We start from the raw sequence: 93,137 nt of genomic DNA on the forward strand, positions 1-93,137 counted from the left end.
GAACGAATGCGCTTCGTTCTGCCGTTTTTGATTTTGCGGCCTTACCAGTGATTTGCAGGGGTATAGCTAAAAACAGCTATTTTTCAGCAGGTAATTATTGCAGCCATGAACATACTCCATTAACTATAAGACGATGGTCTGAGCCTCGTCGCCTTGGCGGGCGCGGATGACGCCGATCTGGCTAACGGTTTCGCCGGCGGCCTGCAACTGGGCGATGGCAGCAGCGGCATTTTGCTGCGAAACGATCACCACCATGCCGATACCGCAGTTGAACACCCGGTGCATTTCGGCGTCGGCCACGTTGCCGTGCTGTTGCAGCCAGGAAAACAGCGGCGGCATCGCCCACTTGCTGCGATCCAGTTCGGCGGTCAGGTGCGGCTGCAGCACGCGCGGCACGTTTTCGACCAGGCCGCCGCCGGTGATGTGCGCCATGCCCTTGACTTCCATCGCGTCGATCAACGCCAGCAACGGCTTGACGTACAGGTGGGTCGGCTCCATCAGCACATCGGCCAGCTTGCGGCCGTGGAAATCGCTGTCTAGGTCCGGTTGCGCGACTTCGATGATCTTGCGCACCAGCGAATAGCCGTTCGAGTGCGCGCCGGACGAGGCCAGCCCCAGCACCGCGTCGCCGGGGCCGATCTTGCTGCCGTCGATGATTTTCGATTTTTCGACCACGCCGACCGCGAAGCCGGCCAGGTCGTATTCGCCGTCCGGGTACATGCTCGGCATTTCGGCGGTTTCGCCCCCGATCAGCGCGCAGCCGGACAGCTCGCAACCCTTGGCGATGCCCTTGATGACATCGGTCGCGCTCGGCACGTCGAGCTTGCCGCAGGCGAAATAATCGAGGAAAAACAGCGGCTCAGCGCCCTGCACCAGGATATCGTTGACGCTCATCGCGACCAGATCGATGCCGACCGTGTCGTGCCGGTTCAGGTGGAACGCCAGCTTGAGCTTGGTGCCGACGCCGTCGGTGCCGGACACCAGCACCGGCTCCTTGTACTTTTTGCTGATTTCGAACAGGGCGCCGAAACCGCCGATGCCGCCCAGCACGCCTTCGCGCAGCGTGCGTTTGGCAAACGGCTTGATCGCTTCGATCAGCGCATCTCCCGCATCGATGTCAACACCGGCGTCGCGGTAGGAAAGGGAAACGTTTGGAGTCGAGTTCATGGTGTGATTGGCGGCAGAGGCGGTAAAATAAAGGAATATGACCGCGTCAACAGGCGCGGCAAAGTGGTATTTTATCAAATTGACCCGAACCGACACCCATTTAATGCCGCATACCTTCACTCCCGAGCAAAAACAATCCGCGCTGTGGCTGGCGCTGGGGGTATTGCTGGCCGTGCTGCTGGTCTTGCTGGGGCCGGTTCTGACGCCGTTCATTGCGGCGGCGATTCTGGCGTATGCGCTGAATCCGGGCGTCGACTGGCTCGACCGCCAGCGCATCGGCCGCTTCAGCCTGCCGCGTTCGGTGGCGGTATTGCTGGTGATTGCGCTGCTGTTTGCCGCCCTGCTGGCACTGATCCTGATCGTGGTGCCGGTGCTGCAGAGCCAATTGCCGCTGCTGCGCGAAAAAATTCCGGCCTTCCTGGCACAGGCCAACGATTTCCTCAGTCCGCGCCTGACGGCGCTGGGGATCCACGTCAATCTGGATGTCGAGGGCCTGAAAAAACTGCTGTCGTCGAAGCTGGCTTCCAGCAGCGACCAGATCTGGGGCACCTTGCTGACCTCGGCCAGGCAAGGCAGCTCGGCGGTGCTGGGATGGGCTGCAATGCTGCTGCTGATTCCGTTCATCCTGTTCTATCTGCTGCTGGACTGGCACCGCCTCCTGCACTCGGCCTTCAAGCTGTTGCCGCGCCAGTGGATCGACAAGACCCGGGCGCTCTCCGATGAGGTTGACGGCCTGCTGGCACAATACCTGCGCGGGCAGCTGCTGGTGATGCTGATGCTGGCTCTGTATTACTCGGCGACCCTGATGCTGGCCGGCTTCGACGTGGCGCTGCCGGTCGGCATCATCACCGGCTTGCTGGTGTTCATTCCGTACCTGGGTTTCGGGCTGGGCCTGATGCTGGCGCTGATTGCGGCGGTGCTGCAGTTCGACGGCATCCACGGGCTGGTTCTGGTGGCCGTGATTTACGGCCTGGGGCAAGTGCTGGAAAGCTTCTTCCTGACGCCGCGCCTGGTCGGCGAGCGCATCGGCCTGCATCCGCTGGCGGTGATTTTCGCGCTGATGGCGTTCGGCCAGCTGTTCGGCTTTGTCGGCATCCTGCTGGCGCTGCCGCTGTCGGCCATCATTTCGGTGGCGCTCAAGCATCTGCGCACACAGTATTTACAAAGCAGTTTTTACAACCAATGATGCGGCAACTATTACTCGATTTAGGGCCGGAAAAGCCGCAGACCTTCGATAACTTCTTCGTCGGCCAGAATCCCGAACTGGCCGAGCGCCTGCAGCAGATCGTGGCACGGGTTTCCAGCGAGCGCTTCGTTTACGTCTGGGGCCAGCCCGGCGCCGGCAAGACCCATCTGCTGCACGCGATGGCGGCCGCCGCCGCGCCGGCCGCGCGCTTCATCGGCGGCGGCGCCGGCGCCGCCGCGTTCCAGTTCGACCCTGCCATCACGCTGTATGTGATCGACGATTGCAACCAGTTATCGGCCGCGCTGCAGATCGAAGCCTTCAACCTGTTCAACCAGGTACGCGAGCACGGCTATGCGCTGGTGGCTGCCGGCAACCTGCCGCCGGCCACGCTGGCGGTGCGGGAAGACTTGCGCACCCGGCTTGGCTGGGGCCTGATTTACCGGCTGCATGAACTGACCGACGAGGACAAGATTGCCGCCCTGAGCCATTCGGCCCACATGCGCGGGTTGACCCTGTCGCCCGGCGTGCTGCCTTATCTGCTCACGCATACCCAGCGCGACATGCGTTCGCTGTCGACCATCCTCGACGAGCTCGATGCCTATTCCCTTGAAACCCAACGTCCGATCACGTTGTCGCTGCTGCGCAGCCTGCTGCAGCTGGAACAACCTGAAGGCGAACCGAAAGCATTATGAATTTAGCCTTGTTTGACCTCGATCACACCCTGATCCCGATCGATTCCGATTACGAATGGGGGCAATTCCTGGCGCGCATCGGCGCGGTCGACCGTGCCGCATTCGAACGGCGCAATGCAGCCTTCTTCGCGCAATACCAGGCCGGCACGCTGGACCCGGTCGAGTACCTGGAGTTCGCGCTCGGTACGCTGGCGCAATTCCCGCGCCGCCAGCTCGACGACTGGCATGCGCAATTCATGGCCGAAGTGATCCGGCCGGCAATCCGGCCGGCCGCGCTCGACTTGCTGAAACGCCACCAGGACGCCGGCGACCTGAGCGCCATCATCACCGCCACCAACCGCTTCGTCACCGCGCCGATTGCCGAAGCGCTGGGAGTGCCGCACCTGATCGCGGCCGAGCCGGAAATCCTGGCCGACGGCAGCATCAGCGGCAAGCTGATCGGCATTCCGACTTCCGGCGCCGGCAAGGTCAGCCACACGCGCGACTGGCTGGCTGGCATGGGGAAAACGCTGGACAGCTTCGAGCGCAGCCATTTTTACAGCGATTCGCAAAACGACATCCCGCTCTTGTCGGCCGTCACCGACCCGGTGGCGACCAATCCCAATGCCTTGCTGGAAGCGCACGCCAAGGCGCTCGGCTGGCCCATCCTGAAATTATTCAATGATTAAAAAATTCATCCGCAAGATATTGGGCGTCAAGAACAAGACCGACGCCGCCGGCAACAACATGGAGCCGGACCTGCTCGACCCGAAGCAGCACGGCATCGACCCCAAGCTGCTGTCCAACAACGCGATCCGCGTCACCCAGACCCTACAGGAAGCCGGCTTCAAGGCGTATGTGGTGGGCGGCGCGGTGCGCGACCTGCTGCTGGGCGTGAAGCCGAAGGATTTCGACATCGCCACCAACGCCACCCCGGAGCAGGTCAAGCGGCTGTTCCGGCGCGCGTTCATCATCGGCAAGCGGTTCCAGATCGTGCACGTGATGTTCGGCCAGGACTTGCTGGAAGTGACCACCTTCCGCGGCCCGGCCGCAGTCGAGTCGCCCAAGGACGAGCACGGCCGGGTGCTGCGCGACAACACCTTCGGCGCCCACCACGAGGATGCGGTACGGCGCGACTTCACCATCAACGCGATGTACTACGATCCGGCGACCCAGAGCGTGCTCGATTTCCACGGCGGCATGGCCGACATCCGCAAGAAGACGCTGCGCATCATCGGCGTGCCGGAAGCGCGCTACCGCGAAGACCCGGTGCGCATGCTGCGGGTGGTGCGCTTCGCCGCCCGGCTGCAGTTTTCGATCGATCCGGCCACCGCGGCGCCGATCGCGGTGATGGCGCCGCTGATCAACAACGTGCCGTCGGCGCGGGTGTTCGACGAGATGCTCAAGCTGCTGCTCTCCGGCCAGGCGCTGGCCTGCCTGAAACGCTTGCGCTCGGAAGGCTTGCACCACGGCTTGCTGCCGCTGCTGGACGTGGTGCTGGAGCAGCCGATGGGCGAAAAATTCATCACGCTGGCGCTGGAAGCCACCGACGAGCGCGTCAGGCAGGGCAAGCCGGTCTCGCCCGGCTTCCTGTTCGCCTCGCTGCTGTGGCATCAGGTGCTGGAAAAATGGAATGCCTACCAGGCCGCCGGCGAGTTCCCGATCCCGGCGCTGCATCTGGCCGCCGACGACGTGCTCGACACCCAGGCCGACAAGCTGGCGATCCAGCGCAAGATCGGCTCCGACATGCGCGACATCTGGGCCATGCAGCCGCGCTTCGAGCGCCGCACCGGCAAGTCGCCGTACAAGCTGCTGGAACACCCGCGCCTGCGCGCCGCGTACGACTTCCTGCTGCTGCGCTGCGCCTCCGGCGAAATCGATGCCGAACTCGGCGAATGGTGGACCAATTTCATGACCGCCGACGGCAACGAACGCGAAGTTTTGCTGGCCGCCAAGCCGCGCACTGCCGGCACCGGCGCCAAGAAGCGCAGCAGCTCGCGCGGCGGGCGCGGCCGCAGGAAAGCCAGCGACAGCGCCGAAGGCGCGGCATGACAGCGCAGCCGACGCCGGTGCTGGCCTACATCGGCCTGGGCGCCAACCTCGGCGATGCGCGCAGCCAGGTGCTGGGCGCGCTCGCGCAACTGCAGACCCTGCCGCAGACGCGCCTGCGCGCGCAATCGAGCCTGTTTCGCAGCGCTCCGGTCGACGCCGGCGGCGACGACTACGTGAACGCGGTGGCGCAACTGGAAACCCGGCTGCCGGCTGCCGACCTGCTGCTGGCGCTGCAAGCGATCGAGCACGATTTCGGCCGCCAGCGCCCGTATCGGAATGCACCGCGCACGCTCGACCTCGACCTGCTGCTGTACGGCGAGCAGGAGATTGCCGGCGCCGCGCTGCAGGTGCCGCATCCGCGCATCACCGAGCGCGCGTTCGTGCTGATCCCGCTGCTGGAAATCGACCCGCTGATCCTGATCCCGGGCCGCGGCGCTGCGCATCAGTTCGCTCCGGCAGTCGCCGGCCAGCGCATCCAGAGGATCTGAAGCGCCTTTCGCGCAGAAATATACATGCCATAGTATTTTTTATTCCGTAGAAAATACGCGCAAAAACGATACAATTCAGCATATACCCCACATTCAAGCACTCCAGCTGGACCATGCCCAATTCAATCGCCCTGCAGACCGTCGGCCTGCTGTTCTTCTCGAATATTTTCATGACCGTGGCCTGGTACGGCCACCTGAAAAATTTCGCCAGCAAACCGTGGTGGATCGCGGCGCTGGTGAGCTGGGCAATTGCGCTGTTCGAGTACCTGCTGCAGGTGCCGGCCAACCGCATCGGCTACGCCCAGTTCAGCCTGGCGCAACTGAAAATCATGCAGGAAGCGATTACACTCACGGTGTTCGTGCCGTTCGCGATGCTCTACATGGGCCAGCCGTTCAAGCTCGATTACCTGTGGGCCGCGCTGTGCCTGGTGGGCGCGGTGTACTTCATTTTCCGCTCGTAACGCCGCTTGCCGTTTTATTCGTTGAAGTACTTTTGATGAGGATGCACCATGGCTGGATATATTCAAGACCCGCAACGCAAGGCCACCACCATTGCGACCCTGGCTGCGCTGCATGCCGCCGGCGAAAAAATCGCGATGCTGACCTGCTACGACGCCAGCTTTGCCGCGCTGATGGACCGCTGCGGCGTCGACATGCTGCTGATCGGCGATTCGCTCGGCATGGTGTGCCAGGGGCACGACTCGACGCTGCCGGTGTCGCTGCAGGACATCGCCTACCACACCGCCAGCGTGGCGCGCGGCAATCAGGCCGCGTTCATCGTGGCCGACATGCCGTTCGGCAGCTACGCCACGCCGGAAGCGGCGTTCCATAACGCGGTGCAGCTGGTCCAGGCCGGCGCGCAGATGGTCAAGCTCGAGGGCGGCGCCTGGCTGGCCGACACCGTGCGCTTCCTGACCGAGCGCGCGATTCCGGTCTGCGCCCACCTCGGCCTGACGCCGCAATCGGTGCACCAGCTGGGTGGCTACAAGGTGCAGGGCAAGACGCAGCAGGCGGCCGACCTGCTGAAAGCCGACGCGCTGGCGCTGCAAGCGGCCGGCGCCGCGATGCTGCTGCTGGAGGCGATTCCGGCCGCACTCGGGCGCGAAGTGACAGAATTGCTGGCGATCCCGACCATCGGCATCGGCGCCGGGCCGGATTGCTCCGGCCAGGTGCTGGTGATGCACGACTTGCTGGGCGTGTTTCCAGGCCGCAAGGCGCGCTTCGTGAAGAACTTCATGGACGGCCAGACCAGCATCGACGCTGCGGTGCAGGCGTATGTGGCAGCGGTCAAGGACAAATCGTTCCCGGCCGCCGAACACTGCTTCTGAAGCGCCGCTGGCCATGATGGAGGCGACCCGCGCGGCGTTCGTCCTGCTGTTTTCGGGCGACCCCGCGCTATGGCAGATCATCTGGGTGTCGCTCAAGACTTCCAGCGTCGGGCTGGCGATTGCCACTCCGCTGGCGCTGCTGGGCGGCTATGCGCTGGCGCGCGGCAATTTCCGCGGCCGCCGCATCCTGATCTGGCTGGCGCAGGCGGCGCTGTCGGTGCCGACGGTGCTGATCGGCCTGCTGCTGTACATGATGCTGACGCGCCGGGGGCCGCTGGGCGAGCTGCAATGGCTGTTTGCGCAGCCCGGCATCATCGCCGGGCAGGCGCTGATCGCGCTGCCGGTGCTGGTCGCGCTGACGCTGGCGGCGGTGCAGGCGGCCGACCCGCGCCTGGCGGAAACCGCGGTCACGCTCGGCGCGTCGCGCCTGCGCGTGATGCTCACGCTGCTGCATGAGGTGCGGTTCGGCGTGATGGCGGCGGTCATCAACGGTTTTGGCCGGGTGATTTCGGAAGTCGGTTGCGCGATGATGGTCGGCGGCAATATCGCCGGCGCGACCCGCACCATCACCACCGCGATTGCGCTGGAAACCAGCAAGGGCGAGTTCGCGCAGGGCATCGCGCTGGGCATCGTGCTGATCGCGATTGCGCTGGCAATCAATGCGGCGCTGATGCTGCTGCAGGGCGACGCCCGGCATCAGGGGCAGCTGCGATGACCATACCGCTGCTCCAGTTGCGCCAACTGCGCAAGCGCCACGGCCAGCGCCTGCTGTTCGAGATCGACGATTTTTCCATCGCCAGCGCCAGCGCCTATGTGCTGACCGGCATCAACGGCGCCGGCAAAAGCACGCTGCTGCGCATCTTGGCGGGACTGGAGCCGGCCGAATGCGCGTCTCTCGCGCTGCTCGGCCAAGCGATGCCGCTGGCGCCCTACCCAAGCGCCTTGCGCGCCGCGATCATTTACGTGCACCAGCATCCGGTCATGTTTGCCGGCAGCGTGGCTGCCAATATCGGCTACGGCCTGAACCGGCGCGGCAATACCAGCGCCTGGCGCGCCGAGCGGATCGACGAAGCGATGGCCTGGGCCGGCGTCGCGCACCTGCGTGACAACCCGGCCACCACGCTGTCCGGCGGCGAAAAGCAGCGGGTCGCGCTGGCGCGCGCCCGCATCCTGCAACCCAGGCTGCTGCTGCTGGACGAGCCGACCTCGAACCTCGACGGCGCCGCGCGCGAGCAGGTGATCGGGCTGATTCCGGCGCTGCTGGCAGAAGGCAGCAGCGTGATCATGGCCTGCCACGACCGCGACCTGATCGCGTTGCCGCAAGTGCAACGAATCAAACTGCGCGACGGCCGGCTGCAGCTGCATGCCCGCTCGGAGTAACCGGCCATCACTCAATACATCATGCTGTATTTTTAAATTCCGCTGATATCAATACGGAAATAACATGATTTATTGCCATACTCCAGAAAAAATCACTATTTGTACGATCACAGTTCATAGCGGGCAAACACCGTCGCCAGTTTTTGCGCCAGCGATTCGGCTGAATTGACTTCCATCCCGAGCTCGCGCAGCAAGCCGTCCTGCAAGCCGTACACCCAGCCGTGCACGGTAACTTCCTGGCCGCGCTCCCAGGCGTCCTGCAGGATGGTGGTCTGGCACAGATTGGTGACCTGCTCGATCACATTCAGTTCGCACAGGCGATCCTGCTGAGCCCGGTTCGGCAAGACATCGCCGAAATATTTTTCATGCTTCTGATGCACGTCCTGCACATGGCGCAGCCAGTTGTCGGCCAGGCCGATGCGGCGCCGCATCAATGCCGCGCTCACCCCGGAGCAGCCGTAATGGCCGCAGATGATCACATGCTTGACGCTCAGCACATCGATGGCGAACTGCAGCACCGACAGGCAGTTCAAGTCGGTATGCACCACCACATTGGCGATATTGCGATGGACAAACAGTTCGCCCGGCAGCATGCCGAGCAATTCGTTGGCCGGAACGCGGCTGTCGGCGCAACCGATCCACAGGTATTCCGGTGCCTGCTGCGCCGCCAGTTTCTTGAAAAAATCCGCATCTTCGGCCTTGATGGCTGCAGCCCAATTCTGGTTATTCAGAAAAAGCTGTGCTGGCGAAAGGTCCGTTTTTGGTTCTGGCATCTGCCCATACTCCTGAAAAAACATCATAGCCGCGATCCTTCCGACAGCCGGCACCGTACCCGATGCGCGCACATTTTATCGGAATCAGGCTGTGAATTCATTAGTGGCCACTCACATCGGCCGGCGGATGCACGATGGATTCTGCAATCAAATTATTCGAAAAAACCCTTCACCTTATCCATCCAGGATTTGCTTTGCGGGCTGTGCTTGGCGCCGCCTTCCGAAGTCAGACGCTCGAATTCGCGCAGGCTGGCTTTCTGGGCTTCCGTCAATTTGACCGGAGTTTCAATCACGACGTGGCAAAACAGATCGCCCGCATAACCGGAGCGCACGCCCTTGATGCCCTTGCTGCGCAAGCGGAAAGTCTTGCCGGACTGGGTGCCCTCGGGGATCGAGAACGACGCCTTGCCGCTCAGAGTCGGCACTTCGATGTCGCCGCCGAGCGCCGCCTTGGTGAAGGAAATCGGAATCTCGCAGTGCAGATCGTCGCCGTCGCGCTGGAACACCGCATGTTGCTTGATGTGGACTTCCACGTACAGGTCGCCCGACGGGCCGCCATTGGTGCCGGGTTCGCCGTTGCCGGAGGAGCGGATCCGCATGCCGTCGTCGATGCCGGCCGGAATCTTCACTTCCAGCGTCTTGTTGCGCTTGATCTTGCCGGCGCCGCCGCACGGCGGACAGGGATCGGTGATGGTCTTGCCGGTGCCGTGGCATTTCGGGCAGGTTTGCTGGATGCTGAAGAAACCCTGCTGCATGCGCACCTGGCCGTGGCCGCCGCAGGTGGAACAGGTGGCAGGCGCAGTGCCGGCCTTGGCGCCGCTGCCGTGGCAGGTATCGCAGGTATCCCACGACGGCACCCGGATCGTGGTGTCGAAGCCGTGCGCGGCCTGCTCCAGCGTGATTTCGAGGTTGTAGCGCAAATCCGCGCCGCGATATACCTGCGGCCCGGCACCGCGCCCGCCGCGCGCGCCGCTGCCGAAAATGTCGCCAAAAATGTCGCCGAAGGCATCGCCGAAGCCGCCGGCGCCGGCGCCACCGCCGCCACCCATGTTGGGATCGACGCCGGCATGGCCGTAACGGTCGTAGGCATCGCGCTTTTGCGCATCCGACAGCATCTCGTAGGCTTCCTTGACCTCCTTGAACTTGCCTTCCGCGGTCTTGCTGTCCGGATTGCGGTCCGGATGGTGTTTCATTGCGAGCTTGCGATACGCTTTCTTGATTTCTTCCTCGGAAGCGTTTTTCGCCACGCCCAGTACTTCATAAAAATCACGCTTCGCCATCTTTTTCCAACCTTTTACTCAAAGCTATTAGTTATTCCAATTTGCATTAGAAAGGAGAGCAAGGCACACCGGACACGGCGCTTGATGCCTTGCATACCGCCGCCGTTTTTAATGCAAATGGGAATATGCAAAAAGCCGAGCCAGCATCGCTTGCGCTTCTGCATGAACTCGGCAAGCCATTGCGGCGCAGCAAACACTGCGCCGCCCGACAGGAAATTACTTGTCCTTGACTTCCTTGAAATCGGCATCGACCACATCGTCTTCGGCCGGTTTTGCCTCTGCACCGCCCGCACCTCCGGCCGCGCCGCCAGCGGCTGCACCTGCCGCCGCCTGTTGCGCCTGCATGTCGGCGTACATCTTTTCACCCAGCTTTTGCGATGCAGTCGACAGGGTAGCGGTCTTGGCGTCGATGACAGCCTTGTCGTTGCCCTTGATTACCTCCTCCAGCTCCTTGATGGCGGCTTCGATCTGCTCTTTCTCGCCGGCCTCGAGCTTGTCGCCGTACTCGCCCAGCGATTTGCGGGTCGAGTGCACCAGCGCATCGCCCTGGTTGCGGGCGTCGGCCAGCTCGCGGAGCTTGTGATCCTCTTCCGCATTCAGCTCGGCGTCCTTGACCATTTTCTGGATTTCTTCCTCGGTCAGGCCCGAGTTGGCCTTGATCGTGATCTTGTTTTCCTTGCCGGTCGCCTTGTCTTTCGCGCCGACATGCAGGATGCCGTTGGCGTCGATGTCGAACGTGACTTCGATCTGCGGCGTGCCGCGGCCTGCCGGCGGGATGCCTTCCAGATTGAATTCGCCCAGCGCCTTGTTGCCGGCGGCGATTTCGCGCTCGCCCTGGAACACCTTGATGGTGACCGCAGGCTGGTTGTCTTCGGCGGTCGAGAACACCTGGCTGAACTTGGTCGGGATCGTGGTGTTCTTCTGGATCATCTTGGTCATCACGCCGCCCATGGTCTCGATGCCGAGCGACAGCGGTGTTACGTCCAGCAACAGCAAATCCTTGCGGTCGCCCGACAATACCGAACCCTGGATCGCAGCGCCGACCGCCACCGCCTCATCCGGATTGACGTCCTTGCGCGGATCCTTGCCGAAGAATTCCTTGACCTTCTCCTGCACCATCGGCATCCGGGTCATGCCGCCGACCAGGATGATGTCGTCGATATCGGTGACCTTGACGCCGGCGTCCTTGATCGCGGTGCGGCACGGTTCGATGGTGCGGATGATCAGCTCCTCAACCAGCGACTCCAGCTTGGCGCGGGTCATTTTCAGGTTCAGATGCACCGGTGCGCCGTTGGCCATCGCAATGTACGGCTCATTGATTTCGGTTTGCTGAGTCGAAGACAACTCGATCTTCGCGCGCTCGGCGGACGCCTTGATGCGCTGCAATGCGATCGGGTCCTTCTTCAGATCGAGGCCGTTGATCTTCTTGAACTCGTCGATGATGTAATCGATGATGCGCTGGTCGAAATCTTCGCCGCCGAGGAAAGTGTCGCCGTTGGTCGACAGCACTTCAAACTGCTTCTCGCCATCAACATCGGCGATTTCGATGATCGAGACGTCGAAGGTGCCGCCGCCCAGATCGTAGACAGCAATCTTGCGATCGCCCTTTTCGGTCTTGTCCATGCCGAACGCCAATGCGGCGGCAGTCGGCTCGTTAATGATGCGCTTGACATCCAGGCCGGCGATGCGACCGGCATCCTTGGTGGCCTGGCGCTGCGAATCATTGAAGTAAGCCGGCACCGTGATGACGGCTTCGGTGACTTCTTCGCCGAGGTAGTCTTCGGCGGTCTTTTTCATCTTGCGCAAGACTTCGGCCGAGATTTGCGGCGGCGCCAGTTTCTTGTCGCGGGTCGAAATCCAGGCGTCGCCGTTGTCTGCCTTGATAATCGAAAAAGGCATCAGCCCGATGTCTTTCTGGACTTCCTTTTCGTCGAACTTGCGGCCGATCAGGCGCTTGACCGCGAACAGCGTATTGGTCGGATTAGTGACTGCCTGGCGCTTGGCGGAGGCGCCGACCAGAATTTCGCCGTCTTCCTGATACGCAATGATGGACGGCGTGGTGCGCGCACCTTCCGCATTCTCGATCACTTTCGGCTGGCCGTTTTCTATGACGGAAACGCAAGAATTGGTTGTGCCCAAGTCAATGCCGATGATTTTGCCCATGATGTTATCCTTTTTAGACTGAGTGACTAAAGTTTGATTGTTGTAAATATGTGGAGAAAAAAACCGTTTTCAAGCATTTTTTACCACTATTCTGTTATTTATTTACCTTGCGATACCGTCACCAGCGCCGGGCGCAACAAGCGGTCCGAAATCATGTAGCCTTTTTGCAGTACGGTGACTATGGTATTGGCCTCCTGCTCGGCCGGCACCATCGATACTGCCTGATGACGGCTTGGATCGAGCTTGTCGCCCGGTTGCGGGGACACTTCGGTCAACTTGTTTTTCTCGAACGCGCTGGCAAGTTGCTTCAAGGTCATTTCGACGCCTTCCTTGAGCGCAGCGACTGACGGCGTCTCGATGGCCAGCGCCGTTTCCAGGCTATCCCTGACCGGCACCAGCAACTCGGCAAAACCTTCGATAGCGAACTTGTGCGCCTTGCTGATGTCGTCCTGGGCGCGACGGCGAATGTTTTCGGCATCGGCCTTGGCGCGCAGGAATGCATCCTGCATCTCGGCGATTTTGGCTTGCGCCTCTGCCAGTTGCTGCGCCAGCGCTGCAGCGCCAGCAGGTTGCTCGGCACCCGCAGGTGCGTCCTGCTCCGGCGACGAGGTATCCGACGGATTCATTTGTTCTGTTTGTTGCTCTGCGTTTTGCATGAAAAGCCTCCGACAATCAATAACCTAATTTCAACATCCAAAATAAATGGGGCTGTCCCAACCATATTCAAGGGGGGAGCCGCTGCAAATGCGGCAGCATGCACCGATCTGCCGCGCTGCGCTGCCGCCCGCTTCCGTTACAGAAGGTAACCAAAATTACTGTGCCCGCATGGTATTTCAGGTCCGCTGCGGCTAGACTGAAAATGGAACGAACCAGTCGCCCACCGGCGTGGAAAGGTGAACATCATGAGGTTACCGCTAATTTTCGCATCCGTCCTGGCTTATGTCCTGCTTGCCACCGCATGGATTTGCAAAACTGTGGACAGCACGCCAATTTTCTGATTCGACGGCAGCGCAAGTCCCGTTTGAACCTTGTTCCAAGGCGGGTTAGAGTATGCCGAAAAATACATTCGAAACCGCATATAAATAAATCCGTTTGCAGAATACCCCTGATTTTTGCATTACGATGCGGCGCCGAGCCGGCGTGATTCGGTGCGCGCGATTTGCGCGGCTGCCTGCTGCGCCGCGCGGGAGTCGGCGTTGCTGGCGGTCGGCCAGCCGCCGGCGTGCTGCAGCACGATATCGGCCAGCGCATGCACCCATGCCGCGGACTCGTTGAGGCAGGCGATATAGCGAAAGTCGCGCCCGCCGGCGGCCAGGAAGTCATGACGCGCTTCGATCGCGATTTCTTCCAGCGTTTCCAGGCAGTCGCTGGTGAAGCCGGGGCAGATCAAATCGACCCGCGCCACGCCTTCCCTCGCCAATTTCTGCAAGCTTGGCGCGGTATACGGCTGCAGCCATTCAGCCTTGCCGAAACGGGACTGGAACGTCACCAGGTATTGCTCCTGGGTCAACCCGAGTGCCGCTGCCAGCAGGCGGGCGGTCTTGTAGCATTCGCAATGGTAAGGGTCGCCCAGCGTCAGCGTGCGCTTCGGCACGCCGTGAAAGCTCATCACCAGCCGGTCCGGACGGCCGTTGGCCTGCCAGTGCGCCAGCACCGACTGCTTCAGGGCGTCGATATAGCCGGGGTGGTCGTGATAATGCTTGACCAGGCGCAACTCCGGAATGTTGCGCACCTTGCGGTAATGGGCAAACACCGCGTCGAACACCGATGCGGTGGTGGTGGCCGAATACTGCGGATAGGCCGGCAGGATCAGGATGCGCTCGCAGCCATCCGCCTTCAGCTGGTCGAGCACTCCCGGCAGCGATGGCTGGCCGTAGCTCATCGCATACGCGACCTGCAACTGGTGGCCGCGCTGGCCCAGGTAACCCTGCAGCAGCCGGGCCTGTTTTTCGGTGTGGACTTTCAGCGGCGAACCATCCGCGGTCCAGATGGTCGCGTACTTGGCCGCCGATTTGCCGGCGCGCAGCGGCAGGATGATGCCGTGCAGGATCAGCCACCAGAGCGCCTTCGGAATCTCGACCACGCGGCTATCCGACAGGAATTGCTTCAGGTAAGGCCGCAGCGCGGCCGCGGTCGGCGCTTCCGGCGTGCCGAGGTTGACCAGCACCACGGCGGTTTTGGACGGCGTGCCGTGAACGTACGGCGGTTCTGCTTGAAAGGACATGGATCGATGGCTTCCGGTGGCGGGTTAGGCATCGCTTCTGCAGCGATACATCAATGGGTATTTTCAGTACCGCGCTGAATAATTGCGGCATTCATATGTTTTTGCAGCATACTCCGCGCATTTAGAGCGCCAGCAACTCGCGCGCATGCTTGCGGGTGGTGGCGGTGATCTCGATCCCGCCGAGCATGCGGGCGATTTCTTCGACCCGGTTTTTGGCGTCGAGCGCGGCGATGCGGGACAGGGTTTTGCCGTTCCGGCTTTCCTTGCTGACCTCGAAATGCTGGTTGGCCTGGCTGGCCACCTGCGGCAAGTGCGTCACGCACAGCACCTGCCGGTCCTGCCCCAGCCGCTTGAGCAGACGGCCGACCACTTCGGCCACGCCGCCGCCGATGCCGCTGTCGACTTCATCGAAGATCAGCGTCGGCGTCGCGGTGGCGCTGGAAGTGATGACCGAAATCGCCAGCGCAATGCGCGCCAGTTCGCCGCCGGAGGCGACCTTGGCCAATGGCCGCGGCGCACTGCCGGCATGGCCGGCCACCAGAAACTCGACCTGCTCCAGCCCGCATGCTGCCGCATCGATCGGATGCAATGCCACCACGAAGCGCCCGCCGGCCATGCTCAAATCCTGCATCGCGGCGCTCACCGCATCGCCCAGGGTTTTGGCAGCCTTCGCCCTCGCCTTGGACAATTTTTGCGCCAGCAGCAGGTAGGCCGCTTTTGCATTGCCTTCCTGCGCGTGCAGCGCGTCGAGATCGCTGGCGTCGGCCAGTTGCCGCAGTTGCAGCGACAGCGCATCGCATTCAGCCGGCAGCTGTTCCGGCGCGATCCGGAATTTGCGCGCGGTCGAATGCAGCGCGTCGAGCCGCGCCTCGACGGCGCGCAGCCGATTCGGATCGAGTTCGACCCGTCCCAGGTAATCGTTGAGCGCATACACTGCTTCCTGCAACTGGATGCGGGCCGGCTCCAGCAGTTCCAGCACCGGCTTCAATGCGCCGTCGATGTCGGCCAGCTTGCCCAGCTTCTGGTTCAGGCTCGAGAGTTGCGACAAGATCGGCTGCTCGGCTTCGGAAATCGCATCCAGCGCCTCCTGCGCGCCCTCGATCAGGCCGGCCGCATGCGACAGGCGGCTGTGTTCGGCGCTGACCTGCTCCCATTCGCCCGGCCTGGCCGCGAGTTTTTCCAGTTCGCCGACCTGCCACTCGAGCCGCTCGCGCTCCAGCAGCACGTTTTTCGCGTCTTTTTCGAAGGTTTCGCGCTGTTTGGCGATGCCGCGCCAGTCCCGGTAGGCGGCAGCCACTGCGCGCGCCTGCGGCAGCAGGCCGGCTTGGCTGTCGAGCAGGGTGCGCTGGGCATCGGGCTTCAGCAGCGACTGGTGCGCATGCTGGCCGTGGATATCGACCAGCATTTCGCCGACCTCGCGCAACTGGGCGGCGGTGGCGGCACCGCCGTTGATGAAGGCTTTGGAGCGACCGGCATTGTCGATCACGCGGCGCAGCAGCAGTGCGCCCTCTTCGCTCTGGAATGCATTGGCATCCAGCCAGGCGGCGGTTTCCGCATCGACGGCGAACTCGGCGCTGAGTTCGGCCTTGGGCGCGCCTTCGCGCACCACGCTGGCATCGCCGCGCCCGCCCAGCGCCAGCGCCAGCGCATCGATCAGAATCGACTTGCCGGCGCCGGTTTCGCCGGTAAACACCGAAAACCCGCCGGAAAATTCCAGCTCGAGGGCATCGACAATCACGAAATCACGGATGGAAAGTGTACGTAGCATAAGGGTATCTGCAAGAGTCGGGATCTGCGGCAGACTGCCGCAGGCATGGCGCCGGGCGACCTACGTCTGCGGCCCTTTGGCGCTCGGGATTTCATTCCAGTGCAGTTTCTCGCGCAGGGTGTCGTAATAACTCCAGCCTTGCGGGTGTATGAAGGTGATCCGGTGCGCGGAACGCTTGAGATGGATACGGTCGCGCGGCAACAGGCTGGCGAACGACTGCATGTCGAAATTGACGCTGGTGTCGCGGCCGCTGACGACCTCGATCATGATTTCGCTCGAATCGGGCACCACGATCGGACGATTCGACAACGCGTGCGGAGCAATCGGCACCAGCACGATGCCGCTCAGGTTGGGATGCAGCAAGGGCCCGCCGGCCGACAGCGAATACGCGGTCGAACCGGTCGGCGTCGAGACGATCAGCCCGTCGGAGCGCTGGTTGTACATGAAGCGGCCATCGACATCGACCCGCAACTCGACCATGCCGGCGCCGGCGCCGCGCGACACCACCACATCGTTGAACGCCAGCGCCGAAAATATCCGTTCGCCATCGCGCAGCACCGCGCCTTCCAGCAGCGTGCGGGATTCGGATTCGAAATTGCCTGCCAGCATATCGGTCAGCACCGGCAACATGCCATCGAGCGGAATATCGGTCATGAAGCCCAACCGGCCCTGATTGATGCCGATCAGCGGCACGCCATACGGCGCCAGCTGGCGCGCGATGCCGAGCATGGTGCCGTCGCCGCCGACCACAATCGCCACGTCGGCATGCTGGCCGATTTGCGCCGGCGTCATTGCCGCAAAATCGGTCGACCCGATCTCGCGCGCGGTTTCGGTTTCCAGCACGACGGTATGCCCTGCATCATCGAAAAAATGGGCGATCCGGGACAGCGACTGTGCGATGCCGGGAGCCTGACTCTTACCAACGAAGGCAATGGTTTTTGGCGTTGCTGACATAGTGGGCTGGGCTGGAGTAAGGGAGGACGGCATGCGCAGATTAGACCATAATTCAGCCATCTCTTGAAGGATGTGAAAGATAAGCATTTTGAAAACTCCGATCAAAGCTGTGCTGTTCGACCTCGATGACACCTTGTGGCCGATCGTCCCGGTACTGGAGCGGGCTGAAAACCTGTTGCACGACTGGCTGGCCGCGCATGCGCCGGCGGTAGCCGAGCGTTATACGATCGACATGCTGCGGGCTCGCCGGCAGGCGCTGATGCAAGCCGAGCCGCGCTACCGCATCGACCTGTGGGGCTTGCGCCATGCAACGCTGTGCGAAGCCTTCCGCCAGGTCGGCGCGGATATTGCCAGGGTTGACCAGGCAATGGCGGTCTTCTCCACTGCGCGCAGTGCGGTCACGCCGTTCGAGGATGTGCTGCCGGGACTGCTCAGGCTGAATGCGCGGCTGGCGGTAGGCTCGATTTCGAACGGTTTTGCCGATCTGCAGGCCATCGGCATCGCGCACCATTTCCAGGCCTCGATTGCGGCGCACCGCTTCGGCCGCGCCAAACCCGATCCGCAAATTTTTCATGCGGCCTGCGCCGCCCTCGCGGTCCAGCCGCAGCAGGCGGTATATGTCGGCGACGATCTGCTGCTGGACGTGCAAGGCGCGCAAAATGCCGGATTGCGCGGCGTCTGGATGAACCGCTTCGGGCGCAGCCTGACGGCAGATATCCATCCGGACGCGGTCTGCACCACGCTGCATGAACTCGAACGCTGGCTGCTTGATCCGATCGGCCCATAATTCATGTTGCCAATCGCGGCTGCCGCCCCCATGTAGGTAAAAGTCAACCCGCTCTCTTTCTATAAACCTATGCAACTCGATATCCGTGCACAAACCCTGCTGAAGGCCCTGGTCGAACGCTATATCGCAGACGGCCAGCCGGTCGGCTCGCGCGCCTTGTCGAAACTGTCGGGGCTGGATTTGTCGCCCGCCACCATCCGCAATGTCATGTCCGACCTGGAGCAAATGGGCTTCATCGTCAGCCCGCATACGTCAGCCGGACGGATTCCGACGCCGCGCGGCTATCGGGTCTTCGTCGATACCCTGCTGACGGTGCAAGCCTTCGACGAGACTGCGGTCGAATCCAGGATGCAAGCCACGCTGTCCGGCAAATCGCCGCAAAAAATCATCACCAATGCAGCCCAGGTGCTGTCTTCGCTGTCGCAGTTCGCCGGCGTGGTGCTGACGCCGCGGCATGAATCGGTATTTCAGCAGATCGAATTTCTGCGCCTGTCAAAAAAACGGATACTGCTGGTGATCGTCAGCCCGGGCGGCGACGTGCAGAACCGCCTGCTGCTGACCGAAGTCGATTACACCCCGGCACAGCTGGTGCAGGCCGCCAATTACATTAACCAGAATTACGGCGGATTGAGCTTCGACGAGGTGCGGCTGCGGCTGCAAAACGAATTGCGCAGCCTGCGCGACGACATGACGCGCCTGATGCAGGCCGCGGTGGAAGCCGGCAGCGAAGCAATGACCGATGACAGCGAAGATGTGGTGATCTCGGGCGAGTGCAACTTGCTGCATGTGGGCGACCTGGCCGCCAACATGGGCTCGCTGCGCAAACTGTTCGACATGTTCGAGCAAAAAACCGGCCTGATGCAATTGCTCGACATGTCCAGCAAGGCCACCGGGGTACAGATTTTCATCGGCGGCGAATCGCAGCTGATGCCGATGGACGACACCAGCATCGTCACCGCACCCTACGAAGTCAACGGCCGCATTGTCGGCACGCTGGGCGTAATCGGGCCGACCCGGATGGCGTACGAACGCGTGATACCGATGGTGGATATCACCGCCAAACTGCTGTCGAATGCGTTAAGTCACTGATGCTGTGTACTGGTTGCGTACTTGTCCACGCCAGGCAGGAGCCGGCCCGGCGCTCCGGATGATTTCGTAAAAACAAGGAGTATTGCCATTTTCATGGCATCCACCGCACATACTTGTTGCGCATGATAAATATACTGCCAGTTTTATATATCCGCCTTTTGGGTGTATTGCGGGCATATTGTGCGCATGCGCCGGGAGCATGCAAACATCGGTCCAGCCATTAACCCGGTGCGCTATTTAGTGCGGTACGGACAATCGGTCTTGATGCAATTGCCGTACAGCGCCAGCGCATGCTCGGAGATGTGAAAACCGCGATCGGCCGCGATTTTTTTCTGGCGCTTCTCGATTTCTTCATCGTAGAACTCTTCCACCCGGCCGCAGTCGAGGCAGACCAGGTGATCGTGATGCGCGCCCTCATTGAGTTCGAAGATCGCCTTGCCCGTCTCGAAATAGTTGCGGTTGAGCAAACCGGCCTGCTCGAATTGCGTCAGTACCCGATACACGGTAGCCAGACCGACATCCATATTTTCAGCCAGTAATATCTTGTACACATCTTCGGCCGTCAGGTGGCGCACCGCGCTGTTCTGGAAAATATCGAGAATCTTCAGGCGCGGTAAGGTGGCCTTCAGGCCGCTGGCTTTTAAGTCGTTGGGGTTATGGATCATGTTCATGGGCGAAATCATAGCGCGGACTGGCAATGCATGCATCCACATATCCGCTGCGCTTATTGCCCGCTTCTTGCCCGTTGCGGGAAATTTTTCTTTCTTGATCGCAAAGGCACAAGCAGGCGAAACGGACAAAGTGTACGGCTGATTTGGAAATGGAATAAGATTCGGGCAGTTCTGTTTTATCATAGTGCGCTTTAGCGCCATTGAATCGAGATACCTTATGCGATTGCTGCACTCCCCCTCTTCCCGTGCCGTCCTGCTGATTGCCGGCCTGTGCCTGGCTCTGGCCGGATGCGCCACCAAGAACCCGCTGATGGACGATGCGCCCCTGGCCAAGACCACGGCCGCAACTCCGGTCAAAGCCGCTTCTGCGGCAGCGCCCGATGCCGCCACCGGGACCCAGACCAGCGGCCCGACCGGCATCCGCCGTGTACTGGGTGTTTTTTCCCCTTACAAGATCGACATTCAGCAGGGTAATTTCGTATCGAGGGAAATGATATCCCAGCTCAGGGAAGGCATGACGCGCGATCAGGTCCGCTTCGTGCTCGGCACACCGATGCTCAGCGATATTTTCCACGCCGACCGCTGGCATTACCCGTTTCAGATTCAGAAAGGCAACGGCGAAATCACCGCCAGCCGCGTCGCCGTGTACTTCAAGGATGATCTGCTGGAACGCTTTGAGGGCGGCGACTTGCCGACCGAACAGGACTACATCTCGCGCATAGCCGGCGGCGCGCCGGACGACACAACAGCCCCGGCAGCCGCTGCCATCAAATAATTATCGATAAACCGCATGAATCCAATGAAAATCGCCGTCGCCGGCGCATCCGGCCGCATGGGCCGGATGCTGATCGAAGCCATCCATAACGCCGACGACGCCATTCTGGCGGGCGCGCTCGACATCGCGCAGGCGCCCTCGATCGGCACCGATGCCGGCGCCTTTCTGGGCGCTGCCCAAGGCGTGCTGATCGAATCCGATCTGGCCAGCGGCCTGGCCGGGGCCGAATACCTGATCGACTTCACCCGCCCGGAAGGCACCCTCAAGCATCTCGAATATTGCGCCGCGCACGGCATCAAGATGATCATCGGCACCACCGGCTTCGATGAGGCCGGCAAGGCAGCGATTGCTGCAGCCGCAAAAAAAACCGCGATCATGTGCGCTCCCAACATGAGCATCGGCGTCAATGTGACGCTGAAGCTGCTCGAAATGGCGGCCAAAAGCTTTGCCGAAGGCTATGACATCGAAATCATCGAAGCGCATCACCGCCACAAGGTCGATGCACCGTCCGGCACCGCGCTGAAAATGGGCGAAGTCATTGCCGACGCGCTCGGGCGCAACCTGGATGAATGCGCGGTGTATGCGCGCGAAGGCATCACCGGCCCGCGCGATCCATCCTCGATCGGCTTTGCCACCATTCGCGGCGGCGACATCGTCGGCGACCATACGGTGCTGTTTGCCGGCATCGGCGAGCGCATCGAAATCAGCCACAAATCGTCCAGCCGCGTGACGTATGCGCACGGATCGTTGCGGGCCGCGCGCTTTCTGGCCGACAAGCCGAACGGCCTGTACGACATGCAGGACGTGCTCGGCCTGCGCTAGGCCGGACGTATATTCGCAGGCCGGTGCGGCCGCTGACTCCAGATGACTGCTCGCCGGAATCCACAGCGCAGCGCGGCGGTCGCGCTGCTGGGCGCCAGCGCCCTGCATCTGGCGCTGATCGCCTCGGCGGCAGTCTGGCTGGCGCCGTTGTTCCAATCCCACCGGCCTGATCCGGTGCTGATCGTCGCGCTGCATAGCGCGACCGTCAGCACGCCGGCGGCACCGCCGCATGCCGGCAGCCACGCGCTGCCACCGCCGGTCCGGCCGCAAAAACCGCAGCCCCGGCGGCTTGCCCCCGCTCGCAAGCCGGCTGCGCCGGCATCGAACCTGCCGCCCGCAACGCCGCCAAGCACGCCGGCTGCCGCGCCGCAGCAGCCGGTCGCGCAGCCCGACCCCGCCGTCCCGAGCCGCGCGCCGGAGGCAACGGCGGCTACCGCAAAAACCGGCGTTGCCATCCCTGCCGCCTATGCAGCCCACAATCGCAAGCCGGAATACCCGCTGATGTCGCGCCGCTTCAACGAGCAAGGCACCGCCGTGCTGCAGGTACTGGTCACGGCCGACGGCAGCGCCGGCGATGTGCAAATCGTTACATCCAGCGGCCATGCGCTGCTCGATCAATCCGCACTGACGGCAGTGCGCAACTGGCGCTTCGTTGCCGCTACCCAGGATGGAAAGGCGGTTTCCGAGTGGTATCAGATTTCCATTCCGTATACACTGCAGGATTAACCTTTCCTGATCCAATCACCCTACTCCGCCATGAATCAAACCCTCGGACTTGCCCACTACTGGTCGCAAGGCGACGCCGTCAGCCATGCGGCCGCCTACGCATTGCTGCTGATGTCGATTAGCAGCTGGTATTTCATCCTGTCCAAGGCGTGGAGCGCATGGCGCATCCGCAAGGCGGCCGTGGCGCTGGAAGGCTTCTGGAAAGCGCCGACGCTGCCCGACGCCATCAACGTGGTGCGCCAGCAGGACACGGAAAACATCTTCATTCCGCTGGTCACCCAAAGCGCCGAGGCCGCCAATCTGCACCAGCAGGCCGATACCGCCGCCTCGCTCAATACCGCCACCGACCCGGGCGAACTGATCACCCGCACCTTGCGCCAGGAAATCAACCGGGTTTCCTCGCGGCTGGAAAACGGCCTGACCCTGCTGGCCTCGGTCGGCTCCACCGCCCCTTTCATCGGCCTGTTCGGCACCGTGTGGGGGATTTACCATGCGCTGATCGCGGTATCGGCGGCCGGCACCATCCAGATCGACAAGATTGCCGGGCCGGTCGGCGAAGCGCTGATCATGACCGCGCTCGGGCTGGTGGTGGCGATTCCGGCGGTGCTGGCATATAACGCATTCACCCGCGTCAACCGGCTCACGCTGGCCGAACTCGACGCGTTTGCCCATGACCTGCACGCCTACCTGACCACCGGCGCCCGCGTCGGCAAATAAAACGCCATTTGGCACCTCTCACTCTGGAGCACACCATGTCTTTCGGCGGATTCAACGACAACCGGCACCAGGCCCCGATGGCAGAAATCAATGTCACGCCGATGGTGGACGTGATGCTGGTGCTGCTGGTGATTTTCATCCTCTCGGCGCCGCTGTTTACCCATGCGATCAAGCTCGACCTGCCGAGCGCGCAGTCGGCGGCGGCGCCCGAAAAACCGGAAACGATTTCGCTGTCGATCGATGCCGGCGGCGCCATTTTCTGGAACAACGACGCCATCGCGCAGGATGCGCTGCCGGCCAAGTTTGCCGCTGCAGCACAAAAGCAGCCGCAGCCAGAGCTGCAGCTGCGCGCCGACAAGGAAACCCGCTACGAAGTCATCGCCCAGGTCATGGCGGCAGCGCAAGGCAACGGCCTGTCCAAGCTCGGCTTCGTCACCGATACCAAGGCGGCAGCATCGGCGAAATAACATACTGGATAATGTATTTTTAAAGCACGCAATGAAATTGCGTGATAAACGCAAGATTTGTTGACATACTCCATTAAATACTATCGGCAGAAGGAGATGACGCGATGCCCACAGTCCGCCTGAACGGCGAAGCCATCACCAGTTGGGATGCTTTCCACGACGAAAGCCAGCGCCTGTTCGGCTTTCCCGAATTTTACGGCCGCAACATGAACGCCTGGGTCGATTGCCTGAGCTACCTGCGCGACGATGACGGCATGTCGACCTTCCGCCTGAAACCGGACGAAGTGCTGCGCATCGAAGTGCAGCAGGCCGAGCACATGCGCGCGCAGGCGCCTGAGATTCTCGACGATCTGGCGTTCTGCATCGAAGCGATCAACGACCGCTACGCCGATTACGGCGAAAAACCGGCGCTGGAACTGATCCTGCTCTGAGCGCCGACGCTATTGCGCGGGATTGAACCGGTATAATGCACGGCTCACAGCCACTTCAAGCCCGCTCCCGTCATGCAAGAAAAATACAGCCCCGCCGAGGTCGAACAAGCCGCCCAATCCCACTGGAAGGCGATCGACGCCTACAAAGCGGTCGAACACGACCCGCGCTTCCCGAAAGGCAAGTATTACGCCTGCTCGATGCTGCCCTACCCGTCCGGCAAGCTGCACATGGGCCATGTGCGCAACTACACGATCAATGACGTGATGTACCGCTATCTGCGCATGAACGGCTACAACGTGCTGATGCCGATGGGCTGGGATGCGTTCGGCATGCCGGCCGAAAACGCCGCGATGGCCAACAACGTGCCGCCGGCGCAATGGACCTACGCCAACATCGCCCACATGAGAGAGCAGATGGAATCGATGGGACTGGCGATCGACTGGTCGCGCGAAATGACCGCCTGCACGCCCGAATACTACAAATGGAACCAGTGGATGTTCCTGAAGATGCTGGAAAAAGGCATCATCTACCAGAAAACCGGCACCGTGAACTGGGACCCGGTCGACCAGACCGTGCTGGCCAACGAGCAGGTGGTCGACGGCCGCGGCTGGCGTTCCGGCGCGCTGATCGAAAAACGCGAAATTCCGATGTACTACGCGAAGATCACCGCGTATGCGGAGGAACTGCTGGAATACGTCGACCACAAGCTGCCCGGCTGGCCGGAGCGGGTGCGCCTGATGCAGGCCAACTGGATCGGCAAATCGACCGGCGTGCGCTTCGCCTTCCCGCATGAGATCCAAGACGCCGACGGCAAGCTGATCCAGGACGGCAAGCTGTGGGTGTTTACCACCCGCGCCGACACCATCAAGGGCGTGACTTTCTGCGCAGTAGCGCCGGAACACGCGCTGGCCGCCTTTGCCGCGGCCAGCAACCCGGAACTGGCCGAATTCATCGCCGAATGCAAGCTCGGCGGCGTGGCCGAGGCCGACATGGCGACGATGGAAAAGAAAGGCATGCCGACCGGCTTGCAAGTCAAGCATCCGTTGACCGGCAAGCTGATTGAGGTCTGGGTCGGCAATTACGTGCTGATCACCTACGGCGACGGCGCGGTGATGGGGGTGCCGGCGCACGACGAACGCGATTTCGCGTTTGCCAAAAAATACCTGCTGCCGATCCGGCAAGTCATTGCGGTCGACGGCAAGACCTTCTCGGACGAGGCCTGGCACGACTGGTACGGCGACAAGGAAGCCGGCCACTGCATCGATTCCGGCAAATACGACGGCTTGAAGTATCAGGACGCAGTCGATGCGATCGCCGCCGCCCTGGCCGCGCTGGCCTTGGGCGAAAAGAAAATCACCTACCGGCTGCGCGACTGGGGCATCTCGCGCCAGCGCTACTGGGGCACGCCGATCCCGATCATCCACTGCGCCGACTGCGGCGCGGTGCCGGTGCCGGAACAGGACCTGCCGGTGGTGTTGCCGGAAGACTGCGTGCCGGACGGCAGCGGCAACCCGCTCAACAAGCACGAGCAATTCCTGCACGTCGATTGCCCGCAATGCGGCAAGCCGGCGCGGCGCGAAACCGACACCATGGATACCTTCGTCGATTCGTCCTGGTATTACATGAAGTACACCTCGCCGGGCTCGGGCAACGCGATGGTCGACGCCCGCAACGATTACTGGATGCCGATGGACCAGTACATCGGCGGCATCGAGCATGCGGTGATGCATCTGCTGTACGCGCGCTTCTGGACCAAGGTGATGCGCGACTTCGGCCTGGTCAAGTTCGACGAACCGTTCGTCAACCTGCTCACGCAGGGCATGGTGCTCAATGAAACCTATTACCGCGAAGAAGAAAGCGGCAAGAAGACCTGGTACAACCCGGCGGACATCGCGCTGGAACTGGACGAGAAAGGCCGCCCGCTGGCCGCCAAACTGCAATCCGACGGTCAGCCGGTCGCCATCGGCGGCACCGAGAAGATGTCGAAGTCGAAAAACAACGGCATCGATCCGCAAGCCCAGATCGACCAGTACGGCGCCGATACCGCGCGCCTGTTTACGATGTTCGCCGCGCCGCCGGAGCAGACGCTGGAATGGTCGGGCACCGGGGTCGAAGGCGCCAACCGCTTCCTGCGCCGGGTGTGGGCTTTCGCCTATGCGCAAGCGGGCCGTGTCGCGGCTGCCGGCGCTGTAGACAACGCCAGCCTGGACAACGCGCAAAAAACACTGCGGCGCGAAATCCACAAGATCTTGCAGCAGGCCGATCACGACCTCAAGCGCATCCAGTACAACACCGTGGTCTCGGCCTGCATGAAAATGCTGAATACGCTGGAAGCCGCCAGGCTGACCGACAGCGCTGCGTCCAGCGCGGTCGTCGCCGAGGGCTTGTCGATCTTCCTGCGCGTGCTGTACCCGGTCGCGCCGCACATCACCCACACGCTGTGGCAGGAGCTCGGCTTTGCCGGTGCGCATGGCGACATCCTGAATGCGGCCTGGCCGCAGGTCGATCCGGCCGCGCTGGAACAGGCCGAAATCGAGCTGATGATCCAGGTCAACGGCAAGCTGCGCGGCAGCATTACGGTGGCCAAGGATGCCGACAAGGCGACCATTGAAACCGCCGCACTGGCCAATGAAAATGTCCAGCGCTACCTTGAAGGCGCGCCGAAAAAAATCATCGTGGTGCCGGGCAAGCTGGTCAACATTGTTGCCTAAGCTATTGCATAACTTCAACACCAACCGGAATTGCTCATGACGTCAGGCCGTCCTGCATTACTGAAGTACATTCTCGGCCTGCTGCTGGCCGCATTGCTGTCCGCCTGCGGCTTCCATTTGCGCGGCGCGGCCGACATGGCATTGCCTTTCAAGACGATATATCTCGGCTTTGCCGACACCTCGACCTTGGGTAACTCGCTCAAGCGCAATATCCGCGGTGCCGGCAGCACCGTCATCGTGACCGATGCCAGGGATGCGGAGGGCATCCTGGACGTGCTGTCGGAAACGCGCGAAAAATCCGTGCTGTCGCTCAACAACCAGGGTCGGGTACGCGAATACACGCTGGCTTACGCCTTCAGGTTCCGCGTCAGGGACGGCAAGAATAATGAGCTGCTGGCGCCGACCGAGATCCGGCTGACGCGCGACATGAACTACGACGACACGCAAACGCTGGCCAAGGAAGGCGAAGAGGCGATGCTGTACCGCGACATGCAGAACGATCTGGTGCAGCAAATCCTGCGCCGCATGTCCGCCATCCGCCCGCAGTAGGGGGCGCCGATGCAGCTGCGATCCGATGCACTGGATGCCCATTTGGCCAAACCGCTGGCGCCGCTGTACGTAATCAGCAGCGACGAGCACTTGCTAGCGCTGGAAGCGGCAGACAAGATCCGCAAGACGGCGCGCGCCCAGGGCTTCTCGGAACGCGAAGTGCTGACGGTGGAACGCAGCTTCAAGTGGGGCGAACTGCTGGCCGCCAGCCAGTCGCAATCGCTGTTCGGCGACCGGAAACTGATCGAGTTGCGGATTCCGACCGGCAAGCCGGGCAAGGACGGCGGCCAAGCGCTGCAGCAGTATGCTGCTGCCATGGGCGGGCAGGCCGGCGGCAAGGGCAGCGATAGCGTCACCCTCATCACGCTGCCGAAGCTCGACTGGGCCACCCAAAAAGCGGCCTGGGTCAGCGCCCTGCAGCAAGCCGCCGTGTATCTCGACATCCCCTTGGTCGAGCGCGCGCAACTGCCGGCCTGGATCGGCGTCCGGCTGGCGGCGCAACAGCAGAGCGCCGAGCGCCACAGCGTGGACTTCATCGCCGACCGGGTGGAAGGCAATCTGCTGGCCGCCCACCAGGAAATCCAGAAACTCGGCCTGCTGCATCCGCCGGGCAAACTGAGTTTCGAGCAAATCCAGGATGCGGTATTGAATGTGGCGCGCTATGACGTGTTCAAGCTCAACGAAGCGATGCTGGGCGGCGACGTGACGCGCCTGGTGCGCATGGTGGAAGGCCTGAAAGGCGAAGGCGAGGCGCTGCCGCTGGTATTGTGGGCCGTCAGCGAAGAAATCCGCACGCTGCTCAAGCTGCAGTCGGGCATCGAACAAGGCCGTGCACTGGGCCAGCTGCTCAAGGAATACCGGATCTGGGGCCCGCGCGAAAAACTGATGCAACCGGCGCTGCGCCGGCTGTCGCTGAAAACGCTGCAGGCCGCTCTGCAGGAAGCGGCGCAAGTCGATAAGATGATCAAGGGCTTGCGCGCCCCGGCCTTTTGCGGCGACGCCTGGGATGCGCTGCTGCAACTGGGCTTGAAAGTGGCGCGCGGCCATTAACGACAAAACGCATCGAAACAACACCCGCATCAAAAGAAGAAACCATGGACATCAAACACTACATGCACGACCTCGGCCAGAAGGCCCGGAGCGCTTCCCGCGCGATGGCGAAAGCCGACACTGCCGCCAAGAATCAGGTGCTGCTGACGATCGCCGGCGCGATCCGGCGCGATGCGGCGTTGCTGCGCGTCGCCAACGAACAGGATATGGCGGCGGCGCGCACCAGCGGCCTGACCGATGCGATGCTCGACCGCCTGAGCTTGTCTGACAAGGCGATTGCGACCATGGCCGCAGGGCTGGAGCAGATCGCCGCGCTGTCCGACCCGATCGGCGAAATCTCGAACCTGAAATACCGCCCGAGCGGAATCCAGGTCGGCCAGATGCGGGTGCCGCTGGGCGTGATCGGCATCATTTACGAGGCGCGCCCGAACGTCACGGTGGACGCGGCCGGCCTGTGCATCAAGAGCGGCAATGCGACCATCCTGCGCGGCGGCTCGGAAGCGATCCACTGCAACCAGGCGCTGGCAAAAATCGTCCAGGAAGGGCTGGCCGCCGCCGGGCTGCCGCAGGACGCGGTGCAGATCGTCGAAACCACCGACCGCGCCGCAGTGGGCGAACTGATCACCATGCCGGAATATGTGGACGTGATCGTGCCGCGCGGCGGCAAGGGCCTGATCGAGCGCCTGATGCGCGAATCCCGGGTGCCGATGATCAAGCATCTGGACGGCATCTGCCACGTCTACATCGACGACCGTGCCGATCTGGCCAAGGCGGCAGCGGTTGCCTTCAACGCCAAATGCCACCGCTACGGCACCTGCAACACGATGGAAACCCTGCTGGTGGCGCGCAGCGTCGCCGCCGAAGCGCTACCGCAACTGGCCGCGCTGTTCGCCGGCAAGCAGGTCGAATTGCGCGCCGATGCCGAAGCGCAGATCATTCTGGCCGGCTACCCGCACCTGGCCGCCGCCACCGAGGAAGACTGGCAGACCGAATACCTGGCGCCGATCCTGGCGGTGAAAATCGTCGGCGACATCGAGCAGGCGATCGACCACATCAACACCTACTCCTCCAGGCATACCGACGCCATCATTACCGAAGACTATTCGCGCGCGCTGCGCTTTCTGCGCGAAGTCGATTCGGCTTCGGTGATGGTGAATGCCTCGACCCGCTTCGCCGACGGCTTCGAATACGGGCTGGGAGCCGAAATCGGCATCTCGAACGACAAGCTGCACGCGCGCGGCCCGGTCGGGCTGGAAGGCCTGACCTCGCTGAAATACATCGTGCTCGGGCATGGGGAAATTCGTGAATAAGTGCCATGCAGACGGAGTGCCACCTTGCGAGGCGGCACCGTTACGCAGGCGCGGAACATGTTCCGCGAAATCCCTGCTCCACCATGGGGAAATTCGTGAATAAATTTGCCATGCAGACGGAGTGTTGCCTTGCAAGGCAACACCGTTGCGCAGGCGCGGGGCAATGCCCCGCGAAACCCCCGCTCCACCACGGCGAAGTGCGCCAATAAAATAGCTATCAGAAAGAAACCGCATGCTCTGGATCAAATCGCTGCACATCGTCTTCGTCGCCTCCTGGTTCGCCGGCCTGTTCTATCTGCCGCGCATCTTCGTCAACCTGGCGATGGAAAGCGAGCCGGTTGCGACCACCCGCCTGCTCATGATGGCGCGCAAGCTGTACCGTTTCATGACCGTTCTGGCCATTCCGGCAGTGGCTTTCGGCCTGTGGCTGTGGCTCGGTTACGGCATCGGCAAGGGCCCTGGCAATGGCTGGCTGCATGCCAAGCTGGTCGTGGTGCTGCTGATGCTGGGCTACCACCATGCGTGCGGCCTGATGCTGAAGAAGTTCGAGCTGGGGCGCAACACGCGCAGCCACACCTGGTTCCGCTGGTTCAATGAAATCCCGGTGCTCGCCTTGCTGGCGGCGGTCGTGCTGGTCGTTGTGAAACCGTTTTAAGCTTGAGTCGAACCCGTCATGACAAAAACCTGTGAATACTATTTCGCGCCGCAATCGCCGTGGGCTTATCTGGGCCATGCGCGGCTGGCGGCGCTGGCAGAACGGCACGGCGCGCACATCGAGGTCAAGCCGTGCGATCTCGGCAAGGTGTTTTCCCTCTCCGGCGGGCTGCCGCTGGCAAAGCGGGCGCCGCAGCGGCAGGCTTACCGGCTGCTCGAGTTGCAGCGCTGGAGCGATTATCTGCAACTGCCGCTGAATCTGCAGCCGCAGTTCTTTCCGGTGTCCGGCGATGCGGCCGCCAGACTGATCGTCGCCACCCAACTGGCGCACGGCAATGCGGCGGCAATGGCGTTGACCGGCGCGGTCATGCGCGCACTGTGGGCGGAAGAAAAAAACATCGCCGATGCCGACACGCTGGCGGCACTGGCCAATGACTGCAAGGGTTGCGAGTTGGACGGCAGGATGCTGCTGAAAACCGCCGAAACCGGCGCGGTGCAGAGCCAGTATGACCGTTACACCGACGACGCGCTGGCCGCCAATGTCTTCGGCTCGCCCTGGTATGTGGTCGACGGCGAAGGCTTCTGGGGCCAGGACCGGCTGGATTTCGTCGAGCGGGCATTATTGAAATAGGCAACGCACGCCGCAACTTCCTATCATCACTGCATCACAACGCAGCGCCAGCCATCGGGGTTGGCGCTGCGCCCGAATAATTTTGCAACATAACGGATAAAGGGTTCCCCCATGGCACATTCCTATTTTTGTCCTTGCCCGCGCGGCCTGGAAGCAGCACTGGCCGAAGAACTGCTGGAAATCGCTCAGCAATACACGCCGACGCTGAAAGTCCACAACCAGGTGCCCGGCGGCGTCCATTGCTCGGGCGAGCTGACCGACGCCTACCGGATCAACCTGCATTCGCGCATCGCCTCGCGCGTGCTGATGCGCATGGCGCACATCAGCTACCTGAATGAAAACCATATCTACGACCTGACGCTGGCGCAGGAATGGGAAGACTGGTTCAGCGTCGACCACACGATCCGGGTCGATGTCACCGCGATCAAGTCGCCGCTGAAGAGCCTCGAATTCACCACGCTGAAGATCAAGGATGCGATTTGCGACCGTTTCCGCGACCAGTTCGGCAAGCGGCCGTCGGTCGACACCCACAGCCCGGACATCCGCATCGTCGGCTTCCTCGATGCGCGCCATTTCACGCTGTATCTGGACACTTCCGGCGAAGCGCTGTTCAAGCGCGGCTGGCGGCTCGACACCGGCGACGCGCCGCTGCGCGAAAACCTGGCGGCAGGATTGTTGCGGGTGACAGGCTGGAAACCCGGCATTCCGCTGTTCGACCCGATGTGCGGCTCCGGCACCATCCTGGCCGAAGCCGCGCAAATGCTGGCCGACATCCCGCCCGGCGCCCGGCGCAGCTTCGCGTTCGAGAAGTTCCACGGCTTCGACAGCGCCGCCTGGCAAGCGATCAAGGGCAGCGTCAAGCCGCTGCCGCTGCCGGGCGCGCCGAGCATTTTCGGCAGCGACATCTCCGGCGACATGATCGCGATGACGCGCGAAAACCTGCGCCGCGCCGGCATCCTGTTCGAGCTGCCGCTCAAGCAGATCGAGGCGCAAGAAGTCAAGCCGCCGACCGAGATTCCCGGCATCCTGCTGACCAACCCGCCGTACGGCGAACGGATCGGCGTGCGCGGCGACAGCAGCGTCGAAGCCGATGACCTGACCCGCGCCTTTTACAGCGCATTCAGCACCACCCTGAAGCAACGCTTCGCCGGCTGGAAAGTGTTCCTGTTCTCGGCCGACCTGACGCTGCCGAAGATGCTGCGCCTGAAGGAAGCGCGCAAGACGCCGTTCTTCAACGGCGCGCTGGAATGCCGGCTGTTCCGCTTCGACATGGTGGCCGGCTTCAACCGGCGCGAAGAAGCCAAGCCCAGGGAAGATTGAGGCAGAACTTCTTGAGGCGGCGCTTTTTGCAGGCATTTTTGACCCGAAAATATACTGCATAGCGTATTTTTGAAGCGCCAATGAAATAGTGCAGAATGGCAGCAATATCTACTTATACCTCCGCACACATCATCAATGGGGCAATCGGCTCGGGAACCGTCCGATGCCGCCCCGCCGGAAGGAATCCCGACCATGCCATCCGAAACCAGCCCGTCTTCCAGCGCCCTCCGGGTCGCGCTGCCGGGTACCGGCGCGCTGGCATTGATGCTGGCCGCGCTGGCCATGCTCGGCCCGTTTTCGGTCGATACCTACCTGCCGGCCTTCCCCAGCATGCAGGCGGCGCTGCGGGCCAGCCCGATCGAGGTGCAGCAGACGCTGACCGCCTACATGTTCTCGTTCGCGGTCATGATCCTGTGGCATGGCGCGCTGTCGGACGCCTTCGGCCGGCGCAACCTCATCCTCGGCGCGCTGGCGGTGTTCGCGCTGGCTTCGCTCGGTTGCGCGGCCTCCCACAGCGTTCAATACCTGTGGGCGTTCCGCATTCTGCAGGGCATGTCGTCCGGCGCCGGAATCGTGATCGGCCGCGCGATCATCCGCGACCTGTATACCGGCGCGCCGGCGCAGCGCCTGCTGTCGCTGGTGACGATGATTTTCTCGATCGCGCCAGCCATTGCTCCGGTGATCGGCGGCTGGATCGTCCAGTTGCTGGACTGGCGCGCGATATTCCTATTCATGTTCTCCTACACTGCGCTGCTGCTGTGGTATTGCACCCGCCATTTGCCGGAATCGCTGCCGCCCGAAAGGCGGCAAGCGTTCAATCTGCGCTTCCTGTCGAATAGCTACCGCAAAGTTTTCCGTTCGCCGCTGTTTCATTGCAAGGCAGGCACGCTGGCCTTCAATTTTGCCGGTCTGTTTCTGTATGTTGCCGCTGCACCGGCATTTATTACCCGCCATCTCGGCCTGGGCACGCATCAATTTGGCTGGCAATTCATTCCGACCGTGGCGGGGATTTTTCTGGGCGCGCTGACTGCCAACCGGCTGGCCGGCCGCATCACCATCCCGCAGCAGGTTCTGGTCGGATTCGCATTCCTGGTCGGGGCCGGCCTGTTCAACGTGGCATACCATCTGTTCTTGCCGCCGGCATTGCCGTGGTCGGTGGCGCCGCTGATGTTCTATACCTTTGGCATGTCGATCGTCGCTCCCGGCGCCACTCTGATGGTGATGGATCTGTTCCCGGAGATTCGCGGCATCGTCGCTTCCTGCCAATCCTTCTTCCAAACCATGCTGGCTGCTTTGGTTGCCGGCGTGATCGCGCCGCTGCTCGACATTTCGGTACTCTGGCTGGCGCTCGGCCAGCTCGGTTTTGCCCTTGCCGGGCTCGGCTGCTGGCTGGCGGGCCGCACGTATCGCCGCAAGTCGGCGTACCCAAGCCTGAATGTATGAAAGCGGCCGCATCAAACAGGCGACCGATCATGAGTGGATCGCGATCCCTCGTTAGCCGAAAAACAGGTAAGCCACCGCCACCGCCGCGATAAAGCCGACCAGGTCGGCAAACAGTCCGCACTGCACCGCGTGGCGCGTGTGCTTAATGCCGACCGAGCCGAAGTACACCGCCAGCACATAGAACGTGGTTTCGGTGCTGCCCTGTATCACCGACACCAGGCGGCCGGCAAACGAATCGGCGCCCTGGGTTTTCATGGTGTCGATCATCATCCCGCGCGCGCCGCTGCCGGACAGGGTTTTCATCAGCGCGGTCGGCACGCCGTCGACGAAACGGGTATCCCAACCGGCCAGCGCAACCAGCGCCCGGATGCCATTCATCAGCAGATCGAGCGCGCCGCTGGCCCTGAGCACGGCAATCCCGACCAGCATCGCGACCAGGTACGGAATAATCCGCACCGCAGTGGCAAAGCCTTCCCTGGCACCGTCGATGAAGGCGTCATACACATTGACCCGCTTGAGCGCCGCGCCACCGATAAACACCACCACCAGCAACGACAGCAGGAAATTGCTGATCAGCGCAGATTGCGCCTGCATCTGTGCCGCGGACAAGCGCGCAAACCACAGCGTAATGCCGCCCACCAGCAGGCTGAGCCCGACCATGTAGGACAGGATCACGCGATCGAACAGATTGATCTTCTGCACCAGCGCCACCGCAATGAAGCCGAACAGGGTCGAAATATAGGTCGCGATCAGAATCGGAATGAAGACATCGGTCGGGTCGGCCGCACCGAGCTGGGCCCGATAGGCAAACACGGTGACCGGGAACAGCGTCACCGACGCGGTATTGATGACCAAAAACAGGATCTGCGCATTGCTGGCGGTATCCTTGCTCGGGTTCAGCGTCTGCAGTTCCTGCATCGCTTTCAGGCCCATCGGCGTGGCGGCATTGTCCAGCCCCAGCATATTGGCCGCAATATTCATCGTCATCGCGCCCAGCGCCGGATGATCGGGCGGAATGGCCGGGAAAATACGGGCGAACAAGGGATTCAGCATGCGCGCCAGCGCCGCCATGAAGCCGGCGTTTTCGCCGATTTTCATGATCCCGAGCCAGAGCGTCATCACGCCGGTCAGTCCGAGCGAAATTTCAAACGCCGACTTGGAACTGTCGAACATCGCCCTGACAATCGCGGCAAAAACATCAGCCTGTCCAAAAAACAGCGCCTGCACACACGCGGTCAGGAAGGCCACGATAAAAAAGCTGATCCAGATAAGATTGAGCATCGAGGCGGCTAGACTTTCATCGGCAAGATAACCATCTGCAAGCCGTCAAAATGCAGTCGTCTTTGAATCGCCAGTGCGGCCTGGTTATGCAATAAACGAGCGAACCAATTATCGTTTTCGAAAATCAGCTTGCTGGTAAAGAAGATCACGTTCGGGAATTGCGCATTGATCTGCTCGCACAGCTTGGTCACCTCATTGACCACGTCGGTACCGAAACCGAGGAAGGCAGACGACGCCATGCCGTGGCTATGGCAAAAATCGATAAAATACTGCAGGGTTGCATTCGCTTCGCTGCGCATCTGCTCCAGCGCGCCCTCGCCGCCGTACGCATGCGAATCCACCGTGCGTGCATTGACGAATATGAAATTCTTGAAATGCCCCGGAAACATGCGCTGCACCCACAGCAACGCATGCAAGCCGCCGCCGCGTGAACTGCCGACGATAAACACCGCCGTCTGATCTTCCGAGTTCGGAATTATCGGCCCGACATGCTTGCCGAACGGCTGATTCGCAAACACCTGATCTACCGATCGAATTGCGTTCTTTGTCTCTTGATAATGATTGCGGATATAGATGCACAGCGCTGCCATGGCCGCGATGATGACGGCGGTCGCCCAGCCGCCATCCGATATCTTTTCTATCAGAAGAACCACCAGGATGGAGGCGCAGATCAGGAAGCCCAGCAAGGAAAGCGCCATGCGCCGCCGCCATTGCCGGTGCTGCTTGCGACTTTGCCACCAATACAGACACAGGCCGAACAGCGAGATCGCGAAAGTCAGAAAAACCGAGATCGAATACAGCACGATCAGCAAGGTCACGCTGCCGCCGGTCCAGAACAGGATCGCCAGCGCCGCCAGGCCCATGACCAGGATGCCGTTTTGCGTCACCAGTCGGGTCGACAGGTAGCGGAATTTGTGCGGCACCCAGGAATCCGTCGCCATATTCGAAAGTACCGCCGGCCCACCCAAAAAACCGGTGTTCGCAGCCACAAACAACAGGCCGGCTTCGAATATCAGGACAATCAGGAGCACGATTTGATTGGCCCATGCACTGCCGAAGCCGATGCTGGCAATAATCGCCTTGAACGTCGAGGCATTCAGCGTCTGCCCCTCGACCGGCGCAGCATCCCACAGCAAGTACAGCAAAATGATGCCGCCAGCGGTAAATGCCAGCGACAAAGCCATGTAGAACATGGTTATCTTGCCGGTGCGCACGCGCGGCTCTGCCAAGATATTGACGTTGTTCGACACCGCTTCCAGTCCGGTATACGTGCCGCCGCCCTGCGAATACGCCAGCATCAGCATCGCTGCAACGCCAGTCCAGCCTATGCTTTTGGCCAGATCGGCGGTCTCGGCAAAAGTGTTCGGCAGCAGATCCGGCAATTTCGATGCATGTACCAGGATGCCATAAGCGATCAGCGCAAAATGGGTTGCAACAAAACCCAGAAAAACCGGCAGCAGGATTTTGATTGCCTCTTTCAAGCCGCGCAGATTCATTACAATCAGGATTCCGGTGCAAAGCACTTCGGCCCATAATTTGTAAGGCTGAAAACCCAACGGCAGCAGCGACGCCAGCGCTTCGACCCCGGCTGCAATCGAAATCGCCACGGTCAACACATAATCCAGAATCAGCGCGCATCCCGAAATCAAACCCATATAGGGTCCGACCAGTTTGGTAGCGACACGGTAACCGCCGCCGCCGGTCGGAAACAATTCAATCACCTGGTTATAGGCTAAAGCGATCACGAATACCGTAACCGCCGTTGCGATTGCCATGTACAAACCAAGATGCGTGTGGCTGCCCAGAGCGCGGAACGTTTCTTCCGGGCCATAAGCCGAGGACGACAAGCCATCGGCTCCCAGCCCGACCCATGCCAGAAAGGCGACCAAGGCCAGCGAATGCCGCGTTTCGCTTTTCATTGGATCGAGCGCCTTCCCCAACACCATTTCGCGAATTTTCTTAGATTTCATTTTATGGATACGCCCAGGCAAATTTCGCAGATCAAGGCCGCGATGATACGCTTTTGGGCTCGCGCATACCAATGCCAGCCGCATGAAATTGTTGCATATAAGGTGTGTATCGTACATAATTGCGGGATGCGTTGCCGGGATGGCGGAATTGGTAGACGCACGGGACTCAAAATCCCGCGCTGGAGACAGCGTGCCGGTTCGATTCCGGCTCCCGGCACCAACAAACATGCGGCTCTCAGAAATGAGTGCCGTTTTGTTTTGTTCCGCAATTACTGCTCTGTTCCGCAAAAATCCCAGTCCCGCACCCACCACGGCAATCACTTCACGTTCACCTCTTTCATCCTTTCGTTGAATTCCTGCATTTTTCTGGTGATTGCGTCGTTACTCTCCTTGATCTGGTCGCGCGATGCGTTTTCTGCCTCCAGTTGCTTGCGCTGGTTGCGCAGTAACTTGATTTGATTTTCGACCGCTTTCCCGTAGCCAATCATGCTCACATCAGGATTATTGTCGATATATTCCTGGATCGGCTGGCGATCCTCCAACCGGCCTTTGATCTCCTTATCATGCTCGTGCAGCTTCGTTGTATTGGCGTAGAACTTGTTGCTTGCTGAAAAGGCATTCTCTGAATCCCCATAGAAGCGACTGACCAGCGGGATTTTATGTGGCGGCAAGTCGTCGCCAGTTGCAATCGCCGTCACGGACTGGGCGGCCTTGTTCAATTCGCGGCCGACACCGCCAGTCACCTGCCCGAATAAATAGTCAATCTGGTCGGGCGTCGGACTGGCTTTACCGGCCACATATTCAGTGCCGCCGGAGAGATAGTTGATCGCCTCCGCAATCATCTTGGCAGGCGCGCTGGCCGTACTCTTAATGCGGGTATAGCCTGGCTCAAGTTTGTCAAAGGTCGGCTTAGAGATCGATTTCCCGGTCCAGTCCTTGTCGACGGCCAGGGCAACAAATGGTGCGGCCGGGGTTGGCGTGAAGCCTTGCACCGAAATCCCGCCGCCGCCGATCGGGTTGAATGCCTCCGTAATGACGCCCAGCAACCGAAGGACGTGATCAGTTGGCTTCTTGTAGCCGCCCAGCGCAAACTCGGCAGCAATACGGCCGATATTCGGAATCGCGTGATAGCCCAGCGGCATCGGGATGGTGACGTATTTCTTGCTCCCGATAGGAATAATTATGTTGCGCTCCCGAATGAACTCAGGCGGCTCGTCATCATCGAATCCGGCCAGTGACAGCATTACCGCCTGCATCGCTCCCCATGCAATGCCGCCGACGATGATCTTCTTGCCGGCGGACGTCAGGCGCGCGGTCTTGATATTTCCTCCATCCATCGTAAACAATGTTTGCGACAACCGCGCCGTTCCCTGCACCGCGGCATTGAAGAACATGTAAAGCGCGCCGATCTGCTGTGCCGATTGGCCTTTTCTGTTGAAATTGACCGTGATATTTTTGGCAATGCTGGCGGCGCGCTGCTTGCTTATACCTTGTTCGCGCGCCATCTTGTAGACTGACAGCCGGGTCGCGTTTTCCATCGACTCGTTATAGTCGGATAGCAAATCGAGCATCACCTTGCCGCCGCCCTGCAATTTCGCCATCGGCACTTTCAGAGCGCCGTTTGCAGTAAACATCTTGCCGGCGGTGCTTTCCATCCAGGCGGTCGGGTCCATTGCGGACTTGATCGCATCGGCGCGGTCGGCGCTGTTGGCGTACATATCGCGAAATCCCGTTGCGCCGCCCTCTGCCCGATATTCCTCCCACAGCCTGCCCATGTCAGAATCAATCGTCTTGCCTTTGCGATCAGCGCGGGTCGAGCGGCCAATTGCCACCAGTGCCGGGCCAATATTCTTCATCAACTTCAGGCGCTGGCCCGCTAAAGGCGTGCTAGACAGATTGAGCGTAGATTCGCCAATATCGCGCACCAGGTTGGTCGCGCCGAATACCGGGTTATATTGGGTGTTGATCGCAGCAAAGTAGCGGGTAATCTTCGCGGATACGCCCAGCAAGCCATTCAGCTGCGCCGTGTCCAGATTTTTCATGGACTTGGCCATGCGTAAAGCGCGCTCGTTCCGTTCGTTGAATACGATCGCACGCTCCTGAATTTCCCCTTTGGAATCCTTGATCTTTGCCACGACAACATTGTCTGCGCTCTTCCAGTTGCCATTGATGCTCATCTCAACGAGCCCAGTGGCTTCGTTGTAGCGCCGCTCCGGAACGGGCGCAAAGGTCCAGAAATCCGGGCTCGGATTCAGTTTGACCAAGCCGGCCAAGGCCACCGCCACGCGGTTCTTCTCGCCGCGCACAATCACCTTCTCCCGCTGCAGGGCGATGTTGGCCAGAATATTCACCACCGAGCGGGTCGATCCAGTGCGGTGCTTGACTTCCTTGCCCTTGATCGAGAATCCCTGTCCGATCCCCATGCCGGCGCCATCGTCTTCACGCATCAACGGTACGTAGTGCTTGAACATGTCGCCCCACTCCTTGACGGTACCGGCCGACTCCAGGCCGTAGGATGCGTACAGGCGCCGGGTTTCCGCCAAGATCGCGTCCACCTTCTCCGCCACGGCGGTCAGATGCCGGCGCTTGGAATCGGTCAGGCCGGCAAAATAGGCATCTGCATCCTTGTTTGTCATGCCGGAGCCGCCGTCCGGGATCTCGGGATTGCGCTCGGCGATCAGCGCATTGGCTTCTTTAGCATGGCGCGCATGCAGGTATTGGTCGATCTCATCCAGCGATAGCTGACGGGCAACAGCGTTTTTCAGCAGCGGCGTCAACTCTTTGTTGACGAACGCCTCGACGCGCGACGACGAGCGGCTATGAAACAGTTCTTCCTGCAGATAGGGGTCGTAGCTGTCGGCGATCTGACCGGATTCCTTGGTGATCGCCTGCACCGCGCGCCGCAGGTCGATGTGCTTGTCCTGCAACTTGTAGATGATGTTGTCGAGCCGGGTGTTTTCCGGCGCATCCCATGAAGCCCGGCTGCCGGCCTTGGCGCCTTCCAGTGGAAGGGATTGTTGCTTGGGAGTGATAATGGGCGCGGAGCGGTCGCCCAGCGCGCCGTCAGCGGTTAGGTCGCCGGTTCGGCTATAGAGGATTCCCTTAAGTTCGCCAGAGCCTTGATCCACGGTGGACACATGGTTGCGCAGCTGCCGGCTAAGATGTGCCAAGACTCCGAGGGGCTGCCGTCCGGATTGTCCGGCGCGTAATGGCTGTAGCAATGACTTGAGGAGAGCGTGTCGCGCAAGTGTATCGCCACCTGCATTTCCTGCTCTACCCAGCCCAGCTTTTGCCAATCCGCGTATATCTTTGCGCGTAAGGCGCGTTCCGTCGGCGCCAGTGAAACGTCCAGTGGATGCATCGTATTGAATTCCTCCATTTCCGCCTTGATTGTCAAGATTTTGGAGATTAACGTCAATCAATTTTTGGATATTGCCAAGGTGGTCGCCATATACCCAATCGAGCGGCGCAATGCCGGCGCTACGCTTGCCGCTGACTTGGTGCGGATGCGGTGCCAGGTGTTCCGTGGTCCCGAACTTCAGTGCCGACGATAGCATTTGCTCCGGTCGCCGGCGCAATGCCTCGTCCGTAATCCCGGCCGGGTCGCCTATGAACACCTTGCCGGTGTTGTGGGCATAGTTCGCCGCGATGTTGTACAGGGCTGCGCCGAAGCTGCCGCCCTCGCTCAGGAGTGACACGTCAATCCAGACATCGTCCTTGCCGTGCGCCTCTTCCGCATTTTTTCCGGGGCGATCGCTTTCGCGGTTCACCATCTCGCCGTCATTCAAGTTGAAGCCGTACAGGCTGCTGCCGTATTTATTGAACGGCCGCACCATCATGCGCGCCATCGTATCGTCCGGCAAATCGAATTGATAGCGCGTCTCGCCGGGAATGTTGGTGATCTTGCGCACCTTGATATCGGGCCGGATATCGTGCGTAATGCCTTCCACGGTGGTGCTGGGCGATGCCTTGAATTGGAATGCGTCACCAATTGAGGCAATGCTGCGCAAAATATCATCGTCCAGTGTGCCATCGGCGCGCGAGAACTGCGCCTCTTCTTCGTTGGCTTGGCCGCCCCTGTTCTGAACGTGTTCTGCCCACGTCTGCACCATGATCGCGCGCACCGCCGCCACATCCGACACCAATGCATGCAGATCGAAGTTGGTCCCGGCCAAGCTATCCACGATTCGAGTTGCTACCTGCATGAAACGATAGGCAACTTGCCGAAACAGATTGGCGTCGGCCTTCGCCAGATCGCCCCAAAACTGCGGGTCCATCCACATCGCACCGTTGATATCGGCCAGCACTTCGCTTTCAGCCGTCCGGACTGACACGTCCTGGCCGCCACTACGGGCCTGCTCCCAGTCGCTGCGATTAGCGACCGTATCTTTCAGCAGATACTGATTAATTTGCTGGCGCAACCGCTCTCCCATTGCTGGATCGCTCTGCTCCATCGCGTGCAGCGTTTCATGGCCGGCAATCGCCAGCGCCGGACTGCGCAAGCTACTCGAAATGTAGGCGGTGCCTTTGTAGCTGACGCCTTCGAACGTTGTGTTGCCGGTGACGAAATGCACATCGATGCCGAATGCCTTGCCAATTCGCTTGGCTAGGGCATGTTCGGCGGTCGGCGCCGTCTTCAGCGCCTGCACCGGCTCCACGCCTGATTTTTCGAGCGCGACGTTCAGCTTTGCCACTGCCTTCCTTGATTTGGCCAACTCATGCTCATTCAGCTTTGGCGACGACTGCTGGCCAACCCGCTCCGGAACGGAAGGAGTTTCTGGCAGAGTTTCGCGGAAATAGGCGGCATCGGCTAACGGCGAATTCAGGCCGAATACTTTATTTTTTGCGCCAATCGCCCCGGCAGCAACCAGCGCGTCGCGGATTTGCGTCGGCGTCGCGTCGGGCGCAACGGTTACGTCCTCGCCGGTTTCAAAGTTTTGCGCCGGGTATTTGCCGATGTGCACCACGCCGTCTTTGACCATAACCGGCTCGGCAGATGTTGGCGTGCGGCCAACGGATATCCCTTTACGCGCGGCATCTACCCGGGATGCCTTGGCTTCCCCCTCGGTTTTTGGCTTGGATTTTTGTGTGGCATTGACTCCATCCGAATCCAATGCCTTCGGAGTATTCGTCGCCGGCTGGCTAAAAATATCCCCCTGCCCTGCAAGGCTATCGTCGGCACTCTGCCCCAACTGGAAATTATCCGAGCTGGCATCTTGGCGTGATGCTATTTCCTTCTGGATTCCGGCCTGCCGCTCGGCTTCGGCAAGCTTGCGCTCATTGGCCTGGGTGTCGGCCCGCTGCTTTTCCTGTGCGACTACTTGGGCGCGGCCTTCGGCTGCAGTTTCTCCTTGGAGTTTGGTTGGCTGCTCGGCCTGCTTCTCCGTCTTGGGAACCGCCACCGGCTGTTCAGGGTCGGCAGCGGGCGCCGCGCGCTCAACTGGCCCGGCGCGCAGCTCACGTTCGCCCGGAATGGTACGATGCATGCGCGGCCCTTCGCCAGTCGGCACCCACTGGCCGTCTTCCTGCTTGACGTGCTCGACCGTGACGCTGAACCCTTCACCTTGGCCGTTGCTTGGCGTGTACGAGATAACGCGATCGTGACCGTAATAGCCCTTCACCACGTTGCCCGGCGTGAAGTAGTCGGCCATCTGGCGCGCGTGTTCTTTCTGGCGGGCTTTGCCGGTCAGCTTCGGTGCGGGGTATTGCGCCTTCGCTTGGCGCTCGGTCGTTGGTTTCGCAAACGGCTTTTTCGTGTTACCCGATTTCAGCCAGTCCTTGAATCCCTGCATAGACGTTTCCGTGATGGCCTTGCCTCCGGTCCAGCCCTTATCATAATTAGCCTGGTATGCGGCCTGCGCCTGCTCCTTGCCATCAAAGCCGAGCATGACTTTATGTTCATCTGGCTTGCCAGTGACTGGATCAACCTGATCCACCACGAACACCTTGTCGCTATCGTGATTGGTGCCGATGAAGGTGTCGATGTGGTCTTTGTCCATCCCGACGGTACCCTTGATGTAGCCGTAGTGGTGGCGCATCTCGGTTTCCCATACCAAGCCGTCTTTGCCGGTACCGCTACGCGTGGAACCGGCTGGGTTTTCAATGGAAATGTCCAGTCCATGAAGGTTGATTTTTCCAACCTTATAGTTACCAGCCTCTTTTTGTTTATCTGTTGGCTGAGCCGCATCATTCAAGGGAGACGTAGCCGCTTCATGCGCAGCGACATCAAGCGCGGTTGGCGTGTCGATGACGGGCGCCGATTCTGTCTGAATGGTCTTAGCTGCCTCCCGCCGCGCCTTCGCTTCCTTCTCAGTCTTTGGCTTGGCCTCAATCTTTGCCTGCGCTGCGGCAAGTTGATCTGCAACCTCCTTAGCCGCCGCGCCGTGCGCCGCATTCAATTCTTGCCGGACTGCAGTCAGATTGTGCTCGGCAGCCTGCGCCGCCACCTCGTCACCAGATATAGCCGCGTCCTTGTAGTTGGCGATGGCTTGGGCGTGCTGTCCTGTCAGATCAGCGTGGGTCGCGCTTGCTGGCACCGCTTGCTGATTTTGTGCGAGTGCATTGGCGGCCTGCTTCCTGCTTTGGATCGATTCTTTTTCAGTCCGAGGCGGAACGATGGGAGCTTCCGTCGCCAGTGCCGGCGGCATGGTCGCCTCATCGTCCAGCAGGTGTGCAGCATCGATCGCATCGCTTTCTGCCTGCGCAACTGGCGCTGGCGAAACAATCAGCGCTTCCGTTTGCGTCGGCGCTTCCACGCTTGCAGCCTCTACCTGTTCAGCAGCTGGCGCGATATCCGGCGTTGGCGCAATCTGTTGTGCCTCGACTGGATCGTCGGCAAACGTCGACTCAGCGCGCTCCCCGAGCTGGGGCGCATGACTCTCATGCTGCCCACCCCCCAACCCCGCCCCCATGGCGGCTCCCGTAACCAGCCCCATCGCAGCGGCGTTACCCACGCCTTTTCCTGCGGGGTCGCCCATCGCCAGATTCGTAAAAACCTGCTCTTGCGCCGACTGCGGCATTTCTTCCAGAACACCTTCGCTGAATGCGGATTTTGCAATGCGCGCCGGCAAATTGCCTGTGATGCCGCCGGCGCCACTCCCGCCCGCTAGCCGCGCGGCAATCGCTGTTTCCGCATCGCCCATCAGCTTCCCGGCCCCACGTCCGATCAGCGCAGTGCCAGTGCCAGCGGCAACCGCGGGCAATGCATAATCAGAATAGCCGCGCCCCGCTTGCTGCGCCTGGTCGGCGATCTGTCCAGCGGTTTGCGCACCCTCGGCACCAGAGCCCGTCCACATCAGCTTACCGGTGGCTTGCTCGATGGCCTTCTTTGCCGCCACTGAACCGGCCTGCTTCCCGGCCTCGGTCGCCAAGCCGCCCAGCGGCTCTGCTGCCGCAAGCGCCGCCTTCGCGCCGATCGCTTTGGCAACTCCCATGGTGACGGCCGTTCCGCCGATCATGCCCGGCAGCGATTTGGCAACGCCCCCGGCAATCGCGCGCGGATTCTGGACCGCCGCCAGAATCGTATCGACAAAGCCTTCCGCGTTCTGCGTCTTGGCATCAGACGCCTTCTGCGCATCACTCAGGTATTCTCCCAGTGCCGCATTGGTCGCTTCCGGATCATAGCCAATGGCGCGCATGCCTTTGCCGACTGCGCCGCCCGTCGCCAGGCTGCCCAGGCCGACCACCGACTGGCCGAGATCAACCACGCCCTGGGCGAGCTTGATACCGATATCGCCCGCCGTGCGCAGCGCACCCGCTTGTGGCGGCTCTTTTTTCTTGGATGGCGCCATGAACTGTTCGAACAGCGCATCGCGCTCGCCGCCAACGTGCGGCGCAACCCAGTGGTCAAAGTACGCTTTCTTGGTGTAGGCCTTGTCCTCGTCGCTCAGGCGCTGGAATTCAGGCTTGGCTTCAACCTCAGTCCACATCGGAGCCTTACTTGGATCGGCAACCGCGACCGCCTTCGCAGGCTCCGCAGCCTGCGCCGCAGTTGATCCCGAGAGTCGCCCCAGGATATCGTTGACATAGGACGATACGCGCTTGCCGTTGCCGTCGGCGGCGTCATTGCGCCATGCCCTGCCTTTCCCAACGGTCATGTTTCCGGCCCCGGAGAAATAACCGGTCGCCATCCTGGCCGGGTCGTCGCCCGACTTGGTACCCAAGTCCTTGACGATGCGCGCCATCACGGCCAGGTTGTGGTCAGGGTTATCGATCGTCTCTCCGGGCCTGGCGTATTGCTTGAACGTGCCCGGCATTACCTGCCCTGCGCCGCGCGCGCCGTCTATGCTGGTTACTGCGTTCTTGCCATTGTTCGACTCTTGGCCCAGCAATGCACCCATGACCTGGCGCTGTACCGGCGACAAACCCTCGCGCTGGGCTATTCCATCTATGGCAGAGACATCAATGGCGGTGGTGGTTTTTGATGTCGCCGCCGGTTTTTCCTGAAACAAAAAACTGGAATTGCCCGGCTGGTCTTGGATGTCGCGGAGAAGGCTGCCGAAGTTCGAATCCATGTGCTGCGCCTCAAATAATGGTCTGGATGGGCTAGTCTATTGGCCCATCCAGTATTTGATGCTTGGAATTTGGAATGAAAAACCCGCCGATGTCGCCAAGAGCGGGCTGGGTTACGCGCAATTATTTACATCCGATCGCCGCACACCATCTCCGATAGCCGCGCCATGCCTTTTGCTGTAATACGCGCTTGCGTACTGGCCCACTCTGACCCGTCGCTTTTCTCGCCAGTCGCTATTTTGTGCTCCATTACGCCCTGTTGCAGCCTTTCAGAATACGCCAGCAGGCCAGTGCCCATCGGTCGCTGATATGCCCATTTGCTCTGAATAAGAATTTGCTTGAGCTTCTTCTCCTGAACTTGAAGTGTCTTTGCGGCATCCCGAATGCACAGCGATCCATCGGTTGCCGTGGCGATCCGGTCAAGTGCTTCCACCTTTGGCGCTTGCTCCGCAACTTTTGATTCCAGCGTCAGAACCTTTTCCGTGTAGGTCAGCAGCAAGCCGCGCATTGCTACTGGATCGGAAAGCACTTGCATTGGGTCAATAGCGGGAACCTTCGCCTCCAATTCCGCCATGCGGTCGTAGACCTTGGCCTGGACTGCGTAGGACTCGGACATCACCATCAGCGAGGCCTCGCGCTTTGGCAGGCGGTAGCAAGGGTAAGTCTGGCCGTTTTGCTGGTTCTGGTAGGTGTCGGAAAATTTTCCGGCACCATCACCAAGCACTTTTGCGACCTTCTTCATGAAGTCGGAATGGGCTAACTCTGCCTTGTCCTCTTCTCGTAACTCGTTAATGACGCCGACCAATTCTACGCTGCTCATTGTTTTGACGATATTTACGATAGCATTCATGCTGCCACCTCCGAATCAAGAGACGCCATGTACGCAGCCTCGTCGAAATTGAGCCCTGCATTGGCTTTTCGCACCAGGTCTTGCTCCGTCAGGCGATCAAGATTGCCGCCCAAGTGTTTTGCGGATGCGGTCAGCCAATCCGCAATCGTGTTGAAAAACCCAGTGTACTGACCGCGAAAGCCGCTAAAGCCGTCGCTCCATTCGCTCATGCGGCCCATATTCTTCATAGCCAAGCCGCCCTCCTGCTCAAAGCGCACCATGAACGATTCAATAATTCCCGTAAGGTGATGCGAAGCAAATTCGCCCTTGTCTTCGCGCAGGAACTTCAGGAATGACTGCGCCATCGCCGCGCCAGTCTCATAGCCGCCGAAGTAACCGCCCGAGGCTGAAACGCTCCAGTATGGCGTTTCAGTGACCGAACGTGACCCTGCTACAAATGGAAGGTTTTGGAATGCATGCTTAACTCGCCTCTTCTTTTGCAACCTCACAGGATCACTCATGCGGGATATGCAAGGGAAATTTATGGCAAATGACTTCTTGGTCGCCATTCCTGATCCTACGTTTTCTGTATTTGTGCTAGCATTCATTTTGTTAGACCTCTTTTGTGATTGTTCTGACATAAACCCCGATCCCGCCTGCGAAGCTGATTGGGGTTTTTCTTTTAGTGCGCTGCATTTTGTTTTCCAATTCCTTGTTCGATCAAGTGCACAAACTCAGAATTCATCGAACGATGGTTTTTTGTAGCTGCCTCCTTGACTTTTCCTCGTAATCCATCTGGCAGTCTCACAACAAAACTTTCCTTCATTTCACTTGGATAGCGAGCCCGCTCTAATTTCTCATTCACTTGATAACCTCACTTTGACTTGATGCCAACTCGGCATGACCAAAATATATTCCGAGTTAGCATCAATGTCAAGTAGGAAGTATTAAATATATTCCGAGTTGGCACTATCATGTTGGTATGTCTCATAAACCATACCCCAGCGAAACCCAAGATCGCTTCATCGTCCGCTTCCCAGACGGCATGCGTGACCGCATCGCCGAGGAGGCGAAGGCTAACGGACGCAGCATGAACGCTGAAATTGTCCAGAGATTAGAAATGACTCTGGGCATGACAACCCGCCCCAATGTGCCAAACATATCCGGCGACATCCCCTTCTACATGGCGCAAGACATTGCGATGCTTGCCGAAGATACCGGGGTATCATTTCGGGAAATGCTTTCTCGCATCTTTATCGCCGGCATACATAAAGACGCCCCTCAAGTGCTTTATGTATCGATCACTCCCGGCGTTACAGCAGAAGAAGTGCGGAAAGCCTTAGAGGCAACGAGAGACATAGCGCGACCTGATGCAGCACTTGTGTTTGAGCCACTAGCTAAAAAGCCCTAACCCTCCAATAATTATTTAATGCTATTTAGCAGCTAAAACTAACATTTCCCTTTGTCAATATATAATCAAAACCATAATCAACGAAACGCCTGATTCTGACAAAGAGCGAAGATGAAAATCATATTAATCGCATTCATGCTATTGCTTGCTGGCTGCACCCGCTACCCAACTAGTGACTTCGAATGCCGCATCGAAGCGTCCAAGGCGCCCACGGGTTACGGAGTATCTGCAACCAACAAAGCTTGCGACGAAAAGTTTAAGGATGAAATTGCCGCACGTAAATTAGCTAGCGATATTGTCGTGAGAGAAAAACTTGATGAAATTATCTCCACGGCACAAGCTCCGACGTGGGCTGAGGTTGAAGCCAAGCCTGAATTTCAGCGCCTGAACGACGAGGACAAGGCCTACACCAAGAAAGCGTACTTTGACCACTGGGTTGCGCCGCACGTTGGCGGCGAGCGCGATGCGCTGTTCGAACAGTTCATGGCGCCAGCCAAGAAAAAATGAGGCACTGAGATTTATTGCGTAATGCTCTTTTGCAGCAAAAGCCTCGCACCTAGAAAAAATCCCAACCCTGCCTTCGCAAAGTAATCCTTGCTTTGCGTATCTAATTGGATACAATACATCAATGAACGTTATCCAACGTACCGAAGAATTCAGTTCCTGGCTCGCGGCCCTCAAAGACGTGAAGGCCAGAGCCAGAATCATCGCCCGAATTCGGCAGGCGAGCCTCGGCAACTTTGGCGACGTGAAGCCCCTTGACGAAGGCGTTTGGGAAATGCGGATCGACTCCGGCCCCGGCTATCGTGTTTATTACGCCCGCGAAGATCGCGTGGTCTACCTTCTGCTGAATGGCGGCGACAAATCCACGCAACGCCAAGACATCAAGCGCGCAATTTCCATGTGGAACACAATCCAAGAGGAACAGCCATGACTACCATTAGAATCGCTCCTTTCGATGCCGCCGAATACCTCGACAGCGAAGAAATGATCGCGGAGTACCTGTCTGCGGCCTTGGAAGAAGATGACCCCTCACTTTTCCTTGCTGCTCTCGCCGATGTTGTTAAGGCACGCGGCATGGCAAAAGTAGCCCAAGATGCAGGGCTTGGTCGCGAGAGCCTATACAAAGCGCTCGCCCCGGGTGCCAAGCCGCGCTATGACACCGTGATGAAACTGGTGCATGCGCTTGGCGTGAAATTTACTACCGCGCCAGTTGGCGCCTAGCGCAGTTTTCAAAGTAGGCCGAGACTGCGCTTAGCCTTCGCGGCAGCCTCTATCCCCGCTTGGTTGCGCTCCGCAGTGGCGCGGGCAATGCCCTCTCGCTTTTGCTGCTCCAGCAGCGCCCTGACCCCGGGCGACCATTGCATGCGTTTTCCGTCGCCCATCTCGGCAAGCTCACGCTGGTATTGCGCCTGCGTTGCCAGCGCTATCCGGGCGGCTTCCGGCAGGTTCCCTTGCGTTGGCGCTGACACTGCCTGGGGCTTTGGCGTATTCAGTCCTGGCGCGACGGGCTTCGGTGTTGGCGCTGCTGCCGGCGCTGGTGCTGGGGCGGGTGCTGGGCGGGGCGGCACCGCAACCGGCTGCGGCGCAGGCTGTACACCACCTGCACCAATGATCTGACGTGCTCGCTCGGCCTTGGCTTCGTCGACTGGTACAACTGACGTTGCTCCAGAGTGCATTGCGTCGAACTGCTTCTCGAAAATCGTTCGGGCGCTGATGATATCTTTTTCTGTGGCGCCGCTCGAAAGAGAAGTCTTCATCATCTCGCCAACCCAATCCGTCTTGCTTTTATCACGCGAGGATCGCACCATGCCCCATGCAGCAGCTTCATCCTTTGCTACGCCCGAAGATAAAAGCCACTTAGCCGTCGTGACCTCGCCCGGATCGCCTTTACCGCCAGCCATATTCGGATCGCCTTGCTTGACAATATCGATCTTCCCGGTCTCCTGATTAATCGAGCCGATTGTGCCGTCTCGCGTATGGATGGCGGAGTACTTGCCGGTCTTTAAGCTACTCTCAGCCTGCTCGTAGGCCGTCGCCGGAATAGTGAGCCGGGATCCATCATCGGCAATAATGTCATATCCGCGCTGGACAACGCCATCGACCGCTCCGCTAGTGGGCTCGATACCGATGTATTTCTTGGCTTGGGTCCCGGCCTGTAGCGCCTCCGCATCGGCTACGGAGTTTACATGCGTGAGCAAGGCTTGCTTATCATTTGATTTGACTAGCCGGCCGAATGTTGCCAGCGCTTTCACCCTGCGGGTAGCTGCGTCCTCTGAGTTGGCTGCCACGCGCCCCTTCTCCTGCTCTGGGATGTCCGCCACGCCGCGATCCAATTTGGCGGAATCGATTTGCTGTTGCTTCGGCTGCTGCTGCAGCTTAAAATCAATGCCGCCCCGATCCAACTCCTGCTGGCGCATAGTGTTGGCGGTCTGCCCCGGCAGCGTTTCCTGGGCGGCGCGCGCCAATGCGGCGGCCTGCCTGAACTGCTCCCTTTGTGCGGCAGTGTGATCATCCAGGGTTGATAGCCCCGCCGCCCGGGTTTGCTTGTCGTACGCGCGCTCGTCTTCCAGCGCCCGCTCTTTATTGCCTTCTTCGATGCCCTTCCAAGCACCGTACAACCCTGCGCCAAAGCCCATAGCAATCCCTTTGAATTAAGACACGTCATCGCCAAATGTCGGTTCCGCCGCATAACGCTGCGGCTTGGTGTAATCGCTCAGGCCTGGCGAATTATTCCAGGCCTTTATGCCGGCATCAATCGTCTTCGCATAACCTGCGGACTCCCGACTTTGCTGCTCCATCCCGTTCTGCGCCATCCTGGCATTGGTACTCGCCACGCTACTGAGCCCGGCTGACGCATTTGCAGCCAGTCCCTTGCCAAGACTGAGTGCATCCGTTTTGTGGGCCCATGCCATATCGCTGACCCGGTTGCGCGCCGCATTCTGGCCGACCGCATCAGATGCAGCTTGGCTCATGTCTAGGCCAGCCATGCTGCTGGCATAGGATGCGCTTGATGGATCAAGACCGGGGGTACGGCTCAGCCGATCGCGTGCTTTGCCGTACTGCTCGGAGTTGGTGGCCGATGCGAGCCCCGCGGCGCGCGCGTAGGCTTCCGGTGTATCGTAGTTCTGAGCCTCAGCGACATAGGCTTTTTCCAGTGGCTGGTACGTTTCTTTGTACGTGTTCCACTGGTCTCTGGCGATGGCGGCTTGCTGCTTGGTCGCGTCGGCAGCAGCGCCGTTTGCGTCTTCCGCGCCGTTGTCGTCGGCCAGCATGCTGCCGACTACTGTTGATGCTACAGCTCCGAGAACTGACGCCACCATGATTAAAACTCCTTCACGTAATAAATATCCTGCGCCGCATATCCACGCCGCCGGTACAGTCGCGCCAATGCTTTCGGCTTGATATTGGCGGTGCTGGCCATGCTAAACACTGCGCACCCCATATCCGCAGCCCATGCCTCCAATGCATCGAGCAAATGCATTCCGGCCTGAGTGCCGCGCTGATCCACATCCACCCACCAGAATAGTTCTTGCCCAATCCGCTTACTGGCATTGAACCAATAGGGAGTGGAAATGGCGGCAGCCATACCGATGCAGCCTGCCGCTCCAGCATCAAACACGAACAAAACGGATGCGGCGTTCGTCGCGATGTCGCTTATGGCGCTTGCGAAGTTGGCGTCACTGAACGGAATGGTGTTCGCGCAACAGGATTGCGCATGAAACTCACGTCCCATGCGTATCAGGTTGGGTAAATCATCAGGAATGGCGCGGCGGATTGTCATACGAACAGCATAGCCATGCGCGCGCTATTTGATCTCGTTCTTAGGGTATTGCGCCTTTACCGCTTCGCATTTTGACAGGTACGCCTGCATCTTCGAAGCGTCACCTTGCGCCTGCCAGTACAGAGCATCAGCCAGGTCAGTTAGCGGCGGGTAGTTTTTGGCACGATTGGTCAGCATCGCGGCGGCGGCATCGACTTGGCGCTGAGCGTCGGTGCGAGGGTCGAACGCGATCCGTTCCGGCATCTTCCATATCCAGCCTTGTGGCAGGTTGTTTTTTGCATGAAGCTCCGCCTCAGTATAGGTTTTCAGCTCTGCATTAAGAACATACTGTGTAGCGCTGTCTGCCGTCCCAATATAAACAATTCCAAGGTTGGAGGTATTAAGTTCAAGCGCCTCCTTTTGACAAGTCCCACAGTGGGTTATCACCCCATCCAAAGTGCTAATAAAGTAAGAAATCATCGCTTCACCGCCAATGCAAAAATGGATGCCCCACCGTTTCTGGAGTCGCTAGAAGTTAACGTGTAGGTAAATGTGCCTGGACCTGGCCGGGTTAGCACTGAGCGGGAGGCAAGCGTTGGGCTCATGGGAGTCTCAACCCACTGCACTATGCCGTTACAGGTAAGGGTAATAGTGGATGGGTAGCTTTGAGAAACTGTGCAGATGACAAAAATAGGGTAATCAGCGTCCAACGTTAAAGTGGCAGAAGCTGTATTGCTCACGGACGTTTGTCCTACCGGAACCGTTACTGTATTCCCAGCGAGTTTGAGCGTGTCGACCTCAGCAACCCCGATTTTCGCGTTCGTAATCGTACCGTTGGCAATGAATGCCTCTTGCATGTAGACGCCTGGCGGCACATACTGGCCATTCACATAGCCTGGCGTGGTGCGTACGATGAAGGGTACGGCCGGCGTAATTCCGGGTCCTGATGGGCTGCCGATGGCGAAGTTGTCGGCGCGGATAATGAAGCTGGAATAGGGAATCGCATTGTTCACGGTGCTGGCCAGCCCGAAGCCTGACACGTAGCCGTTCACATCCGTCTTGACCGCCCACTTCGCTTCTAATTGTCCGGCTCTGTTGACTGCGGATTCTGCGGTTTGCTTGACTGCCGACGAAGACACGATGTTGCCATTGGCATCCCGGATGGCTGCTTGTACCTGGTTCCAGTTGCTGGCAACTGCACCGGCCATATTTGCCGTGATTTGGCTGCCGCTCTGCACCAAGCCGGAATTATTGCCGACTGCCGCCCATAAAGTGTTGACCGCGCTGGCCAGTGCATTATCGCTATTCGTGCGCAAGGTAGTTTCGGTCTGCGTCGCCGCCTCGGCCTGCCCGACGCGCACGCCAACCGCAGTCAGCGAAGTGGAAAGCGCGGTGTCTGCGGTCGTTCTGTTCTCGGTTTCGTTGCGCAGGGCGATTTCGCTATCGCCCACCCGCGAGAATAAGCCGCCCGGCGCATCAATCAGATCGACCCGCGCGCCTAGTTCTTTGAACAATGGCGATTCGATTACCTGCGCCTGCAGGTCATTGATGATGCGCGCCACATCCGAAGGATTGATCGTGGTGTTTCCGGGGCTAGATAGGTTGTTGCCGTACCCGCCACCTATGGCGCTATTGCCTTTCACCAGGCCGACCTCGGCAGCGGTCACGAAACGATGGTCTCCGGAGCCAGAGTTACCATTGCGCACCTGCCAGCCGTCGATCAGCGCCCGCAATACCTCGCGAGTATTTGCGTCAGTGATCGCGTCCAGCGCAGATAGGTCTACGCCCGGGATGATCTTTCCTTTTTGTGCGGTTGCCATCACGCCCCCGCCATTTCCCGGCCAGACTCTGCCACGCGCAACTCCCGGAAACGGCCGGTGCCGGATAGCCCAATCTTCCAGCGATCCGACTTAAAACCGCTCGGCAGCCTGAAATCCATCTTACCGGTGACCGCCTGTGTATGTTTCAACTCACCATCGGCGTAGAACTGTACTGTCCAATTTCCGGTGCAGACTGTCTGCGCAAAGCCAAAGTTGACCGGCTTTGGGAGTACGTTCTCGCGCGACACCCAGTTCGCTGTCGCATCGCTGCCGCCGGCGAACTGGTACAGGCCGGTGCCGGACGCGTAATAGCACAGGTCGGTGACCGGCGATACGAACGAGCATTGCGCGCTGAAATCCGGCAAGTCGGTCATCGCACCGCCCTGCACTTCATCCAGTCGCAGCATGAACGCGGTAAAGGCATTGCTGCTTGAGTAGACGATCAAGCGCCCGTCCCATACCGCGAAACGCAATGATGACATCGCGTTGTTGCAGCGTGCGCGCCAGACCTCGCGGGTGAAGAACGGCTCGGACGCCATTGAAGGTTGACCCCCGGCGACCGATACGATGCCGTCATGACTGGCATATACCACCTGGCCGTTGATGTCGGCCATCGACCACTGTGATACACCAGCCTGCGGAAACGCAAGAGCGCGATCGGTCATCGAGTCAGGCGACACGCCAGAGATCAGGAACGGCTGGCCGATGGTCGTTACCAGCGCGCCGGAGCCGTGCGCAATGGCGCCGATAATGTTGTGCGTGAATGTTTTGACATAGGCAGGAGGCCAGGCCCAAGGCCGGTATGCTTCGGAAAAGTGTAACTCATTACCTTTCCATGCCATCAGGATCCCGTTCGGCAGCGCCAACAGGCCGGTCAGCGCCGGATCTGGTGCATAGGCTTCAGTCGAGGAAATCGGCTCATTCAGGCCGGAAGCCTTGACGTCGTCGGTAAAACTGAAGTCGGTCCCAAGCAGGGTCAATACCGGCAGCGCTCCGACATAGAAGTAGTCAGCAATCTCGGAGCCAGTCGGCGTGCGGTAGAAGCGAATCTCCTTAATCGGTGCATAATCGGCGCCGGATACGTCCCGCTTAACGTCCAGCGCCACCGGCAGCACGGTAGCCGTCGTGATCGATCCTGCTGGACTCGGTGGGCCTTCCTCGTCGTAGGTATTGACGTAGGTGTACACGTAAGCGCGGGTTTCCTTGTCGGCCTCGGCTGCGCCGGACGACAGCGCGATCGCATAGCCAGTGGCCGGCGCATCCTCTTTCGTGATCGTCAGTTGCCATATCGCGTTGGTGCCAAGCGAGGAGTTCGCGGTATAGATGTCGAATAGCGTTTCGTGCGTGGCGTTGTCGGTAGCAGTCAAGCGGATTACCGGGATCGCCTGCTCCGGTGTGTAGCTGGCGGCAGTACTGGACCCTGATGCCTTCAAAAGCCCGTATTGCGACAGTGTAAGCAGCGTTTCCACCTCGTGGATCACTCCGACCGCATCCTTCACCATCGTGGTTGCAAGCGTATCGCCGACCTTTAGCTCCATACCGAACCCATTAGCCCCGCCGCTGACGATCCGAACGGAGGCGTTTGATAATGGCGATACCGTCGTTCCCGCATCAAGTGCCCCCCAAAATTCCGCTTCCTGTCCGGCGATATAGTAGGCAGTCGCCGCAAATGCCTGCGACGATGTCGCGGCGCCAGTCGCCTTACCAGGAGGATCGAAGCGCCATTTCGTGTTTGCGTCCAGCGCCACCGGTGCAATATCCTGCTCCTGATACTTGACGCCGCCGTATTCGTAATGAAACTTGGCCGCAATCGTTGCATTTTCCAACGATGGTATGGCCGGTACCGTCAATGCTGGCGCTGTGATTGGCCTTGGCACGCCAACGCGGTAACTCGACGCCGGATTACCGCCACTGACCTGCATTCCACTGCGCGAAGTCACGCGGAAGTCATTGGGCGTCGTGTAGTAGAGACGGTCGAACGTATCGCGTGACAACGGCGAGCGCGCCGCGCTGACTTCATCCGTCCACGAATAAAACTTCAGGCCGTCATCGGTGTATAGGCTAGCCGGCGCATTCGACAGCGTTTGCACCAGGTAGCCGCCCTTGGTGTTGCGCAACTCCCCATAGGCAAAATCGCAATTGCTTGATTCTGTTGCCGCCGTTGGAGGTAGCAATGATTCTGAGATTTTAGGATACAGGCCGGAAAATGCGTTGTATTTGAATGCAGCCATTGATTTTCTCGCTTCTTATGTTCCCGCAGATTCACTGCAATGGCCTTTGTCTATCCGATATGGCGTGGCTGGCTGATTGGACGCTACGCTGTGTAATATCGCTGGGCTGTAGCGCCATGGCTCCGGATAGCCCAGCGCATCGGCGATACTTTCTGCGCATGACCATTTGTCGCGGCCATCCGGCACGCAGCCGATGACGAAGCCGAGATTGCCAATCAGGTCATAGGCGCGGCCCTCATGCGCGATGAACCATTGCCGTACCGCGTTTTCGTCGCCGGAAATCTCGACAAAATCCCAATGCGCGGGGTCGAACTCGATGCGCTTGAATCGCACCCCGCCGTCAATGAACGAGGACGATGCGGCCATGCCGTCGCTGAAAATGACTTCCGCGTGGCTGTAAGGGCTGCGCGTCCACCAGCGCACTGCGCGACTGTAGATCCCCTGCGCGCTTGGGCGAGTCCCACGATAGAAGGCAATTTTCATGACTCGACATATACAATAGGCCAGCCACCAGAGAAATCGTAAGCATCAGGAGCTACGGATGCCTCCATTGCGACCTTGTGTAACTCTGCCCTGGTGAATATTGCTTGGTCGCTTACCGCCGCCGCGCTGAATATCTGCCCCGCCAAGGTCTGTGTCATGGTTACGAAGGAGCCATCCATCGTTTTCCATTGCAAGCCTGCTGGGATATTCGCGCCCATCAGCACTAGGCCAAGCTGCTGTATGCGCGAGCCTTCATCGGAGTGATACCACTTTCCCCCCACGGTATAGCCGCCAGCCTTACGCCGGTCGCGCTCGGCCTTGATCGCCGCCCACTTGTCCGCCTTGGCTCGCGCAAGGTTTACCGCAATCACTCCAATATCAAGTTCCGTGATCACCCATTGCTGAGTCCATACTCCCGCAACTTGGGTAGGGGTAGTCTCGTCACATCGCTGCGTCAGGGGATCGAACGCAGGAGGTGCTGAAAAGGAGAATTCCACCACGCCGAACTCCGTCTTTTGTTCTGGTGTGAGCGTGGATGCAGGCTGAAAAACTGTAGGGCTGAACTCGATGTTTTCACCTTCTACGCGTGTTTTATACGTTCCATTTTCTATGATTGCGTATGCCATTTTTAATTTATTCCCATGTGAGTTTTAGCCATCCCTGCCTACCCATACCGGTGTGAGCGTTGCCTATTCCGCCGCCGCCACCATAATAAGCACCGTCAGCATCTGCATTTCCGCCTGCACCGGCAGGAGAGCCGCCACTAGTACCCCCTACACCGGTATTTGTGCCGTCCCCGCCCGCGCTTACTGGCCCTGCGGCACCACCGCCGCCAGAAGTGTAGGTTGCTCCGCCATCAGTTGCACCGGCACCACCTGCTCGCAGCACATCACCTACACTACCCGCCGTTGTGCCCCCTGTACGATTCCAATTTCCACCCTGCGCTGAACATATCACTGTCCCACTAGAATTATTTTCCCTGGCAACGGCTGATGCCCCGGATATGCCAGCTGACGCGGAAGTAGGCACAACGATGTACACCGCTGTCAATCCGGATACCGAGTAGGCGGTTTTCTTTGCGTAAGCCCCGCCACCGCCGCCAAGGAATGTTCCGCTGAAAGATGCCCCGCCTCCGGCGCCGATAGCCTCGACAGTAACCTTCGTTGCACCTGCTGGAATAGCTACGGTCTGCGCACCAGGGGTGGTATACGCCGTTGAGAATGAATTGAACTTGAACCCTTCCCCCATCAGCATTTGTTGTGCCGCACCCATCAGGAAAGCCCCGTTCCGCTGATGATCCACTCTGTTGCAGTTAGCTTCATTGCCGTAGCTATTCCGTTTGCAGCCAGCGTCCTACTTCCAGTCGTTCCTGTGCCGGCCAGCCGCATGATGTCTGTCGTGATTGAAATTGTAATCACGCCCCCGCCATTTTGGTTTGCAAAGGTAATCGCCGAACCTATCGGGAACGCTACAGACCCATTCGCTGGGATCGTGAAAATACGCGCTGTGGTGTCTGCACTAGGGTGCAGGATATGCTTCCCTGCGTCATCCAAACCCAGCGTATAGGCTGCGCTTTTACTATTCTGCGGGATGTTCAGATAGCCTATATTTCCCGATCCAGCAGTTTGGTCGCCGGTATTGTCTCCAGAAACACTGGCATCCAGTGGAACAGTAAGAGTTTTACTCGTCACTCCGCCCGACACAGTAAATCCTACTGTCTGAGGCAATATTCTGTCCGCTGTTGCTACAGCTGCCTGCGCTGCTCCTGCGGTCATACGCAACTCAATCGGATCGGCATTGCTGAACGCCATCGCAGTCGTCCCTTCCTGGGCGCGCACTACCGTCAGCACGTCGCCGGCGCGCGCGGTGCATTTGACGATTTCATGGTTGATCTCGGCTGCGCCAACTTTCTGATACAACGTCACTAGGAAGTAGTCGCCGACAGTGGGCGTAGGGAACTTGGCCCCCGTACCGGTCTTTAGCGTGATCGATAGTGCGGCGGCATCGATCGCGCCGTTCAGCTCGGAATCCGCATTGTTGGTGAAGAGTTGCATCAATAATCCTTGATCTTGAGAATAAATTCATCCTGCAGAATGCGACCGTCGTCGGTGGTGGCGGTCGCCGTGATCTTGTACTTCACGCCGTTGGTACCACCCTCTATCAACACCTTGACGCGGGTTCCGACCACCATCGATGAAACGATGGTCAGATCGACTGGCTCGACGGTCACGACCGCACTGGCAATGCCGTCGCTGTCGATCAGGTCGTCGGCATAGTCGATTGAGTACGATTCCTTCTCAGCCGGCTGCTTAACGTAGGTACCCAAAATGGTCATGCCGACCTCCGCATTGTTCTGTCTGTAAATGGACGCGCCATTGATCGGTCGGTGAATGGCCGTGTCATGGTGCGCTCCGGTGGATCAAGCGCTTCGGCGTTGGTGAAGGCATCGGCCGTCATACCAGATACGCAGGTAATCAATACATCCGACTCAATCAGCAAGGCCCACTGCGCAGTCGCATCGCTAATTGCGTCTATCGTTGCCGATGCCATTTTGTAAATCGCGCCATCCGCCCCAACACTGGTTATGACCGTAACCAGCGCACCAGCCTGCAATGCCAGCCGGCCATCCGCTGTCATGCTCGATATCGCCACAGCTTCATCGGCAGTGCCAAAGGTGGTGACGGTCTGGTATGCGGTAGCACCGGACTCGGCCCGTGCCAGAGCTTCGCCAAATTGCGTGATGAATCCGTTCGCCGTGCAATCGCTGGTAGCGACGATCTTCGACGCATCGGTCGACGCAATCGCCGAGATACTGAACACCGCGTCAAACCGCGCAGCGCCGCCATGCGTCTTGATTCCTTCGGCAATGCAATCCGATATCGATGCGCCGTAGGCGTACCCCAGCGCAGTTTTCAGGCCATCGGCCGTCATGCCTGAGGTTGATGCGGCCTGCGCGTAGCCATCACGCTGCACCGTGGCCTGGCCGCTGAGCTTGACGCTGGCATCTGCGGTGGCTGATGATGTTATGTCAATGCGGCTGGCGAACCCAGCTGTTACCAGCGGACCGGCAGTAAGAGTGCTGACGGCTGCCGCCACTCCGGCGCCGGGGCGGGCAATGTAGCCTTCGCCTTGCAGCGATGTAGCAGCTAAAGCATACGCATCGGTATAGGTGGCATGCAGCCCGGACGTAACGACGATATTGGCGGTTTGCAGTTGCAGCAGTGCGGGAAACGCTGACATCGACGACGCGACGATAAAGCCACCGTCGCCATAGGCTGTGCGAACTCCGGTTGCCGTGGCGCCGGAGCTTGCGGCAATGGATGCCCCAGGCAGAACGACTCTGGTGCCTTCCGCAGAAAAACCGCTAGAGGCAATAATCAGCGCCGCACCCGCGACGATGCTGGAAGCGCCGCCGTTGAGCGCAGCCCGATTAAGCCCGAAGAAGTTCATTACTTATCAGTCGATCGACGCGACGAGGGTGCCAGGGGCGAACGACAGCACATCACCGACTTGCAAGGTCTTGCTGGATGTCATTGGGGCGGAAAACAGCATGTTGCCGGCGGTCGCGGCGTCGAAAATGCCGATATGCGTGACTGTAACCGCGGCGACCGTCACTGCGGGGAACGTGATCGAGGCGACGTTAGACGACTGGTTAGCCGAACCCGACGGGGATGGCGCAGTGAAGGTGCCGGTCAGTTGGCGGCTGTACCAGGTGCCAGTACCTACCTCGTTTATATTGCCGGCATCGGTGGGATCGGCAGTGAACAGCCCCAGCCGCAGCGAGGCGACCGTGGGCGCAGTAAAGTTAGTGCCGCGCAAGAAGGCGTTTATGGCTGCCTGCTCTGCGTAGTCTGAAAGTCCGGACATGTTTGAAGCTCCTTAAAAAATTGGCTTACGTTGTGGTGCCGTTACCGCGCGCATTCGGATCAGTTGCCACTTCTGCGCCGACCTTGCCCCTGATTGCTGCGATGAATGCCTGGTAGTGATTCGATGCGGTTTGCCCGTTTGCTGCGTATTCGGTGTCCTTGCTGTACGCGCGGTACATCACGTAGTCCACCAAAGCACTGGCATAGATGTCATCAATCGAAATCGCACCGCCAAGCGCCGCATCGGCCGGATTGGCGTTGTAGACGATCTCGACCGAGTTGCCGCCCGGGGACGGTGGGTAGACATAGAAATTCTTCGGGTCGTGTTCCGAGTAGCAGTAATGCGCTACCTTAGCGCTGGCCTTGGATGGAAGGTGCCAATCAGGCACTTGTACATCCAATGTGCCGCGCGCGACCAGTCGGATCGCCATGCCGTTTGTATTACGTGGTATATCCACCAGGGAATTGCCGTCGGCTGGGATGGCCTGCTTGGTGCCAGCCGCCAGCGTCACATCGATATTGCGCACGCAAGCATTGGGCTTGTAGAGCGCCACTTCGCGCTGGCCGTCGTTGAGCCAGTCCAATAACTCAAGACGTGGCCATCGGACATTCGCGGCGTCTTGCAGCAGGATGCTTACGCGGTTTATGATCGATGACGCGGGTAGTGTTGCCATTTTTGCGTCTCGTTAATGTTGCGCGGTGGTGCGCACTGGTGCGCGGCTCAGGCCGCTCGTGCCGAATGCCTTAGCAACCTGTATCGCGGCCTGAAACTTATCTTTGTTAAGCATCCCAGCCTGGCCGTCGCTCCACGCTTTGCCCGGCATTAATAGCAGGCGCGACAACGCACCGGCGGCCAGACTTTCCGCGTACTGGTCGGCGATCCATCCTGGGAATGCTGTCGATGATCGACGCGGCTGCAGCGCCAGCACCATCACTAGGGCTCCTGCAATGTTGAATTCGGGCCTTGGAACCAGAAGGATGGAGTTGGTATCGGTCTGGGTATAGTGTCGGGCCGGGCCAGACAGTGATTGCCAGCCTGTATAGATGCGGTCCAGATCATCGGTCGATGCCGGCGAAATAAGATTGCCGCCAATGCTGCACGACAAAACCGCAGCCACATCGGCACCGGTGGTCGGCTCCAGATCATAAGCCACCTCGCCTGCAACAATGTCGATCGGATCCGGCAGGTAGCGCCATAGCCAGGACTGGTTGCAGAATTCGATGACGGCATTGCGGATCGCCGCCTCAACCAGCGGATCGGATGGCCCGTTTGTCAGGTGCGGTAGTACATCGCGGATAAGATCGGAATACTTGACGTTGCTCATGTGCCGGACCGGGGATTGATGGACTAGGCGCCAGTATCAATCCGGTTCGGCTATTTGATCTCATACAAAATCGACGTCGTTGCCCATGTTCAGCACTTCATCCAGCAGGATCTTGCGAGACCGGTTAGCCTTCAAGGTCTTGCCGTATTTCAGCTTGGCGTAGGCGACCAGCTCGGCGGCCGTCATCTTCTCCAGTGGGCCGTTCAGTTCCGCCGCGTCAGTCAGTACCGTCTCGCCCTGCGCGTCTTGAGTTTCCACCGTGTATGGTGCGTCCAGCGCATCAACGTCACTCGCCTCTACCAGCGCCCATTGGTCGCGGTAGCTCGTCAGTATCTTGGCTTGCTGCAACGTGACTTCCTGTACGTCGCCGGGGCCGTTCCACACCTTGCCTGACTTGGCGACGTTATCAATGCAAAATGGCTTCTTGCCGATGTACTCGACTTTGATAGTGGTCATGATATGAGATTCCTTGGGAACGGGGGCGGCCCGCAAGCCGCCCCCTTGGTGCTGCGTCGGATCAAATTACAGCGTGCCGCGATGCTCGAAGCTGATTACCGCATCGAACTGACCGGTGGCAGCCGCGCCGGCGACGGTAGCCGTGATATATGCGTCGTAGTCCAAAGTGACCGGCGCCACGATCGAGTCTGTCTTCGCGATTGCCGCCGTAGACGTTGCAGGGATCAGTGCCGCTGCGCCGCCGCCTGCTTCCGCATTGACATACTCGAAGCCCAGGCTGATAGTGGAACTGGCGCCCAGGGCGGCGTTGATCATCTTCGCGCAGTAGATCTTGGTTCCGGCGAACAGTTTGACCAGGCGCACCTTGTCGGCAATTTGCGCGGCAGCCAGGGTGATCTGGCCGTGCGCAAATGCGGAGCCGTCATCGCCGCTGTATTGCACGTTTTGAAGCGTTGGGGCATTGATTGTTGCCATTGTGTGTTCTCCAAAATAGGCCAGCCGTAGCCGGCCCGTAAATCAATCGTTACTTCTCGCTGGGTGGGCTACCGATTAGCTGGCCAGCAACGTACGACCAGCGGCCGACGCTGGATCTGGTGCGTAGGAATCGATGACCGCGACGCCGTGATCGGTGTCGACGCCGTCGATGCGGAAGCGGATCTTGGCCGAGCCGCCCATTGCCGCAGCAACGGTTTCGACACTGTTGCCGTGATCTACCTCTTCTTCTGACCAGTCGTAGAAGTAATCGGAACGCGACTTGCCGTACGCCTTGGCCAAGGCTTGTGCACCCAGGATGATCGCTCGGTCCACCGGAACTGCAGTGGTTGCCGCGCTTTCGGTGTAGGTACCTCCGTCGGCGCCGCCGGTGTCCGTGACAACAGATGCGCCGGTGTCGAAACGGATCGCGTAGCGGTTCAAGCGCTTGATCAGCATGCCGTTCCACATGATCGTCTCGAAGTTGTCGAACAGCGGATGCTTGCCGCCACCGGCTGCGCTCTTACGCTCGAATGCGTACTTCATGGCTTCGTTCCACTGCGTTTGGCTGGTACGGGATTTCAAATACAGCCATTGGCGTTCAGTCACGAACATCGCCCACATTGGCGAATTCCACGATGCGTCATCACCCTTGATCTTGATCGGAGCCAGCGGTACCGAGGATTCGCGCAGGGAAGATACGATGCGGTCGATGTCCTGCAGCGTCAGCGCATCGTTGGTGCCGATATTGTCCGGTGCGGTTGCATCGTTGGCGTAGTAGACGCGGTTCTTGGTCGGCGCATTGACCTTGTTGACCATGATGTCGGCAAATTCATTGTCGCTCGCCAGTGGCACAACCCAGTCGGTTGCCGATTGCGTGCCACGCGCGCCGGCCAGGTGAACCAGCGTGTTCTGGTCCTCGAAGCGCTGCATCCAGGCCTGCAAACCGGCCATGCTGATATTGCGCAGGTTGTGGACCGTGCGTTGCTGCGTCATGCGCCCGCCAGAATCCGCGCCGCCACGAACTTGATTGATCTTCACGTCCATGCTGGAAGACGTAAGCGGCATCATGCGGCCCTCGATCTTGCGGTCGCCCATGGTCGGCTTGCCCTGCAGGATGTTGAACAAGTCGATCGAAATTGCATCGCCCGCACCCTTGGACAGATCGCCGGCCTTGACGATCGGATAGTCCGGTGAAGTCTGGCCCTTGGTCTTGGCGGCGAAGTTGCCCTCGGCCGGCATGTCGCCCGCGATCAGGTTCATGAAGCCCGGTGCGGTCTGCACGCGGGTGAAAAGACCCACCGAATACACTTTACGTGCGAGCGGGCTGCCTACTGGGATGTTCGTTGCCATTTTTTAGTCCTTAAAGGTTTTGTAAGTACGCTTCCAATTTGTCGGGCGTCATGCTGGCGAACTTCTGCGCGATCTGGAGCGGCGTCATATTGGTGATCGCTTCCTGCTCGTCGTTTGCAGCGTGTTGCCCTGCAGGGAAATCGGACAGGGAGGTCGGCACCGTGGTCTTGCCCGCTTTCGCGGCGGCATCGGCTACGGCCTTGGCCTCCTGCTTCAATTGCTCTGCGGTCTTTTGCGCCGGCTGGGGCGCTGCTTGTCCTGGCACGGTGATTGCGCCGTGCGTTAGCTCGACCATTTCAATCACTTTGGAAAAGCGGTCTGCGAGTGATTTGTCAGCCCATGCCGGGTTTGCCTTCAGCGTGTTGTCGAACTGCTTTGCCAGTTCGTAGGCTGCAGGGTCGCTCGCCATGATGTGTGCCAGCTTGGGGGTAGAATCAATCGCGTCCTGCACCTGTTCGGCTACAGTCAGCTGTTGAACCTGCTCCGCGCTGCGCACGCTATCCTGTACCGGCTTCAATTGGGCTTGCAGTGATGCGGCTTGCGCTTGCATCGCCATCAGCCCTTTGTAGACGGTTGGGAAATCCTCTTTCAGCGCCGCCATGTCCTCATCGGACAAGCTACTTGCATTTGCTTCCCGGCTGGGTGCGGCGGGCTCCCCATCTTTTACGCCTTTGCCAGACTGGGCTGCTTGAAGCGCTGCCAATTGATCCTGGACTTCACGCAATGCCACTTCGGCACGCGTTGCCCGGTCACGGTCGGCCTTCAATACCGAGTACGGAATGATGTGCTTGCCGTCTTTGGTGGCAATACCATCAGGGTCCTTCTCGTCAACCACTGCATTTGCTTGTTCTTCGACCGCTGGCTTGACTTCATCCGTTTCCGGCTTCGGTTCGACGGGTGCTGGTTGCGCAGTTTCCGGCACGCCCTTGTCCAATGCTTCGAACATTGCTGCCAGTGTTACTGGGTCGGTTGCGTTTTCGTCAAATTCCATCGGTGTTCCAGCCATGCTGTTTCTCCACGTGTCGCGTTGGGTGCGTGATTTAAAAAACCCTCGGACCAGCCCACACAGAGGGCGCTGATATTGATCTTTGGGACGTGCTGATTGTGTTGCGTGTTTTGCTATTTGATGCCGTTTGCCTGTACGGGCGGCGCCATTCCGTCCACTTTGGCCGTCAACGCCTGTACCGCCTGCATGATCGCGCCCAGATCAACTACCGGGTGCGCTATGGCCGCCACCTCGATAGCGGTGCTTGACGCGATGCGCTGCTTCTGGATCTCGGTGCTGTGCCGCGCTACCTCGATCTGCGCCTTGGACGCGATCTCGGCTTGCCTGTTGCCGGCTTCGATATCCTTCTGCACCAGCTGGCGGCGCAGGGTCTCCATCTCGCCTTGCATAACGTTGATGTGATTTGCCGCTTCGGCCCGGATCGCCTGGATGGCTTGGCTGTCGTTCGGCTGGCCAGTGGCTTGTATCTCGGCAATGGTTTTTTGCGTGGCGGCCCGCATCTGATCGATCTTGGCTTGGCGCTCCTGCATGTCGAGCGCGATCTGTTGTTGTTGCAATGCCTGCTGCTGTTGCGCTGCCTGCTGTTGCTGCTGCTGCGATTCTGGTGAATCGTCGGGCAGGTTGAGCCCCTTGCGCAGCCGGTCGGCCATCTTCTGGCTGCCGGGCATGTCGGTGGCTTCGACCACGAAGTCGATAATCAGGCTTTGCGCCTGCGGCGGCAGCGACTTGGTGATCTCGGTCAGCATCTGCAACTGCTGCATGCGGAACGTCGGCGTGCTTGGAATATCGTCCAGCACCACGCGGGCGCGCACCTTGGACACGTCATTGGTGATCGTCATCTGGCCGGTCTGCGGGTCTTGCGCCGGCAGGTTCAGCACGATGACCTTCTGCGACTGGCCCTTGCCGATCGTCACGCGGGTTGGCCTGCCGGACAAATCTTCCTGCAGCATCGAAAACAGCATTTCGCCCACCATGCGACGGGCAAAACGGTAGTTATCGTTGATCTCGCCCAGGGTGTTTAGCCCTTGCTCGACCAGCGAGTTGATCGCCAGGCCGGAGGATGCCGAACTGTTCTGGCCTTGCATCGCCTTGTGGATGCCGGACGACTCCGCGATCTCCTGCTTGGATTCCTGCATCACCTGGAACTGCTGGACTGCCAAATCGCCGCCTGGTTCCACCCGAAACTGGCTACTGGGTTTGCGACCGGCCTCCAAAATGATGTACGCATCCGGGCGCGCGACTTCGAGCGCGGTCTTGCTGTGGTCCTTGACCGCATCGGAATCGGTAATCACGCGCTTGGAGTTCAACGACCACAGCATCTTGCTCTTGCGGGCGTTGATCTCATCTTGGGGTGAGATCATCGCGCGAATCAAGCCATACGGTACTTGCGTCAGGTCTTCGCGGTAGCCGAAGAACGGCACATAGGGGAAATTGCCGTGCTTATGCGGGCTCGACACGTCATACAGGAAGTGCGGGCCGCAGTACCATGCCAGCCGGATTTTCTGGAATGTCGCCATGCGCACTTGCACCATGCCCGATGCGATGGCCTTGCAATGGCGCGGATTGTCGAAATCGACTTCGATGGTCAATCCGCCTTGGACCGCCGTCATCACGTATCCGCGCACCCACTTGCGGTACCAGATTTCATACAAGCAGACCCGGTTGTGCTCGGTATCGCGCCAATCGGTTGCTTCCAGCCGCGTATCGCGCTCGATCTCCCAGGACTGCACCAAGCCGGTATCCTGCTCCATCATCGGATCGAAGCCAGCCCAGCCGCCAGTAGTCTGGCGGAACAGGCTGGCGTATTGCGGCATCATGGCGATCGCGCTATCCAGGTCGAGCCAGCGGCGCCGGATCTGATAGCGGGCATCCGACAGGTCGTACAGTTCGGCGCGCCAGTCCCAGAATATCTCGCGCCGGTGGATCGCCTTGACGCGGTAGGGGTACTTCAGCGGATCGGTCTCGCGTGAGACTTCGACAAAGCCCAGCCCCGCTTTCAGTTGCGAAGCGTAGGCGTCGGAGCAAGCGCGGTCGGCCCGGGATTCGGTTTCAGCATGCTTAAGCTTGAGCGACAATGCCTCGGCGGTATCGTCATTGGCAATGTCGTCGTCTTCGGGCCGCACGCGCCAGTCGGAGCGGGTCTTTTCCTCCATGCCAAGCACCGTATCAATGGTGGGCTTGATCAGGTTGGTAATCAGCGGCGGCTGGCCACGATCTTTCAACCGCTCGACCGTTTCTGCGGTCAGCTGATTACCGTCGTAGTAATCAGCTGCCCGGTCGGCTTCACGGCGCCAGGCTGGTTGGTGCCGGCACTCGAACAGGAATTGCTCTACCCGCTCGCGCGGCAAAGCAGTATTGGTCAGCTCTTCTGGCGATTCGCGACTGACCGCTTCGTCACCCATGACGATATTGGCCTGCTGGCCGTGATGATCCGATAGTGCCGCTGATGTAAGCTGAATGTCGCCGATGGCCATAGATAGGTTCCTTGCACTTGCGTCATTCTCAAGGCAAGAAAGCTATTTGATGCAGGTCAGCCTGCGCGCCAGTCATAGTTGCGTCGGTGGTCAATCAATGGTCCCGGGTCTGGCGGGCAGATTGCATGGCGCAGCATCATGATTGCGTAGCGCGTTGATGCCATAAGATCATCGCGCTCCTTCACGACCTTGCCATCCTTGCGGTGATACATGCGAAACTCCATGAACCAGTCGTCCATGTTAGAGAACACCTTGAATTTGCCTTTTTGCATACGCCCGAGCATGTCAAGTAGACCCGCCTCGACACTGGACCGGCTGACTTTGCCCTCATCCTCGCTGCCAGTTTCGGGATATTGCGCGCGCTCATAGAGCATGTTCACGCCGGCGCTTCGATATTGCTCCGCCAACTGCTCTCCACTCCCTTTGTCATGCTGCAAACCATCGTGCGGCCACGACACCGGTATCCACGGCCCGCGCGCCATGATGGCTGGCGCCTGTTCAAGTGGCGTCTTTTCACGCACACGCACGCAGTCATAGACATAAACGGTATCGCTATCGCGGTCCCATGCCAGCCAGGTATTTGCACTTGGGTGATCCCATCCGAAGTCGATACCGCAAATTCGTGGCCATATATCAGGGAGGTCGAACGGGTCTACCTTGAGCAGCGCTTCATCCACGGGAAATATCAGGCCGGAGCCCAGCACAGGGATGCCCTTTGATCGCGCGTCACGCAGATGCGGCGGCGTCGAGTCCCATAGTTCGGCTTTGGTTTTCTCGTCTAAGTGCGGAACATCGTTCCACCCAGCCATCACCAGATATTTTGACGATGTGACTTCAGGCATTTTTTGGCATTCCGTGCGGCAGGAAGCTAAACGCCATCTCACTCATGCCTTCCAGTGGTGTAAATGTGGTGTAGACGATGCCGTTAGTCGTAGCGGTGCGGATCAGGCACTCGCCATAGATTTCTATCGGCGGCTCCTCATCGAGCCAGATTCCATCTTGCTCTGTCCCCTCAAATGCGCCGCGACCTTGCTGATAAGACTTCAATCCGAGTTTTGACCAGCCGCCAGAAACATGCTTGACCTGAACAGTGTCGACCAGGTCTTGAACACCCTGCTTCCACGTGATCTTGCCTATCGCTTCACCAGGAACCAATGCCGTCCCGGAAAAGCTCTTCTTGCCGTCTGGATAAGAGATGTCTCCGAACAGCTTCGCCTGCACGATGTCACGTGTAGTTTCGTTGGTCTTGCCGGCGGCCCACCACTTCACCGGGAGCAGAAAGCGCCTGCCTTGCCACCAGTCTGGATACAGCCCAGTTAGGTGCAGCACGGTCTCATAACCGCCCGCACCTTCCGTTTTCCCGATACGGTTTGCTGCCATGAAACAGCGCTCACGGTACGTGGCGCCAGCTCGAAAGAACTCCATGTGCTTCGGATAGAGCTCGCGCCGGAACCTGCCTTCGTCTGGAAAGTAACCGAACAGCTTGCGCCGCCCGACGCGTTTAGCCTTCTCCTGCAGGAGTAAAGCCAATGCCTGCTTTGGCGGCATAGACTGCAATTGCGCGGTCAAGATCATCATCTGTTGCGGTTTCGTGAGTAGGTTTTTCGTCTGCGACATCGCTGATGTTGAATGCCTGGCGCTCTAATCCGATCAAGTTCTTCATGGCAATCGACAGATCGCGCACAACCACCGCATGCACCGGTATTGACACGGCCTTCATCAACTTATTGCGCCGCTCCGTAGTTTGGTCGTCGGCTGTCTCAATCTCAATCGCCTCCTCAAACTCGCTGCGCCTGCCGGCGACGTCCGTGAGTTGCTGCATTAGTAGCCCGACAATGTCTCGTCCTGACGATATATCCCTGCGATGGCTGCGGACAACTTCGACCACTGTGCCTGCAGCAGAATCCACAATCTCACGCTCAGTTCGCAGTTGGTCCTTCGCGTTGGCTGTGCGAACCTCGGTGCGAACCAACTCGGCGCGAACCTTCTCATTGACCTTCGCGGTCAAGTCGCGCAACCAGCCATGTACCTTGGCTTTCTTACGGATCGCGGTGTCGGACACGTCATGCAGCCTGCCAATCTCGCGCAGGGGCAGCACACCAGCACGGTAATGCTTCTCGATGGACTCCCAGTCAGTCTTTGGCTTTTTCTCCGGTTCCGCCGCTTGCGTCATGGCTGCCCCTTATTCACTTTCTTCTGTGTGATATCCCAACGCTCTTGCAGTTCGGTCAATTGATCGGCATTTGGAACACACACCTCGGCGTAATTCCGTTTTGCTATTTCGAGCTCGGCTGCGCATGCGGAATCAACGGCCGTGCTGGCTGTGCCAGAATTGGATCCAGATCCGGCATCCTCACGCACGCTGCGTTGCGCGTCGTTGAGCACGCTGCCAACGGCAGCAGGGATAGCACAATTAACAGGCAATACAATCTTCGGTAGCGCATGCGCCTTCTCCTCTTGCTTTCGAATGTGATCGATGTAGGCCGATGTGGCCCGGCTATTAATGCGCTGCAATTCGCTTTCGGTTTCACGCGCGTCAGAAACGCCTTTGAGTAACTTGGAGTCATCGTCTTTGCGTTGCGCCGCTCTTCCTTCAAAGTGAAAACCCAGCGCGGCCGCGCCGAACACCAGGAGGAATGCCAGAAGAAGGCGTGGGTCGAGGATATGGATCATTGCGCCCCCATGCATTGCGCATGCCTCTTGAGTTGCCGCGTCCAGACGCCAGCACAGACTTTGTTGCCAGGCGTCGAGCAGTCGTAACCAGCCGAGAATTTGTATTCCAGCAGGTCGTTGCAGGCCGCAGTGTAATTGCCGGCACGCAGATCGCGCAGCATCGATGAGTTGCGCCACTTGGTTGCGCCATATTGGTAGCGCCAGTCCATATACACATCGTACTCAGCTTGATGCAGCGCGACTCCGTCAAGCGAGCGACGCATGTCTGATTCATCTTTCTGCATATAGGTCAGCGTGCGCTGAATGGCTTTGACCGGAGTGGTCGTGTCACCCATGCGCACCGCCCGACCGTCTTCATGCGTCGTACTGCCGAGGCCGAGTGTCGGAACATCGCCCCGAGTCGGGATCACGGCGCGGTCGGTGTAGCCTTCGCTGGTCGCGATACCGACGAATGCTGCAGCCGACAACGTGAGCGCAGTAACGATAACGCGCGGATTATTCATTTTTCTGGCCCCTCTTTTTCGGTTTCAGGTTTCGCCACAGGCCTGATTCTTCGCGCCACCATTTCCGCGCCAAGTACAGACATTGCAAGACGATGAATGCCAGTGTTGCCCATCCGACCAACTCGTTCAGAGTCAGACCGTACATCACCACTCCGGGCGTTGCACGCATCGCTGCGGCTGCAATATCGGCTTTTTCGTTCAAATCCATCGAAATCTCTTTCGGACGTTAAAATATCCGCCGGTGCGGGTGAGGTTTGATTGCGACGAACTGAGCGATACAGTCGGACGCGATGTTGATGGGCGCAAGAGTAATACTGGCGCAGCTATTTGACGCACCAGCATGTAAAGTTATCGCTTGATGAGTGAGTGGAAAAGCTGCTCCAGAAGTTCATAGTTGTGCTCTGGCTCCCGAACCAAGGTAAGCGCCCCCCACTTTGCCGTGAACTTGCGACCCATGCGCGCAATCCGTCCTGCGCTGTGTAAGGCGTGCAGCGCGAACAGGACTTGCGGATAGGTGAGTTGCGTTTTCTTCACCAGATCGTGCGATGTACACCATGAATCGGTGTCGAGGACAGCGTCGAGGACAGTGGCGCGATAGGATCGTTGCCCCACGACCGTCATTATTTCAACTCCACTATCTCAATACCGTGCACATGCATCATCAAGTGCTTCTTCATTCGATAAGCTGCAGTTTTAAGAGTTACCGGGCTTTTCACGTCTTCCACGATCAGCACCCCATCAGCGCTCCGATAGCTAAAATCAGCCAGATACCGCATGGCCGGCTTGGTCTTCCCTCCCAGCTTCACGGCAGGCGCCAGTACAAACTTTGCCTGTCTGCTCAACTCGGTGATGTGCCCAGCCTTCTGCAGCAACTCCAGCGCCAGGAAGCGTCGCAACTCCGCCTGACTGTCGAACCTCATGCCCTGGTGCACGCACTTTTTATTGCGGTATTTAGCTGCCATCTTCCCTCCGGTGTTTGCATCCCATGCACCCTTGATCTACCCTGCCCTCTTGAGACAAGGTGTATTGGCAGTCCATTGCCATGCGAAATGGAACTTCCTTTGTCACCACCTTTGATCGTGTTGCGACCGTGTAGCCGTCGAACACGACCAAAGATGGTGCAAACGGCGATCTGTCAAAGCAGCCGTTACGCCTCATTTACGAATCTCCAATGCCTCGTACACTCGCAGTTCAATACCGTCGGCATTCATGTCGCGCATAACCGCGTGCGCATCCTCGCGTGACGGGTAGGCGGGACTGACTGCACTCCACCCTTTTCCGCTCGTCAGCTGCTGCACCTCCCATCCGATACCATTCGTTGCGCTCATGCCACCCTCCGATGCATTTCAGCAATCGCTGCCTGCAACTCACCGTGCGTTGCCAGTCTCAGCTGCGCCTCATGCAGGTCATAAACAGCCCGCATCGCGATCAATGCATCGCCATCCAGTCCTATAACGCCAGTCCTGAGATAGCGTTCCTTCGTTCGCCTGGCGCCGGCGGTCGCATCACGCAGTAGTTCAATGTGATCGCCTCCAATGCCGTTCTCGGCCAGAACTACGCCAATACCTAGTGCATAGATGATCGTGTCCAAGTGATATTCAGTAGCACGCCCATTTGTCATGGCTTCGATAGCCTGGCAATAGGCAATGCAAACATTGGCCCGGCGTTCCTCGGGCAATGGAATTGATTTAATTCGGTTGTTGGCGATGATGGGAAGCCCACCAGTAATAGATCGGCATTTCGGCTTGTAAGCCTTGTTTCTCAGCTTCTTTACGCGACTCATGCTGCCATCCCCATCCACGCACGGCATTCCGGGGTCATGATCGACTTTCGGCCCAGCCGTTCCACGCCGTATGCAGCATCAAACTCAGCAGCCAGAGCGCACAGAGCAAACTCGCTTGATGTGTTGCCGGCCCGCTTGCGCGCCACCCGCACCAGCCCGCACTCAACCATGATTTTCAGGTTTGTCCATACCCATTGCTCCGTCAGTCGGATTTTCGTGGACATCACCTGGATGGTTTTTGCCCCGTCACGCATCGCGCTCAGGATTTTCTTGAAATTATTTTGTTGGTTTAATGTAAATTTCTTCATTTTTTGCTTTTTCTTTAATTTTTTCAGTCGATCGATTTCAGCCTGCAGTCGCGGCCTGAGATCGTCGCGCTCGTCTGCCGTCAGAGATTTTCCGTGCTCCGCTTGTACGTGGCGCGGCGCTTTCGCCAGCCGACGCAACTGGCAACATGGCCGGTTTGCGTGGGTGCGGCCGGCATCGGCCAGACACCAATCGCACATCAAGCGGCCAGCTCCTTGCGCGCCCCTTGGCTGGGCAGCGCCGCTCCGGCAATCTGCATCTGGATAATCGGCTGCGTCGTACCGCCCAAGCGCACCCGCTGCGCCATGTCCGCATTCCCGATCAACATCGGCTCTTCGCTGCGAAAGCCGTTTTTCTGGTTGTGCATCCCGGCGATTCCAGTCATCACCGGCTGATATTCCGGCACCTCGTTGCGCGCCTTGTATCCGCGATAGCGGTTTTCAAACTCCCGCGCAACGAATGGCCATTCATCCTCGCTCTTGGTACCGAAGCCGACCCAGCCGCCCATGTCGTGCATCACCCGGTGAATGATCGCGTCATCGAATACCACGTCGCGGTAGGTACCAACCTGGCGCACCGCCTTGTCGACCTTAGCCCAGGCGTGCAGCGCGGAATCGGTAGTTGTGCCCTGGATCATGCGCACCACGTCGGCCGGTTTCGGCATGTACTGGCCGTTGTCAGGGTTTTTGACGTGCCGGTTCAGCGCTTCGCGCACTGCAGGCAGGTCGTACTGCTGCAAGGCGTTCCACCAGATGCCAATCGCCCACTCCGATGGCGTCTTGCCGTACAGGTCGCCCACTGCGTTGAGCATGTTGCTGAAATGATCGAAATCAGACTGTTTCATTTGCTTCCCCGAAAATCATTTTCTTGGCGATGGCTGCATTGGCCTGCCCTTGCTCGTAAATCGAGGCTTTCTGCGGGGAGGCGCGCGCCGGCTGCGTGATCCAGTCGGCCTTGAATCCGCGCCAGCCGCGCTCGCAGCAGATCGTCAAGGCGTCCCCCAGGCTTACGCCGGCCTTGTCAGCTTCGCGCCGAATGCCGTCCATCGCGGTTTTCGTGATGGCGGCGCGCTGCTTGGTTCGTAGAGCTTTGAAATCGGAGACAACTTGCGGATCGATGCCATCGAATGGATCGCCGTCAGGCGTAGCTTTTGATTTACTTGGTTCTTGGTTATTGGTTATTGGTTCTTGGTTATTGGTTGGCATTGCGTCCGCAGTGCGTTCGGTATGCGTTGGCATTGCGTCTGCATTGCTCGACTTTCCCCATCGCTTGTTTGCCGCATCTGCAGACTTACTGCTCTTCTCTTTAAATGCGGCTATTTCAGCGTCGCATCGCTTATGCGCCCAGCCGGCTGGCGTCATCGTGAAGAACTCGGACAGGACGACGCGAACAGCCTCCTTCTCTTCCTCACTCCTGGCGCGCAACACCCGAAACAGCGCTGATTCATCGCTGTTGATGGCGGACTCAGTTGTGTAATACCGGTCCATCAATCGACGGTATGCGCCATCCTCAAGAATTGATAAATGCGCTGTATCAGTTAGGTAATCACCGATGTGATGGCTGTAGTAATTCACTTTCCATCCCTCCATTCGCTGACGGACTTCGCTCGTTTTGAGCGGTTGCAACTGAAGCATGCGGTCACCAAATTGTCCTCTCCGTGATGCCCCCCTTTTGATACAGGGATCACGTGATCGCATTCAAGTCGACCGCCACGATGGCCGCAATATGCGCATGTAAAGTTATCGCGGTTAAAAACGAAAGTGCGTAGTCTTGCCCATATGGATGCGGATGGCCGCGACGATCCAATGGGTCCTGACATAGGCGGCAACGGGTAACGATCGGCTAGGACGACGAGAACGCTCGGGAATCCATCTGCCACAATTCCGGCGCCGCACAACTCGTCGAAACACGCCATAAACAGATCAGGCGCAAAACCGCTCAAGGATTCGACTCTGCGCCAGTTCGGGTAGCACGTCTTCCTCTTACCGGCCTCTTCGTGAGCCATTAAGGAAAGTTTCTGCGCAAACGAACTCATCGCCTTAATCTTCGGGTCAGTGGAAAACTCGCTGTACATGCGAAACCAATCCATTACGCACTCTCCTTGCTGATTAATGGGCGGCTCATGCTGCTTCCATGGAAAATTCCGGCTCGTCGAGCAAGCACGACAAATGCTGTTGCAGCGTCGAGCGCCACAACGCCGTTTCCAACGCACTTGAGGCGTGCGGCTCGGCTATCACCCATGTCGAAGGCCAGCCCATTAACCACGCTCCGAAAAGTGGGTTCAAGTGCCGGGGCGACTTCGGGGAATCGTTCGAGGATTCCTGCCCATAGAGGGTCGCTTGGGCCAGGGGCGAATACGCCACAAAGTTGGCTAATTGATCCATGTGTTTTCTGCCCCCCCTGTTACCGTTGCATGCTGTTCCGAGTTCGCGCCCTTGTGGTCCCGCGCCGCTGGCGTCGGCCAGTTGTTGGCTTGCACGTCCAAATGTGCCTGCCCGCCGCTGTTCGTTGTCCGGCCTGATCGTTCGTTTGCTTTTGGCGTCTCCCAGTTGATCGATTGCGACTTCAACTTCGGCTCGCCCCGCGAGTTCCGGCCGCTGCCGGATGCTTCCTCGTCCTTCTGCGTTTGCCATGCGCCATGCGAGGCAGAACCACCGGGCGCGGCCATGGCTGGCACCCACGTCGGACGCTGAAAGAGCGATCCATTCCGCATCCCACCCGCAGTCGGCCAGTTCTCCCACGACGCGGGAGGCCGCGCGCTCCAAAAGGCGTCCATCTTCAATGCCCACGTCCGAAAAGCCGTCTCCAGTGGGCTTGGCGGCATATTCGGAGGCGCTGGTTTCGTCCACAGCGGAAGCTGTGGCACTAGCGATGCCTGCGACGTTCTCCAGAAGCATGAATCGCGCACCGCTATCAGTTGCGATCCGGACAACCTCGAAGAACAGGCCGCTGCGCTTGCCGTCGAGCCCAGCACGCCGGCCGGCGACGGACAGGTCTTGGCATGGGAATCCGGCAACGATGCAATCCACCTTGCCGCGCCAAGCTCTTGCGTCGAAGGTGCATACATCGGACCAGATAGGTGCCGCATCCAGGGAGCCTTCTTCCATGCGCGCAACCAGGACGCTGGCTGCGTGAGCTTCCCGCTCAACGTGGCAAATGGTGCGATGCGCGATGCCCAAATATCGGAGGCCGGCTCGCAATCCTTCGTCGAGCATTCCGACGCCGGAAAACAAGCTGATGGCAGATAGAGCCAGCTCATTCATGCCCCCGCCACATCTGCAGCAATGCGCAACTCGCCGCGCTCAATCAATCCCACCAGAAACGCCGCCATCAGCTCAAATTCGTGGTTTTCTCCTTGCGGAACCCGCGTCGTGATCTCGCCTGCGCCATCAATCAGCCGGCCAGACTTGATCAGCGCCATGACAGTGGCCACGATGTTCTGATGCTCAAAAGCCTTCCATTCGGCTTTCGACAGCCCACCGCCCTGGTCGTGGCCGGCATGGCAGCCAATCCGGCCTGCGATGGGCCCGCACAGCGCCATTACAGAGGCGTCAGACGCTTTTAGGCTGCGGCCCTTGCCGAATGCCAGTTGATTGCTGTGTGCAGCCTGCGTAAGCCCTGCCGCGCCGCAGCACACGCAGGGAATCGAACGCACCGCAGCCAGATAGGCCAGGCTGCGAAAAATGCTGCGTTCTTTGCGCAGATGGTTGATGCGGGCGATTTTCCTCGTGCGATCCGGTGACTTTTTTGGTATGCGCGCCATTGGCACCTTGCGGGCGAATGCTGTGCGCTTCATTGGAGTTGTTTGCTTCATGCACGACTCCATTTGAATGGAAGCGCAGCAGGCATCACCCACAAATGCCTCATGTTTGCGACATTGACCACATCTCCATCTGCGGGATAAATCTCTACCGCATCGAGATTGGCTCTGCCACACTCTCGCTTCACCTGCTGCAGTTCGTCCCATGTAATGCCGTCAGCCCATTGGCCGGTACCAGCTTGAACCGAGACACGGCTCACAGATAGCCGAACGATGTCATTTGCCTCGTTGAAAACCTGCACCAGAAAATGTCGGGATAGCCATACCTCGGCCAACTTCTGATCTTGATGCGCCGGCCATTCATGCTCAGGGAGTCGCGCCAAGACTAATGGGCGCTTTGCGTTGTCGCGCGCCATCTGGCGGCGCTGTTCTCTTGTTGTTTGGATCATGCTGAAACCTCGGCTTCAAATTCTGCAAAATCGAACAATGTCGGCATGCTCACCTCGCGCTCCATCGCTTGGCAGTAATGCACCTGATCGGCGAAATAGGCTGAATTCAATTCGGAGCCCGCACCGCGCCGGCCCAGCTTCATTGCGCGTACCGGCACCGTGCCCAATCCGCAAAACGGGTCATAGACAACATCGCCTGGGTTGCTGTAGCGATTAATCAGGCGGTCAACAATGTCGATCTGGAACGGACAAACATGCTTCTCGACCGCGCGCGCCGACTGCTCGCCGTTGAGCGTGCGCATGCGCACGATGTCATACCACACCATCGGATCGTTGCTGCCCGGCGCCAGACTCAGGTAATCGGCCGGCAGCGATTTATTTGCCAGCATGGTTTCACCCACGGCGACGTGATATTCGTAGTCGTAGACGTTCTGCAGCGACATTTGCGTGAACATCTTCGCCAGCTTGGACGGCCCGTAGCTGGCCAGCTCGGCTGCGCCCATCAATCGATTGCCGCTCGAGCGCCAAAATGCATGTGCGTCTACCTGCCAGCGCGCGACGCTGTAGCCGGTGCCGGCAATCGGCGCATGCTTGCGATCGAATGGGCCTTGCACGCCATCCGCATCCAGGCACAGCGGTTTCGATTTCGTCACCGGCTCGTCGGCATAGCCACGCGAACGGTCGGATTGCGGCTTGTGGAACAGTAAAATGTATTCAGGCGAGCCGACGCCCATCTTCGTGCCATCCTTGCAGACCTCGGAATATCCGAGCCGGTACGTCTGATTGTTTTCGCGCACGACATCGGTGACGACCGTAATCATTCCCAAGTAATCGAAGCCGTGCTTGATACCGTGAAACAGCGCTTCCGCATGGAATGGGCTCACGGTCGGAATGCCGGCGCCAGTCACGTTGCCGAAATTGATCCGGTCCTTGACGTGGCAGGCGTAGATGCGGCCGGGCTGCAGGATCCTGAGCAATTGCGGCGTCAGGAAATCCATCTGTGCCCAAAAGTGCGCGTTGTCCTGGGTGTGGCCGAAATCGTTATAGCTCGGTGTGTATTCGTAATGGTTGGCGAACGGTACGCTGGTGACGATCAGGCCGACCGAGTTGTCCGGTTGTTCAAGCGCTTCGAGAACGCAGTCATTATTTGCGACCTCGAACAAATCGCCCTTGACCGTATGGCGATCAACCCCGATCGTGCGCGCCAGAGAATCCTGCATCGACAATTGATCCAGTCCATAGGTGCGGATAATCTCACCCATTTTTGACTGCATTTCGTCGTGTCGCGCCCACTTCTCTTGCAGTGTTTTTAATACTTCGCGCTCAACCTCGGTATGGATGATGTCGATACGCACTGGTACCGTCTGTCCAAAGCGCTTGACGCGGTGAATGCTTTGAATAAAGTCATTAAATTTGAACCCGATGCCGGCGAAAATCTCGCGGTGGCAATGTGCCTGGGCATTCGTTCCGGATCCGGCAATGCTCGGCTTGGTGGACAGATCTTTGATTTTCCCGTCACAGAAGTCGGCGATACGCTGCTCACGCTCATCCAGGTTTTGCGTGCCCCATACGCTGACGACACCCGGTATTGCCTTCTGAATGGCGTGCCGCTCATCTTCCAGGTCGTGCCAGATCAGGAAATGATCTTCCGGCGATTCGGACATGATCTCCGCGACCTTGGCAACGCGCGCGGCCATGCTGTCGCGCTTCTCGCCGGCCGCGGCGGACAATCCCATTGCCACGTTTGGAATCAGCAGCCCCTGGCCATTCTTTTCGGCACCGGCCGTGTCGTAGTCGCTTGGTACTTCGTGGTAGCGCACCTCCATTTCCGGCAGGTCGTAACCTTCGTCACAACGGCACGCGCTGCAGTAGGACTTAATTCTTACGTGGCCTTCTGTTTCGAGCCTGCTCCAGCCGAGTTGCCCATTTGCAGTTGCCGGGCTCGTAGTTTCCAGAATTGTCGATCCGGTCGATGGTTTGACCATCTTCGGGCTCGCCCATGTCGGCGAGGAATGCGGGGAAGTAATTCCATCGTTCGCAAACGGTGATCCCCCGACCTCCGTAGGCTTCCCAGTCCTGGTTCTTTTCTCTGCTGCAGCGGTCCCGCATTGCTCGCCAAGAGTCATAGGCTTGGGTTCCTTTTCCTCCGTGCTTTGGTCGCACGCAACCGCAACTGATGACTCGGCCGCTGGTGAGATGGGTTGATGTTGCGACGTGCGTTCCGCCGCAGTCGCAGGCGCAACTCCATGCGCCATCGCGCTTCGCGCCGGGAATCCATTGCTGGACGACGAGACGACCGAACCGCTGTTCGCTGAGATTTTTTCTTTGTGGCATACGCACCCGCACAGATCACTTGGTTTTTGAATAAAAACAGCCCACGAAGCTACCCATAGCCAAAACTCAGTTTCCTTGTGCGGGTATAGCGTCAAATTTCCGGACTTTTCGCTGTCGCGCTGGAAGAATCGGGTAAGCGCCTGGCCAGTGTCCATCACGCCCAGAAAACCGGCGTAGTGAATCATTTCCTTGAAGCGGTTTGGGCTCGGGGTGGCGGTATAGACGAACTTGAATTCGACTTGCTCAAACATCGGCAGGAATTCTTGGTAGGTTTTCGATCCATAACTGCGCAGTACGCTGGCCTCATCCAGTGATGCAGCTCCAAACTGGCGCACGGTAATCTTGCCCTCGCGCACAGATTCATAGTTCGTCATGTAGACCGTGCCGCTGCCATCAACTTCAGCGTCCGACCGGATAAACCGCAGATCGATCGCATATTCGCCAGTGAAGCGCTTCGCCACCTCGCGCACGAACTCTTGGCGCACGCCGAGCGGCAAGACGATCAGGCGCAACAGTTCAGGTCGACGGATGCCGATCTGCCGCATCACCTCGAGATTGGTGCTAGTTTTATGCAGCCCGAAGCTGGCGAACACGGCGCGCTGGCCGCCGGCCAAGGCCCAGCGGACGATGTCGCGCGTATGCGGCTTTAGATTCGGATTGATCTCTTCCAGCGGCACGTCAAAGCCCTTGCGCTGTGCCAGTTTGATCTTTGCTTTCAAAAAATCGTTGTATTCGCTTAAAATATGCGCAGTCATTGCTGATCCTGGTGAGTGATTAGAAGGCTCGGATTCGTTGGCGCGAATTTCGAGCTTTTGCTTTTGTGGACTCATACCGTCCTCAACCTGCATTTCTTGCACAATGTCGACCCAGCAATGAATTGACCGGCGCTCTGATTTTTATTGCGGCAATGGCTGCCGGTGCAGGTCTGCTGACGGTGATTGAGCGCCATGATTGCGACGTTGCGGAAGCGGTGTTGACCGCTTGGGGACTGGATGCCTTGGTTGAACTCGTGCGGAATCATGCGTAACTCGCTTCGGAATTCGTCAGCGTCCAGAATGCAGCCCACTCTGTATGTGCGGTGCTGCCGGCCGGGTATGGGGTGGTTGTGATTGGCTGACCGGATAGGCTGGCCTGAAATGCTGATTCGCGGATTGCGGCGATGGATGCGGAAATGTCGCTCATGCTGGGTACCCGTCGTGCAGCTGTCCATCAAGCGTGCGTCCGGCGGCTTTCTTACCATAGCGGATCATGCAGATTGCATAGCCAGGCTTAGTGCTGATGATGTGTTCTGGCTTCTTTTCAAAGCCGCCAAAACCGAGTTCGGTAACTGGAGCCCACTCACCCCATTGCTTGAGTAGGAACGGTACGCCGGCATCGACGCACTGATCGCGCAGGCTGCGGACATGCTCCGGATGCATCGGTCGCGCCTTTGGGCCACTTTCTCCCTCGACGACAACCCAATCGATCCCCCTGACCGAATCGTAGTTATAGCCATGTCGGATCCATCGTTGGCCGGTCAGCGCATTCAAACCGATCGCTGGCGGACTGTCATCGGAGTCAACGGATGTCCATAACTCTTTCGGTATTTCTCGATGGGCCATACCATCATCGATGTCAGTCAGATCAACCGTCCCTAACAGAGGCCCCATGCTCAACCAGCGCACCGCTGCCGGCGTCTCCAATAGCATCGGGATGCGCTCGTTGGCCGCATACTGATCCTCGACCGAGACGCCGATCCAGACGTTCGGCAGCGGCCATGTTTCGTGTCGGTGTGCCGGGCCGTGGTAGGCGCCTGCGGTGAGCTTGCCATGGGCTTCGTAAATTGTTGACTCTGCCCATCCGATCGCTTCGACGCGATCCGGCGCATTCAGATAGTCGCGCATGCGCTCCGGCCGCTTGGTCAGTACCTGAAAAATGTGGTGCGACGCCAGCGCCATGACCGCAAACACCTGGTCGATATACTCGACCGGTACGGATTCATGAAACAGGTCGCTCATGCTGTTGACGAAAATCTTCCGCGGCCGCTGCCATTTGAGCGGCTGAGTCAGGATGCCCGGCACCAACATGATCTTGCCGTTCCACTTTGCGCCCTGGCTGGTCTTGGTGGTCAGTCCTTCATACGGCTGGCCGGGCCCGACAAAGCGGCCGGCAACACCCATCGCGTAGCAGTTCTTGCAACCATCTGACACCAGACTACAGCCGCGCACTGGATTCCACGTGGCGTCGGTCCATTCAATTCCTGTCTTATCGCTCATGCTGCACCGCCCAGCTGTCCGCGCATGACGCTTTTCAGGCATTCGAGCTCGCGTTCAAAACCCGCTGCCTTTTCTTCTGCGGCAATTCGCCTTGCGCGCTCTTCTTCGGCGACCCGCTCGGCTTCCGACTTCAGCACCACCAGCGTGCAGCCCAGCCGGTGTGCGCGCCATTCCGGATAAATTCGATTGCCTACCTGAGCGCAGAACGCAGCTTCCCGGTCCGCTTGCAGCGTCGCCTTCCCCGTCTTGATATTTGAGAAATATCCCGCATCAATTCCGATGTGCGAATAGATCTCTTTGTCGGTCAGGCCCGATGCCCGGCATGCCAGCACGAATGCGGCAGCAGCGTTCGGCAATGCGTGGATTTCTTCCTGCGACGCAGTGAATTGAATCGGCATGCGCGCAAACAAAAGCGCGTCATCCTCAGTGCCTGGCACAGAAACCTCAGTACCGGTCGTCATTTTTGTTTGGTCCATTTGTGTACCCAAAACGGTTAAAAAAATTCGACAATGAAATTGCCGAGGGTCAATGCAGGTAGGGCGGGCGATTCCAGCGTGTTAAATTGCCATTTCCACACAACAATTTTTTACGAAGGAATCTCCCATGGATAAATCGACAGCGATTGCGATTGCAGCAAATCAACTTGAGATGCTGCTTAAAACCCAGCCAAACCTCTTGGCATACAGCGCGGCAGACGAGAATCGCGGGTCTGACGCGGCAAAATTCTGCATAGGATTCATGGATACGTATGCAGCCTGGGCAGAGAAGCAGGACTCGTCTCCCGATTGATCGCCTCGCATTCATTGACTAAGGCGCGTCGGATTTCCTTCAGGGCTTCCGGCGATTCGCTCTTTACCGCCAAGGCGCAAAGTGCATCGGTAATGGCAATGTTTTGGCGGGGTGTCAGTTTGGTATCGTTCATTTAAGTCTCTCTGGGTTGATGGGCAGGCGAACGCCACCGTTGCGGGCGGATTCGGCTTCGGCGATGGATGGGTCTGGGGTTGCTGTGCTGCGCAGGTATGCCCAATCGACATCGGGGCGCAGGTCTTCGCAGCGGACGGCGCCATTTGTAAGCCGCTCAATTGATGGGCAATGTTCTGCGGGGATGCGACGACCCTCCAGCTTCCACTGGCTAACCGCACCTTTTGTGATGCCAAGATGGTCTGCAAGCAACTGCATGGAACCAATCTGAGCGAGTGCTTGTTCAAAGGCTTCTTCTGGGGTCATTTCTGGCAAGCGGTTGATTAATGATGCCAAAGTATAGTTATTCTATACAAATAGGTCAAGTATTTCTATACCAATGCTGTTTAGATTATCTATACGATGACGATATGGAAATTAAGCAAATTATTGCCGGCTGGATAAAATCAGCTAGAACAGAGGCAGGATTGTCTGGTGAGCAGTTGGGCGCGAAGATTTCGCTTGAACTGGGGGTCTCGAGAGGACACTCGCGGGCGAATATTTCGCATTGGGAAACGGGAAAGCACGAACCAAGCCTTCAACAGCTTTTGGCGATTTCAAAAATTACAGGGAAAAAACTTCCCCCGGGGATAATTGGATCGCCGAATGGCGAAAACATATCCAATATCACCGCTATTCACCCGGACGACGCGCCCCAGGATGATGTCGTTTATGTGCCTGAATCAAAAATTGCTTTCAGCGCCGGCAATGGGCGCACTGCCACATTCGAACTGATCGAGGATCAGGAGCCCGCCACTTACCGGCTGTCATGGTTCCAAAAGGAGGGCATGAATCCTGACCGGGTGCGGCGCTTCCGCGTTTCTGGCGACAGTATGGAACCCATGCTGTTCGCCCGCGACACGATTCTAGTCAATCAGGATGAAACAACGATCGTTGACGGCAATACCTATGCGATCCGCTATGGCGACGAGCTGCGCGTCAAGCGCATATTCAAGCGACTTGACGGGACACTGATTCTTCACAGCATCAATCCAATGTACAAAGACGAAGAAGTTTCGCCGGATCTGGCCAATGAACACATTGCCGTGATCGGGCGAGTACGCGATAAAAGCGGGCGCGGCGGTCTCTAATTAATTTAGGCGCACCGGAACGCTTCTGCCGAAGGGGAAATAATGAAAAAAATACTTTTTCTTATTGTGCTTCTCACCAACAATTCTTGGGCGGGGAGTTTTGGGGCTGGTCTTACCGGAGCATTGGAGGGCGTTAGGCAGGCAAATGAGGAGGAAGAACTTCGACAGGACCGCAAGTATAAGCTTGAACTTCAGAGACTCCACCTAGAACAATTAAAGCAACAGCAGCTTGATGCTGCGGCAGACCGCGAGCGGCGGGCGGAAGAAAGGCGGCAGGCCGATTTGCAGGAATCAGTGCAATCCGCCATTCGGCGTAATGCCAAGCTGTCGCAATGGAAATCGAGTGACCCGGTTCTTTGGGCGCGCGCAGTGGAAATCGATAAGGATGTAAGAAATCGCCCTGAATACGCTCAACTATCTTTGGATGAGCGCTTCAATTATGTTGTATTCATTGTCGAAGAAGAACAGCAGCATCAGCAAGCTGAGATGGTTCGGCTGGCGATTAACCGCAATCAAAAATTACGTGAATGGGAACAAAGCGACCCGGCTTTATGGGGCCGCGCCAAGGAAATTGACAATGTCTTGAAGGCGCTTCCGGAAAACCAAGGGCTTTCATTGGACGAACGATTTAAGAAAGTTGTTCAGATCGTAGAGGCCGAACAAGCTGCCAAAGCCAAGTCCTCTATAAGGTCTCCAAAGCCCAAAAGATCGAACATACAGACTTGACTAAAAGAACGGCGCAACGGCACGCCACTTTGCCGAATATCAAAGGGAATAATATGAAAACAACAATGGCCTTTATCTTGGGACTGATGCTAATCGGCAGCGCTCCTGCTTTTGCGCACTCTGGCGGCACCGACGCCAATGGCTGCCACGTGAATCATAAAACAGGCGAGCGTCACTGCCACTAACCAATAGCCCGCATAGCGCGGGTTTCTTTACGCTACTTTGAATGGCTTCCCGTTGATGTTACAAACACCGGCGAAAACTATCTTCGCCCTGCTATTGCTTTGCGCCCTTCCCGCCCATGCCCATCAGGTCATCAGCATCGCCGACGGCGACACCATGACGCTGCTGGTAGATCGCCAGCCGCTGAAAATCCGGCTGTCCGACATCGATGCTCCTGAGAAGAAGCAGGCATTCGGCCAGCGCTCAAAAGAATCGCTATCCGATCTGTGCTGGGGCAAGGATGCGACCTATCGAGCACAGACGGTTGACCGCTACGGCCGCACCGTCGCGCGCGTGACATGCTCCGGCATCGATGCCAACCGGGCCCAGGTCGAGCGCGGCATGGCATGGGTGTATGCCCAGTACAACAAGGATTCTGCATTGCCAGCTGTACAGCAGACCGCAAGGTCCGGCCGCAAAGGGTTGTGGGCAGACAAGGTGTCGCTGCCGCCGTGGGAGTTCCGGCACCCGGTTAAGCAAGCCAGTTATCAGTCCCAGCCTCAGCCAGTAGCCAATGAATCAACGTGCCACACCGGGCCGCGTGGCGGCAGGTTCCAGATCATCAATGGGCGCAAGCGGTATGGGTGTTGAATCTGCATTGATCTACAGCATCGAATTTTAGGCCAGTGATATCAACGACTTACTTTGATCGAGCGTAAGTTATCCACTGAATTACCCACAGAAAATGTGGATAATTCAGGTAAAGATGGCTTATACTTCTTTCATATTCTCTAGCTGACTCACCGAGAGCGGCGCTTTAGTGAATTTGCCAAAATTGCTCAGTAGATATTTTTAAGCGACTCGTGTCGCTTGTTTGCTTTGAGCGTCAAAAATTGCGTTAGCATATCTATGCGCTAGGCGAATAAGAACACCTATTCCGGGAGGAATTATGAAAAAGAAATTGTCAAAACTTGCCTTTATTCGACTGTGCCTTTCCGGGGCAATTGCTGGAGCCGCGTTGCTTGGTGCGCTTGCCCCTATTTTTGGATATGACACATCGCATATCAAGGACGTTATTGGTGGCACAGTTGGCGCATCAGTTGTTGCAATCGGATTTAAACTTGCGCATTGGGCATAAAATTGATGCAGTTCGACGGAAACCCAATGGACATGGCGACTCTCATGGTTGCCGGAGTTACTTGTTTTATTCGGCCAGTTAAGCGAGCTATAAAGAAGAATAGCGATTGCTTCGACTTCAGAGACATCGTCATCGATTTTATGAATGGAACTGTGATTGTTCCATTCCTCCTGCTTGTCGGAACGGCTTTTTCAAAAGCAATCCTCGAAGAAGCACTGAAATCAAATAAATTGTTTCTAGCAATTGGCGGCGTAATCGGCCTCCTCTTTGTACTGCGCGAGTATTTTCACAGCGACTGACAAAACTTATTAGTTCGTGTTTACTGCACCAGCCCGCCCTGCGCGGGCTTTTTTACGCCAACCACTCCCTACTTCGCAGGACGCTCCACCAGGCTTTCGCGCCAGTCTCCGATATAGCCAAAGTTCGGCGCCGGTATCGGCTCAGAAAACCAGAAATTGGTACGCGCCACCACGTTTGGCGCAACAAACCAGTTTGCCTTTCCATCGGCGTCCATCGCCCACCACCGCGCACCCTTTGGCGCTTGGCTCCAATCTACGTTTTCCGGCATAGTCGCATCCTCCCATCAACCCATTGTAGCCAATGGAGTGGATACATCCAGATGCTTCGGCGTTTTTTAACGCCTTAATCCTCCGAACCAACCCCGCTAGACTGGGTATTTTCCGCTGTCGTTTTTGGCAACATTTCCAGTTGCCAACTTATAATCAAAGTGCGCCCCACGCAAAGCTTGTCGGCTACGTGGAGCGCGTCCATCAACTATGAAAGAACGATATGGCAGTCTACATAATCAGCTACGACCTCAATAAACAGAAGAACTATCCAGCACTGTATGACGCAATTAAATCACTTGGCAGTTGGTGTCATCCAGTCGATTCCACGTGGCTGGTCGTGACTACCTTGGGATCAACGGCGATTCGGGATCACTTAAGAAGATCGATGGACGCAGATGATGCGCTTTTTGTTTCAAAGGTTGCAAACGGAGATGCTGCGTGGGCAGGACTTCCGCCAGAAGTCAGTTCCTGGCTAAAGGCTAATTTGTAATTCTCCTCCGAGCCATCGGTCGGCGCATCTTCCAGCAGCATAAATGGCAGTCCTCGAAATTTGACGATTGTGCCCTTCGGTAAAGTAAACATAGATTCCCCTTAAAAACCCGACCGAGCGCGGGTATTTTTTCGTCGCCGAATTTGGCGATGGAAATATTTTAGCATTTTTGTATAGTTTTTCTTTACTTTTTATGTATAGATATACTATACTTACTCCATCGAATCAACAAACACAGCCAGCACAACGCTGGCGCATGCAGCAGCTCTTTGACAACTTGGGATTCAGGAGAGTGCGCGCGGCTTTAGGGCTGGCGGGCGCGGCTTTACTAACCGCACCCGCTTTTCCTAGGTAACGATGAGCAAGACACCTTTAGCGGCTTACTAGACCGCAACCGGCGTTAGTGGCGCCGGCTCGGAAAGTATAGCAAAGCTGGTCTGCGCCATCCCCTGAATCCCTCTGTTGTTGAAGATTGAATCAACAAACACAGGAGCCAAACATGGCACAAGCACACAACACAGCAAGCAGCCTGAAATTAACGGAAGAGCGCACTTTCACCGCGCACCTGCAGGGTCGCAAAATCACCGGGCTGGAAGTCGCCAGCGAATGGGAAGGATTGACGAAGTTCCTGCACCCTGCGTCCGGCCAGCACATGATCGTGCTGATGGCTGAGTCGCGCATCGTTACCGGCTCGGTCTCGCTGATGCAAAGCCTTGGTCATGACGATCAGCAACATTGGGTCACGGTGCCTGAACGCGTTCTGCCTAGCGGCCTGCGCGTCCCTTCGTTCCAGTACGCGAAATATCCATGCTCGAAAGGGGCTGGCGGCAAGATCGTCCTGTCTCCGTCCGAGAAGCCTTGGGTCAATATCAAATTTGCCGCAGCGGTGGACGCTTGCACGGCGGCCGGATACCAGCTAGCGCGTGAATCGCAAGAGCTGGCGATCCGCCTTGACGTCTGCGAACAAGACATCAACTGGGCTGGCGGCAAAGTCGGCCAAGGCAAAGTATTCCAAGGACTGCACAAGGGAACCGTCAGCAGTGCGCAAACGGCCGACTTCGTATCAAGCGATACGGAAGAGCGTTCCTGGCACCAGTTGTCGAATGGCGAGCGTGTATATGGCCTGGCAGGCAACGTCTACACGTGGGTGCATGACGACATTCAAGGCAATGAAAGCGGCCTGATCGCCTCGGCATTCGCCAAAGATTCCGCCTCGATCGCTACCGCCCCGTATCCATCCAAGCAAAAAGGCATGGGCTACATCCCTGAGTCCGGGACCAACTGGTCTGGCTATGCGCTCGTCCGTGGCGGCTGCTGGGACGTCGGGGACTACGCCGGCGTGTTCCGTCTCTACTACGTTTGGCCGGACAGCGACTACGACTCTGTCGGCTTCCGCTGCACCACGCCAATAAGTCTCTGATCCCAGGTCTCCGGTCACCAGCCACCGCGTAGCGGCGGCGCCAAAACACCAAGCGGAGTAAGCCATGAAGTCATTCAACGTCACGATCAAAACGGAAGCAGGCGCAACCATTCGGCTACCCGTTATCGGATTCAGCAGCGGCCAGGTAGAGCATGACGCACATGAAAAATTCGGCTGGCTGTGCGGCGTAACGGTGCTGCCATGCTGACCGCCACTAACGCAGCCGGTCTTGCGCATTACTCCACGCTGTTTGAGAAGGCAGCGAAGGCGCGCAAGTCAACGCTGCCAACTGCGCAATCGTCAATCAGCGAATTGGAAACCAAGATCAACGGCGTCGACTTGGTGCAAATCGGATCGTGCTGCGTAGAGGTCGAATACAGCTACTCGCCGGGATGCAAGGAAGAGCCGGCCACGATGGGCGATCCGGGCTCCCCGGGTGATGCTCCGCAGGTGGAAATCTGGAAGGTGACGCTGACATCGCCGATGGTTTTTGCCGATGCGTCGGATGACGATGCGGTTCTGATGACGCTGGAAGCTGGATTCAACATTACCGATTTTTTTCCACGCACAGCGCATTGGGACGGAAAAATCAGCGACATCGAGGATGAAATCCTGTCACGGATGGAGGATGCATGAACGACACCCCGCCAATGGCCCACAAGATCATCCGGCCCGCCCCATACATCAAAGCGGAAGACACCAATATCCGCGCCAGATTTGAAAGTTTGCAGCATGGAGCAAATAGCAACAAACCTGTTCTGGATGCCGATCCTGTACCGGTTAGCGAGACGCAAAGGAAATAGCAGGTTTGCATCGGTACGGAATGCAGTACGGGTTTTTAAAAAATAACAGGGGAAGAAAATGAATGAAATAACCATGCAGGATCAGTCTATGTTCTCACTGGCCCCGCGCAACCTGACCGAAGCGATGGAGTACGCCAAGATCATCGCCAGCTCGGACATGGTTCCAAAGGATTACATCGGCAAGCCTGGCAACGTTCTGGTTGCCGTGCAAACCGGCGCAGAGGTTGGTTTGAAGCCGATGCAATCTCTGCAAGGAATCGCGGTCATCAACGGCCGTCCGGCAATTTGGGGGGATGCGATGTGGGCGCTGGTCGTCAGCCATCCAGAATTTGAGGGATTCCGCGACGAGAACACGGACACGCAATCGACCGTCTGGCTCAAGCGCCGAAACCAAGGCGAGATCATGCGCTCGTTCTCACTGGATGACGCCAAGAAGGCCGGTCTGATGGGCAAGCAAGGCCCATGGTCAACAAACCCGAAACGGATGATGCAGATTCGCGCTCGCGCTTTTGCGGCACGCGACCTGTTCCCTGACGCGCTGAAGGGAATCAAATCCGTCGAGGAAGTGCGCGACTACCAAGAAATACCTCAGGCTACCCGGCAGGAAATTGACATCACTCCCGCCAACGGTACAGCGCCAGAGCAGCGTCCGTTTTACACCGCCGAGAATTTTGAGAAAAACCGCAGCTCGTGGAGATCAGTAATTCTCGAAGGGAAAAAGACCGTTGATGACCTGATTGCCATGATTGAAACCAAAGCCCCTCTGACGGAAGACCAAAAACTCACGATCGACAGCTGGTCGCATGAACAGGAGTAACTCAATGAAAACTCACTCACTTGTCCAGGGCTCACCGGCCTGGCACGCATACCGAGCAGAACACTTCAACGCCAGCGACGCGCCGGCAATGATGGGCCTGTCTCCGTACAAATCTCGTACCGAACTGCTGCACGACAGATTTACCGGAACCTCGAAAGAGGTAGATTCGGCCACACAGAAGCGCTTTGATGACGGACACCGTTTCGAGGATCTGGCGCGGCCATTTGCGGAAGAGATCATCGGACAGGATTTGTATCCAGTAGTGGGTTCGGAAGGAAAGTATTCGGCCAGCTTCGACGGATTGACCATGCTGGAAGATATCGCATTTGAACATAAGAGCCTCAATGACGAACTGCGCTCGATCCTGACGCGCACCGATGCGACCGGCGCCGACCTGCCAGAGCATTATCAGGTGCAGATGGAGCAGCAGCTGATGGTATCCAGTGCCGAACGCTGCCTGTTCATGGCATCAAAATTCGACGCAAACGACCAACTCATTGAATGCCTGCACTGCTGGTATGAGCCTGACGGATTCTTGCGCAAGCGCATCGTTGATGGCTGGTCGCAATTCGAGCAGGACCTGGCCGGCTACAAGCCGAAAGAACTGGCCGAAAAGCCGCAAGCCGAAGCCATCATGCAACTTCCTGCGCTGGTAGTGCAAATCCGCGGTGAAGTCGCCAACAGCAATCTGCCGGCATTCAAGGCCGCCGCCGAACTGTTCATCGCCAATATCAAGACCGACCTGCAAACAGATCAGGACTTCGCTGATGCCGAAGCAACGGTCAGGTTCTGTGACAAGGCCGAGAAAGACCTCGAACTGACCAAGAGCGCGGCCATCGCGCAAACCGCCAGCATCGACGACCTGATGCGCACGATTGATTTCATCAAGGATCAGCTGCGCACCAAGCGCCTGATGCTGGAAAAGCTGGTCACAACCAAAAAAACGGCGATCAAGGAAAAGATTCTGGCCGATGCGAAGCTGGTATTTGCCGAGCATGTAGCTGCGCTGGAAGCGGAAATAAAGCCGATCCACCTGGTCTATCCGCAGCCCGACTTTGCCGGCGCCGCCAAGAACAAGCGCACGCTGGCCAGCCTGCATGATGCAGTCGATACCGAACTGGCAAACGCGAAGATCGCCACCAATGCGACCGCCGCCGACGTGCGCGCCAAGCTGGCCTGGTGCAAGACCAGCGCCGAAGGCTACGGCTTCCTGTTCATGGACATGCAGCAGATCATCGGCAAGCCGCTGGATGATTTTCAATTGCTTGTGAATACGCGCATTGCCGACCATAAGAAGGCCGAAGAGGAAAAACTTGAAGCCGAGCGCAAGCACATTCAAGCCGAGGAAGAAGCAAAGGCCGCAGCCAAGGTAAAAGCAGAATCCGACGCCAAGGCGAAAGCGGAGGACGAGGCTGCGGCCAAGGTAAAGGCAGAGCAATATGCGGCGCAAAAGGCAATTTATGATGCGGACCATGCCGAATTGATGGCGGAAAGTCTGCGCCTTGAAAAAGCCAGCCGCGAACTGGCGGCAGCGCAACGGCTGGAATCTGATGTGATGAAGGAATCCGCTCAGAATCCAGGAAAGGAAATGTTCGAGGCAATTGGCATCAAGGTCGTAGACGTTACCCCACAAAATTCCGACACGCCGACGCTCACCGCACCAAATACAGGCGTACCAACTCTCACGCTCGGCAAGATCGGCGCACGCCTTGGCTTCTCGCTGACCGCTGATTTTCTGCGCTCGATCGGATTCGAGCCGGCTGGGCGTGAGCGTGCCGCAGTGCTTTATCACGAGGATGACTGGCAAGCCATTTGCGCGGCTCTGATCGCACATATCGACCATACCCGCGAAATCCAGAAGCAAGCTGCCTAATGCCAACCGTCACCCTCACCCGCAATGACCAGGGCAAGGTCGCCGGCACATGCGAGAAGAATCAGCGTGCCTATGCCAGATTCGTCAAGCGCATGCAGTCATTGACGCATCAAAGCACGCTGGTCTTGAAATGGTGGGAGCCGCGCAGCCCGAAGTTTCACCGCTTTCACTTTGCGATTTTAGGCGATCTGTTCAAATCGCAGGATCAGTTTGATGACGACGACGCGATGCGCAAGTGGCTGGAAATCGGCGCTGGATATTGCCAGATGGTTCCGGGGCCGACCGGAAAAATGTGCGCGATGCCGAAGTCGATTGCGTATGAAAAGCTGGACGATGTGGAGTTTCAGGAAGTGCATGCGAAGGTGCGCAAATTCATGAGGTCTACGCATGCGACGCGGTTTCTCTGGCCTGCGCTGGACGATATGCAGGGGTTGCAGATGGTGGATGCGGTACTTGATAAATTCGATTTGGGGTGAAATATGAATTTCATTGATGCAATTCAAGCGCAAGTCCCAGCAGCTATCGGCCCGCTGGAAAACCTTGATACAGGAAAGAGCGTTTTCTACGCCACGGTTAATGGGACGCCAATTTTAAAGCATGGGAAATTTGGCACTGACAGTAGTTTTGATACCGAGGAAGAGGCCATTTCGTTTGCTAAAAAATACTTGGAATACGCGCTGTCTAAGGGCGAGATATGACCCAATCCAAACGCCATTCGCTGATCGAGTCCGTGACCAACATCGGCATCGGCATGCTCGTATCGCTGGCAAGTCAATCAGTCATTTTCCCGCTGTGCGGCATCTACGTATCGATGTCCACCAACGTCCAGATCACGATGTATTTCACGGCAATTTCTCTGGTTCGGCAGTACGCGGTTCGGCGTTATTTCAACAATTTTAAGACGGTACGCAATAAAACATAGCACTTCCCGCACTGAATACAACAACTTTGAAAGATACTCATCATGTGGCTTAAAAATTTACAGATTTACCGCTTACCCGCCAACTACGCGATGACCGCGGCGCAATTGAATGAATGCCTGTTAAGTCGCGCATTCGTGCCGTGCACCGGCATGGATGTGCAATCGCAGGGATTCGCTCCGCCGCGCGACGGTGGCGATCTGGTGCATACCGTCAACGGGCAAATGCTCTTGAAGCTCTGTACCGAAAAGCGCCTGCTGCCGGCATCGGTCATCAATCAGGTATCAAAGGCCAAAGCCGCGGAACTGGAAGATCAGCAAGGATTCAAGCCCGGGCGCAAGCAAATGCGCGAAATCAAGGAGCAAGTCGCCGATGAACTGCTGCCGCGCGCCTTCGCGGTGCAAAACCATACCGCAGTCTGGATCGATCCGGTCAACGGTTGGCTGGTGATTGATTCGGCCACGCCATCGAAAGCCGATGATGTTCTCAAGTTGCTGCTGAAATCGGTTGATCAGTTTCCGGTCACGTCGCTGCGCGTCATACAGTCGCCACTGGCCGCAATGACCAGCTGGCTATCGTCCGACGAGGCGCCGATAGGATTCACCATCGATCAGGATACCGAACTGCGATCTTGTGGCATGGATAAATCTGCGGTGCGCTATGTCAGCCACACGCTGGACGCTGACGACATGGGCCGCCACATCGCCGCCGGCAAGCAATGCACGCGACTGGCGCTGACCTGGGCCGACAAGATTACATTCGTGCTGACCGAATCGCTGGCGATCAAGCGCGTTACTGCGCTGGACGTGATCAAGGAAAACTCGGATAGCAAGATGCAAGACGACTGCGAGCGCTTCGATTCTGATTTCGTGCTTATGACTGGCGAATTGAGCCGGATGCTGGCAGATATTGTTGATGCGCTTGGCGGGGAGGCTTCAGCATGAACCATCAAAACCTGCCGCTGCAAGACGCCCCGTTCGCGCCCGACAGCATCGAGCATTTGCACCATTGCGCGGTTGCGCCAGTCGATATCAAGGCGCGACTGCGGCAATCTTTGACATTGAGCCAATTCGGTAGGCCGAGCGATTTATACGCTGAAATGAACGCGCAGCGCGCCGAGGCCGCCGACTACATCGAAGCGCTGGAGCGGCAGCTTGCAGAGGCGCGGAAGGATGCCGTTCGATTCGATGCGTTTTTCAGCGCAATTCTGTGCGACTCGGATGATCGAGTCATGACGCCTGAACAATTGCGCATAGCTAAAGCCTTT

At 58.5% G+C, this 93,137-nt stretch carries 105 protein-coding genes and 1 tRNA gene; 48 read left to right on the top strand and 58 right to left on the bottom strand.

The window, feature by feature from the left end:
* Positions 1-123: 123 nt before the first annotated feature.
* On the bottom strand, positions 124-1,167 hold the full coding sequence (purM, locus tag HMCN_RS0101700) for a phosphoribosylformylglycinamidine cyclo-ligase (protein WP_025915745.1): 1,044 nt from the start codon (positions 1,165-1,167) through the stop codon (positions 124-126).
* Positions 1,168-1,270: 103 nt separating this feature from the next.
* On the opposite strand from purM, the gene HMCN_RS0101705 reads away from it, so the two are divergent.
* The 9 genes from HMCN_RS0101705 (at position 1,271) to HMCN_RS0101745 (ending at position 8,272) form a co-directional block, all read left to right on the top strand.
* Entirely contained in the window at positions 1,271-2,353 is a 1,083-nt protein-coding gene (locus tag HMCN_RS0101705; RefSeq protein WP_025915746.1) for an AI-2E family transporter, read from the top strand.
* Positions 2,353-3,045, top strand: coding sequence for a DnaA regulatory inactivator Hda (gene hda / locus HMCN_RS0101710; RefSeq protein WP_025915747.1), 693 nt, complete (start codon positions 2,353-2,355; stop codon positions 3,043-3,045). Before HMCN_RS0101705 ends, hda begins: the two co-directional genes overlap by 1 nt.
* On the top strand, positions 3,042-3,713 hold the full coding sequence (locus HMCN_RS0101715; RefSeq protein WP_025915748.1) for an HAD family phosphatase: 672 nt from the start codon (positions 3,042-3,044) through the stop codon (positions 3,711-3,713). Before hda ends, HMCN_RS0101715 begins: the two co-directional genes overlap by 4 nt.
* Complete coding sequence (gene pcnB, locus HMCN_RS0101720; protein WP_025915749.1) at positions 3,706-5,076, top strand: polynucleotide adenylyltransferase PcnB; 1,371 nt, start codon at positions 3,706-3,708, stop codon at positions 5,074-5,076. Before HMCN_RS0101715 ends, pcnB begins: the two co-directional genes overlap by 8 nt.
* Positions 5,073-5,564, top strand: coding sequence for a 2-amino-4-hydroxy-6-hydroxymethyldihydropteridine diphosphokinase (gene folK, locus HMCN_RS0101725; RefSeq protein WP_025915750.1), 492 nt, complete (start codon positions 5,073-5,075; stop codon positions 5,562-5,564). Before pcnB ends, folK begins: the two co-directional genes overlap by 4 nt.
* 113 nt (positions 5,565-5,677) lie before the next feature.
* Complete coding sequence (locus HMCN_RS0101730) at positions 5,678-6,025, top strand: DMT family protein (RefSeq protein WP_025915751.1); 348 nt, start codon at positions 5,678-5,680, stop codon at positions 6,023-6,025.
* 48 nt (positions 6,026-6,073) lie between these two features.
* Entirely contained in the window at positions 6,074-6,892 is an 819-nt protein-coding gene (gene panB / locus HMCN_RS0101735) for a 3-methyl-2-oxobutanoate hydroxymethyltransferase (protein WP_025915752.1), read from the top strand.
* A gap of 13 nt (positions 6,893-6,905) precedes the next feature.
* Entirely contained in the window at positions 6,906-7,607 is a 702-nt protein-coding gene (locus HMCN_RS0101740; RefSeq protein WP_369792129.1) for an ABC transporter permease, read from the top strand.
* A complete protein-coding gene (locus HMCN_RS0101745; protein WP_025915754.1) occupies positions 7,604-8,272 on the top strand; it encodes an ATP-binding cassette domain-containing protein in 669 nt (222 codons plus the stop codon). Before HMCN_RS0101740 ends, HMCN_RS0101745 begins: the two co-directional genes overlap by 4 nt.
* 107 nt (positions 8,273-8,379) lie before the next feature.
* Here the strand turns inward: HMCN_RS0101745 and can are convergent, their stop codons facing one another.
* The 7 genes from can to HMCN_RS0101785 form a co-directional block, all read right to left on the bottom strand.
* On the bottom strand, positions 8,380-9,045 hold the full coding sequence (gene can, locus HMCN_RS0101750) for a carbonate dehydratase (protein ID WP_025915755.1): 666 nt from the start codon (positions 9,043-9,045) through the stop codon (positions 8,380-8,382).
* A 152-nt stretch (positions 9,046-9,197) separates the two neighbouring features.
* Positions 9,198-10,325 (bottom strand): molecular chaperone DnaJ, encoded by a 1,128-nt coding sequence (dnaJ, locus tag HMCN_RS0101755; RefSeq protein ID WP_025915756.1) that lies wholly within the window; start codon positions 10,323-10,325, stop codon positions 9,198-9,200.
* Positions 10,326-10,541: 216 nt separating this feature from the next.
* A complete protein-coding gene (gene dnaK / locus HMCN_RS0101765) occupies positions 10,542-12,488 on the bottom strand; it encodes a molecular chaperone DnaK (RefSeq protein ID WP_025915758.1) in 1,947 nt (648 codons plus the stop codon).
* A gap of 98 nt (positions 12,489-12,586) precedes the next feature.
* The gene (gene grpE, locus HMCN_RS0101770) at positions 12,587-13,144 is read right to left on the bottom strand and encodes a nucleotide exchange factor GrpE (protein WP_025915759.1); all 558 of its coding nucleotides are present in this window, start codon (positions 13,142-13,144) and stop codon (positions 12,587-12,589) included.
* Between the two features lie 461 nt (positions 13,145-13,605).
* Positions 13,606-14,712 carry a ferrochelatase gene (gene hemH, locus HMCN_RS0101775; RefSeq protein WP_025915760.1) on the bottom strand — a complete coding sequence of 369 codons (1,107 nt, stop codon included), beginning with the start codon at positions 14,710-14,712 and terminating at the stop codon, positions 13,606-13,608.
* 121 nt (positions 14,713-14,833) lie between these two features.
* Positions 14,834-16,480, bottom strand: a complete 1,647-nt coding sequence (gene recN, locus HMCN_RS0101780; RefSeq protein ID WP_025915761.1) for a DNA repair protein RecN — start codon at positions 16,478-16,480, stop codon at positions 14,834-14,836.
* 60 nt (positions 16,481-16,540) lie between these two features.
* Positions 16,541-17,434 carry an NAD kinase gene (locus tag HMCN_RS0101785; RefSeq protein WP_025915762.1) on the bottom strand — a complete coding sequence of 298 codons (894 nt, stop codon included), beginning with the start codon at positions 17,432-17,434 and terminating at the stop codon, positions 16,541-16,543.
* Positions 17,435-17,519: 85 nt separating this feature from the next.
* On the opposite strand from HMCN_RS0101785, the gene HMCN_RS0101790 reads away from it, so the two are divergent.
* Positions 17,520-18,221, top strand: a complete 702-nt coding sequence (locus tag HMCN_RS0101790) for an HAD family hydrolase (protein WP_025915763.1) — start codon at positions 17,520-17,522, stop codon at positions 18,219-18,221.
* Positions 18,222-18,290: 69 nt separating this feature from the next.
* Positions 18,291-19,310, top strand: a complete 1,020-nt coding sequence (hrcA, locus tag HMCN_RS0101795; RefSeq protein ID WP_025915764.1) for a heat-inducible transcriptional repressor HrcA — start codon at positions 18,291-18,293, stop codon at positions 19,308-19,310.
* 233 nt (positions 19,311-19,543) lie between these two features.
* Here hrcA and fur read toward each other — a convergent pair whose 3' ends face one another.
* The gene (gene fur, locus HMCN_RS0101800; RefSeq protein ID WP_025915765.1) at positions 19,544-19,975 is read right to left on the bottom strand and encodes a ferric iron uptake transcriptional regulator; all 432 of its coding nucleotides are present in this window, start codon (positions 19,973-19,975) and stop codon (positions 19,544-19,546) included.
* Positions 19,976-20,198: 223 nt separating this feature from the next.
* Here fur and HMCN_RS0101810 point away from each other — a divergent pair, with 223 nt between their 5' ends.
* The 14 genes from HMCN_RS0101810 to HMCN_RS0101875 all read left to right on the top strand — a co-directional run bounded on the left by HMCN_RS0101810 (position 20,199) and on the right by HMCN_RS0101875 (position 33,588).
* Positions 20,199-20,756 (top strand): outer membrane protein assembly factor BamE, encoded by a 558-nt coding sequence (locus HMCN_RS0101810; RefSeq protein WP_051566684.1) that lies wholly within the window; start codon positions 20,199-20,201, stop codon positions 20,754-20,756.
* A 15-nt stretch (positions 20,757-20,771) separates the two neighbouring features.
* The gene (gene dapB / locus HMCN_RS0101815) at positions 20,772-21,578 is read left to right on the top strand and encodes a 4-hydroxy-tetrahydrodipicolinate reductase (protein WP_025915767.1); all 807 of its coding nucleotides are present in this window, start codon (positions 20,772-20,774) and stop codon (positions 21,576-21,578) included.
* 42 nt (positions 21,579-21,620) lie between these two features.
* Positions 21,621-22,304 (top strand): energy transducer TonB, encoded by a 684-nt coding sequence (locus HMCN_RS18120; RefSeq protein ID WP_025915768.1) that lies wholly within the window; start codon positions 21,621-21,623, stop codon positions 22,302-22,304.
* 30 nt (positions 22,305-22,334) lie between these two features.
* On the top strand, positions 22,335-23,021 hold the full coding sequence (locus HMCN_RS0101825; protein WP_025915769.1) for a MotA/TolQ/ExbB proton channel family protein: 687 nt from the start codon (positions 22,335-22,337) through the stop codon (positions 23,019-23,021).
* 35 nt (positions 23,022-23,056) lie between these two features.
* Complete coding sequence (locus tag HMCN_RS0101830; protein WP_025915770.1) at positions 23,057-23,488, top strand: biopolymer transporter ExbD; 432 nt, start codon at positions 23,057-23,059, stop codon at positions 23,486-23,488.
* A gap of 104 nt (positions 23,489-23,592) precedes the next feature.
* Entirely contained in the window at positions 23,593-23,919 is a 327-nt protein-coding gene (locus HMCN_RS0101835) for a barstar family protein (protein ID WP_025915771.1), read from the top strand.
* Positions 23,920-23,991: 72 nt separating this feature from the next.
* Positions 23,992-26,631 (top strand): leucine--tRNA ligase, encoded by a 2,640-nt coding sequence (leuS, locus tag HMCN_RS0101840; protein WP_025915772.1) that lies wholly within the window; start codon positions 23,992-23,994, stop codon positions 26,629-26,631.
* Between the two features lie 36 nt (positions 26,632-26,667).
* Entirely contained in the window at positions 26,668-27,180 is a 513-nt protein-coding gene (gene lptE / locus HMCN_RS0101845; protein WP_025915773.1) for an LPS assembly lipoprotein LptE, read from the top strand.
* 9 nt (positions 27,181-27,189) lie between these two features.
* Positions 27,190-28,230 (top strand): DNA polymerase III subunit delta, encoded by a 1,041-nt coding sequence (gene holA, locus HMCN_RS0101850; RefSeq protein WP_025915774.1) that lies wholly within the window; start codon positions 27,190-27,192, stop codon positions 28,228-28,230.
* Positions 28,231-28,274: 44 nt separating this feature from the next.
* Positions 28,275-29,540, top strand: a complete 1,266-nt coding sequence (locus tag HMCN_RS0101855; RefSeq protein ID WP_025915775.1) for a glutamate-5-semialdehyde dehydrogenase — start codon at positions 28,275-28,277, stop codon at positions 29,538-29,540.
* A 232-nt stretch (positions 29,541-29,772) separates the two neighbouring features.
* Positions 29,773-30,195, top strand: a complete 423-nt coding sequence (locus HMCN_RS0101860) for a CopD family protein (protein ID WP_025915776.1) — start codon at positions 29,773-29,775, stop codon at positions 30,193-30,195.
* Positions 30,196-30,213: 18 nt separating this feature from the next.
* Complete coding sequence (locus HMCN_RS0101865) at positions 30,214-30,825, top strand: 2-hydroxychromene-2-carboxylate isomerase (protein WP_025915777.1); 612 nt, start codon at positions 30,214-30,216, stop codon at positions 30,823-30,825.
* 111 nt (positions 30,826-30,936) lie between these two features.
* Positions 30,937-32,145: a class I SAM-dependent RNA methyltransferase gene (locus HMCN_RS0101870; RefSeq protein WP_051566686.1), complete on the top strand. Its 1,209-nt coding sequence runs from the start codon at positions 30,937-30,939 to the stop codon at positions 32,143-32,145.
* 192 nt (positions 32,146-32,337) lie between these two features.
* On the top strand, positions 32,338-33,588 hold the full coding sequence (locus tag HMCN_RS0101875) for a multidrug effflux MFS transporter (RefSeq protein WP_025915779.1): 1,251 nt from the start codon (positions 32,338-32,340) through the stop codon (positions 33,586-33,588).
* Positions 33,589-33,639: 51 nt separating this feature from the next.
* On the opposite strand, the gene HMCN_RS0101880 is transcribed toward HMCN_RS0101875, so the two are convergent.
* Together HMCN_RS0101880 and HMCN_RS0101885 are read right to left on the bottom strand one after the other, a co-directional pair.
* A complete protein-coding gene (locus HMCN_RS0101880; RefSeq protein ID WP_025915780.1) occupies positions 33,640-34,869 on the bottom strand; it encodes a nucleoside recognition domain-containing protein in 1,230 nt (409 codons plus the stop codon).
* Positions 34,870-34,877: 8 nt separating this feature from the next.
* A complete protein-coding gene (locus tag HMCN_RS0101885; RefSeq protein ID WP_025915781.1) occupies positions 34,878-36,839 on the bottom strand; it encodes an APC family permease in 1,962 nt (653 codons plus the stop codon).
* 133 nt (positions 36,840-36,972) lie between these two features.
* Here HMCN_RS0101885 and HMCN_RS0101890 point away from each other — a divergent pair.
* Positions 36,973-37,059 (top strand) — tRNA-Leu (locus HMCN_RS0101890).
* Positions 37,060-37,156: 97 nt separating this feature from the next.
* Here HMCN_RS0101890 and HMCN_RS0101895 read toward each other — a convergent pair.
* The 4 genes from HMCN_RS0101895 to HMCN_RS18460 form a co-directional block, all read right to left on the bottom strand.
* The gene (locus HMCN_RS0101895; RefSeq protein ID WP_025915782.1) at positions 37,157-45,352 is read right to left on the bottom strand and encodes an LPD38 domain-containing protein; all 8,196 of its coding nucleotides are present in this window, start codon (positions 45,350-45,352) and stop codon (positions 37,157-37,159) included.
* 125 nt (positions 45,353-45,477) lie between these two features.
* The gene (locus HMCN_RS0101900; protein WP_025915783.1) at positions 45,478-46,200 is read right to left on the bottom strand and encodes a phage antirepressor KilAC domain-containing protein; all 723 of its coding nucleotides are present in this window, start codon (positions 46,198-46,200) and stop codon (positions 45,478-45,480) included.
* Positions 46,197-46,748 (bottom strand): hypothetical protein, encoded by a 552-nt coding sequence (locus HMCN_RS17090; RefSeq protein ID WP_035625359.1) that lies wholly within the window; start codon positions 46,746-46,748, stop codon positions 46,197-46,199. The genes HMCN_RS0101900 and HMCN_RS17090 overlap by 4 nt, the downstream gene beginning before the upstream one ends.
* A gap of 113 nt (positions 46,749-46,861) precedes the next feature.
* Complete coding sequence (locus HMCN_RS18460; RefSeq protein WP_155837316.1) at positions 46,862-47,044, bottom strand: Arc family DNA-binding protein; 183 nt, start codon at positions 47,042-47,044, stop codon at positions 46,862-46,864.
* Positions 47,045-47,161: 117 nt separating this feature from the next.
* On the opposite strand from HMCN_RS18460, the gene HMCN_RS19725 reads away from it, so the two are divergent.
* From HMCN_RS19725 to HMCN_RS0101930, 4 genes are all read left to right on the top strand, one after another.
* Positions 47,162-47,590 (top strand): Arc family DNA-binding protein, encoded by a 429-nt coding sequence (locus HMCN_RS19725; RefSeq protein WP_025915785.1) that lies wholly within the window; start codon positions 47,162-47,164, stop codon positions 47,588-47,590.
* A gap of 111 nt (positions 47,591-47,701) precedes the next feature.
* On the top strand, positions 47,702-48,097 hold the full coding sequence (locus HMCN_RS0101915) for a hypothetical protein (protein ID WP_025915786.1): 396 nt from the start codon (positions 47,702-47,704) through the stop codon (positions 48,095-48,097).
* 121 nt (positions 48,098-48,218) lie between these two features.
* Entirely contained in the window at positions 48,219-48,524 is a 306-nt protein-coding gene (locus tag HMCN_RS0101925; RefSeq protein ID WP_025915787.1) for a type II toxin-antitoxin system RelE/ParE family toxin, read from the top strand.
* Positions 48,521-48,814: an addiction module antidote protein gene (locus HMCN_RS0101930; protein ID WP_025915788.1), complete on the top strand. Its 294-nt coding sequence runs from the start codon at positions 48,521-48,523 to the stop codon at positions 48,812-48,814. The genes HMCN_RS0101925 and HMCN_RS0101930 overlap by 4 nt, the downstream gene beginning before the upstream one ends.
* 8 nt (positions 48,815-48,822) lie before the next feature.
* On the opposite strand, the gene HMCN_RS0101935 is transcribed toward HMCN_RS0101930, so the two are convergent.
* The 37 genes from HMCN_RS0101935 to HMCN_RS19730 all read right to left on the bottom strand — a co-directional run bounded on the left by HMCN_RS0101935 (position 48,823) and on the right by HMCN_RS19730 (position 79,401).
* Complete coding sequence (locus HMCN_RS0101935) at positions 48,823-50,229, bottom strand: hypothetical protein (RefSeq protein ID WP_025915789.1); 1,407 nt, start codon at positions 50,227-50,229, stop codon at positions 48,823-48,825.
* A gap of 15 nt (positions 50,230-50,244) precedes the next feature.
* Positions 50,245-50,913: a hypothetical protein gene (locus HMCN_RS0101940; protein WP_162174109.1), complete on the bottom strand. Its 669-nt coding sequence runs from the start codon at positions 50,911-50,913 to the stop codon at positions 50,245-50,247.
* A 2-nt stretch (positions 50,914-50,915) separates the two neighbouring features.
* The gene (locus tag HMCN_RS0101945; RefSeq protein WP_025915791.1) at positions 50,916-51,374 is read right to left on the bottom strand and encodes a GNAT family N-acetyltransferase; all 459 of its coding nucleotides are present in this window, start codon (positions 51,372-51,374) and stop codon (positions 50,916-50,918) included.
* Positions 51,375-51,398: 24 nt separating this feature from the next.
* On the bottom strand, positions 51,399-51,833 hold the full coding sequence (locus tag HMCN_RS0101950; protein ID WP_025915792.1) for a hypothetical protein: 435 nt from the start codon (positions 51,831-51,833) through the stop codon (positions 51,399-51,401).
* The gene (locus HMCN_RS0101955) at positions 51,830-53,173 is read right to left on the bottom strand and encodes a DUF1983 domain-containing protein (protein WP_025915793.1); all 1,344 of its coding nucleotides are present in this window, start codon (positions 53,171-53,173) and stop codon (positions 51,830-51,832) included. Before HMCN_RS0101955 ends, HMCN_RS0101950 begins: the two co-directional genes overlap by 4 nt.
* Entirely contained in the window at positions 53,173-55,404 is a 2,232-nt protein-coding gene (locus HMCN_RS0101960) for a hypothetical protein (RefSeq protein WP_025915794.1), read from the bottom strand. Before HMCN_RS0101960 ends, HMCN_RS0101955 begins: the two co-directional genes overlap by 1 nt.
* Positions 55,405-55,419: 15 nt before the next feature.
* On the bottom strand, positions 55,420-55,887 hold the full coding sequence (locus HMCN_RS0101965) for a hypothetical protein (protein ID WP_025915795.1): 468 nt from the start codon (positions 55,885-55,887) through the stop codon (positions 55,420-55,422).
* Positions 55,884-56,513 (bottom strand): DUF4376 domain-containing protein, encoded by a 630-nt coding sequence (locus tag HMCN_RS18130; protein WP_025915796.1) that lies wholly within the window; start codon positions 56,511-56,513, stop codon positions 55,884-55,886. Before HMCN_RS18130 ends, HMCN_RS0101965 begins: the two co-directional genes overlap by 4 nt.
* Before the next feature lie 645 nt (positions 56,514-57,158).
* Complete coding sequence (locus HMCN_RS0101980) at positions 57,159-57,941, bottom strand: hypothetical protein (protein ID WP_025915797.1); 783 nt, start codon at positions 57,939-57,941, stop codon at positions 57,159-57,161.
* Positions 57,941-58,222, bottom strand: coding sequence for a hypothetical protein (locus tag HMCN_RS0101985; RefSeq protein WP_025915798.1), 282 nt, complete (start codon positions 58,220-58,222; stop codon positions 57,941-57,943). The genes HMCN_RS0101980 and HMCN_RS0101985 overlap by 1 nt, the downstream gene beginning before the upstream one ends.
* A complete protein-coding gene (locus tag HMCN_RS0101990; protein WP_025915799.1) occupies positions 58,219-59,337 on the bottom strand; it encodes a hypothetical protein in 1,119 nt (372 codons plus the stop codon). The genes HMCN_RS0101985 and HMCN_RS0101990 overlap by 4 nt, the downstream gene beginning before the upstream one ends.
* A gap of 6 nt (positions 59,338-59,343) precedes the next feature.
* A complete protein-coding gene (locus HMCN_RS18135; RefSeq protein WP_025915800.1) occupies positions 59,344-59,754 on the bottom strand; it encodes a hypothetical protein in 411 nt (136 codons plus the stop codon).
* A 25-nt stretch (positions 59,755-59,779) separates the two neighbouring features.
* Positions 59,780-60,427 (bottom strand): DUF6682 family protein, encoded by a 648-nt coding sequence (locus HMCN_RS0102000; protein WP_025915801.1) that lies wholly within the window; start codon positions 60,425-60,427, stop codon positions 59,780-59,782.
* Between the two features lie 12 nt (positions 60,428-60,439).
* The gene (locus tag HMCN_RS0102005; RefSeq protein ID WP_025915802.1) at positions 60,440-61,078 is read right to left on the bottom strand and encodes a hypothetical protein; all 639 of its coding nucleotides are present in this window, start codon (positions 61,076-61,078) and stop codon (positions 60,440-60,442) included.
* Between the two features lie 60 nt (positions 61,079-61,138).
* A complete protein-coding gene (locus HMCN_RS0102010) occupies positions 61,139-61,534 on the bottom strand; it encodes a hypothetical protein (RefSeq protein WP_025915803.1) in 396 nt (131 codons plus the stop codon).
* 66 nt (positions 61,535-61,600) lie between these two features.
* The gene (locus HMCN_RS0102015; protein WP_025915804.1) at positions 61,601-62,008 is read right to left on the bottom strand and encodes a hypothetical protein; all 408 of its coding nucleotides are present in this window, start codon (positions 62,006-62,008) and stop codon (positions 61,601-61,603) included.
* Between the two features lie 75 nt (positions 62,009-62,083).
* Entirely contained in the window at positions 62,084-63,358 is a 1,275-nt protein-coding gene (locus tag HMCN_RS0102020) for a N4-gp56 family major capsid protein (protein ID WP_051566691.1), read from the bottom strand.
* Between the two features lie 10 nt (positions 63,359-63,368).
* Positions 63,369-64,364, bottom strand: a complete 996-nt coding sequence (locus tag HMCN_RS0102025; RefSeq protein ID WP_155837320.1) for a hypothetical protein — start codon at positions 64,362-64,364, stop codon at positions 63,369-63,371.
* A 113-nt stretch (positions 64,365-64,477) separates the two neighbouring features.
* Positions 64,478-66,838, bottom strand: coding sequence for a hypothetical protein (locus HMCN_RS18140; protein WP_025915807.1), 2,361 nt, complete (start codon positions 66,836-66,838; stop codon positions 64,478-64,480).
* 56 nt (positions 66,839-66,894) lie between these two features.
* On the bottom strand, positions 66,895-67,680 hold the full coding sequence (locus tag HMCN_RS18145) for a hypothetical protein (RefSeq protein WP_051566698.1): 786 nt from the start codon (positions 67,678-67,680) through the stop codon (positions 66,895-66,897).
* Positions 67,673-68,416 carry a terminase large subunit domain-containing protein gene (locus HMCN_RS18150; protein ID WP_081801374.1) on the bottom strand — a complete coding sequence of 248 codons (744 nt, stop codon included), beginning with the start codon at positions 68,414-68,416 and terminating at the stop codon, positions 67,673-67,675. Before HMCN_RS18150 ends, HMCN_RS18145 begins: the two co-directional genes overlap by 8 nt.
* Positions 68,340-69,011 carry a hypothetical protein gene (locus HMCN_RS0102040; protein ID WP_025915808.1) on the bottom strand — a complete coding sequence of 224 codons (672 nt, stop codon included), beginning with the start codon at positions 69,009-69,011 and terminating at the stop codon, positions 68,340-68,342. The genes HMCN_RS18150 and HMCN_RS0102040 overlap by 77 nt, the downstream gene beginning before the upstream one ends.
* The gene (locus HMCN_RS0102045; RefSeq protein WP_025915809.1) at positions 69,008-69,511 is read right to left on the bottom strand and encodes a hypothetical protein; all 504 of its coding nucleotides are present in this window, start codon (positions 69,509-69,511) and stop codon (positions 69,008-69,010) included. The genes HMCN_RS0102040 and HMCN_RS0102045 overlap by 4 nt, the downstream gene beginning before the upstream one ends.
* Entirely contained in the window at positions 69,508-70,014 is a 507-nt protein-coding gene (locus HMCN_RS0102050; protein ID WP_025915810.1) for a lysozyme, read from the bottom strand. Before HMCN_RS0102050 ends, HMCN_RS0102045 begins: the two co-directional genes overlap by 4 nt.
* Positions 70,007-70,222 (bottom strand): hypothetical protein, encoded by a 216-nt coding sequence (locus HMCN_RS0102055; RefSeq protein ID WP_025915811.1) that lies wholly within the window; start codon positions 70,220-70,222, stop codon positions 70,007-70,009. The genes HMCN_RS0102050 and HMCN_RS0102055 overlap by 8 nt, the downstream gene beginning before the upstream one ends.
* Before the next feature lie 140 nt (positions 70,223-70,362).
* The gene (locus HMCN_RS0102060) at positions 70,363-70,635 is read right to left on the bottom strand and encodes a hypothetical protein (RefSeq protein WP_025915812.1); all 273 of its coding nucleotides are present in this window, start codon (positions 70,633-70,635) and stop codon (positions 70,363-70,365) included.
* A complete protein-coding gene (locus HMCN_RS0102065) occupies positions 70,635-70,976 on the bottom strand; it encodes a DUF1064 domain-containing protein (protein WP_025915813.1) in 342 nt (113 codons plus the stop codon). The genes HMCN_RS0102060 and HMCN_RS0102065 overlap by 1 nt, the downstream gene beginning before the upstream one ends.
* 192 nt (positions 70,977-71,168) lie before the next feature.
* Positions 71,169-71,342, bottom strand: a complete 174-nt coding sequence (locus HMCN_RS19015) for a hypothetical protein (protein WP_155837322.1) — start codon at positions 71,340-71,342, stop codon at positions 71,169-71,171.
* Positions 71,339-71,797, bottom strand: coding sequence for a hypothetical protein (locus HMCN_RS0102075; RefSeq protein WP_025915814.1), 459 nt, complete (start codon positions 71,795-71,797; stop codon positions 71,339-71,341). Before HMCN_RS0102075 ends, HMCN_RS19015 begins: the two co-directional genes overlap by 4 nt.
* Positions 71,794-72,243, bottom strand: a complete 450-nt coding sequence (locus HMCN_RS0102080; protein ID WP_025915815.1) for a hypothetical protein — start codon at positions 72,241-72,243, stop codon at positions 71,794-71,796. Before HMCN_RS0102080 ends, HMCN_RS0102075 begins: the two co-directional genes overlap by 4 nt.
* 59 nt (positions 72,244-72,302) lie before the next feature.
* Positions 72,303-72,947 carry a DUF6475 domain-containing protein gene (locus HMCN_RS0102085; RefSeq protein WP_025915816.1) on the bottom strand — a complete coding sequence of 215 codons (645 nt, stop codon included), beginning with the start codon at positions 72,945-72,947 and terminating at the stop codon, positions 72,303-72,305.
* Positions 72,934-73,737 (bottom strand): YdaU family protein, encoded by an 804-nt coding sequence (locus HMCN_RS19620; RefSeq protein WP_202962636.1) that lies wholly within the window; start codon positions 73,735-73,737, stop codon positions 72,934-72,936. The genes HMCN_RS0102085 and HMCN_RS19620 overlap by 14 nt, the downstream gene beginning before the upstream one ends.
* On the bottom strand, positions 73,674-74,192 hold the full coding sequence (locus HMCN_RS20065) for an HNH endonuclease (protein WP_025915818.1): 519 nt from the start codon (positions 74,190-74,192) through the stop codon (positions 73,674-73,676). The genes HMCN_RS19620 and HMCN_RS20065 overlap by 64 nt, the downstream gene beginning before the upstream one ends.
* Before the next feature lie 31 nt (positions 74,193-74,223).
* Positions 74,224-75,366, bottom strand: a complete 1,143-nt coding sequence (locus tag HMCN_RS17135; RefSeq protein WP_051566704.1) for a DNA cytosine methyltransferase — start codon at positions 75,364-75,366, stop codon at positions 74,224-74,226.
* On the bottom strand, positions 75,363-75,959 hold the full coding sequence (locus HMCN_RS19625; protein WP_193366386.1) for a hypothetical protein: 597 nt from the start codon (positions 75,957-75,959) through the stop codon (positions 75,363-75,365). The genes HMCN_RS17135 and HMCN_RS19625 overlap by 4 nt, the downstream gene beginning before the upstream one ends.
* Positions 75,914-76,312 (bottom strand): hypothetical protein, encoded by a 399-nt coding sequence (locus tag HMCN_RS0102110; RefSeq protein WP_051566706.1) that lies wholly within the window; start codon positions 76,310-76,312, stop codon positions 75,914-75,916. Before HMCN_RS0102110 ends, HMCN_RS19625 begins: the two co-directional genes overlap by 46 nt.
* Entirely contained in the window at positions 76,309-79,401 is a 3,093-nt protein-coding gene (locus HMCN_RS19730; protein WP_025915821.1) for a DNA methyltransferase, read from the bottom strand. Before HMCN_RS19730 ends, HMCN_RS0102110 begins: the two co-directional genes overlap by 4 nt.
* Positions 79,402-79,523: 122 nt before the next feature.
* On the opposite strand from HMCN_RS19730, the gene HMCN_RS19030 reads away from it, so the two are divergent.
* Positions 79,524-79,673: a hypothetical protein gene (locus tag HMCN_RS19030; RefSeq protein WP_155837324.1), complete on the top strand. Its 150-nt coding sequence runs from the start codon at positions 79,524-79,526 to the stop codon at positions 79,671-79,673.
* A gap of 151 nt (positions 79,674-79,824) precedes the next feature.
* Here the strand turns inward: HMCN_RS19030 and HMCN_RS0102125 are convergent, their stop codons facing one another.
* From HMCN_RS0102125 to HMCN_RS18480, 4 genes are all read right to left on the bottom strand, one after another.
* The gene (locus HMCN_RS0102125) at positions 79,825-80,901 is read right to left on the bottom strand and encodes a DUF5131 family protein (protein ID WP_025915822.1); all 1,077 of its coding nucleotides are present in this window, start codon (positions 80,899-80,901) and stop codon (positions 79,825-79,827) included.
* Positions 80,898-81,377, bottom strand: coding sequence for a transcriptional regulator (locus tag HMCN_RS0102130; RefSeq protein WP_155837325.1), 480 nt, complete (start codon positions 81,375-81,377; stop codon positions 80,898-80,900). The genes HMCN_RS0102125 and HMCN_RS0102130 overlap by 4 nt, the downstream gene beginning before the upstream one ends.
* A 260-nt stretch (positions 81,378-81,637) precedes the next feature.
* Positions 81,638-81,823, bottom strand: a complete 186-nt coding sequence (locus HMCN_RS19035; protein WP_155837327.1) for a hypothetical protein — start codon at positions 81,821-81,823, stop codon at positions 81,638-81,640.
* Entirely contained in the window at positions 81,820-82,158 is a 339-nt protein-coding gene (locus HMCN_RS18480) for a helix-turn-helix domain-containing protein (protein ID WP_238551906.1), read from the bottom strand. The genes HMCN_RS19035 and HMCN_RS18480 overlap by 4 nt, the downstream gene beginning before the upstream one ends.
* A 74-nt stretch (positions 82,159-82,232) precedes the next feature.
* On the opposite strand from HMCN_RS18480, the gene HMCN_RS18165 reads away from it, so the two are divergent.
* From HMCN_RS18165 to HMCN_RS0102160, 6 genes are all read left to right on the top strand, one after another.
* Positions 82,233-82,952 carry a S24 family peptidase gene (locus HMCN_RS18165; RefSeq protein WP_162174110.1) on the top strand — a complete coding sequence of 240 codons (720 nt, stop codon included), beginning with the start codon at positions 82,233-82,235 and terminating at the stop codon, positions 82,950-82,952.
* A gap of 42 nt (positions 82,953-82,994) precedes the next feature.
* Positions 82,995-83,678 carry a hypothetical protein gene (locus tag HMCN_RS0102150; RefSeq protein ID WP_025915827.1) on the top strand — a complete coding sequence of 228 codons (684 nt, stop codon included), beginning with the start codon at positions 82,995-82,997 and terminating at the stop codon, positions 83,676-83,678.
* 53 nt (positions 83,679-83,731) lie between these two features.
* Complete coding sequence (locus tag HMCN_RS19040; RefSeq protein WP_155837329.1) at positions 83,732-83,863, top strand: YHYH domain-containing protein; 132 nt, start codon at positions 83,732-83,734, stop codon at positions 83,861-83,863.
* A 55-nt stretch (positions 83,864-83,918) separates the two neighbouring features.
* Positions 83,919-84,491, top strand: coding sequence for a thermonuclease family protein (locus HMCN_RS17165; RefSeq protein WP_025915828.1), 573 nt, complete (start codon positions 83,919-83,921; stop codon positions 84,489-84,491).
* A gap of 298 nt (positions 84,492-84,789) precedes the next feature.
* A complete protein-coding gene (locus HMCN_RS19045; RefSeq protein WP_155837331.1) occupies positions 84,790-84,978 on the top strand; it encodes a hypothetical protein in 189 nt (62 codons plus the stop codon).
* Positions 84,979-85,004: 26 nt separating this feature from the next.
* Entirely contained in the window at positions 85,005-85,277 is a 273-nt protein-coding gene (locus tag HMCN_RS0102160; protein WP_155837333.1) for a hypothetical protein, read from the top strand.
* Between the two features lie 68 nt (positions 85,278-85,345).
* Here the strand turns inward: HMCN_RS0102160 and HMCN_RS0102165 are convergent, their stop codons facing one another.
* Positions 85,346-85,546 carry a hypothetical protein gene (locus tag HMCN_RS0102165; RefSeq protein WP_025915830.1) on the bottom strand — a complete coding sequence of 67 codons (201 nt, stop codon included), beginning with the start codon at positions 85,544-85,546 and terminating at the stop codon, positions 85,346-85,348.
* Between the two features lie 370 nt (positions 85,547-85,916).
* Positions 85,917-86,129 (bottom strand): hypothetical protein, encoded by a 213-nt coding sequence (locus HMCN_RS19050; RefSeq protein WP_155837335.1) that lies wholly within the window; start codon positions 86,127-86,129, stop codon positions 85,917-85,919.
* A gap of 407 nt (positions 86,130-86,536) precedes the next feature.
* Between HMCN_RS19050 and HMCN_RS0102175 the strand changes: the two genes are divergently transcribed.
* The 11 genes from HMCN_RS0102175 to HMCN_RS17170 all read left to right on the top strand — a co-directional run.
* The gene (locus HMCN_RS0102175; RefSeq protein ID WP_025915832.1) at positions 86,537-87,457 is read left to right on the top strand and encodes an SUMF1/EgtB/PvdO family nonheme iron enzyme; all 921 of its coding nucleotides are present in this window, start codon (positions 86,537-86,539) and stop codon (positions 87,455-87,457) included.
* A 64-nt stretch (positions 87,458-87,521) separates the two neighbouring features.
* Complete coding sequence (locus HMCN_RS19055) at positions 87,522-87,665, top strand: hypothetical protein (protein WP_155837337.1); 144 nt, start codon at positions 87,522-87,524, stop codon at positions 87,663-87,665.
* Entirely contained in the window at positions 87,659-88,093 is a 435-nt protein-coding gene (locus HMCN_RS0102185) for a hypothetical protein (RefSeq protein ID WP_025915833.1), read from the top strand. The genes HMCN_RS19055 and HMCN_RS0102185 overlap by 7 nt, the downstream gene beginning before the upstream one ends.
* Positions 88,090-88,260: a hypothetical protein gene (locus HMCN_RS19060; protein WP_155837339.1), complete on the top strand. Its 171-nt coding sequence runs from the start codon at positions 88,090-88,092 to the stop codon at positions 88,258-88,260. Before HMCN_RS0102185 ends, HMCN_RS19060 begins: the two co-directional genes overlap by 4 nt.
* A 58-nt stretch (positions 88,261-88,318) precedes the next feature.
* Positions 88,319-89,077, top strand: coding sequence for a hypothetical protein (locus tag HMCN_RS0102195; protein WP_025915834.1), 759 nt, complete (start codon positions 88,319-88,321; stop codon positions 89,075-89,077).
* Between the two features lie 4 nt (positions 89,078-89,081).
* Positions 89,082-90,950: a lambda-exonuclease family protein gene (locus HMCN_RS0102200; protein WP_025915835.1), complete on the top strand. Its 1,869-nt coding sequence runs from the start codon at positions 89,082-89,084 to the stop codon at positions 90,948-90,950.
* Positions 90,950-91,426 (top strand): DUF1367 family protein, encoded by a 477-nt coding sequence (locus HMCN_RS0102205; protein ID WP_025915836.1) that lies wholly within the window; start codon positions 90,950-90,952, stop codon positions 91,424-91,426. The genes HMCN_RS0102200 and HMCN_RS0102205 overlap by 1 nt, the downstream gene beginning before the upstream one ends.
* A 3-nt stretch (positions 91,427-91,429) precedes the next feature.
* Positions 91,430-91,648, top strand: coding sequence for a hypothetical protein (locus HMCN_RS0102210; RefSeq protein WP_025915837.1), 219 nt, complete (start codon positions 91,430-91,432; stop codon positions 91,646-91,648).
* On the top strand, positions 91,645-91,872 hold the full coding sequence (locus tag HMCN_RS0102215; protein WP_025915838.1) for a hypothetical protein: 228 nt from the start codon (positions 91,645-91,647) through the stop codon (positions 91,870-91,872). The genes HMCN_RS0102210 and HMCN_RS0102215 overlap by 4 nt, the downstream gene beginning before the upstream one ends.
* Positions 91,873-91,914: 42 nt before the next feature.
* Complete coding sequence (locus HMCN_RS0102220) at positions 91,915-92,814, top strand: recombination-associated protein RdgC (RefSeq protein ID WP_025915839.1); 900 nt, start codon at positions 91,915-91,917, stop codon at positions 92,812-92,814.
* Positions 92,811-93,137, top strand: a 327-nt coding sequence (locus tag HMCN_RS17170) for a hypothetical protein (RefSeq protein WP_035625369.1), incomplete at its 3' end; no start/stop codon positions are given. The genes HMCN_RS0102220 and HMCN_RS17170, both read left to right, overlap by 4 nt.

This window comes from Herminiimonas sp. CN (assembly GCF_000622895.1).
Taxonomy (GTDB): domain Bacteria; phylum Pseudomonadota; class Gammaproteobacteria; order Burkholderiales; family Burkholderiaceae_D; genus AVCC01.

Bases quoted from the DNA above. Each gene is read 5' to 3' on its own strand.
- HMCN_RS0101895 (WP_025915782.1), bottom strand. From the start codon at position 45,352: ATGGATTCGAACTTCGGCAGCCTTCTCCGCGACATCCAAGACCAGCCG.
- HMCN_RS0101935 (WP_025915789.1), bottom strand. From the start codon at position 50,229: ATGGGCTTTGGCGCAGGGTTGTACGGTGCTTGGAAGGGCATCGAAGAA.
- HMCN_RS0101855 (WP_025915775.1), top strand. From the start codon at position 28,275: ATGGACATCAAACACTACATGCACGACCTCGGCCAGAAGGCCCGGAGC.
- HMCN_RS0102085 (WP_025915816.1), bottom strand. From the start codon at position 72,947: ATGAAACAGTCTGATTTCGATCATTTCAGCAACATGCTCAACGCAGTG.
- HMCN_RS0102195 (WP_025915834.1), top strand. From the start codon at position 88,319: ATGAATGAAATAACCATGCAGGATCAGTCTATGTTCTCACTGGCCCCG.
- HMCN_RS0101930 (WP_025915788.1), top strand. From the start codon at position 48,521: ATGACTACCATTAGAATCGCTCCTTTCGATGCCGCCGAATACCTCGAC.
- HMCN_RS0102205 (WP_025915836.1), top strand. From the start codon at position 90,950: ATGCCAACCGTCACCCTCACCCGCAATGACCAGGGCAAGGTCGCCGGC.
- HMCN_RS0101955 (WP_025915793.1), bottom strand. From the start codon at position 53,173: ATGGCAACCGCACAAAAAGGAAAGATCATCCCGGGCGTAGACCTATCT.
- HMCN_RS18140 (WP_025915807.1), bottom strand. From the start codon at position 66,838: ATGGCCATCGGCGACATTCAGCTTACATCAGCGGCACTATCGGATCAT.
- HMCN_RS0102200 (WP_025915835.1), top strand. From the start codon at position 89,082: ATGAAAACTCACTCACTTGTCCAGGGCTCACCGGCCTGGCACGCATAC.
- HMCN_RS19620 (WP_202962636.1), bottom strand. From the start codon at position 73,737: ATGCTTCAGTTGCAACCGCTCAAAACGAGCGAAGTCCGTCAGCGAATG.
- HMCN_RS0101980 (WP_025915797.1), bottom strand. From the start codon at position 57,941: ATGCAACTCTTCACCAACAATGCGGATTCCGAGCTGAACGGCGCGATC.
- HMCN_RS18145 (WP_051566698.1), bottom strand. From the start codon at position 67,680: ATGCCTGAAGTCACATCGTCAAAATATCTGGTGATGGCTGGGTGGAAC.
- HMCN_RS0102005 (WP_025915802.1), bottom strand. From the start codon at position 61,078: ATGAGCAACGTCAAGTATTCCGATCTTATCCGCGATGTACTACCGCAC.
- fur (WP_025915765.1), bottom strand. From the start codon at position 19,975: ATGATCCATAACCCCAACGACTTAAAAGCCAGCGGCCTGAAGGCCACC.
- HMCN_RS18165 (WP_162174110.1), top strand. From the start codon at position 82,233: ATGGAAATTAAGCAAATTATTGCCGGCTGGATAAAATCAGCTAGAACA.
- HMCN_RS0101965 (WP_025915795.1), bottom strand. From the start codon at position 55,887: ATGAAAATTGCCTTCTATCGTGGGACTCGCCCAAGCGCGCAGGGGATC.
- HMCN_RS0101870 (WP_051566686.1), top strand. From the start codon at position 30,937: ATGGCACATTCCTATTTTTGTCCTTGCCCGCGCGGCCTGGAAGCAGCA.
- HMCN_RS0101900 (WP_025915783.1), bottom strand. From the start codon at position 46,200: ATGAATGCTATCGTAAATATCGTCAAAACAATGAGCAGCGTAGAATTG.
- HMCN_RS0102025 (WP_155837320.1), bottom strand. From the start codon at position 64,364: ATGGCTGGAACACCGATGGAATTTGACGAAAACGCAACCGACCCAGTA.
- HMCN_RS0102130 (WP_155837325.1), bottom strand. From the start codon at position 81,377: ATGGACCAAACAAAAATGACGACCGGTACTGAGGTTTCTGTGCCAGGC.
- HMCN_RS19050 (WP_155837335.1), bottom strand. From the start codon at position 86,129: ATGTTTACTTTACCGAAGGGCACAATCGTCAAATTTCGAGGACTGCCA.
- HMCN_RS0101950 (WP_025915792.1), bottom strand. From the start codon at position 51,833: ATGATTTCTTACTTTATTAGCACTTTGGATGGGGTGATAACCCACTGT.
- HMCN_RS0101730 (WP_025915751.1), top strand. From the start codon at position 5,678: ATGCCCAATTCAATCGCCCTGCAGACCGTCGGCCTGCTGTTCTTCTCG.
- HMCN_RS0101740 (WP_369792129.1), top strand. From the start codon at position 6,906: ATGATGGAGGCGACCCGCGCGGCGTTCGTCCTGCTGTTTTCGGGCGAC.
- hrcA (WP_025915764.1), top strand. From the start codon at position 18,291: ATGCAACTCGATATCCGTGCACAAACCCTGCTGAAGGCCCTGGTCGAA.
- HMCN_RS0101715 (WP_025915748.1), top strand. From the start codon at position 3,042: ATGAATTTAGCCTTGTTTGACCTCGATCACACCCTGATCCCGATCGAT.
- holA (WP_025915774.1), top strand. From the start codon at position 27,190: ATGCAGCTGCGATCCGATGCACTGGATGCCCATTTGGCCAAACCGCTG.
- HMCN_RS0101830 (WP_025915770.1), top strand. From the start codon at position 23,057: ATGTCTTTCGGCGGATTCAACGACAACCGGCACCAGGCCCCGATGGCA.
- purM (WP_025915745.1), bottom strand. From the start codon at position 1,167: ATGAACTCGACTCCAAACGTTTCCCTTTCCTACCGCGACGCCGGTGTT.
- HMCN_RS0101885 (WP_025915781.1), bottom strand. From the start codon at position 36,839: ATGAAATCTAAGAAAATTCGCGAAATGGTGTTGGGGAAGGCGCTCGAT.
- folK (WP_025915750.1), top strand. From the start codon at position 5,073: ATGACAGCGCAGCCGACGCCGGTGCTGGCCTACATCGGCCTGGGCGCC.
- HMCN_RS20065 (WP_025915818.1), bottom strand. From the start codon at position 74,192: ATGGATTGGTTTCGCATGTACAGCGAGTTTTCCACTGACCCGAAGATT.
- HMCN_RS0102040 (WP_025915808.1), bottom strand. From the start codon at position 69,011: ATGACGCAAGCGGCGGAACCGGAGAAAAAGCCAAAGACTGACTGGGAG.
- HMCN_RS17165 (WP_025915828.1), top strand. From the start codon at position 83,919: ATGTTACAAACACCGGCGAAAACTATCTTCGCCCTGCTATTGCTTTGC.
- HMCN_RS18135 (WP_025915800.1), bottom strand. From the start codon at position 59,754: ATGTCCGGACTTTCAGACTACGCAGAGCAGGCAGCCATAAACGCCTTC.
- HMCN_RS0101915 (WP_025915786.1), top strand. From the start codon at position 47,702: ATGAAAATCATATTAATCGCATTCATGCTATTGCTTGCTGGCTGCACC.
- HMCN_RS0102075 (WP_025915814.1), bottom strand. From the start codon at position 71,797: ATGAGTCGCGTAAAGAAGCTGAGAAACAAGGCTTACAAGCCGAAATGC.
- HMCN_RS19015 (WP_155837322.1), bottom strand. From the start codon at position 71,342: ATGAGCGCAACGAATGGTATCGGATGGGAGGTGCAGCAGCTGACGAGC.
- pcnB (WP_025915749.1), top strand. From the start codon at position 3,706: ATGATTAAAAAATTCATCCGCAAGATATTGGGCGTCAAGAACAAGACC.
- can (WP_025915755.1), bottom strand. From the start codon at position 9,045: ATGCCAGAACCAAAAACGGACCTTTCGCCAGCACAGCTTTTTCTGAAT.
- HMCN_RS0102065 (WP_025915813.1), bottom strand. From the start codon at position 70,976: ATGGCAGCTAAATACCGCAATAAAAAGTGCGTGCACCAGGGCATGAGG.
- HMCN_RS0102220 (WP_025915839.1), top strand. From the start codon at position 91,915: ATGTGGCTTAAAAATTTACAGATTTACCGCTTACCCGCCAACTACGCG.
- dnaK (WP_025915758.1), bottom strand. From the start codon at position 12,488: ATGGGCAAAATCATCGGCATTGACTTGGGCACAACCAATTCTTGCGTT.
- HMCN_RS0101745 (WP_025915754.1), top strand. From the start codon at position 7,604: ATGACCATACCGCTGCTCCAGTTGCGCCAACTGCGCAAGCGCCACGGC.
- recN (WP_025915761.1), bottom strand. From the start codon at position 16,480: ATGCTACGTACACTTTCCATCCGTGATTTCGTGATTGTCGATGCCCTC.
- HMCN_RS0101810 (WP_051566684.1), top strand. From the start codon at position 20,199: ATGCGATTGCTGCACTCCCCCTCTTCCCGTGCCGTCCTGCTGATTGCC.
- dapB (WP_025915767.1), top strand. From the start codon at position 20,772: ATGAATCCAATGAAAATCGCCGTCGCCGGCGCATCCGGCCGCATGGGC.
- HMCN_RS19045 (WP_155837331.1), top strand. From the start codon at position 84,790: ATGAAAAAGAAATTGTCAAAACTTGCCTTTATTCGACTGTGCCTTTCC.
- HMCN_RS0101925 (WP_025915787.1), top strand. From the start codon at position 48,219: ATGAACGTTATCCAACGTACCGAAGAATTCAGTTCCTGGCTCGCGGCC.
- HMCN_RS0102010 (WP_025915803.1), bottom strand. From the start codon at position 61,534: ATGACCACTATCAAAGTCGAGTACATCGGCAAGAAGCCATTTTGCATT.
- HMCN_RS0102015 (WP_025915804.1), bottom strand. From the start codon at position 62,008: ATGGCAACAATCAATGCCCCAACGCTTCAAAACGTGCAATACAGCGGC.
- HMCN_RS0102175 (WP_025915832.1), top strand. From the start codon at position 86,537: ATGGCACAAGCACACAACACAGCAAGCAGCCTGAAATTAACGGAAGAG.
- grpE (WP_025915759.1), bottom strand. From the start codon at position 13,144: ATGCAAAACGCAGAGCAACAAACAGAACAAATGAATCCGTCGGATACC.
- HMCN_RS18120 (WP_025915768.1), top strand. From the start codon at position 21,621: ATGACTGCTCGCCGGAATCCACAGCGCAGCGCGGCGGTCGCGCTGCTG.
- HMCN_RS19725 (WP_025915785.1), top strand. From the start codon at position 47,162: ATGTCTCATAAACCATACCCCAGCGAAACCCAAGATCGCTTCATCGTC.
- dnaJ (WP_025915756.1), bottom strand. From the start codon at position 10,325: ATGGCGAAGCGTGATTTTTATGAAGTACTGGGCGTGGCGAAAAACGCT.
- HMCN_RS0102165 (WP_025915830.1), bottom strand. From the start codon at position 85,546: ATGCCGGAAAACGTAGATTGGAGCCAAGCGCCAAAGGGTGCGCGGTGG.
- HMCN_RS0101825 (WP_025915769.1), top strand. From the start codon at position 22,335: ATGAATCAAACCCTCGGACTTGCCCACTACTGGTCGCAAGGCGACGCC.
- HMCN_RS17090 (WP_035625359.1), bottom strand. From the start codon at position 46,748: ATGGCGACCAAGAAGTCATTTGCCATAAATTTCCCTTGCATATCCCGC.
- HMCN_RS19035 (WP_155837327.1), bottom strand. From the start codon at position 81,823: ATGAACGATACCAAACTGACACCCCGCCAAAACATTGCCATTACCGAT.
- HMCN_RS17135 (WP_051566704.1), bottom strand. From the start codon at position 75,366: ATGAATGAGCTGGCTCTATCTGCCATCAGCTTGTTTTCCGGCGTCGGA.
- HMCN_RS0102000 (WP_025915801.1), bottom strand. From the start codon at position 60,427: ATGGCAACACTACCCGCGTCATCGATCATAAACCGCGTAAGCATCCTG.
- HMCN_RS0101860 (WP_025915776.1), top strand. From the start codon at position 29,773: ATGCTCTGGATCAAATCGCTGCACATCGTCTTCGTCGCCTCCTGGTTC.
- HMCN_RS0102210 (WP_025915837.1), top strand. From the start codon at position 91,430: ATGAATTTCATTGATGCAATTCAAGCGCAAGTCCCAGCAGCTATCGGC.
- HMCN_RS19730 (WP_025915821.1), bottom strand. From the start codon at position 79,401: ATGACTGCGCATATTTTAAGCGAATACAACGATTTTTTGAAAGCAAAG.
- HMCN_RS0101960 (WP_025915794.1), bottom strand. From the start codon at position 55,404: ATGGCTGCATTCAAATACAACGCATTTTCCGGCCTGTATCCTAAAATC.
- HMCN_RS0101985 (WP_025915798.1), bottom strand. From the start codon at position 58,222: ATGACCATTTTGGGTACCTACGTTAAGCAGCCGGCTGAGAAGGAATCG.
- HMCN_RS18150 (WP_081801374.1), bottom strand. From the start codon at position 68,416: ATGATGATCTTGACCGCGCAATTGCAGTCTATGCCGCCAAAGCAGGCA.
- HMCN_RS0101835 (WP_025915771.1), top strand. From the start codon at position 23,593: ATGCCCACAGTCCGCCTGAACGGCGAAGCCATCACCAGTTGGGATGCT.
- HMCN_RS19060 (WP_155837339.1), top strand. From the start codon at position 88,090: ATGAACGACACCCCGCCAATGGCCCACAAGATCATCCGGCCCGCCCCA.
- HMCN_RS0101705 (WP_025915746.1), top strand. From the start codon at position 1,271: ATGCCGCATACCTTCACTCCCGAGCAAAAACAATCCGCGCTGTGGCTG.
- HMCN_RS0101880 (WP_025915780.1), bottom strand. From the start codon at position 34,869: ATGCTCAATCTTATCTGGATCAGCTTTTTTATCGTGGCCTTCCTGACC.
- HMCN_RS0101945 (WP_025915791.1), bottom strand. From the start codon at position 51,374: ATGACAATCCGCCGCGCCATTCCTGATGATTTACCCAACCTGATACGC.
- HMCN_RS0102160 (WP_155837333.1), top strand. From the start codon at position 85,005: ATGGACATGGCGACTCTCATGGTTGCCGGAGTTACTTGTTTTATTCGG.
- HMCN_RS0102150 (WP_025915827.1), top strand. From the start codon at position 82,995: ATGAAAAAAATACTTTTTCTTATTGTGCTTCTCACCAACAATTCTTGG.
- HMCN_RS0101990 (WP_025915799.1), bottom strand. From the start codon at position 59,337: ATGAACTTCTTCGGGCTTAATCGGGCTGCGCTCAACGGCGGCGCTTCC.
- HMCN_RS0101940 (WP_162174109.1), bottom strand. From the start codon at position 50,913: ATGGTGGCGTCAGTTCTCGGAGCTGTAGCATCAACAGTAGTCGGCAGC.
- HMCN_RS0101875 (WP_025915779.1), top strand. From the start codon at position 32,338: ATGCCATCCGAAACCAGCCCGTCTTCCAGCGCCCTCCGGGTCGCGCTG.
- HMCN_RS0102110 (WP_051566706.1), bottom strand. From the start codon at position 76,312: ATGATCCAAACAACAAGAGAACAGCGCCGCCAGATGGCGCGCGACAAC.
- HMCN_RS0102050 (WP_025915810.1), bottom strand. From the start codon at position 70,014: ATGAATAATCCGCGCGTTATCGTTACTGCGCTCACGTTGTCGGCTGCA.
- HMCN_RS19055 (WP_155837337.1), top strand. From the start codon at position 87,522: ATGAAGTCATTCAACGTCACGATCAAAACGGAAGCAGGCGCAACCATT.
- HMCN_RS0102045 (WP_025915809.1), bottom strand. From the start codon at position 69,511: ATGATCCATATCCTCGACCCACGCCTTCTTCTGGCATTCCTCCTGGTG.
- HMCN_RS0102020 (WP_051566691.1), bottom strand. From the start codon at position 63,358: ATGGCAACGAACATCCCAGTAGGCAGCCCGCTCGCACGTAAAGTGTAT.
- HMCN_RS18130 (WP_025915796.1), bottom strand. From the start codon at position 56,513: ATGGCATACGCAATCATAGAAAATGGAACGTATAAAACACGCGTAGAA.
- HMCN_RS0101785 (WP_025915762.1), bottom strand. From the start codon at position 17,434: ATGTCAGCAACGCCAAAAACCATTGCCTTCGTTGGTAAGAGTCAGGCT.
- HMCN_RS19040 (WP_155837329.1), top strand. From the start codon at position 83,732: ATGAAAACAACAATGGCCTTTATCTTGGGACTGATGCTAATCGGCAGC.
- HMCN_RS0102185 (WP_025915833.1), top strand. From the start codon at position 87,659: ATGCTGACCGCCACTAACGCAGCCGGTCTTGCGCATTACTCCACGCTG.
- HMCN_RS0102215 (WP_025915838.1), top strand. From the start codon at position 91,645: ATGACCCAATCCAAACGCCATTCGCTGATCGAGTCCGTGACCAACATC.
- HMCN_RS0102055 (WP_025915811.1), bottom strand. From the start codon at position 70,222: ATGGATTTGAACGAAAAAGCCGATATTGCAGCCGCAGCGATGCGTGCA.
- HMCN_RS0101865 (WP_025915777.1), top strand. From the start codon at position 30,214: ATGACAAAAACCTGTGAATACTATTTCGCGCCGCAATCGCCGTGGGCT.
- HMCN_RS0102125 (WP_025915822.1), bottom strand. From the start codon at position 80,901: ATGAGCGATAAGACAGGAATTGAATGGACCGACGCCACGTGGAATCCA.
- hemH (WP_025915760.1), bottom strand. From the start codon at position 14,712: ATGTCCTTTCAAGCAGAACCGCCGTACGTTCACGGCACGCCGTCCAAA.
- leuS (WP_025915772.1), top strand. From the start codon at position 23,992: ATGCAAGAAAAATACAGCCCCGCCGAGGTCGAACAAGCCGCCCAATCC.
- hda (WP_025915747.1), top strand. From the start codon at position 2,353: ATGCGGCAACTATTACTCGATTTAGGGCCGGAAAAGCCGCAGACCTTC.
- HMCN_RS0102060 (WP_025915812.1), bottom strand. From the start codon at position 70,635: ATGACGGTCGTGGGGCAACGATCCTATCGCGCCACTGTCCTCGACGCT.
- panB (WP_025915752.1), top strand. From the start codon at position 6,074: ATGGCTGGATATATTCAAGACCCGCAACGCAAGGCCACCACCATTGCG.
- lptE (WP_025915773.1), top strand. From the start codon at position 26,668: ATGACGTCAGGCCGTCCTGCATTACTGAAGTACATTCTCGGCCTGCTG.